The 115,343-nt window shown below is 40.6% G+C and carries 90 protein-coding genes (1 of these 90 running past the window's edge); 40 read left to right on the forward strand and 50 right to left on the reverse strand.

Annotated elements, in window-relative coordinates; all coding sequences use genetic code 11:
• Positions 1-598 precede the first annotated feature (598 nt).
• Complete coding sequence (locus tag B5D46_RS00010) at positions 599-787, forward strand: hypothetical protein (protein ID WP_031491699.1); 189 nt, start codon at positions 599-601, stop codon at positions 785-787.
• Positions 788-905: 118 nt separating this feature from the next.
• Here the strand turns inward: B5D46_RS00010 and B5D46_RS00015 are convergent, their stop codons facing one another.
• The 3 genes from B5D46_RS00015 to B5D46_RS00025 all read right to left on the reverse strand — a co-directional run bounded on the left by B5D46_RS00015 (position 906) and on the right by B5D46_RS00025 (position 5,926).
• On the reverse strand, positions 906-2,054 hold the full coding sequence (locus B5D46_RS00015; protein WP_078927687.1) for a glycerate kinase family protein: 1,149 nt from the start codon (positions 2,052-2,054) through the stop codon (positions 906-908).
• A 138-nt stretch (positions 2,055-2,192) separates the two neighbouring features.
• A complete protein-coding gene (locus B5D46_RS00020; protein WP_078927688.1) occupies positions 2,193-4,118 on the reverse strand; it encodes a sigma 54-interacting transcriptional regulator in 1,926 nt (641 codons plus the stop codon).
• A gap of 203 nt (positions 4,119-4,321) precedes the next feature.
• Complete coding sequence (locus tag B5D46_RS00025; protein WP_078927689.1) at positions 4,322-5,926, reverse strand: methyl-accepting chemotaxis protein; 1,605 nt, start codon at positions 5,924-5,926, stop codon at positions 4,322-4,324.
• 311 nt (positions 5,927-6,237) lie between these two features.
• On the opposite strand from B5D46_RS00025, the gene B5D46_RS00030 reads away from it, so the two are divergent.
• Positions 6,238-7,191: an Rpn family recombination-promoting nuclease/putative transposase gene (locus tag B5D46_RS00030; protein WP_078927690.1), complete on the forward strand. Its 954-nt coding sequence runs from the start codon at positions 6,238-6,240 to the stop codon at positions 7,189-7,191.
• A 60-nt stretch (positions 7,192-7,251) separates the two neighbouring features.
• Here the strand turns inward: B5D46_RS00030 and B5D46_RS00035 are convergent, their stop codons facing one another.
• The 8 genes from B5D46_RS00035 to B5D46_RS00070 form a co-directional block, all read right to left on the reverse strand.
• Entirely contained in the window at positions 7,252-8,859 is a 1,608-nt protein-coding gene (locus B5D46_RS00035) for a mannitol dehydrogenase family protein (protein ID WP_078927691.1), read from the reverse strand.
• A gap of 12 nt (positions 8,860-8,871) precedes the next feature.
• On the reverse strand, positions 8,872-9,918 hold the full coding sequence (locus B5D46_RS00040) for a zinc-dependent alcohol dehydrogenase (RefSeq protein ID WP_200804993.1): 1,047 nt from the start codon (positions 9,916-9,918) through the stop codon (positions 8,872-8,874).
• A 51-nt stretch (positions 9,919-9,969) separates the two neighbouring features.
• Complete coding sequence (locus B5D46_RS00045; protein WP_078927692.1) at positions 9,970-10,539, reverse strand: DUF6553 family protein; 570 nt, start codon at positions 10,537-10,539, stop codon at positions 9,970-9,972.
• An 18-nt stretch (positions 10,540-10,557) separates the two neighbouring features.
• Positions 10,558-12,159: a xylulokinase gene (locus B5D46_RS00050; RefSeq protein WP_031491690.1), complete on the reverse strand. Its 1,602-nt coding sequence runs from the start codon at positions 12,157-12,159 to the stop codon at positions 10,558-10,560.
• Positions 12,160-12,259: 100 nt separating this feature from the next.
• Complete coding sequence (locus B5D46_RS00055) at positions 12,260-13,207, reverse strand: ABC transporter permease (protein WP_031491689.1); 948 nt, start codon at positions 13,205-13,207, stop codon at positions 12,260-12,262.
• Positions 13,208-14,722, reverse strand: coding sequence for a sugar ABC transporter ATP-binding protein (locus B5D46_RS00060; RefSeq protein WP_078927693.1), 1,515 nt, complete (start codon positions 14,720-14,722; stop codon positions 13,208-13,210).
• A 73-nt stretch (positions 14,723-14,795) separates the two neighbouring features.
• Positions 14,796-15,824, reverse strand: a complete 1,029-nt coding sequence (locus tag B5D46_RS00065) for a sugar ABC transporter substrate-binding protein (protein ID WP_078927694.1) — start codon at positions 15,822-15,824, stop codon at positions 14,796-14,798.
• A gap of 46 nt (positions 15,825-15,870) precedes the next feature.
• On the reverse strand, positions 15,871-16,650 hold the full coding sequence (locus tag B5D46_RS00070; RefSeq protein ID WP_031491686.1) for an SDR family oxidoreductase: 780 nt from the start codon (positions 16,648-16,650) through the stop codon (positions 15,871-15,873).
• Positions 16,651-16,948: 298 nt separating this feature from the next.
• Here B5D46_RS00070 and B5D46_RS00075 point away from each other — a divergent pair, with 298 nt between their 5' ends.
• On the forward strand, positions 16,949-18,121 hold the full coding sequence (locus B5D46_RS00075) for an ROK family transcriptional regulator (RefSeq protein ID WP_078927695.1): 1,173 nt from the start codon (positions 16,949-16,951) through the stop codon (positions 18,119-18,121).
• A 31-nt stretch (positions 18,122-18,152) separates the two neighbouring features.
• Complete coding sequence (locus tag B5D46_RS00080) at positions 18,153-19,115, forward strand: aldose 1-epimerase family protein (protein WP_078927696.1); 963 nt, start codon at positions 18,153-18,155, stop codon at positions 19,113-19,115.
• Between the two features lie 107 nt (positions 19,116-19,222).
• On the opposite strand, the gene B5D46_RS00085 is transcribed toward B5D46_RS00080, so the two are convergent.
• Together B5D46_RS00085 and B5D46_RS00090 are read right to left on the reverse strand one after the other, a co-directional pair.
• A complete protein-coding gene (locus B5D46_RS00085) occupies positions 19,223-20,272 on the reverse strand; it encodes a sugar ABC transporter substrate-binding protein (protein WP_078927697.1) in 1,050 nt (349 codons plus the stop codon).
• A 419-nt stretch (positions 20,273-20,691) separates the two neighbouring features.
• Positions 20,692-22,023: a glycoside hydrolase family 1 protein gene (locus B5D46_RS00090; protein WP_078927698.1), complete on the reverse strand. Its 1,332-nt coding sequence runs from the start codon at positions 22,021-22,023 to the stop codon at positions 20,692-20,694.
• A gap of 215 nt (positions 22,024-22,238) precedes the next feature.
• Between B5D46_RS00090 and B5D46_RS00095 the strand changes: the two genes are divergently transcribed.
• The 3 genes from B5D46_RS00095 to B5D46_RS00105 all read left to right on the forward strand — a co-directional run bounded on the left by B5D46_RS00095 (position 22,239) and on the right by B5D46_RS00105 (position 25,820).
• Complete coding sequence (locus tag B5D46_RS00095) at positions 22,239-23,606, forward strand: MFS transporter (RefSeq protein WP_078927699.1); 1,368 nt, start codon at positions 22,239-22,241, stop codon at positions 23,604-23,606.
• Positions 23,607-23,724: 118 nt separating this feature from the next.
• The gene (locus B5D46_RS00100) at positions 23,725-24,231 is read left to right on the forward strand and encodes a deoxycytidylate deaminase (protein WP_078927700.1); all 507 of its coding nucleotides are present in this window, start codon (positions 23,725-23,727) and stop codon (positions 24,229-24,231) included.
• Between the two features lie 542 nt (positions 24,232-24,773).
• Positions 24,774-25,820 (forward strand): OmpA family protein, encoded by a 1,047-nt coding sequence (locus B5D46_RS00105; protein WP_078927701.1) that lies wholly within the window; start codon positions 24,774-24,776, stop codon positions 25,818-25,820.
• Positions 25,821-25,901: 81 nt separating this feature from the next.
• Here B5D46_RS00105 and B5D46_RS00110 read toward each other — a convergent pair whose 3' ends face one another.
• The 8 genes from B5D46_RS00110 to B5D46_RS00145 all read right to left on the reverse strand — a co-directional run bounded on the left by B5D46_RS00110 (position 25,902) and on the right by B5D46_RS00145 (position 35,059).
• A complete protein-coding gene (locus B5D46_RS00110) occupies positions 25,902-26,675 on the reverse strand; it encodes an endonuclease (protein ID WP_078927702.1) in 774 nt (257 codons plus the stop codon).
• A gap of 188 nt (positions 26,676-26,863) precedes the next feature.
• Positions 26,864-28,144 carry a TRAP transporter large permease gene (locus B5D46_RS00115; protein ID WP_031491677.1) on the reverse strand — a complete coding sequence of 427 codons (1,281 nt, stop codon included), beginning with the start codon at positions 28,142-28,144 and terminating at the stop codon, positions 26,864-26,866.
• Positions 28,145-28,162: 18 nt separating this feature from the next.
• Positions 28,163-28,657, reverse strand: coding sequence for a TRAP transporter small permease (locus B5D46_RS00120; protein WP_078927703.1), 495 nt, complete (start codon positions 28,655-28,657; stop codon positions 28,163-28,165).
• A 59-nt stretch (positions 28,658-28,716) separates the two neighbouring features.
• Positions 28,717-29,691, reverse strand: a complete 975-nt coding sequence (locus tag B5D46_RS00125; RefSeq protein ID WP_078927704.1) for a TRAP transporter substrate-binding protein — start codon at positions 29,689-29,691, stop codon at positions 28,717-28,719.
• 320 nt (positions 29,692-30,011) lie between these two features.
• Positions 30,012-31,457, reverse strand: a complete 1,446-nt coding sequence (araA, locus tag B5D46_RS00130) for an L-arabinose isomerase (RefSeq protein ID WP_078927705.1) — start codon at positions 31,455-31,457, stop codon at positions 30,012-30,014.
• 83 nt (positions 31,458-31,540) lie between these two features.
• Entirely contained in the window at positions 31,541-32,521 is a 981-nt protein-coding gene (locus B5D46_RS00135) for an ABC transporter permease (RefSeq protein ID WP_078927706.1), read from the reverse strand.
• 73 nt (positions 32,522-32,594) lie between these two features.
• Positions 32,595-34,094, reverse strand: coding sequence for a sugar ABC transporter ATP-binding protein (locus B5D46_RS00140; RefSeq protein ID WP_078927707.1), 1,500 nt, complete (start codon positions 34,092-34,094; stop codon positions 32,595-32,597).
• Positions 34,095-34,108: 14 nt separating this feature from the next.
• Positions 34,109-35,059, reverse strand: a complete 951-nt coding sequence (locus B5D46_RS00145; protein ID WP_078927708.1) for an ABC transporter permease — start codon at positions 35,057-35,059, stop codon at positions 34,109-34,111.
• Between the two features lie 596 nt (positions 35,060-35,655).
• On the opposite strand from B5D46_RS00145, the gene B5D46_RS00150 reads away from it, so the two are divergent.
• Positions 35,656-36,798, forward strand: coding sequence for a sugar ABC transporter substrate-binding protein (locus B5D46_RS00150; RefSeq protein ID WP_234973796.1), 1,143 nt, complete (start codon positions 35,656-35,658; stop codon positions 36,796-36,798).
• 56 nt (positions 36,799-36,854) lie between these two features.
• Here B5D46_RS00150 and B5D46_RS00155 read toward each other — a convergent pair whose 3' ends face one another.
• Complete coding sequence (locus B5D46_RS00155; RefSeq protein ID WP_078927709.1) at positions 36,855-37,430, reverse strand: TetR/AcrR family transcriptional regulator; 576 nt, start codon at positions 37,428-37,430, stop codon at positions 36,855-36,857.
• Between the two features lie 207 nt (positions 37,431-37,637).
• On the opposite strand from B5D46_RS00155, the gene B5D46_RS00160 reads away from it, so the two are divergent.
• Complete coding sequence (locus B5D46_RS00160; protein ID WP_078927710.1) at positions 37,638-38,720, forward strand: efflux RND transporter periplasmic adaptor subunit; 1,083 nt, start codon at positions 37,638-37,640, stop codon at positions 38,718-38,720.
• On the forward strand, positions 38,720-41,770 hold the full coding sequence (locus B5D46_RS00165) for an efflux RND transporter permease subunit (protein WP_078927711.1): 3,051 nt from the start codon (positions 38,720-38,722) through the stop codon (positions 41,768-41,770). The genes B5D46_RS00160 and B5D46_RS00165 overlap by 1 nt, the downstream gene beginning before the upstream one ends.
• Before the next feature lie 104 nt (positions 41,771-41,874).
• Here the strand turns inward: B5D46_RS00165 and B5D46_RS00170 are convergent, their stop codons facing one another.
• The 4 genes from B5D46_RS00170 to B5D46_RS00185 form a co-directional block, all read right to left on the reverse strand.
• Positions 41,875-43,278 (reverse strand): sodium-dependent transporter, encoded by a 1,404-nt coding sequence (locus tag B5D46_RS00170; protein ID WP_078927712.1) that lies wholly within the window; start codon positions 43,276-43,278, stop codon positions 41,875-41,877.
• Positions 43,279-43,591: 313 nt separating this feature from the next.
• Positions 43,592-44,101: a flavodoxin gene (locus tag B5D46_RS00175; protein ID WP_078927713.1), complete on the reverse strand. Its 510-nt coding sequence runs from the start codon at positions 44,099-44,101 to the stop codon at positions 43,592-43,594.
• A gap of 257 nt (positions 44,102-44,358) precedes the next feature.
• On the reverse strand, positions 44,359-44,898 hold the full coding sequence (hpt, locus tag B5D46_RS00180) for a hypoxanthine phosphoribosyltransferase (protein WP_078927714.1): 540 nt from the start codon (positions 44,896-44,898) through the stop codon (positions 44,359-44,361).
• Positions 44,899-45,250: 352 nt separating this feature from the next.
• A complete protein-coding gene (locus tag B5D46_RS00185; RefSeq protein WP_078927715.1) occupies positions 45,251-45,706 on the reverse strand; it encodes a DUF805 domain-containing protein in 456 nt (151 codons plus the stop codon).
• A 389-nt stretch (positions 45,707-46,095) separates the two neighbouring features.
• Here B5D46_RS00185 and B5D46_RS00190 point away from each other — a divergent pair, with 389 nt between their 5' ends.
• Positions 46,096-47,244, forward strand: a complete 1,149-nt coding sequence (locus tag B5D46_RS00190) for a hypothetical protein (protein ID WP_078927716.1) — start codon at positions 46,096-46,098, stop codon at positions 47,242-47,244.
• Positions 47,245-47,306: 62 nt separating this feature from the next.
• Here B5D46_RS00190 and B5D46_RS00195 read toward each other — a convergent pair whose 3' ends face one another.
• Both B5D46_RS00195 and B5D46_RS00200 read right to left on the reverse strand, forming a co-directional pair.
• Positions 47,307-50,570, reverse strand: coding sequence for an efflux RND transporter permease subunit (locus B5D46_RS00195; RefSeq protein WP_078927717.1), 3,264 nt, complete (start codon positions 50,568-50,570; stop codon positions 47,307-47,309).
• Positions 50,571-50,589: 19 nt separating this feature from the next.
• On the reverse strand, positions 50,590-51,768 hold the full coding sequence (locus tag B5D46_RS00200) for an efflux RND transporter periplasmic adaptor subunit (protein WP_078927718.1): 1,179 nt from the start codon (positions 51,766-51,768) through the stop codon (positions 50,590-50,592).
• Positions 51,769-52,141: 373 nt separating this feature from the next.
• Here B5D46_RS00200 and B5D46_RS12420 point away from each other — a divergent pair, with 373 nt between their 5' ends.
• The gene (locus B5D46_RS12420; protein ID WP_078927719.1) at positions 52,142-52,777 is read left to right on the forward strand and encodes a TetR family transcriptional regulator; all 636 of its coding nucleotides are present in this window, start codon (positions 52,142-52,144) and stop codon (positions 52,775-52,777) included.
• Between the two features lie 70 nt (positions 52,778-52,847).
• Here the strand turns inward: B5D46_RS12420 and yciA are convergent, their stop codons facing one another.
• Positions 52,848-53,333, reverse strand: coding sequence for an acyl-CoA thioester hydrolase YciA (gene yciA, locus B5D46_RS00210; protein ID WP_031490663.1), 486 nt, complete (start codon positions 53,331-53,333; stop codon positions 52,848-52,850).
• Between the two features lie 89 nt (positions 53,334-53,422).
• On the opposite strand from yciA, the gene B5D46_RS00215 reads away from it, so the two are divergent.
• Entirely contained in the window at positions 53,423-54,445 is a 1,023-nt protein-coding gene (locus B5D46_RS00215) for a squalene/phytoene synthase family protein (RefSeq protein ID WP_078927720.1), read from the forward strand.
• Between the two features lie 14 nt (positions 54,446-54,459).
• Positions 54,460-55,077, forward strand: a complete 618-nt coding sequence (locus B5D46_RS00220) for a DsbA family protein (protein WP_078927721.1) — start codon at positions 54,460-54,462, stop codon at positions 55,075-55,077.
• A 49-nt stretch (positions 55,078-55,126) separates the two neighbouring features.
• On the opposite strand, the gene B5D46_RS00225 is transcribed toward B5D46_RS00220, so the two are convergent.
• Entirely contained in the window at positions 55,127-55,891 is a 765-nt protein-coding gene (locus B5D46_RS00225; protein WP_078927722.1) for a hypothetical protein, read from the reverse strand.
• Positions 55,892-56,075: 184 nt separating this feature from the next.
• Between B5D46_RS00225 and B5D46_RS00230 the strand changes: the two genes are divergently transcribed.
• Positions 56,076-56,702: a DUF1349 domain-containing protein gene (locus B5D46_RS00230; protein WP_234973797.1), complete on the forward strand. Its 627-nt coding sequence runs from the start codon at positions 56,076-56,078 to the stop codon at positions 56,700-56,702.
• A gap of 66 nt (positions 56,703-56,768) precedes the next feature.
• On the opposite strand, the gene B5D46_RS00235 is transcribed toward B5D46_RS00230, so the two are convergent.
• Positions 56,769-57,686 (reverse strand): acetyltransferase, encoded by a 918-nt coding sequence (locus B5D46_RS00235; RefSeq protein WP_078927723.1) that lies wholly within the window; start codon positions 57,684-57,686, stop codon positions 56,769-56,771.
• Between the two features lie 246 nt (positions 57,687-57,932).
• Here B5D46_RS00235 and B5D46_RS00240 point away from each other — a divergent pair, with 246 nt between their 5' ends.
• From B5D46_RS00240 to B5D46_RS00255, 4 genes are all read left to right on the forward strand, one after another.
• Entirely contained in the window at positions 57,933-58,862 is a 930-nt protein-coding gene (locus tag B5D46_RS00240; protein WP_031490658.1) for a branched-chain amino acid transaminase, read from the forward strand.
• Positions 58,863-58,961: 99 nt separating this feature from the next.
• Positions 58,962-60,812 carry a dihydroxy-acid dehydratase gene (ilvD, locus tag B5D46_RS00245; protein ID WP_078927724.1) on the forward strand — a complete coding sequence of 617 codons (1,851 nt, stop codon included), beginning with the start codon at positions 58,962-58,964 and terminating at the stop codon, positions 60,810-60,812.
• 3 nt (positions 60,813-60,815) lie between these two features.
• Positions 60,816-62,342: a threonine ammonia-lyase, biosynthetic gene (ilvA, locus tag B5D46_RS00250; protein WP_078927725.1), complete on the forward strand. Its 1,527-nt coding sequence runs from the start codon at positions 60,816-60,818 to the stop codon at positions 62,340-62,342.
• A gap of 8 nt (positions 62,343-62,350) precedes the next feature.
• Positions 62,351-62,785, forward strand: a complete 435-nt coding sequence (locus B5D46_RS00255) for a hypothetical protein (protein WP_031490652.1) — start codon at positions 62,351-62,353, stop codon at positions 62,783-62,785.
• A gap of 3 nt (positions 62,786-62,788) precedes the next feature.
• Here the strand turns inward: B5D46_RS00255 and B5D46_RS00260 are convergent, their stop codons facing one another.
• Genes B5D46_RS00260 through B5D46_RS00270 form a run of 3 tightly spaced genes read right to left on the reverse strand, consistent with a single transcriptional unit; the run spans position 62,789 to position 65,258 of the window.
• Positions 62,789-63,679, reverse strand: a complete 891-nt coding sequence (locus B5D46_RS00260; RefSeq protein WP_234973798.1) for a carboxymuconolactone decarboxylase family protein — start codon at positions 63,677-63,679, stop codon at positions 62,789-62,791.
• A 46-nt stretch (positions 63,680-63,725) separates the two neighbouring features.
• On the reverse strand, positions 63,726-64,694 hold the full coding sequence (locus B5D46_RS00265; RefSeq protein WP_078927726.1) for an alpha/beta hydrolase: 969 nt from the start codon (positions 64,692-64,694) through the stop codon (positions 63,726-63,728).
• Between the two features lie 21 nt (positions 64,695-64,715).
• On the reverse strand, positions 64,716-65,258 hold the full coding sequence (locus B5D46_RS00270; protein ID WP_078927727.1) for a flavodoxin family protein: 543 nt from the start codon (positions 65,256-65,258) through the stop codon (positions 64,716-64,718).
• A 140-nt stretch (positions 65,259-65,398) separates the two neighbouring features.
• Here B5D46_RS00270 and B5D46_RS00275 point away from each other — a divergent pair, with 140 nt between their 5' ends.
• Together B5D46_RS00275 and B5D46_RS00280 are read left to right on the forward strand one after the other, a co-directional pair.
• Positions 65,399-66,301: a LysR family transcriptional regulator gene (locus B5D46_RS00275; RefSeq protein ID WP_078927728.1), complete on the forward strand. Its 903-nt coding sequence runs from the start codon at positions 65,399-65,401 to the stop codon at positions 66,299-66,301.
• A 266-nt stretch (positions 66,302-66,567) separates the two neighbouring features.
• The gene (locus B5D46_RS00280) at positions 66,568-67,569 is read left to right on the forward strand and encodes an OmpA family protein (protein WP_159442977.1); all 1,002 of its coding nucleotides are present in this window, start codon (positions 66,568-66,570) and stop codon (positions 67,567-67,569) included.
• Positions 67,570-67,743: 174 nt separating this feature from the next.
• On the opposite strand, the gene B5D46_RS00285 is transcribed toward B5D46_RS00280, so the two are convergent.
• Positions 67,744-67,989, reverse strand: a complete 246-nt coding sequence (locus B5D46_RS00285) for a hypothetical protein (RefSeq protein ID WP_078927730.1) — start codon at positions 67,987-67,989, stop codon at positions 67,744-67,746.
• A gap of 220 nt (positions 67,990-68,209) precedes the next feature.
• On the opposite strand from B5D46_RS00285, the gene B5D46_RS00290 reads away from it, so the two are divergent.
• Positions 68,210-69,256, forward strand: coding sequence for an OmpA family protein (locus B5D46_RS00290; RefSeq protein ID WP_078927731.1), 1,047 nt, complete (start codon positions 68,210-68,212; stop codon positions 69,254-69,256).
• 137 nt (positions 69,257-69,393) lie between these two features.
• Here B5D46_RS00290 and asnB read toward each other — a convergent pair whose 3' ends face one another.
• Positions 69,394-71,091, reverse strand: a complete 1,698-nt coding sequence (gene asnB / locus B5D46_RS00295) for an asparagine synthase B (protein WP_078927732.1) — start codon at positions 71,089-71,091, stop codon at positions 69,394-69,396.
• 366 nt (positions 71,092-71,457) lie between these two features.
• Here asnB and dapF (B5D46_RS00300) point away from each other — a divergent pair, with 366 nt between their 5' ends.
• From dapF (B5D46_RS00300) to B5D46_RS00320, 5 genes are all read left to right on the forward strand, one after another.
• Entirely contained in the window at positions 71,458-72,342 is an 885-nt protein-coding gene (dapF, locus tag B5D46_RS00300) for a diaminopimelate epimerase (protein ID WP_078927733.1), read from the forward strand.
• Positions 72,336-73,559: an LL-diaminopimelate aminotransferase gene (locus tag B5D46_RS00305; RefSeq protein WP_078927734.1), complete on the forward strand. Its 1,224-nt coding sequence runs from the start codon at positions 72,336-72,338 to the stop codon at positions 73,557-73,559. The genes dapF (B5D46_RS00300) and B5D46_RS00305 overlap by 7 nt, the downstream gene beginning before the upstream one ends.
• Before the next feature lie 392 nt (positions 73,560-73,951).
• Positions 73,952-75,361, forward strand: a complete 1,410-nt coding sequence (glnA, locus tag B5D46_RS00310) for a glutamate--ammonia ligase (protein WP_078927735.1) — start codon at positions 73,952-73,954, stop codon at positions 75,359-75,361.
• Between the two features lie 60 nt (positions 75,362-75,421).
• Positions 75,422-80,008 carry a glutamate synthase-related protein gene (locus B5D46_RS00315; RefSeq protein ID WP_078927736.1) on the forward strand — a complete coding sequence of 1,529 codons (4,587 nt, stop codon included), beginning with the start codon at positions 75,422-75,424 and terminating at the stop codon, positions 80,006-80,008.
• Positions 80,009-81,457, forward strand: a complete 1,449-nt coding sequence (locus B5D46_RS00320; RefSeq protein WP_078927737.1) for a glutamate synthase subunit beta — start codon at positions 80,009-80,011, stop codon at positions 81,455-81,457.
• Between the two features lie 156 nt (positions 81,458-81,613).
• Here the strand turns inward: B5D46_RS00320 and B5D46_RS00325 are convergent, their stop codons facing one another.
• The 5 genes from B5D46_RS00325 to B5D46_RS00345 form a co-directional block, all read right to left on the reverse strand.
• On the reverse strand, positions 81,614-82,855 hold the full coding sequence (locus B5D46_RS00325) for a DUF4026 domain-containing protein (protein WP_078927738.1): 1,242 nt from the start codon (positions 82,853-82,855) through the stop codon (positions 81,614-81,616).
• A 213-nt stretch (positions 82,856-83,068) separates the two neighbouring features.
• The gene (msrB, locus tag B5D46_RS00330; protein ID WP_078927739.1) at positions 83,069-84,034 is read right to left on the reverse strand and encodes a peptide-methionine (R)-S-oxide reductase MsrB; all 966 of its coding nucleotides are present in this window, start codon (positions 84,032-84,034) and stop codon (positions 83,069-83,071) included.
• 63 nt (positions 84,035-84,097) lie between these two features.
• Positions 84,098-84,892: a MetQ/NlpA family ABC transporter substrate-binding protein gene (locus B5D46_RS00335; protein ID WP_078927740.1), complete on the reverse strand. Its 795-nt coding sequence runs from the start codon at positions 84,890-84,892 to the stop codon at positions 84,098-84,100.
• 394 nt (positions 84,893-85,286) lie between these two features.
• Positions 85,287-86,489 carry a heme biosynthesis HemY N-terminal domain-containing protein gene (locus B5D46_RS00340; RefSeq protein ID WP_078927741.1) on the reverse strand — a complete coding sequence of 401 codons (1,203 nt, stop codon included), beginning with the start codon at positions 86,487-86,489 and terminating at the stop codon, positions 85,287-85,289.
• Positions 86,489-88,213: a uroporphyrinogen-III C-methyltransferase gene (locus B5D46_RS00345; RefSeq protein ID WP_078927742.1), complete on the reverse strand. Its 1,725-nt coding sequence runs from the start codon at positions 88,211-88,213 to the stop codon at positions 86,489-86,491. The genes B5D46_RS00340 and B5D46_RS00345 overlap by 1 nt, the downstream gene beginning before the upstream one ends.
• A gap of 202 nt (positions 88,214-88,415) precedes the next feature.
• Here B5D46_RS00345 and B5D46_RS00350 point away from each other — a divergent pair, with 202 nt between their 5' ends.
• The 7 genes from B5D46_RS00350 (at position 88,416) to B5D46_RS00380 (ending at position 97,250) form a co-directional block, all read left to right on the forward strand.
• A complete protein-coding gene (locus tag B5D46_RS00350; RefSeq protein ID WP_078927743.1) occupies positions 88,416-90,887 on the forward strand; it encodes a class I adenylate cyclase in 2,472 nt (823 codons plus the stop codon).
• Between the two features lie 83 nt (positions 90,888-90,970).
• Positions 90,971-91,177: an LPS translocon maturation chaperone LptM gene (gene lptM / locus B5D46_RS00355; RefSeq protein WP_031490627.1), complete on the forward strand. Its 207-nt coding sequence runs from the start codon at positions 90,971-90,973 to the stop codon at positions 91,175-91,177.
• A 66-nt stretch (positions 91,178-91,243) separates the two neighbouring features.
• Positions 91,244-92,491 carry a diaminopimelate decarboxylase gene (lysA, locus tag B5D46_RS00360; RefSeq protein WP_078927744.1) on the forward strand — a complete coding sequence of 416 codons (1,248 nt, stop codon included), beginning with the start codon at positions 91,244-91,246 and terminating at the stop codon, positions 92,489-92,491.
• Positions 92,492-92,500: 9 nt separating this feature from the next.
• Positions 92,501-93,337: a diaminopimelate epimerase gene (gene dapF, locus B5D46_RS00365; RefSeq protein ID WP_078927745.1), complete on the forward strand. Its 837-nt coding sequence runs from the start codon at positions 92,501-92,503 to the stop codon at positions 93,335-93,337.
• A gap of 108 nt (positions 93,338-93,445) precedes the next feature.
• On the forward strand, positions 93,446-94,357 hold the full coding sequence (locus B5D46_RS00370) for a tyrosine recombinase XerC (protein WP_078927746.1): 912 nt from the start codon (positions 93,446-93,448) through the stop codon (positions 94,355-94,357).
• Positions 94,354-95,085: an HAD-IA family hydrolase gene (locus B5D46_RS00375; protein WP_031490621.1), complete on the forward strand. Its 732-nt coding sequence runs from the start codon at positions 94,354-94,356 to the stop codon at positions 95,083-95,085. Before B5D46_RS00370 ends, B5D46_RS00375 begins: the two co-directional genes overlap by 4 nt.
• Positions 95,086-95,087: 2 nt before the next feature.
• Positions 95,088-97,250, forward strand: coding sequence for an ATP-dependent helicase (locus B5D46_RS00380; RefSeq protein ID WP_078927748.1), 2,163 nt, complete (start codon positions 95,088-95,090; stop codon positions 97,248-97,250).
• 20 nt (positions 97,251-97,270) lie between these two features.
• Here the strand turns inward: B5D46_RS00380 and gloA2 are convergent, their stop codons facing one another.
• Positions 97,271-97,651 (reverse strand): SMU1112c/YaeR family gloxylase I-like metalloprotein, encoded by a 381-nt coding sequence (gloA2, locus tag B5D46_RS00385; RefSeq protein ID WP_078927749.1) that lies wholly within the window; start codon positions 97,649-97,651, stop codon positions 97,271-97,273.
• Between the two features lie 124 nt (positions 97,652-97,775).
• On the reverse strand, positions 97,776-98,774 hold the full coding sequence (dctP, locus tag B5D46_RS00390; RefSeq protein WP_078927750.1) for a TRAP transporter substrate-binding protein DctP: 999 nt from the start codon (positions 98,772-98,774) through the stop codon (positions 97,776-97,778).
• Between the two features lie 297 nt (positions 98,775-99,071).
• Here dctP and rho point away from each other — a divergent pair, with 297 nt between their 5' ends.
• The gene (gene rho / locus B5D46_RS00395; protein ID WP_031490616.1) at positions 99,072-100,331 is read left to right on the forward strand and encodes a transcription termination factor Rho; all 1,260 of its coding nucleotides are present in this window, start codon (positions 99,072-99,074) and stop codon (positions 100,329-100,331) included.
• Between the two features lie 90 nt (positions 100,332-100,421).
• Here the strand turns inward: rho and B5D46_RS00400 are convergent, their stop codons facing one another.
• Entirely contained in the window at positions 100,422-101,423 is a 1,002-nt protein-coding gene (locus B5D46_RS00400) for a D-alanine--D-alanine ligase (protein ID WP_078927751.1), read from the reverse strand.
• A 230-nt stretch (positions 101,424-101,653) separates the two neighbouring features.
• Here B5D46_RS00400 and B5D46_RS00405 point away from each other — a divergent pair, with 230 nt between their 5' ends.
• Positions 101,654-102,490 (forward strand): enhanced serine sensitivity protein SseB, encoded by an 837-nt coding sequence (locus B5D46_RS00405; RefSeq protein WP_078927752.1) that lies wholly within the window; start codon positions 101,654-101,656, stop codon positions 102,488-102,490.
• Between the two features lie 194 nt (positions 102,491-102,684).
• On the opposite strand, the gene trxA is transcribed toward B5D46_RS00405, so the two are convergent.
• Together trxA and B5D46_RS00415 are read right to left on the reverse strand one after the other, a co-directional pair.
• The gene (gene trxA, locus B5D46_RS00410; protein WP_031490608.1) at positions 102,685-103,008 is read right to left on the reverse strand and encodes a thioredoxin; all 324 of its coding nucleotides are present in this window, start codon (positions 103,006-103,008) and stop codon (positions 102,685-102,687) included.
• An 82-nt stretch (positions 103,009-103,090) separates the two neighbouring features.
• A complete protein-coding gene (locus B5D46_RS00415) occupies positions 103,091-103,714 on the reverse strand; it encodes a 7-cyano-7-deazaguanine/7-aminomethyl-7-deazaguanine transporter (protein WP_078927753.1) in 624 nt (207 codons plus the stop codon).
• Between the two features lie 232 nt (positions 103,715-103,946).
• Here B5D46_RS00415 and B5D46_RS00420 point away from each other — a divergent pair, with 232 nt between their 5' ends.
• The gene (locus B5D46_RS00420; protein ID WP_078927754.1) at positions 103,947-104,342 is read left to right on the forward strand and encodes a YtxH domain-containing protein; all 396 of its coding nucleotides are present in this window, start codon (positions 103,947-103,949) and stop codon (positions 104,340-104,342) included.
• A 176-nt stretch (positions 104,343-104,518) separates the two neighbouring features.
• Here the strand turns inward: B5D46_RS00420 and B5D46_RS00425 are convergent, their stop codons facing one another.
• Both B5D46_RS00425 and B5D46_RS00430 read right to left on the reverse strand, forming a co-directional pair.
• The gene (locus B5D46_RS00425; protein WP_078927755.1) at positions 104,519-106,966 is read right to left on the reverse strand and encodes a hypothetical protein; all 2,448 of its coding nucleotides are present in this window, start codon (positions 106,964-106,966) and stop codon (positions 104,519-104,521) included.
• A 27-nt stretch (positions 106,967-106,993) separates the two neighbouring features.
• Entirely contained in the window at positions 106,994-107,452 is a 459-nt protein-coding gene (locus B5D46_RS00430; RefSeq protein ID WP_159442978.1) for a type III secretion system chaperone, read from the reverse strand.
• A 380-nt stretch (positions 107,453-107,832) separates the two neighbouring features.
• Between B5D46_RS00430 and polA the strand changes: the two genes are divergently transcribed.
• On the forward strand, positions 107,833-110,631 hold the full coding sequence (gene polA, locus B5D46_RS00435) for a DNA polymerase I (protein ID WP_078927757.1): 2,799 nt from the start codon (positions 107,833-107,835) through the stop codon (positions 110,629-110,631).
• A gap of 106 nt (positions 110,632-110,737) precedes the next feature.
• Here the strand turns inward: polA and B5D46_RS00440 are convergent, their stop codons facing one another.
• The gene (locus B5D46_RS00440; RefSeq protein WP_078927758.1) at positions 110,738-111,484 is read right to left on the reverse strand and encodes a UDP-2,3-diacylglucosamine diphosphatase; all 747 of its coding nucleotides are present in this window, start codon (positions 111,482-111,484) and stop codon (positions 110,738-110,740) included.
• Between the two features lie 22 nt (positions 111,485-111,506).
• Positions 111,507-112,001 carry a peptidylprolyl isomerase gene (locus B5D46_RS00445; RefSeq protein WP_031490601.1) on the reverse strand — a complete coding sequence of 165 codons (495 nt, stop codon included), beginning with the start codon at positions 111,999-112,001 and terminating at the stop codon, positions 111,507-111,509.
• A gap of 358 nt (positions 112,002-112,359) precedes the next feature.
• On the opposite strand from B5D46_RS00445, the gene cysS reads away from it, so the two are divergent.
• Positions 112,360-113,730, forward strand: a complete 1,371-nt coding sequence (gene cysS, locus B5D46_RS00450) for a cysteine--tRNA ligase (RefSeq protein WP_078927759.1) — start codon at positions 112,360-112,362, stop codon at positions 113,728-113,730.
• A gap of 113 nt (positions 113,731-113,843) precedes the next feature.
• A protein-coding gene (locus tag B5D46_RS00455; RefSeq protein WP_078927760.1) for a DUF2813 domain-containing protein crosses the window boundary here: on the forward strand, positions 113,844-115,343 show its 5' portion. The gene runs 390 nt beyond the window's last position; the window shows 1,500 of its 1,890 coding nt (coding positions 1-1,500); its start codon is at positions 113,844-113,846; its stop codon lies beyond the right edge, outside the window.

Raw genomic sequence — 115,343 nt, forward strand, 5'->3', positions numbered from 1 at the left:
CTTTTTCTAAAGCCTGCAACTTTGAGTAAACTACAGAGACCAAGAACAGAAAAAAGAGAAGAAAATGTATCAGTAAAATTGCTAGAAGAGGTATTTTTAGGTATCATATTCATGGTGTGTTTTTTTATGTTAACTTTTTGTTTTAGCAGATAAAATTATAACATATTAAACACACCTTTTCATCGGTATCTATCAGATATATAAGCTTTTTTTTGCTTATAATTACACCTCTTCCCAAAAATAAATCAATACAAGTTTTTAAAGAGCATCAAACCTAGAGTGAATCTAGTTTTGTTTTAAATTTCCATGTGGGAAACTAGAGTTCAGTTATTTATTTCAACGAAAAAAAATATTTTCTACAATCAAGATAGCGAGGAGAAAATGCATGGTAAAAAAACTTACCCTCTGTAGAGACTTAAATAAGTATCGTGAACTATTTGCTGATGCACATGTTAGGTACGCGACGCCGCGTATACAAGGAGGTCAGAGAAATGTGCACAGAGACTTTGTCACCACGATCTTAAACAATCAGGCAATATTGAGCACGGACCGTTACACTTTATAGTTAACGGTTTTTTTGTGCCCATAAGGAGCAAACATGGTCAGAGTCAAACAGTTTTTAGACGACTTTAAAAGCAGTTCTAAAAGAAGAAAGAATTCTCTAGCGCTACAGCAGTTTGAGGAATGGCAAAGACAGAATTCCAATGTCATGATCATCAGACTTGAGGAATATGGGGATAAAGGAAAAAGCTCAGTTATCTTTGTAGTATATGACGATCTGATTTAGCTTTTTTCAAGGTCGGCTAAGGATATAAGAACAGAGATTTGTATCTCTGAAAGGCTCTGTCACACAAAAAAGAAGGTAGCATATGCTGCTACCTTTGAAGAGCAATGAACATTATTTCCTATTTCAGCTTTGTACCTATCAAAACCAGTCTAATCATTCGCTCTGCGGCATCTTCCAGCATAGCCGCTGCATTCTCTATACAACTGTTAAGACTTACAGGAGCACAAGGTGTCCCTCCTACGGCATCTATTCCATGATTATAGAGTTCTGAGGCGTCAGAGCTGATACCGCCAGAAAGACATATAACCGGAATCTTATACTTCTTGGCAATAGCTGCAACTCCAACAGGAGCTTTACCGTTTGCTGTCTGAGAATCGGTAAAGCCTTCTCCTGTGAATACCAGATCGGCATCTTTAACGATATTTTCAAAACCGATAATATTTAAAACGAGTTCGATTCCTGGCTCCATTTTACCGTTGGCAAATAACATCAGTCCTGCACCAAGTCCGCCGGCAGCACCTGCTCCGGGAACATTTCTGATATCAGTTCCAACATCTCTTTTGGCAATAGCTGCGAAGTTTTCAAGTGCCTTATCAAGAATCTCAACATCTTCAGGAGTTGCTCCTTTCTGAGGTCCATATACAGCTGAACATCCGTTTTTTCCGCATAAAGGATTCTTTACATCTGATGCAATAAGAATTTTTGTATAGTTAAGTCTAGGATCGAGATCTCTTAAATCGATACTGTGAAGTTCTGAAAGTGCTTCTCCTCCTTTTGGAAGAATCTTTCCTTCCCGGTCAAAGAACTGTGCTCCTAAGGCCTGTGCCATACCGGCACCGCCGTCATTGGTGGCAGATCCCCCAATACCGATGATAATACAGGATGCTCCGCTATCCAGGGCCGCCTTTATTAGCTGTCCAGTACCGAATGTGGATGCCTTTTTTACGTTTCTTTTATTCTGTGGAGTGATAAGAATGCCTGAGGCTGCAGCCATTTCGATTACAGCGGTTTTACCTTTCTCTGTAGTACAAAGTCCCCATACAGCATCAACCTTTTCTCCTAAAGGCCCTTCGACAGTGGTATGAACATACTGTCCTTTAGTCATTGATACTATAGCTTCAACAGTTCCCTCACCACCGTCTGCAATACAGACTTTCTCGATTTGTGCGTCTTTTACTGCTTTTCTGATACCCTTTTCCATGGCTGACGCTGCCTGGACAGAGCTTAGACTTCCCTTAAATGAATCAGGGGCCAGTACAATTTTCATTTAATACTCCTTAATGTATGCTTTTGGATTAAGCAAAAAGCATGCCATCGGCTAATTGACTGTTTTATAAGGATTTTTATTTTAGTTGTTTTTTCTGTGTGCAACATAAAGTGTTGCATACGTTTTTGCTCGCAACACTTAATCTTTAGATTTTGCCTTAAGTTTTCTATAAATTGTGCTTCTGTCTATTCCAAGTGCACGTGCAGCTCTGCTGATATTTCCCTCTGCCTTTTCTATTGCCTGTTTAATGCGCTCAGCCTCATCAATAGGAGTCTGCTGTATCTGCTGGTTTTCTGTTTTTTCTCCGAAATCTCTGTCATCCCAGTATGTCATAAGCTGTTGAGCTGTAATTTCCTTCTGCTTTGTGACTATTACCATTCTTTCAATGAAATAGCGAAGTTCTCGAACATTTCCCGGCCAGCTATATTTCTCCATAAGATTAAGCGCATCCTTTGAGAAGGTTCTGATACGGTTATGCTTTGAGCAGTAGTGCGAGAGGAAATACTTTGAAAGAACCTGTATATCCCCGTTTCTGTTCCTCAGTGGAGGAACCTTAAAGGTTAACACCTTGAGTCTGTAGTATAGATCCTGTCTGAACTCTCCTTTATTCACCTGTTCTGCAAGAGGTTTATTGGTGGCGACAATGATTCTGACATCAACCGGAATGTATTTGTCATCGCCAAGTCTCATAACCTGACGTTCCTGAATTACGCGGAGAAGTCTGCTCTGTGCATACATCTCCATTTCAGAGATTTCGTCCAGGAATATGGTTCCGTGATGTGCCATTTCAAAAAGACCGGCCTTGCCTTTATGTTTGGCTCCGGTAAATGCTCCTTCAACATAGCCGAACAGCTCACTTTCAAGAAGATTTACAGGAAGAGCTGCACAGTTAATTGCAACAAATGGACCGTTCTTTCTTGCTGAGGCGTTATGTATGCTCTGAGCGAAAAGCTCTTTTCCTGTACCTGATTCACCGGTAATCAGAACAGTGGTATCAACGGCAGCAAATTCACGGGCCAGTCGTTTGGTCTCTTTGATTTCAGGAGAGTCTCCAACCAGATCGTCGAAACGGTATTTTGCATAAAACTTGTTCTTGGTGACCTCATTTCGTACCTTGATTTCTGTTTCCTGAATCGTGGTAACGTCCATTACGGTAATAACTAGACTTAATACATTTGAATTGACAATTACAGGCTCAATACCGAAAGCAAGCCATTTTGAGTTCAGTTCTACAAGAATATCATGATAGCTTTCCTTTCTGCTTTCACAGTTATCCAATGCCGTATAAAGTTCATTGAACTGAGGATTGTCTGAAAGAACCTTCCTGAGATCTAATCCTTTTACCTCATCAAATCTGATGTTAAAGAGGTTTTCAACCTGGGAGTTAACGTACTGAATCTTTCTGTCACGATTAACGTAAATCACGCCTTCACGAACGGAGTTAACCAGCGTTATGAACTCTTCGGTATGTCGTCGTTCGTTGTTTTTGGCAAGGATAACCTTCTGCGCAGATTTAAAGGCTTCTCTTAAGGCACAGTCTCCAGATTCAACGACCTGTGTTACAAATCCCTTTTTCGCTCCATAAGCCATTGAGGTTGCTCCACCCATGAGAATATCAGTGGATTTTTTGGGAAGAGTGTCTATGATTCTGGTGATATCTTCTGGTGCTTCAAGCTCGCAGATTTCAAGATCAATTCCCATTATCCTGCTTAATCTCTGGATATCATTGGACATATTACTGAAGGCTAGATAGGTAATTCTGGGATGTTTAGTACCAGCCCTGATTTTTGCTTCGAAAAAGGCCTGTGCCAGATCCTGTCCTGTCACCATGATTTCAATAACCGGAACAGATAGATTCTCCTGCATGAGCACATGTGCGATACCGTATCTTGAGATGATGGCATCTATGCTTTCAGTCTTATCCAGTACTCTGGCAAGAGTAATTGCCTCATCAATATCGCATCTGTAGAAATCAACCTGATCTTCAAGATTAAGTTCACGACAGATTTCCTTGCTTCTTTTAATCAGCCTGTTATCCGGAAGAATGAATGCTATTTTGGTCATAGAAACTACCATAGTGTTGCATATATATAAATGTGTTGCAGAAATTGTATCAGCTTGTGCTAACAGCATTGATTTATAAGATTAAAAATGAGATATAGTGCAACACATTTTGAGAGGTGAGAAGAATGTAAGGATATAATTACAGGAAAAGAAAAAGGAGAACAGAGTAACTGTTCTCCCTGAAATAGTAATGATGAGTCTTTCTAAACTCGGAATCTTGCTACCATATCTCTTAGTGAGTTCAGATTGTGCACCGAGTCGTTAACCATTTCCTGTGCACTGTTAACCATTGAACGCAGTTCCTGTGATTCTCCTGTAATTCCCTGCATATTGTTTGAAATCTCTGAGGTTGCTGTTGTCTGCTCTTCAGCTGCGGTTGCAATCTGGGTAATCTGACTGTTTACACTTGCAACCTGGTCAATGATGCTGCCCAGCATTCCCTGGATGTTGGTTGTCTGACCTGACAGAGCATCCATGTTCTGCAGAGACTGAACCATAGATTCATTTGCATTGTTTGCATCATTCTGAATCTGGGTTACCATCTTGATGATGTCCTGAGTTGATGTTGCTGTTCTGGATGCCAGAGCTCGAACCTCATCTGCCACAACAGCGAATCCTTTACCGGCTTCACCGGCACGGGCAGCCTCAATAGCAGCATTAAGAGCTAGAAGATTTGTCTGTGATGCAATATCCTCAATGGTCTGAACAATGGTTCCGACTTTCTGTGACTGGTCTACCAGAGCCTTAATCTGCTCGGCATTCTGTCTTGTAGCTTCCACCTGAGACTGAATACTTTCAATGGTACCGTTGATTTCACTTACGCCCTGTTCGGTGGTGTTGTTTGCATGCTCAGATTCTAAAGCTGCACTCTGACAGTTCTTGGCAATATCTCCGGTTGTTGAAACCATCTCATCAGATGCGGCAGCAACAGTAACAGCTTTGCTTTCAGTGGTTTCTGCAGAGTTATTGATTTTTAGGGTGATATTGTTTATTTCATTGAAATCAGTTACAGCTTTGGCTACGGAGTCTTTTATCTTGGAAACAAGATCATTTAATTCCTGACGCATAGCGTCGGTTGCACGAATCAGTGTTCCAAATTCATCCTTGCTGTTGGATTCAATCTTATGGGTAAGATTTCCATCTGCAATTTCTGTTGCAGCCTTAACAGCCTTATCAAGATTGTTTACGGTATAGTTTGTAACTGCATAAGCGATTAACATGGCAACAATACATGCAAAAACAAGTAGTCCAAGTGTAAAGTAGAAAGGAACCATTGATGTGTTTGATTCTATTGCCTGACCTGCCAGCTGCAAGTGTGCTTCACCAAGTTTTGACTGATTGGTTTCTGCAATTTCAAAATTTGGGTAGATTACCTTTCTGTAGACGTTGGTGACTCTCTCCTGATCTTTTTCCATAACTGCAGGAAGAAATTCTGAGTTGAATGCCTCGTTAATAGCGTTTACAGAGCCTTTGATTGCATTGGTAATCTGAGGATCTGTCTTTCCTGTCATTGCCTTCATGGAGTCCACAATGGTCTGAACTGCACCTTTGAGCTCATCTACCTGGCTGTTACTCAATGATGCAACATCCCACTGATAGTTGAAGAAAAGTTTTGATGCCTTTGTAAGAGCCTGCTGTCGATTATAGGTTCTTCCGTGCTTTACATTGATAATCTCGTGAACATAGCCTGCTGCATTGTTGAAGTTATTCATAATGACAAGTGCTGTGAGACCGATTATCAGTGTGAATAATATAACAAGGAAGAAACCGCCCATGACCTTAAGTTTTACTGACAGTTTATTAAACATCTAACACCTCATCAGGTAACTGTTTTGTAACAAAACAAAATTCTTCTCAGTTAAGAGACCTTTCATGTAAATAAGTATAGATTGTAATTTTAGAATTATTATTAATATCGGTTTACTTATTGAAAAGTTTGTTAAATTTTTTCAAATTATAAGAAGAATATTATAAGAATAATCTTTTTTTTTTACCAAAATATTCTTTGTAAAGCAATAAGTTATTATGATTTTTTACAAAAAATAGAGCCTTATAAAAAGACTATGAAAATTGTCATTTATGATTAGTGCCTTATTTAATAATGGGAGGCATTAACTAAATGAATCTTAATTTTGATTTAAAAAACAACACAAGAGTGAATTCAATTCTTGATGAAATCTCATCAATGGGACATATCAGCACAACCAATGATGCGTTTGCAAAAAAGCTGTTTTCACACAAGGAAATACTAATAGATTTTCTTAATTCCATCCTTCAAAGAGAAGGCGATAATCTGATTTCAGATTTGGTCTACACAGATACAGAGCAGCATGCAGAGAACTCGTATGAGAAAATTTCAAGACTCGATATCTGCTGTCAGCTGATTTCAGGAGAGCAGATAGATATTGAGGTTCAGGTATCAAATGATCTTGCCTGGATTGGAAGGAGTCTGTTCTACTGGTCAAAACTTTATGCAGGTTCTCTGGTAAAGGGCGACAGCTATAGTGAACTAAAACCTGTTATCTGTATTAATCTGATGAAATTCAATATTTTTAAGGTGGAGACCCAAAAACAACCGCACACAACTGCTAAAATCTGTAATATAAAGGACGGTGAACCTATTACGAATCTGCTTGAGCTTCACTTTCTGGAACTGCAGAAGTTCAAGAAGAAGTCGCTTTCTGAAATGAGCCGTGCGGAGAAATGGCTTGCCTATTTCTCAGGGAAACTCTCTAAAAGAGAAGAGAGTGCTATGCTGCATGACAATATTTTGGGGAAGGCAATAAATATAAGGAATGAATTTATGAAAGATCCTGATAATTATGCTGCTTATCTGAACCGTGAGATGGAGATTCTTGATTACAAAAGCATGATGAAGCAAGAAAGATCCGAAGGTCGAGAAGAAGGTCGAGAAGAAGGTCGTGCAGAAGGACGTGCAGAAGGCCGTGTAGAAGAAAGATTAGATAACATTAAGAACTTGATGATTAACAAAAAATTTACTGTTGAAGAAGCATTAAGTGCCTTGGGTATTCCTGAAGAAAACTGGGATTCCATAAAGAGTAAGATAAAGTAAAAAAAATAAGGAGCTTTGAAAGCTCCTTAAATGAGGAGGTTACTGAAATTTACATTTTGACTAAGAAAGGTATTTTTTCAGCGTATTGCGAACTGCACCCGGGCCTTCGACCAATTCTTTAACCATAGTCTCAACCTTATTTCCAAGCTCTGTACTGTATAAATCCAATCCAAATATATTCTTGTTAGAAAGAATTGGTTTCAGATGGTCTTTAACTGAATCAGAATCCCCCAGTCGGACATCAGATAGTAAATCTGTAAGTTCCTTCAGCATAGGGTCAGGCGATAATTCAAACTTTTTCCCATTATCATCTACTGCAAGAAGGTATCTCAACCAGCCAGCGATAGCCAGAGGCAGAGCAACCAGCTTATCTGTTCCGTCTGTCTTGATATGTTCTTTAATGGTATGACCGAAACGGATGCCTACCATCTGAGAAATATCGACAGCAATTCGTGCTGAGGTGTCTCCCATATATGCATTAGGGAATCTTACATTCAGAACTTCATCCAAAAATGCTTTTGGAGAAAGAATCTTAGGATCCTCAACTACAGGAAGACCTTCTACATATCCAAGCTGCTTTGCAAGTTTTGAAAGTTCCGGATCCTTCATGCCGTCAGCAAAGAAGGTATAGCCTAAAAGACAGTCATAGGTGCAGAGCGCGGTATGAATAGGGTTCAGACAAACTGTAACCTTCATACGTTCTGATTTGTTGACAGTCTCTCTGTCTGTCATGAAAACACCGGCCTTTTCAAAATGAGGTCTGCCGTTAGGGAATGAATCTTCTATTACCAGATACTGAGGTGCTTCGGCATTTACAAATGGAGCGATATAGGTCTTCTTGGAAGTAACCAGAACATCCATATCCTCAATACCCATATCCTTAAGATCTTTTGAAAGTGCATCTCCAGGACGAGGGGTGATTTTATCAATCATTGACCAAGGGAAAGCTACTTTCTTTTCATCTGAGACATAGGAAAGGAAATCTTTATCTAAAAATCCCTTTTCTATCCATTTCTCGGTCATTTCCAGAACACTTTCACGAAGCTTCTTTCCATTCTGGGAAACGTTGTCCATAGAAACCAGCGCAAGAGGAGTAGCGCCAGCTTTGAATCGTCTGTAAAGCATTGAAGTAACTATCGCCATTGCTCCGACACATCTGTCAGGACCGTTTTCAATATCGTTTTTAACGTATGGAAGATAATTACCGTCAGCTCCCTTCAGTGCATATCCCTTTTCTGTAATAGTAAAGCTTACAAGCTGAAGTTCCCTGTTGGTGAAGATTTCCTCAAGACGTTTCATTGCAGAACCGTCTTTTGTATCTGCCTTTAGAGCTTCACTAAGAGAACCCAGAATACTGAAATCTCTTCTGCCGTCCTGATGAAGTGTTGCAGCCAGAACAAGATTGTCAAAAGGTTTGTAAATCTTGTCTACAACGTCATAATCAAAGGTTTCAACACAGGTTATACCTCTGTCCAGAAGCTTTTCGGATATCAGTTTGTCAGCAATACCGCCGATAAAAATTCTGAAGATATTACCGATTCCGAAATGTACCCAGCGAGGAGAGGCAACGGTTTTACGTGTAATCTCTCGGACGTCATAGGAAGGGAGTTTTACTCCCTTTGACTCCCAGAAATCCTTATTATCAAGTGTCTCGTACGAAAGTTTCATGATGTCTGGTCCTTATTCTTCAGATGGATCAACATCAATTAAAACTTTCATGGTGCTTTCGCGATTATTATCGATGTATTCGTAAGCCTTATTGTAATCAGCAAAAGCGAACTTAGCACTCTGAAGTGGCTTCAGCTTAATCTTACCTTCGTTTACGAATCTGATTGCATCAACGAAATCCTCGTGACGGTACATCATTGAGGTATTCAGATCCAGCTCTGAATCGTTCAGTTTTGCAAGATCAACATTTGCCTTCTTGCCGAATACAGCAACTAAAATGATGGTGCTGCCTTTTCTTGCGTTCTGAATAGCCTGATCCATAGTGATGTCAGTGCCGGCACACTCATAGATAACGTCTGCCTTATCAGGACCGAAAGCTTCAACCAGAGCCTTAGCGTAGTCATCCTTCATGGTGTTGACTACATAATCTGCGCCTAATTCCTTTGCAAGAGCAAGTCTGCCGTCAGAGATATCTGTTGCAAATACTTCCTTGGCACCTAAAGCCTTAAGAGACTGAATCAGCAGAATTCCGATAGGGCCGCAGCCTAGAACAACAGCTTTAGCTCCCTTTAAATCAGGGAATCTCTTTGCAGCATGAACGGTAACAGCCAGAGGCTCCATCATTGCACCCTCAGAATAGGTCATATCCTCTGGAATTGGGGTGATTTTGCTTGAATCAACAGCAAAGAACTCACTTGCGGTACCGGTGGTCTGGAATCCCATAACCTTCAGCTTTTCACATAGGTTATATTTGCCGTGAAGACATGGATAGCATCTGCCACAGAATACCTGAGGCTCAATAATAACTTTCTGACCAATCTTTAAGTCTTTTACATATTCGCCTAAAGCGACAATCTGTCCTGAAACCTCGTGACCCTGAGTTACAGGATATGATGTGTAAGGATGTGAGCCATGATAAACATGAATATCAGAACCGCAGACGCCAATTTTCTTGATCTTTACCAGAACCTGATCAGGTCCAACCTTTGGTACAGGTACATCTCTAAAGGTGATTTTTCCTGGAGCGGTCATTACCTGCTGAATCATAGTCTCTTTCATTTTTATACTCCTTGATATTTTGTTATTCGTTATAGGGGTGATCCCTTTTATTTATTTTTTGAAATCTTGTTCCAGTTCGTTATATCGCTGTTCACATGAAGGTTCATACGCAATCAGTTCCGCATAACATGCTTCACACCATAACGATAGTTCTTTTTCTAAGCCATATACTCGAGCTATTCCTCGTGACATTTTCCATATATCTTCAGTTGTTCTCTGAAATTTCTCGTCATCTGAAGCTTTTTTCAGTCCAAAGAAGCTTGAGGCATACTTTGCGCTTTTGCATGTTGAAAGATATCTGCGTACAGCATTTCTCATTTCAAGATACAGTTCTTCGCGCTGTTCTTCATTTAGTTCTTCTCTTAAGAAAAACTCGTCTATAGTCAGGTTAACTTCGCGCAATGTTGCCTTCTTTAGAAACTTGCGGCGATACAGGCCAGGCAGATAGACACATTTAAAAAGCCACAGATCTGCTATACGGTCAGGCTTACGTCTGAATTCAAAACGCTTTTTATAGAGTTCTCGACGGAAACTTGGTGTGTCCTTGTCAATTTCTTCTAAAAGAGCCTTTCTTTTCTCAGGATCTAGTTCTTCAAAATATTGTCTAATCTGCTGTTCCATTTTTATTTTTTTCCTCATCTACCAGTTCATTGCCTTGATTGCTGACTTTTCAACTTCTAAGCCTGCAACATAATGACGGGTAAATGTTTCAAATCCTTCTACTTCCTCAGGAGTTGCCATAATTACATCTCCTTTCAGATTCTTAAAGATACGGTTGTTGAGGAAGTCCTCAAGTTTTCCTTCTTTTTTACCATCTGCCAGGTAAGCGGCCAGCAGGGCAATTCCCCAAGCTCCGCCTTCGGAAGCTGTTTCCATGACTGCAACCGGTGTATTGATAGCTGCAGACAGAATACGCTGCATAACACCAGGTGTCTTGAATAAGCCGCCGTGACCTAGTATCTGTTCGAGTTTAACACCTTCATCCTTTAGCAGAATATCCATACCCAGCTTCACAGCGCCTAGTGAGGTATAGAGATTTGCTCTCATGAAGTTTGCAAGGTTGAATCTGCTGTCAGGCATTCTTGCAAATAATGGTCGACCTTCATTGATAAAGGTGATGTTTTCACCTGAATAATATCCGTAGGCTAACAGACCACCACAGTCCTTATCTCCTTTCATGGCATGATTGTAAAGCTTGTAGTAAAGCTCGCCGGCATCAGCCTTTATTCCCATAAGATCACAGAATTCCTTGAACATCATTACCCATGCATTCAGGTCTGTTGTGCCGTTGTTGGCATGAGACATTGCGCAAGGGAATCCTGATGGAGTTGCTACCATATCAATCTCACGGTAAACCTTTGAAAGCTGTTTCTCTAAAACCACCATCGCAAAGGAACTGGTACCTGCTGAAAGGTTACCGAAGCGAGGGGCAACACTGTTAGTGGCTGTCATGCCGGTTCCAGCATCCCCCTCAGGCGGACATAAAGGAATTCCTGCTTCAAGATCTCCTGTCTTATCTAATAACTTTGAGCCCTCTGCTGTAAGTTTTCCTGCATCATCTCCTGCAACCAGAATTTTAGGGAAAACTTCTCTTATCTTCAGCTTTGAGCCTTTTGAAGAGAGCAGGGCATCAAATTTGTCCGCCATCTTCTGATCATAATCCCTGATTTCAGAATCAATTGGGAACATACCAGCACCATCACCGATTCCGATGACCTTGCAGCCTGTAAGTTTGTAATGAATCCATGCTGCAAGAGTAAATACTGAGGCCACCTTTTCTACGTGTTCTTCCTTATCTAAAAGTCTCTGGTAGAGATGTGCAACAGACCATCTTAGAGGAATGTTGTATGAGAACAGCTCTGTAAGTTCATCTGCAGCCTCAGTGGTATTGGTATTTCTCCATGTCTGGAATGGGGCTAACTGTTTGTCATCCCTGTCCAGGGCGATATATCCGTGCATCATGGCACTAATACCGATAGCACCGATTTTCTTTAAAGTAACCTGATATTTGTCTGCAACTTCTTTTTTCAGGTTTGCGTAGCAGTCACTAAGTCCATCCAGAGCATCTTCCAGTGAGTATGTCCATATTCCATTTACTAGAGAGTTCTCCCACTCATGAAAACCAACTGCGAGAACATTTCCCTCGTAGTCTGTAAGTACTCCCTTGATTCGGGTAGAACCAAGTTCAATTCCAAGTGCGGTTCTGCCTTCTGTAATAACTGTAGCAACTGACTTATTCATAATTTTTCCTGTTTGTCTTTCTCTGTAGATTATTATTATTTTTGTCTGTTTTGTTTGGGGTATCCGATACAGAGCGCGCTGTATCGGATAGTTCTTTTATTTATCTCTTACGACGCTTCTTGGACATACAGTCGATACCTACGGCAACTGCCAGTACCAGACCTTTTACCACCATCTGGGTGTATTCACTTACGTCCATCAGAATCATGCCGTTGGTCAGAGAGCCGATAATCAGCACACCTGCAATCACACCTGACATGGAACCAACACCACCGTATACTGATACACCGCCCAGTACTACGCAGGTGATAACATCGAACTCCAGTCCCTTACCTACGGTGCTCTGTGCTGAGTTTGCTCTTGATAGCAGCACGATACCTGCAAGTCCTGCGAAGAATCCTGAGAATGCATAGATCAGATACTTAACGCGGTTTACACGAATTCCAGACAGCTCTGCAGCTTCCTCGTTACCACCAATTGCATAGAAGTAACGGCCGAAATAGGTCTTGTTCAGGATAAAGCTACCTAGTGCAAAGCAGACAACCATCAGAATTGCGCAGATTGGAAGAATCTCAAATGCTGACCAGCGACCGAAAATACCGAAAGCTGAATCAAATCCTGCAATTGGACGACCACCTGAAATCAGATAGGCAACACCCTCAAATACAGTCTGAGATGCGAATGTGGCAATCAGAGCTGGGATACCTACTGCAGCAACCATGACCGCATTGATAAGACCGATACCGGTGGCCATGATTAAGGAAATTGCAACAGCAACCCACATATTTACACCGGCAGCTACCATCAGCCAGGCACAAACCACGTTAACCAGAGTGATGATTGAGCCGATTGACAGGTCAATGTCTGCAATCAGAATAACGAAGGTCATACCGATTGCAGCGATTCCATAGTAGGAAACCTGACGAGAGATGTTGATAATGTTTCTTCCTGTAATAAAGGTTCCATCACTGGCAATTGCGAAGATAATGATTTCGGCGATGAAAACCAGCCAGATTGCGTTCTGTTTTAAAAAGTTTGCGTTTAACATTTATAGAGACTCCTTTGCCCCATCTGTAATACCGGATGCATACTGCATAATCTTGTCAGAGTCGAACTCTTCTTTCTGTAGCTCACCTGTCATGCGATTTTCAGCAAGAACAATGATGCGATCCGACATTCCCATTAACTCTTCCATTTCTGATGAAATCATCAGCACACTGCGTCCTGATTCAACCAGCTCATTGATAAGTTTGTAGATTTCATATTTGGCACCTACGTCAATACCACGAGTTGGCTCATCGAAAATAATCAGTTCACAGTCAGCTGCCAGCCATTTTCCTAAAATAACTTTCTGCTGATTACCACCAGAAAGATTCTTCACCAGCTGGTTCAGTGTTGGACACTTAATCTGAATTTCCTCACGGTACTTTTCAGCGATTTCTTTCTCTTTTCTGGAATTGATTACGCTTAACTTTGAAATACGCTCATAAATAGGCATATTGATATTGTTCTTGATGGAAATTCCTAAAAGAGCACCATGACGTTTTCTGTCTTCCGGTACCAGGGCTATTCCAAGATCAATTGCCTCTCTAGGGGATTGAGGATTGATTTCCTTTCCATTGAAAAGAATGGTTCCTGACTCTTTTTGCTTTGCTCCGAAAATAATCTCAGCAAGCTCGGTTCTTCCTGCACCTACCAGACCACCTAAGCCTAAAACCTCACCGGCATGCAGCTGTAGAGAGATATCCTTGTCTCCATTACCGGTTACATTCTTAAGCTCAAGTACCACCTTATCCTTGTTAACGCAGCTCTTGCGTGGAGGGTATTTCTGAGTAAGCTCACGGCCAACCATCAGCTTGATGAGTTCATCTACGGTGGCTTCAGGAGTAATCAGGGTAGTAACATATTCACCGTCACGGATAACCTCAATTCTGTCTGATAATCTGAAGATTTCCTCAAGACGATGAGAAATATAAATGATGGATACGCCTTTCTTTCTTAAAAGCTCAACAACCTTAAACATATTTTCAACTTCGTTTGAGGTTAGAGGAGCACTTGGCTCATCCATAATCAGAACCTGTGCGTTCTGCTGAATTGCTTTGGCAATCTCAATCATCTGCTGATAACCTACGGTAAGGTTTTTTACCAGCTCTTTTGGATTGATTTTTATATGCAGCTGATCAAAGGCCTTCTGGGCTTCTCTTTCCATAGCTGCTCTGTCAATTATCATTCCCTTGCGGATTGGTCTGCCTAGAAATAGGTTTTCTGCTGCAGAGAGTTCTCCAACGTTATTGAACTCCTGATAGATAACTGCAACTCCGTTCTCAGCTGCAAGCTGAGGACTCATTCTGTCGAATTCTTTTCCGTTTACGCGGATCTTTCCTGATGTTGGAATTTCTGCACCGGTACAGCATTTGATCAGTGTGGATTTACCTGCACCGTTCTCGCCGATAAGACCTAAAACCTCACCTTTTCTTAGTCTGAGAGTAACGTCTTTTAAGGCAACTACACCAGGGTATTCCTTTCTTATATGTTCAAGTTCCAGAACATAGTTCTCGCTCATTCCCAATCTCCTTATGCAAGCCTTCCCATCTGTGTGAGAAGGCTTTTTTTTGTTCTGTTTGGCTAATTATTTTTTATTTCATGCCAGAACTAATCTTCTCAACATTTTCCTTGGTAATAGGAGCTACACCACGGATTACGTTGTGCTCAGGAAGCTTGTTCTCAAGAATTAAAGCGAACATGCTTGCACAGCTGGTAGCTGTATCAACGTCTGAACCCTCGAAACCGATGATGCCCTTAGCAGGATAGGTTGGATCTGACAGGTGCTGTAACTGCTGCTTGGTTACGTCAGTTGTAAATACACCCATATCCTCTGGGATCTTGCCGTTGGTTGCGATCTGTAAAGCTTCATCAGCACCGATCATAGGACCTGCACCGATACCAGTTACAACCTTGCAGTCTGGTTCACGCTGTAAAATAGTTTCGATTGCAGTCTGAGCCTCGTTTGGACGAAGTGCAGCCTGGCTTGCAACGATCTCATACTTGCCGTCAGCAACGTTCTTCATACCCTCACGGATACCTTCCTCACGCTCTAACAGGATCTTGGTCTGTGGGAAGCCTAGAACTGCAACCTTTGCCTTCTTGTCGGTTGAGTAGTGCTCGTTGATGAAATTACCTGCAAGCTCACCGATTGCAATACCAAGGTTGGTGTTGTTTAGAATCCAGTTGCCGTCGGTATTGGTCATAGGATCATCCCAGCACATAACCTTGATGCCCTGCTTTCTTGCCTCAGCACATGCATCTTCAACTGCAGCTGCATCTGATGGGTGAACCAGAATGAAATCACAGCCTGATGAAATGAAGTTCTCGATCTGTGCTACCTGCTTTGCTGACTTGTCGTCACACTCAACAATGGTGAATTTTGCACCGTTAGCGCTTAGAACATCCTCTAAAGCAGCCATAACACCTGCCCAGTATGCGTTACGCAGTGACTGAATGGTAATACCGATCTTCTTGCCCTTTAATGCACTCAGATTAGCCTTTGCATAGAACTCAGGACTTGCCTGAATACCCTGAGTTTCGCTGGTTGTTGCAGCGAAAGAAGGTGCTGTAAATGCTAATGTAGCTGCACAGAAAAGTGCTGATAGTAAAGTTTTTTTCATTTGTAAACTCCATGTATGTTTGTATGTAGTACTCTTTCGAGCGAGATTAGAAGCAGGTGAATGCACCGTCAACTATTACGTCAGAACCTGTTGTAAATGAGCTTGCATCAGATGCAAGATATAAGGTTACAGACTGTAATTCCTCTGGTTCGCCTAAGCGATGCATTGGGGCCATCTCATTCCAGGTCTTGATTAGTGGAATCAGAGTAGGTGAAGCCTTTACCAGCTCAGTTCCGATATAGCCTGGGCTGATTGAATTTACGCGGATTCCGTGTTTTGCCCATTCAATTGCTAAGGACTTGGTTAACTGGATTACACCGGCCTTTGATGCGTTATAAGCGCACTGTGGCTGAGGTACGTTAACGATGTGAGCTGACATTGAAGCGGTATTGATGATAGAGCCCTTAATGCCTTTTTTGATCATGTATTTGCCAGCTGCCTGAGCGGTTAGGAATACACCGGTAAGGTTAATATTGATAACCTTGCTCCACTGGTCAAATGTCATTTTGTCTGCTTCTGCATTGATGCAGATGCCTGCATTGCAGAAAGCGATATCTAATCTGCCGAATTCCTGATCGATAACATCTATAAGGTTGTTTACACTCTCAGGATTTGTTACGTCGGTTTTAACTGCAATGCTCTTTACCTTGTACTCCTCGCTGATGAATTTAGCGGTTTTCTGTGCCTCTGCTTCATCTAAATCAGCGATAACAATGTTTGCTCCAGCCTGTGCAAAGCCCTCTGAAACAGCTTTACCAATACCACGAGCGCCACCGGTTACAAATGCAGTTTTACCTGTTAACTTAAACTTATCTACAATATTCATGAAGATAACTCCCTATTTACATATATTTGTTTGTGTGTTTAAAAATTTTTCTGTAATAATTTCTATAAAAGTGAAATTACTTATTTTTGTTATTTTGTTGTTTTTTACTTTAGCAAAGTAATTTTAATAAAGTAACTTTTATTATATGACTTTATATAAGTTATTTGATAGAAGTCATAAATCGTGTAAAATACCTCAAAAAAATGTGATTTATAACGTGTTTTCTGGCTTTCTTCTGTACTTTTGATTTCTTTTATACGGTACAGTGAATTTATGAAAGCTATTAAAGGATGAAGTTGTGAACGATTTTTATATTGACCCAAAAAGACAAAATAAGGAAAGAATTCTCGGTCTGTTTTTTCAGCATGATGCATTGTCAAAACCACAGATCGCAGAGTTGACAGGTTTCAGCCTGCCAACAATCAATGGTCATATGAAAGATCTCGAGAATATGGGTATGATTGGTCCCGGAGAACTTATGGATTCTTCTGGCGGCAGACCTGCAATTTCCTACAGACTTCAACCTAGATCCAAGTTAGCTCTAGGTGCGGAAATCAGAAAAGACTTTATAAAGATTTGCTTATGCGACCTGAAAGGTGAAGTGGTAAAACTCTGGAACATCGGTGTTGAATACAAAAACGAAAAAGCCTATTCAGTTAAACTTAATTCGCTTCTAAAGGAAGCAATCTCAACATGTGGTTATCCACTTGATAATATCCTTGGAATCGGTATCTCCATTCAGGGTGTTGTCAGCAAGGATGGAACAGAGATTATTTTCTCTAAGATTCTTGATACATCAGAGCTGGATATTGATGTTATCAGAAAGGATATCTCGATTCCTGTCCGTCTGTGTCATGATGTAAAGACTGCTGCTCTGGCAGAACTTTGGCATAATAGAAAAGTTTCAAACGGTATATACATTGCTCTTTCAGAGCATCTTGGCGGTGCCCTGATCAAGAGCCGCTGTATAGAACATGGTCGTTCTGGATATGCAGGATCATGGGATCATATAACCTATTCGACAAAAGGAAAGCTCTGCTATTGCGGTAGACGTGGCTGTATAGATACCTACTGCAATTTTGCTACCTTATTTGATGGTGAAAGCATTCCCGATTTCTTTTTTAAACTTCGTGAGGAAAAATCAAAATCTCATGAAGAGCGATGGAGAAAATATCTTTCCACAATTGCGTTTGGTCTGTATCAGACCTGGTTGATTCTGGAGAGAAGGATCATCCTGGGCGGTGATCTTTCAATGTGGCTAATTCCTGATGATGTAGCCTTTATTGAAAATGAGATCATCAACAGAAGTACATTTACCTGCAAGCCTGGTTTTGTAATTAAGTCCAGAGTTGAGCATCATGCAAGTGCCATTGGAGCTGCACTTCCTTATCTGGCTGAAGAAATTCCGGAGTATGTAAGACCAATCGAGTCCTGGTCAACGTACTGTAAACCTGAAACAGTTGAATTTTAAAAACATAAAAAATAGTCAAGGAGTAAATTAAATGAATCCATACATTGGACATGAATCTCAGTTATATGGTGTTGAGGAACACCGTCTTGTAGGTGGAAAGGGCGACGGCATGCGCCTGTTTGAGGTTCATAATGGTAAAGGTATTGACCTTACTGTTTGCGCAGACAGATGTGCAGATATTTCAAGACTGCGCTTTAAAGGTCAGAACATGAGCTATATGACAGCCTGCGGTTATGTTGCACCTGCATACTATGACAGTATTGGCGCAAACTGGCTGAATTCTTTTACTGCAGGCTTTCTGACTACCTGCGGATTCCAGAATGTCGGTATTCCTAACGAGGATGAAGGTGAAGAGCTTCCTCTGCATGGTTCAATTGGCAATACTCCTTGTGAGCATATCTATTACCGAGAGGAAGGTGATGAGTTATGCATATATGCAACTGTTAAGGATGAGACCATTTTTGGCAGAAAACTGGTTTTAGAGCGTAAGATCAGCGTTTCAACCAAGGAAAATGTAATTGTTATTACTGATAAGATTCTAAACTGTGGTGATAAGGATGAGCAGGTAGGTATCCTTTACCACATGAATATGGGCTATCCACTCCTAGATGAGGACAGCATCATCACTATTCCGTCAAATCAGGTTATTGCTCGTAATGCCCACGCTCAGGAAGATATTGAGAACTGGATGAAGGTTCAGAAACCAACTGAGCACTATGAGGAGCGCTGCTATTATCATTATTTCAAGGATGGAAAGGGCTATGCTTCAATCGAGCAGCCAAAGATTGGAACCAAACTTGAGATTACATATGATGCTAAAGAGCTTGATCATTTTGTTCAGTGGAAGATGATGGGCGTACGTGATTATGTAATGGGCCTTGAGTGTGGTAACACCCTTCCAGAGGGAAGAGCTGAAATGCGTAAGCGCGGTCAGCTTAAGTTTGTAAAACCAGGTGAATCCTTAAATTACAAGGTAACCATAAGATTAAGCTAGTCTGATGTTCTTCTCCGTTGTTGCAGCATATCATTTCGACGGAGAATTATAAGGCCAGTGAGGAGAGTTCCCCACTGGCCCTTTTTTCATACTCTTCTAAGTTAAAACTATTTTGAAAGCTCTTCGATCAGGAAGTCAATATTGCGGTTCTTGTAAGTCTCACAGTTATCTTTTGTGATTAGTTTCTGTGGAGTTACGACAACACGTGGTACCTTCTGTCCACTGATTACACGGGCAGCAACCTGCACTGCAATTGCACCTGTTACTTCAGGGAAGGAGTCAACTGTTCCTGTAAGCTCGCCTTTTGCAATAGATTCGTAGGCAAGTGAAATACCATCTGTTCCAAATACTGCAATCTTACCTAAAAGATCATGTTTCTTAAGGGTATCAACAGCTCCAAGTGCCATAATGTCATTGTGGCAGTAAATACCGATAATGTTAGGGTGTTTCTTTAGGATTTCTTCAGTAACCTTCTGAGCGTCCTCAAATACCCAGTTACCGCAAACCTGCTCTACAACCTTGAAGTCATGATTCTTTTTCAGTGTGTTGATAAAACCGCGTGAACGCTGAGTTGTTGCATAGACTAAAGGTAAACCTTCAATTACTGCAACCTCGCCGCCTTTAGGATATTTCTCCAGGAACCATTCAGCTACGTCCATGCCGTTACGATAATGCATGCCGCCAACAAAATAGCGGGTCTGAGGTATAACTGCGTCTGACACATTGATTAGCGGGATCTTTGCCTTTAAAGCCTCTTCGAAAGGAAGCTGCAGGGTAACATCAGTCTGAGGAGATGCTAGAATTGCAGTTACATTCTTTGCAATCAGTGTTTCTGCAATATTGAGCTGGCCTAAAGGATCTTCCTCGTTCTGAGCTGCAAGATAGTCCAGCTTTACGCCCATCTTATCTGCCATGAACTTATATCCTTTTCCGATATTCTGCCAGAATTCAATATCTTTGGTTTTTGCTATTGCTCCTAATACAGTTTTTTGTGGAAATGCAGGAGTCTTTCCTAACTGTACATCAAGCTTCTGCCAGCTGATACGATCTGCTTCTGTATCTGGACTGAGGTTTGTTATTTCTGCGCTTAATGCGGTAAGAGAAGTGAAAGCAAGAGAAGCAAATAATAACTTAATTGCGGTTTTTACGTTTTTCATAGAGCACCATAAATCAAACAAGGCAAAAGTAACCAAGTCTGTTCCTTTTGCAGTAAGGACAATTTTCTATTCAGAAAATCTATAAGGAAATTCACTTTGAATTATAGGTTAATATTTTTACCTGTAAAGCGTATTTTTTATGAATATTCCTTAATCGGGATCTAATCATAAATGATATTTAAAGGATTTAAAAGACTTTATGAAAGTGACTTTTATAAAATGGATATGACTTTTATAAAGTGTAATTTATATGCAAAAAGAAAATAACTTTCAGACAATAGTAAGATCTTAATGGATTATTGAAAATTTATTTCTAATGGTGATTATTAGAGATTATTAGAAAGGTATATATCCTTTCATACATAAACATTTGTATGAAAGGATGGATATGTAAGTAGATTTTTTGAAATATGATTTTGCTACAGATTAGCTCCATTTGAGGCAATCACATCTCTATACCAGTAAGCTGAATCTTTTAGGATTCTCTTCTGGGTGCGGTAGTCAATGTAGATCAGACCGAATCTAGGATCGTAACCTTCCGCCCATTCGTAGTTATCCATGATTGACCAGTAGATATACCCCAAAAGCTTATATCCTTCATCTGCTGCTTTCTTTGCTGCAAGCAGGTGTCTGTGAATATAGTCAATTCTCTGAGGATCATGTACCTTACCGTCCAGCATTACAAAATCATTGTTGCTCATGCCGTTTTCTGTAATCAGTACTGGAAGATTGTATCTTTCATTAAGGAATCTTATTGCCCAGTACATGCAATCTGGATCGATAGGCCAGTCAAGAGAGTTTCTTGGACAGCCAATATACTCATTGGTTTCATATGGTTCATTACCAACCTTGTGTCCTGCGGCTATGTAAATATTGAATCCCAGGAAGTCCAAAGGCTCTTTTATCTCTAAAAGCTCTGCATAGGTAAAAAGTGGCTTACCGAAATACTCTTCAAGACCTACGGGATTCTTTCCCAGAACAACAGGATCAATCCACCATCCTGTTGAGAATGGTCCTTTGATGTCGTTTGAGAATGTCTTCTCATATGCAGTTCTGATCGCTTCCTCTGAATCATTTTCTGGTTTAAAGATAGGTCCTGTTGGAGCAAAACCTACTACAGGAGTTGTCTTTGCGTATTCTCTAATCACCTTTACTGCCTTTGCATGGGCAAAGAGTACATTTCTTGTGCATGGATAGAGTGCATTCTTATCATGAAGGAATGGGGCATGGGTTGCGCCAAAATAACTGATACCGATAAAACAGTTAGGCTCGTTAATGGTCATCCAGTATTTTACCTTGTCAGATAAAGCCTCGACTACAACCTTAACGTACTGTGCAAACCATTCAGGTGATTCGTCATTCTGCCATCCGCCTTTCTTATATAGCTCATAAGGCAGATCCCAGTGATAAAGAGTAATCATTGGTTCGATACCTGCCTTTTGCAGTAAATCAACGAGCTTTCTGTAGAAATTCAGTCCTTTCTGATTAACACTGCCTGTACCTTCAGGCATAATTCTTGGCCAGCTTACAGAAAATCTGTAGTATTTCAGACCGATTTTCTTCATGTTCTCAACATCTTCTTCAAGACGGTGATAATGGTCGCATGCAACATGAGGAGAATCATTGTGTTTGGTATGTCCGTCGTAAAGAACATCCCAGATGCTTAGTCCTTTTCCGTCCTCGTTATAAGCTCCTTCGACCTGAGTAGCTGCAGAAGCTGCTCCCCATATGAAATCAGATTTGAACGCCATATTTTTCCCTTTTTTTAAGAAAATTTTCTGTTGATACTTATAATAGAGCATTTAAAAAGCTTGGGGGGATCAAAAAACGTCAGTGTTCAAAGATCTGAAGATTTGTGTTTATAAATAAGAGTTAATTTCAGAGTCTTTCTAGAACAAGGAAACAGTTAGATCTAGAATATTGCAGATATACAAATAATTAACTTAGAGCAAATTAAATAATAAGTATGCCGTTTGTCCGTTTTCTGATCCTTGCCGTCTGTATTAACTCGTTTTGCGGCTCATTTATGGGATCTTCGATTTTTATCGCAATTCCTGCTCTGTCCAGTGATTTTGGAGTACCACCAGAGTATATAACAGCTGTTATAAACGCATATGTTATTGCTGTAACTGCCTTTCTGGTTCCTACAATTGCCATAGTTCAGAGGATCGGTCATAAAAGGGGATTTGTTCTAGGCTCGCTGGTATCTGCCGTAACCTCGGTAATGATTGCCTTTTCACCCAATTTCTATTCACTGATTGTCTTTCGAACTCTGCAGGGATTATCTAATGCCTTTATATTCAGTACCACCTATGCTCTTTTAATCGATAATATTGATAACAAGTCCAAGGGTAGTGCTATAGGAATGACAACAGCATGTGTTTATGCCGGTATCTCATGCGCACCTTTTTTAGGTGGTTTTCTTACTGACAACATTGGCTGGTGGTCGATGTTTATTATTAGCGCCTTCGGTAACTTCTCAGCTGCGCTATTGTGCAGAAGTATTCCTACTGATAGTCCTGAACCTCACAAGATCCCTTATCTTAAGGGAATACTATCACTTGTAGGATTTGTAACCTTCTTTACAGGTCTTTCCATGTTTATAAACAACAGGGATGGATTCTATCTTCTTGGTGTAGGAATTGTTCTTCTGTGTATTTATGTTTACAGAGAGCTTACAACCAGAAATCCTCTACTAAATATAATCCTGATTATTGAGAACAGAGTTTTGAACGGAAGTCTTCTAAGCTCAATGTTCCATTATCTTGCTACCTTTGCTATAACGATGCTATTATCAATGCATCTTCAGCTTATAAATGGCTACTCCGCATCAATGGCTGGTATTATTCTGGTCATTCAGCCTGTGGTTCAGTGCCTCGTATCTCCTTTTGCAGGAAAGGCTGCCGACAGATATTCTCCACATATGATTTCCTTTATAGGACTTCTGATCTCAGGCTCATCCTTATTTATTCTAAGTTTCATAGAGCCTAAAACTCCTTTTTATCTTATAGCATTAGCTCAGTTCCTATCTGGACTTGGTTTTGGTCTGTTCTCTGCACCTAACTCAACTATCATCATGAGTTCTGTTCCTCGCGAATACTATGCTATGGGTTCTGGAATGCAGGCACTGGTTAGAAACAGTGGCATGGCATTATGTATGGCTATGGTTACCTCGGTTCTGTTCTATGCCATTACCTCAGAAGAGGGCACAACTCTTTATATAAGAGAGCTTTCAATGGCAATGCAGATTATCTTCTCCTTATCTGCTGTACTTACACTGGTATCTGCACTGTTCCTTTTCAGAAGTTTTAAAGCATTAAGAAAAACCGCTTAAATATCAGTTTTATTCGATCTTTTACTGAGAGTGTGCACACGCTTTGAACGGATTGGAATTTCTGTGTTTTCCCATATGTGCTAGTATTCTCTCTTGAGGTATTTATAAGGAGTGCAAAATGCAGGAAGAAAAAGAGTCAAAGGACGAACAGCATCCTGTCAGTCTTAAGTGGATTCGACGTTATTTTAAAATTGCAGAGCAGGTAAGCTCATGGTCAAAGGATCCTTCATCAAAAATCGGTGCAATTATCGTTGGTGATAAAGGCCAGATTATTTCCCAGGGGTATAACGGTTTCCCTCGAGGTGTTGATGATTCCGATGAGAGATACAATCAGAGAGAAATAAAATACAAACTTGTTGTACATGCCGAAATGAACGCTATTCTAAATGCGCTTTATAACGGTTCATCCGTAGATGGTGCAACCCTGTATGTTCACAATCTTCCGGTCTGTCATGAGTGCGCCAAGGCAATCATTCAGGCAGGTATTGCCAGAGTTTATATTGATACCAACATCAATGAGCGCTGGCAGGAGAGCTGGCACTATACCAAGACCATGTTCTCTGAGGCAAAAGTTGAATGCTATTACTTCAACGAGAGTGATGGCTCAATCACAAGACAGTGTTAAAAATCAGTTTTTAACAGATTCTATTTTCTGATCAGATTTTCCATTCTTTATTAGTTACTGACAAAATTGTCAGATTTTGTCAGTAACGCGTCATCTGTATTCTATAATTTTCAGATTGTTGTTTGATATTTTGATAATGTGAAATCCGTCATATAAATCTTTGTAAAAAAATGCAGTGGTTTTATTGCATAAAACCTTAGAAAATGACATTTATATCATTATCGAAAAAGAGCTATTTTTTTGTGCAATAGTATAATTTAATATACAAATCAAAAAGTTAATCTGAAATTTTTTATTAATTTTTTTTTGACAAAAAAAAGCAAAAAATTTTTATTCAAAAAAATATTGTTTCAGTAACTTAAAAAAAAATGTGAATTTATTTTGCAAGAAATAATGTATAAAAGTAGTGAAAAGTCAAATGTAAAATGTGACGGGGATTTAATATTTGTAAAATAAAGTGCTAGGATAATCCGGCTTTTAAAACGCGTTTTATAAAAAAATACTTAAAAAAAAATTTAAAAAAAGACGGGTATGTGTGTACTATGTTAAAAAATTTACTTTGTTCGATTCTTTCTATTGGTGTTCTTGTTCTTTCAACTAACGTAAGCGCAGCTCTACAGGACAGCTGGACTTTTGGTCTTGGCGGTGGCTGGGCTCATGCCTATGATCATAAAATAGGTACAAAATACAAATTCGGTGAATACACCTACACCACTTCAATTCAGAATGATGGCTACGGTATCAAGTCTTATGCTGAAAGAAATTTTAAAGACTGGTTCGGTATTGGTTTAGGTTATAACTACATTAAGGATCAGAAGATTGTTTTCACCTGCGAAAACTGCAGATTCCGTATGGAGGACCATTACAATATCGTTGAGCTTTATTCTCGCTTTGCAAAGCCAATCGATGATAAGGGCTCAGATGTTTTCTTCAAGATTGGTCCTACCTATAACTGGCATTCATTCAATCATGAGACCCACAGTGTATGGGGTGGCGTAGCCGGTGTTGGTGTCCAGTATGCATTTACACCAAAGTTCAGCATCCGTGGTGGTTATGATTATTTCTACAGAGCTGCTGATCGTACCTTCCATCCTGATGATGACAGAAATACCCGTATTGATCAGGGCCTTCTGTACTTATCATTCCAGTACACTATTCAGGATGAGAAGCACAATGTTCCTGTAGCAAAGAGAGCTGAAAAGAAATCTGAGAAGATGATTCATACTTTAGATGCTGGTATTCTGTTCCCATTCGACAGCTCAGTTCTGTCTGACGAGGGTAAGGAAGCAGTTTCAACCATCATCAAGTCATCAGAGCAGTTTGAGGAGCCTGAGTTCGAGGTTTACGGCTACACCGACCGTATGGGCTCAGATGCATATAATGAAAAACTATCCCAGAATCGTGCTGAATCAGTTTCTGCTGAGTTTGCAAATCAGGGAATCACCACCAAGGTTGCACAGGGAAAGGGTAAAGCAAATCCTGTAACTGGTGACAAGTGTGCAAATATCAAGTCACGTAAGCCTTTAATTGACTGTCTTGCTGCAGACAGAAGAGTTGAAGTTGTTGTAACAGGCAAAACATCTAAATAATCAACACTGATTGAAGTTCATCATCCGCATCATTTCTTGTTGCGGATGTTTTTTTGACTTAACTCCGGTTAAGTCTTTTTTTTACTCTGAGACTTTTCCTGTAACCGAGTGAGGATGGCGGATCCTTAGTTCACACTGCTCTGTTACAAAAGGATTGTCGTTCCCCTGAATCTTTTTGATCATGTAATTACGCTTGCATTCATCATCAGTAGGCTTATAGGTATGATTCCATGATCTGTAAAGCCTCATGTGCTCTGAATCTAAAGGCAGGTTATAACGTTTATTCATGTAAAGATATGCTCTTGCGATAATACCTTTAGAGCGCTCTGTAGGCTGAGCCTGATAACTGCTTCTGTTAAAAAACATCCTGCAGCTGCCGTATCCATCAGGATTGTCTGGATTTCTGATTTTTTCAACAAACGAATAACTGCTGCGATCCTTGTTAACTTCACCAATTGCAGGGTAAAGGTTATGCAGATCTGATTCAATAAGCTTGAATCTCTCATCCGTTTCTTCGCAGTTGTTACGCCCCTGACCTTTCTCTACCTTAGTCCAGCAGTTCATCTTATGGGCAAATTCCCATACTGGAACGATATGCTCGGCTTCAATTCTGTTGCCTCGCTCATAGTCATTTGCTATCTGATATCCGCAGCTTTCAAGATCTGGCTTATAACCACCGCTTTTGGGAAAGGTAATTCTGCATCCACAGTAAAGAGTTTCAGGTTTATTGAGTTTGCTGAAGATTCTGACCATCTGCTTTTTCGCTTCTCTAAAATCAGCAGGTCGCTCCTCGGCATAAGCCTGTATGGAGGAGATTAGAACACAGGACATTAAAGCTGTAATAAGTTTTTTCATTGAACCATCCAAATCATCAGAAGCAAAATGATTTTGCTATCGGTGCAGTATAGATGTATTTTCTTAGAAAAACTCTAGTATTTGTAACATGTTGGAATTTATATTTCTGAACAAGGTAGAATCTGCGATGGGGAAGGGAATATAAAAAAAATCCTGCACATCTGTGCAGGATATGAGGAGAATTTCCCTTAATGCATCATTTCTGGGACGAAGGTGATGATTGATGGGAAATATGTCAGAACGAGTAAATCGACAATGAACATTGCCAGGTAAGGCAGGATCTTTGCGGTTACCTTGTCCACTGAAATACCTGTAATTGATGACACAACGAACAGATCCAGTCCAACAGGTGGAGTTACGCAGCCGATAGCCAGGTTAACAACCATCAGTACACCGAAGAACATTGGATCGATTCCCATGCCTACAGCTACAGGCAGCAGAATTGGGGTAAGAATAACCACTGCAGCAGATGCGTTAACAAGAGTACCGATAATCAGTAACAGAACGTTAATCATCATCAGGAATACGAACTTGTTGTCAGTTACGCTTGCAAAGAACTCTGCCAGCATGTGAGGCACATGAGCATTGGTTAGAATCCATCCGAACAGGTTTGCGGCACCTACAACGAACATAATCATTGTAGTGTTATAAGCTGCATTTAATAGAGTCTTAGGAAGATCCTTCCACTTTAACTCCTTGTAAATGAACAGTCCTACAAATGCACCGTATACAGCAGCAACAGCTGCAGCCTCTGTTGGAGTGAACAGACCAAGATAGATACCACCCAGGATGATAACAGGCATCATCAGTGCCCAGAAACATTCCTTGAATGATTTAGCTACCTTGATAATTGAAAATGAACCTTCTCCGCTGTATCCGTTTTTCTTGGAAATAAACCAGGAAACGATACACATGGTGATACCCATTAAGATACCAGGAGCAAAACCTGCCATGAACAGATCTGCAACGGATACGTTTGCAATGGAGCCGTAAACAACCATGGTGATTGATGGTGGAATAATAATGCCTACCGTTCCACCAGCCGCTACCACAGCTGCCGCGAAGGCTCGAGGATAGCCACGACGTTCCATTTCATCGATCATTGATGCACCGATAGCTGCGGTTGTTGCTGCAGAAGAACCTGACAGAGCAGCGAAGAACATACCTGCAACTGAAACCACAAGTGCCAGACCACCTGATAGAGAGCCTACCAGAGACATAGAGAAATCAACGATACGTTTGGTAACACCGCCATCAGACATGAAAGCACCTGCCAGCATGAAGAAAGGCACTGCCATGAATGAGAAGGAGTCTACAGATGTGAACATACGCTGTACGATAACCAGAAGCGGAGGCATATGTTCGCCGAAGAATAATCCTGCTGCAGATGCCAGTCCCAGACCAACACCGATTGAGGCGCCGGTTACCAGAATGACTGCAAAGGATACTAAAACGATTAAAAGAACCATATCTACCTAAGCTCCTTATTATTCACTGCCCTTTGGCTTAATCTCTGAGGCAGGAGTCTGCAGAGTCTTGATTAAATTGATGATTACATAAATAAGCATCACTGCACAGCCAAATGGAATTACAACATATACATATGACATAGGGAGCTGCATTGCTGGTGAGGTCTGGAAGCTGGTTCTTGCAACCATGATGCAACCGTAGTACACCATGATCCCTAGGAAAATAATTGAGAATATGTCGGCGACAATATTTAAGAACTTAAGTGTTGCTCCCTTAACGCGACTGGTTAAGGTTTCAATGCACATATGTCCGCCGTAGCTTGCTACAAGAGGCATTGAAAGGAAAACAACCCAAACGAATAGATAACGGGCAAGTTCCTCGCCCCATGCAGGAGTCCAGCTGAATACATATCTGGTAATAACCTGAATAAAAACCAGAACCAGCATCAGTCCGTTTGCGAATGTAACCAGAAGCTTTAGGAATTTCTCTAATGCCTGAAATAAAGCTAGCATAAAATCATCCTTGAATTCTGTTTGAAAAAATCCTCGCCCGAAGGCGAGGAATTAGGTTTTTATTTTACGTTTACGATTGCGTCGATTGTTTCGTTACCGTATTTCTTAGAGTAAAGTTCCCAGACGCTCTTGGTTGCATCGATGAATGCCTGCTTATCAACATCGTCGTTGATCTCTGCACCACCTTCAACAATGGTCTTTGCAAACTTGTCCTCTAAATCACGGCATAACTGACGCTGCCAGTCCTTGGTCTCTAAAGCAGCCTTGGTAATGATTTCCTTCTGGCTGTCATTTAAGCCATCCCATGCGAACTTACTGATTAGAACTACTTCAGGAGCATAGGTGTGAGCTGTTAGAGAAACGTACTTCTGAACTTCGTAGAAGTGCTTGGTAGCAATCTGGCTTAATGGGTTTTCCTGACCGTCGATAACACCCTTCTGAAGTGCTGTATAAAGCTCACTCATTGCCATTGGGGTTGGGCTTGCCTTTAAAGCCTTCATAAGTTCGATATATACAGGCTGCTCCATAACACGAACCTTCAGACCTTCCATGTCTTTAGGAGTTCTGATTGGGCGCTTGTTGTTGGTCATGTGACGAATACCGTTTTCCCACATTGCAAGGGTAATCATGCCTTTTGGCTCAACATATTTCTTGCACAGATCCATACCTATGGTATCAAGTGCCTTATATGCATGATCGGTGTCTCTGAATAGGAATGGAAGATCGAATACTGAAACTTCTGGAGCAAAGTTTCCTAATACTGCGGTACCAGTCAGGGTCATTTCAACAGTGCCAAGGGTTAAGCCCTCAACAAGGTCACGCTGGTTTCCTAGCTGTGATGATGGGAATACCTGAACTTCAATATCTCCCTTTGAATAGTCCTTAACAAGTTCTGCAAAATGGTCTGCACCCATACCGTATGGGTTGGTTGGTTCTGCAATATGGCCAAGTTTAAGAGTAACTGAAGCGGCATTGGCAGCATTTAGGGTAAACATACATGCAGCAATGCAGGTTGCAACTAAACGAAACTTCATATGAGCTCCTATATATCTGTTTAAACGTAATAAAAACCTTATAAAGAAAGTTTCAGATATGTTTAAAAAACGTCCTAAGGCCCGTCTAATAAAACATACATCCGTTGTCAAAATTAAAATTTAGGCGGTGAATAGTCAAGAAACATCAGTATTTACGTATAACAACTGATACGTTCTTCACAATTGCTTTATTTAAAAAAGATTTATTTTGAAGTTGGTCACTTTAAGGTCGTAAGGTTTTTGGAGAAAAAAAAAGCCTGCAGCCGTGAGCCATGGACTGCAGGCAAAAATCATAAAGACTTGAAACTAATTAACTGAAATTACTTGTAATACTCAGTAGCCATCTTCTCAAGATCTGCTTCTGTAGTATCCTCTCCGATGCAGATTAACTCAGTGCCGGTTAATTTAGCGAACAGAGCAATATCCTCACGGGTCAGAGCTGTAGATACAACGCTGTGGTGAGCACCACCTGCATAGCACCAGCCAGCAGTACCAATACGGAAGTTTGGCTTGTGACGGTACATGATTCTTGCTACAGGTAGTTTTGGCATTGGCTTAGGCTGCTTTACAAGCTCGATATCAGCACAGATGATTCTGAAGTGAGTGCCCATATCAACAAGGGTAACCTGAATACCATCACCCTCAACACCGTCAAAGATCAGACGAGCAGGATCAGCCTTGCCGCCGATACCTAGAGGAAGAACATCAATCTCTGGCTTGGTAGCTGCGAAGGTTACTGGAACCTCAAGCATGTGAGAAGCAAGCTCAAGCTCTTTACCCTCGGTCAGATCGTAGGTGTAATCCTCGATGAAGCCGGTTGCACCCTTGCGGCCTTCTGCCATGTTCATAAGAACTGCTGATAGTGCAGAGATCTTGTAGTCACCCTCTGGACCAAAGCCGATGCCCTTGCCCATCAGATTCTGAGCTGCAATACCAGGCAGCTGTTTTAGACCGTGCAGATCCTGGAAGGTGTCGGCAAATGCGCCTAGCTTTCTTGCAGACAGGAACTTCTCCAGACCAACCTCATAGCGAGCCTGTTCACGAACAGCTTCGATATTGCTGGTCTTCATGGTGTACTTTGAGGTGTACTCGTTCATCTTGGTATCAATTTCGGCTTCTGAAACAGCATTGATTTCCTGAACTAAATCACCTAGAGCGAAGTAGTTGCACTCCCAGCCGTAACGGATCTGAGACTCAACACGATCACCGTCGGTAACAGCAACTTCACGCATGTTGTTACCAAATGAAGCAACCTTAAGATGTCTTGAGAAGTTGATTGCACGTGCAACGTCAACGAATCTTGAAATTCTGTCGATAACGTCCTGATGCTCGTAGTAGCCTGCAACAACCTGGTGAGGGATACGCAGACGTGCGAGAATGAAGCCGTACTCACGGTCACCGTGAGCTGCCTGGTTCAGATTCATGAAATCCATGTCGATTTCGTCGTATGGAAGCTTCTCATTTGCCTGAGTGTGAAGGTGAATCAGAGGCTTGCGAAGCTCCTGTAAACCCTTAATCCACATCTTAGCAGGTGAGAAGGTGTGCATCCAGGTCATAACACCGATACAGTCATCATCAGTGCTTACCTTTCTCATGTCTGCAATACAGGTCTCTGAATTAACAACTGTTGGAAGTAGTTCAACCTTAACGCCCTGAAGCTTCTTGTTGAAGAACTCTGTCATTCTAGCTGCATCTGCTGCAACCTGTTTTAAGCATTCATCACCGTATAGGTCCTGTGAACCAACAACGAAATATAACTTAGCCATAATTGATGTTTATCCTTAAATGAATTTGATTAAAAATTTTTATTGTTTCAAAAAACACCCCGCAAATATTTGCGGGGGAACTGCTACTTGATAACGTGAATTGCTTTTCTGTCAGCAAAGATTGCTACGAAGATTAAGAATACGATACCTTCGATTAACTGCATCATTGGGATGCTGAAGCCAATCATGTTCAGGCCTGAGTTCAGAACTACGAACAGTAGTGAACCAACAATGAAGTTACCGAATCTTGCCATAGCACCACCAGAAATTGGCATACCACCTAAAACCAGAGCGATAAGGATCTGAGTCTCTAACTGGTTACCACCTGATGAAGTTACTGAACCATTCTTGATTGAAAGAATGAATGCAGCGAAACCGGTGATTGCACCTGATAGAACGTATACCAGGAACTTGATTCTGTCGGTACGGATACCTGAGAATTTTGCTGCCTTTTCACCTGCACCGATAGCCTTCAGATAGGTACCGAACTTGGTGAAGCAGAAGAATACGAAACCTACTGCAACAACTGCTGCTGTACAGCCAACCTTAAGAGCGGTGCTGTCTAGCTCAATCAGTTCGAATGAACCTGCAACTGGAGCTTCTGTAGTCAGATATTTGATTAAGCCTCTGAACAGGAACATGGTACAGATTGTTACAATGAAGGATTTGATTTTACGGTTAACGTAGAAGTATCCGTTGATTGCACCTATTGCTGCACCGGTCAGAATACCGCCGATGATTGCAAGTGGAACACTGTACTGAGACAGTGAGCAGACCACAATTGCGGACAGACCCAGAATAGAACCCTGAGAGAAGTCCAGACCGCCCATGGTCATGATGAAGAACACGCCCATTGAAGCAATCATGATTACGTATACCTGAGACATAGCCAGTGGTAGCTTATGCATCATCTTTCCGTCGGTCAGGAAGTTGAACAGGAAGAATACTAAAACAAGTCCAACGATTGGCAGTAATGAGCGAATCATTCTCATTCTGCGAAGTTTTTTCTGTTCCAGATCTTTCTTGTTGTTATTCTGATCTTTGTTTCCTAGTGTGTCTGACATGGTCTGGCTCCTTAAACCAATATCTAAGTTCGTATTGTTTGTTGCAATGTCTGTCATTTCTTATATTTCTCCGTTAAACCATCATTGAGATCAGGCTGTTTTCATTCAGTTCACGAGAACGTGGAAGCTCACCCTTTAATGCACCGTCCTTCATAATAATGATGCGGTCGCACATTCCAATAAGCTCCATCAGCTCCTCAGAAATCATGATGATTGACTTACCCTGTTTTCTCATGCGGTCCATCAGCTGGTAAATATCCTGCTTTACCTTGATATCGATACCACGGGTAGGTGAATCGAGTACCACGATGTCTGAACCTTTACCAATCCAGCGAGCCAGAACAACCTTCTGCTTGTTACCGCCGGACAGCTCAGATACAAACTGATCGGTATTTACCATCTTTACAGACATTTCCTTTGCATAATCGATTGCAAACTTTTTAATCTTGCCCCAGTTAAGAATACCGGCATTATTTGATAATTCATCCAGTGAAGGCATTGCAATGTTGTCACGGATACTCTGATTTAAAACAACAGACTCGTTATCTCTATCCTTAGATGTATATGCGATAGAGTGAGAAATTGCTGTTGGAATATCGTTAATCTGAGTGCCGTCAGCAAGTACTACAGAACCTTCTCTGTCAAAGCTTGCACCGAAAATTGCCTTTCCGATTTCATGCATGCCAGACTCTGACAGACCACCGAATCCAAGAATCTCACCTTTATGAAGATCAAAACTTACGTTTGAAATCAGACCTGGAACGGTTACATTCTTAACTGATAACACAACCTCATCGCTTACCTTCTCACCGTAGTCAGAACGGTAGTAGTCACCGGTAACCTCACGGCCTACCATCAGTTTCTTCAGATCATCCTCGGTTACATCCTTACTCTTTACTGTATCGATGTATTCACCGTCACGAAGAATGGTGATGGTATCTGACTTAGCCAGAATTTCTGGTAAATCGTGAGAAATGAAGATAACTGTATTTCCCTGTTCACGGATGCGGTTCATGTGCTTGTAAAGCTCTTCACGACCTTCCTGAGACAGAGCAGTAGTGGTCTCATCGATAACTACAATCTTTGGATTGAAGTAGGTAGCCTTTACGATTTCAATCAGCTTTCTCTCTTCGAAGTTGTAGTTGTCTACAAGATCGTCAGCCTTGATGAAATCAAATCCGTATTCCTTTAACAGGCGGTTAGCCTCAGCATTCATTGCAGGAGTGTTTCTGAAACCGTAGGTGATGAATCTTTCCTCATGACCTAAAAAGATGTTCTCAGCAACGGTTAGACCTGATAGTGTTCCTAATTCCTGAACGATGATTGAAACGCCTCTGTTGTTTGCATCTACCTGATTCTTTGGATGGATATCCTCACCGTCCAGAGTAAAGGTACCGCTTTCCATTGGGTAGATACCGGTTAACATGTTGGTCATGGTTGACTTACCAGAACCGTTTTCACCGATAAGTGCGTGAACTTCGCCCTTGTTGATATCAAAAGATACGTTGTTAAGTGCTCTGTTGATACCGAAATGTTTGGTAATGTTTCTTACTTGTAATCTAACTTCGCTCATTTTTCTTATCCTTATTACTTAACGATTTCGCCCTTAGATACCTTGGTGGTCAGTGTGATGATTACCAGCAGAGCTAGACCTGTGATAACGTCCTGAATTGCTGTAGGAGCACCAAGAGAAATGAAGCCGAAGAAGATGATGTTAACAATGAACTCACCCAGGATAATTGCCTGAAGAGGAATTCCGTATTTCATGAATGCCAAACCGAAGAAGCATCCCATTGTTGGTACGAAGTTACGTGCCATTGATGACATGCCGGTTGCAGCAACCATTGATGAACCGTAGCTGATGGTTAGAACAGCCATAGCACCGAAGAATGCACCTGAAAGGATGAATGCATAAACCTTGAACTTATCAACGTTGATACCCATGTTCTTTGCTACGAACTCGTCAGAACCGATTGCGTAGGTATAGGTACCGAACTTGGTGTAGTTTAGAACACCGTATGCAATGATAAAGGTAACAACAGCAAGAATAATGTTACCTGGCATAGAACCGAATGCACGTAGTGATGAAGGTAGAGTCTGAACTACGCCGCCAGCCATATAGTTAGCAATTGACTCGTAAATCAGAGCAAGACCTGCAGTAACAATCATTGATGGAATACGGAGCTTAACATATAGAACACCGTTTACCAGGCCAACTAAAGCACCTGTTGCGATTGCGCCGGCAATCAGACCTGTGTAACCCATCTGGAAGTGAGTAGCCAGCTGACAACCGACAACTGCTGACAGGATGATGTTGGCACCGATAGAAAAGTCGAACAGACCCATGTCCATCACGAAATAGAATCCAATTGCGCCAACTGTTGCAATTAAACTTGCCTGAAAGTAGTTAAGTAGATTGTCTGGTGATCCGAAATTATCTGGAGTTAAAACTTTGAATATAGCCCAGGATAGAAATACCAGCGCTACTAAAACTATGTAACCTTTAGTTGCACCGGAGAGATTTTTTATTCCAGTCATGATGTTGATTCCTTTTTTGCATGTGAGGTAAAACCTGACATGGGTTTGTTTTTAGTTGAGGCAGAAGCCTTTTGTTGTATCCATGCACATTTGTGCATTTCTGTTAGTTTCAGTGTAAACGAAATTCGATTTAAAATCTCGTAAACGGTTACGATAATATATGAATATGCACAAAATTTAATTAAATTTGGTTGTTTTTTTGAATCAAATCACATAAACAATTAAAAATCATATATCTTACAAAGCATTAGAAATGCTTGTTCTATCTGCGTCCGTATAGCATTTGTGAATTGGTTTCATTGTAAATACGCAATTTTATGAAAAAACTAAAACTATTTACATTTTGTTCTGTCAAGAATTATTTATTTGTCACAGGATATACAAAAGTAAACTTTAAGAAATTTTGTAACTAATTGAAAGATAAGGTATTTATGTTTTTATCTGAATTATGTGCAAAAATACTTTTCTAAATTTGTGATCTCCGCACACGTTTACGACAAAAAACTTAGTATTATTTACACATGTATTGAGCGGGGTAACTCGCCATTACCTGCAACCAATATTACGTTGCCAATCAAACATTGAAGGATAAGTATATGAAATTTACTATGAAAAAATTTGCAAAAGCAATTGCTTGCGCAGCTGTTGCTACTACAATTGCATCTTTCAGCACCACTGCAAGTGCAATTGAGAATAAGGACATCAAAATCGGTGTTTCAATCTGGTCATCAACTGATGTTCTAGGTTCATGCTGTAAGAAAGTTCTTGATGCTGCTGCTTCTGCACTAGGTGTTCAGGTTCAGTACATCGACCAGGCTCACGTATCAGAGAAGGTTACTGCTTCTGTAGAACAGTTAGCAGCTGCTGGCTGTCAGGGTATCATTATCTGTAACTCTTCAGATACTGAAATGACATCTGCAATCAAGACCGCAAATGACAATGAAGTTTATCTAACTCAGTTCTTCCGTATTATTTCTAAGGATGCAAGCCCAGCTATCTACAAGATGGCAGAGAAATCACCATACTACATCGGTGCAGTTCACGAGAACGAGCCTGATAACGGTGAGAAGTTAGTAGGTATACTATTAGATAAGGGCTGCCGTAACATTGGTCTGATTGGCTGGGAGCAGGGTGATGCAACCTGGTTAGGCCGTTGGGCAGGTTATAAGGCTGGCGTTGAGAAGTGGAACAAGGATCATCCAAACGATAAGGCTGTTCTATCAGATCCACAGTATGCAGGTACAACTTCAGAAGGTGGTTCAAAGGCTGCTGAAGCTTTAATGGCTGCAAATCCTAAGCTAGACGCTCTAATCCCAGCTGGTGGTGGCGGTGACCCATTACAGGGTGCTATTGCTGCTGTTGAGCGTGCAGGCAAGACCGGTAAGATCCAGATCGTTTCAACCGACTTCCTACCTGATTTAGGTGAGAGATTAAAGAACGGCTCAATGGCTGGTCAGTCAGGCGGTCACTACTGCGATCCTCTATTTGCCTTCATGATGACCTACAACGCAATCAAGGGCAACTACAAGGACTTCGAGGGTAAGTTTGAAGATGTTAACTTCCCATACCTATACGTATCATCACCAGATGACTACGCTGAGTACGAGAAGTACTTCGTTGAGAAGTTACCATACACTGCTGAAGAGTTCGTTGAAATGTCTAAGCTAGACATGGAAGGCTTAAAGGCAACTGCTGCTAAACTATCTATCCAGGACGCAGCAGCTCGTTCAGCTAAGTAATATCCAAAACTCATTTTAAATAACGTAATGCTCCGGCCCTCAAAAGCCGGAGTTTTTTAATTGTAAATCTTGAAAAGAACGTTGTTTAGAAGTTCTATGAGTTCTTTTTTCTCAAAGTCAAACTCTCCACTCATCCATTTATTGATAACTCCGATAAAACCGCAGATTGCAAAGGTTCCCTCGATAATATCCTGTTTGAGCTCCTTTTCATCTGAATGAGAGTAATCGCAGCTTATATATTTTTTCAGAAAGATATCAACGGCACGTGCTGTAAACTCACCGTTTGAATTTCTTATTAAAAGTAGAATCTGTTTCTTGTTTTTTTCAAAGTAATCAATCATATAGACAATAAGACAGCTTACATTCTCGATTTTTTTCTGCTGTGCATTCTGGTCATATATTTTTGCCATGTGGGCAATGGCTTCATCCTCAATAGCCATTACCAGATCTTCAATACTTCTGTAGTGCTGGTAGAAGGTGCCTCTACCTAAAAGCGCATGTCTTGAGATTTCTGCAACTGTGATTTCATTGGATTTTTTATGCTCAATCAGATGAAAAAAGCTTTCTCTGATTGCCAGTTCGGTCTTTTTGAACCTCAGATCTTCCTTCATAGTCATTTGTCCATATGTCATAGTGCACTGCTTTATTAAATTTTAATGAACAGTTGTACATTAAGTGTTTATTATCTTACAGATCAGCCTTACCTATCATTGAAGATTTACCTATAGTTTATATACTTTTAATGAACAGGTGTTTAATATCATACTACTGTAATTTATCTACCTGATTTTAAGACTAATTTTGTTTTATAAACTGGCAAATTTACTAAGGGATTTCTGATGAATTTAACACGTAAGCATTACCTCATTGGAATTGCAGTTACCGTGCTTTTTGCGGTTTTTGCGATTTTCAATCTGGGAATCAGCAGAGAGCAGACTCAAACTGAAGCTTTGCCTATAAGAGTAAAGGCTATGACAATGTCTTCTGATATGATGTCATCATCTCTGATTTATGCTGGTGAAATTCACAGTAAATTTGAAACTCCGCTTTCTTTTCAGGTGGGAGGAAAGATTCAGGAGCGTCTTGTTGAAGTTGGAGATCGCGTAAGTAAAGGTCAGGTTCTTTTAACTCTTGATAAGAAGGATCTTGAACAGAGTATCCGCAATGCAGATGCCAAGGTAAAGAATGCGAGATCAGCGCTGGATCTTGCCAGAAAGAATCTTGATAGATATAAAAAACTTCTAAGTGCAGGTGCTGTAAGTCGTTTATCATATGATCAGTGTCAGCACGAGTATAAATCTGCTCTATCAGCTTTAGAACAGGCAAATGCCAACTATGAGGAATGCCGAAATCAGCTTAATTACGCTGAATTAAAGGCAGACAGAGACGGTATTATTATTCAGACCTATGCAGATCCGGGACAGGTTGTAAATACAGGTACAACTGTACTTACCCTTGCAGTCAGTTCAAATCTTCAGGCTCAGTTCAATGTTCCTGAGCAGACAGTCTCAACACTTAAGATAGGTTCACCAGTAAAAATCAGTTCAAATTACAGTTCTGATGAGATTGATGGCTCAATCTTCGAAATCTCTCCTATTGCAGATGACAGAACACATACCTTCAAGGTAAAGGCATCATTTGAGGATAACGGTGCCTTAAAACTTGGTATGACCGTCAGAGTGTTATTGGATGCAGATGCCGGCAGTATTTCAAACTTTATCCCTCGCTCTGCAGTTACCGCAATCAATGGTGAAAGCGGTGTCTATACCATTGAAAACAATAAAGCCATATTCAAAAAGGTCTCTCTGGGTAGTCTTAAGGAAGATAAGGTTGAAATTAAATCTGGTCTGAATCAGGGAGATGTTATTATCACAGCCGGAGCCAACAGACTTCACGACGGTCAGATTGTGGAGATTATGTAATGCGCTTTAATCTTGCACAATGGAGTCTTTCTCATAAGGCTCTGATCTATTTTTTTTCTGCTCTTCTTATGGTTTCAGGTGTATTTTCCTACCTTTCTTTAGGCAGAATGGAAGATCCAGACTATACCATCAGGCAGATGGTTATCTATACACAGTGGCAGGGAGCAACCGCAAAACAGGTTGAGGAACAGGTTACAGATGTTCTTGAAAAAAGGCTTCAGGATCTTGAAAAGCTTGATCATATAGAAAGCTATTCTATGCCTGGTCAGAGCATTATCTATGTTAATCTTAAGGATTCTGTAAACAAGCAGGATATTCGTCGACTCTGGACTGACGCACGCAATCTGGTTATCTCTGAAACTCCAAATCTGCCTTCAGGTGCGGCAACTCCTCAGGTAAATGATCACTTTGATGATGTTTACGGAATGATTTACGCCTTAACCGCAGATGACGGTTATACCATGCGCGATATGAAAAATGAGGCGGAGAAAATAAAGGCTGCTGTTCTAAATCTCAAACAGACCAAAAAGGTAATGCTGATAGGAGACAGAACCCAGTGTATATATGCAGATGCAGATCCTTATGTAATGATGAAATCAGATGTCAGCGTATCTGATATCAAAAAACTGATTCAGAGTGAAAATACCGTAACAGATTCAGGCATCATCTCTGGTCAGAAGGATATGATTCCTTTAAGGCTGAATAACAACTTTAAATCAGAAAAAGAACTTTCCCTGCTTCCTATAAATAAAAACGGAAGGGTCATAAGATTATCCGATATTCTCAATATCAGAAACACTTACGTTGAGACAGGTGAAAAATCATTTTTCTATAACGGAGAACCTGCCATCGGTATAGCCGTATCAATGGTATCCGGTGAGAATATCATTGATTTTGGAGATGAGCTTAATAAGGTCGTAAAAGAGTGTAGTGCCTCTTTACCTGCCGGAATGGAACTGCACAAGGTTGCAGATCAGGCAAAGAACGTTGATAGCGCAATTTTCAGCTTTGTTCGCTGTCTTGTTGAGGCTTTGATCATTATTTTCGGTGTAAGTATCTTCAGTCTGGGAACTCACGCCGGACTTGTTGTTGCCATGTGCATTCCTCTGGTGCTTGCCATTACCTTTTCCATCATGTATTACATGGGGATTGATCTGCAGAGTGTTTCTTTAGGCGGTCTTATCATTGGTCTGGGGCTTCTCGTTGATGATGCGATGATTGTAATTGAAATGATTATCGTAAAACTGCAGGAAGGTCTGGGAAAGGTAGAAGCTGCTGTGGTTGCCTTCAGCGAAACTGCAATTCCAATGCTTACAGGAACCCTTATTACCTGTGCAGGCTTTATTCCTGTGGCACTTGCTGAAGGTTCAGCATCTGAATTCTGCTGCACTCTTTTCTACGTCATAAGTATTGCACTGATTGTCTCCTGGTTTGTTGCAGGTCTGGCTACTCCTCTTTTTGCTTATCATCTGATTTCTGATGTATCTAAAAGGAAGGAAAGTCGTCTATCCGGTTTCATTAAGCGTTTCAGGGCAGAGTATAGAAAACTTCTGATCTTTTGTATTGAAAATAGAATTTCTGTTCTGATTTCAGTGTCTGTCCTTTTTGTACTATGCGCATTTGGCTTTACTCAGCTTCGTACTGAGTTCTTCCCTGCATCCTCTCATCCTGAACTGGTTTTAAGAATGGAGCTTCCTGCAGGTGCTTCCTATCAGAACAGTGAGGAAGTTGCGGCACGTTTTGCAAAGGAAATCAGCAACAGCGAGAATCTTGAGTATTACTCCTATACAGTAGGAGAGGGAAATCCAAGATTTGTGCTTACTTTCTCTCCTGCCAATGCAAAACCAAATATGGCTGAATTCATTATGGTTGCAAAGGGAATAGAGGAGAGAGCAAGTCTTGAAAAGGAAGTAAAGGCTCTAATCCGCGACCGTTTCCCAGAGGTTATCGGTCACACTCTGCTTATTGTTACAGGCTCTCCTACAGAGTATGCCGTTACATTCAGAGTTCAGGGGCCAGATCTTAACAAGGTCAGAACAATAACGTCAGATCTCGAGAAAATAATGTATTCATATGACAGCCTTCTTAACATCAGAAAGAAGGGTGGAGAGGAGATGATAAGCCTGGATACTAAGACTCAGAATCTGAAATTAAAGCAGCTCGGACTTACATCAGGCTCTCTTGCCCAGCAGATAAAGCTTCTAACCTCAGGAGAGATAATCAGTTCAATTCAGGACAGGGATGTAACCATACCAATTATCTTTAGATTAAAGGCTGTGAATGCAGATATCTATCAGACTATATCTGATATGCCGATCGAGCTTCCAGACGGAAAGAAACTGAGTCTTTCTTCTGTTGCAAATCTTGAAGCGGGAGTAGAAGAGGCTAATATCCTTAGAAGAGATAGACTTCCTGCCGTAAAAATCTGCGCGGAGGTAAGAGATGGTCTTAGCGGTGATGATGTAACTGCTCAGATCTACAGTGATATCAAGGAATTCAGAAAGAGTCTGCCTAGGGGATACAGCATCGAGCTTGATGGAGGTCTTGAGGATAGCCAGAAGAATACAGCCTCATTCCTTGCTCCTGCGCCTGTTATGGCAATTTCAATTCTCGTAATTCTGATGCTGGAGCTGCAGAGTATCAAGAAAGTAATGATCACTCTGCTTACAGCTCCTCTGGGAATCATAGGAGTGACAATTGGCCTTGGTATAACAGGAAGACCTGTTGGGTTCGTTGTTATATTAGGTCTGTTGGCTCTGTTTGGAATTATTATCAGAAATTCTGTAATTCTGATGGATCAGATTGAGAAGCATATTAAAGAAGGAATGAGTATCTATGATTCTCTTATCAGTGCATCAATCAGCAGATTAAGACCTATTATGCTTACCGCTATGGCAGCAATTCTGGCGATGATTCCTCTGGCTACAAATGCTCTGTGGGGGCCAATGGCAACTGCTATGGCGTTTGGTCTGCTGTTTGCCACAGTCCTGACACTGCTGGTTCTTCCTGCGATGTACGCTCAAGTATATCTCAAGGAGAATAACAGATGAGATTGCAGGTTCTGATGTAATTTAAGATTGCTTTTTCAAGCGGGAAGGCATATAGAAGAATGAGAAACTCCGCAGGGGATATAACCTCTGCGGAGTTTTTTGTACTAGCCGAACTTAATTCCGAACAGCTGAGTTATCATGATGAAGATAATCAGTAGAGGAATAATATACTTCAGCAGAATCAGGAATGGACCAACAAGAGTGAACTTGAAGGCACCGTTTGAGGTAAGTTCCTGAATTAGCTGTGATCTCTGCATTCTGTAGCCAACGAACAGTGATGCACCTAAACCGGTTAATGGAAGGATGATCTGTGCTGTGAAGAAGTCTAGGAAGTCGAAGAAGTTCATTCCGAAGAATATCTTAACATCCCATGGACCGTATGACAGAGATGCAGCAACACCGATGATGAAAGTACCGATGGTTACTACTAAAGCAGCTGTACGTCTTGAAAGATTTGCTCTCTCTGCGATGAATGCGGTACCAACCTCATGTAGGAAAATACATGAAGTAATAGCAGCTACCAGCAGAATCAGGTAGAAAGCTGAAGGAATAATCCAGTTGAAGAATGGCATGGTGTGCAGTGCACTGTGGAATACGTTTGGTAATGAAATAAATACCAGACCTGCACCTGCTGATGGCTCAACACCTGCAACTGAGAATACTGCAGGGAAGATAATCAGACCTGCCATTAGAGCAACCAGTGTATCAAGACCTGCTACAGATAATGCTGTACGGGTCAGGTTAACCTCTGATCTGAAGTATGATGCATAAGTAACAATACCCATACCTAAAGAGAATGAGTAGAAGCACTGACCTAAAGCTGCAAGCCAAACATCTGGATTCTTGATAGCTTCAAAATCTGGCTTGAACAGGAATGCGTATGCATCTGATGCACCAGGCATTGTTGCAGCAAAGATAACCAGCATTACCATGATTACGAATAGAGCTGGAACTAAAAGCTTTGAAGATCTCTCAATACCCTTCTGTACACCACAGACAATAATGCCGTGGATAATAGCAAGTACGATAAACAGTGCAACAATTGGCTTCCAAGGATTGGAGATAAAGCCAACAAAGTGGTCTGTAAACACATCTTTGCCTGCTTCAGCTGTTGCCTGAATTGCAGCTAAATCATTAAAGGTTCCTGTTACAGAATCCCATGCATAATACAGAACCCAACCAACAACCACGTTGTAGTAGCACAGAATAATAGTTGCAACAGCAACAGAACCGAAACCAACGAATTTCCAGAATGAGTTTGGTGCAAGAACGCTGTAAGCGTTACCTACGTTAGCTCTGGAATGACGACCTATTGAAAATTCTGCAATTAAAAGTGGAATTCCGAAAGAAATAATAATCAGGAAATACACTAGTAAAAAGGCTGAACCTCCGTTTTCACCACACTGAGTAGGAAAACGCCAGATGTTACCTAAACCGATAGCAGAACCGGCAGCGGCTAGCAATCCACCTAATTTAGATGAAAAGCCTACACGTTTTGTAGAAGTCATAGTCTTACCTAATAATTGAATAAATACTACTTACTTATCTAGTCTGATAAATCAAAGCGTTAAATTATACTGTTTTATCAGAGAAAAAATAAAGTGCTATTTCATTTAGCAAATAACGAATATTTTTGAAATATTGAGAGTTATTTTAGTTTCTTAGAGTGGTAAAAAAAACGATTATATGGATTTGCTTAATTTTGGTGCAGAAAATTACATGTATGTTTTGTTATGAGTGCAGGGTGGTTTCTCGTCTGGTGCATCATACTTGGGACAGATGTAAAAAAGGCTAACATATAATCGTTAGCCTTTCTGAAAACTATAAACCTAGAAGAGGTTTTATCTGACTGCACCATTCTTTGATTCGCTCGTCAGTCAGTTCTGGCTGATTATCCTCATCAATTGCCAGTCCAACAAATCTGTCGTGATCTAATAAAGGAAGAGGGCTTGTGAAGTCATAGCCAACAGTAGGCCAGAATCCGATAAAGTTTGCTCCTCTGTACTGGAAGGTCTCATAGAGCATACCCATACCGTCAAGGAAAGTATCAGGATATCCTACCTGATCACCTGTACCGAACAGTGCGACTGTCTTGCCTGTAAAGTCCATCTTCTGTAACTTAGGCATGAAGTCATTCCAGTCTTCCTGAAGCTCACCGATACTCCATGTAGAAGTACCGATAATCAGTTTCTGGTATTGTTCCATCTTGTCGCCATCTTTGCTGATATTGTAGATATCAACCTTATCAGCGCCAAGCTCATTTACAATTTTCTGGGCAACCTCACCGGTTACGCCAGTATAAGTTCCATAAAAGAGTGCTACTTCTTTCATATATAAACCGCTTAAAAATATAACCAACATGTGAATTATATTTTTTAGAGATTAAATAAAAAAGAGTTTTTGCTAACCTTTATCACTTTCGATTAAAAATGTTTAAATTCTTTGAAATGTGATTTCTGAGAGGTGAGAATCCGCTGTTTAAAGATTTGGCTTTTTATTAAAAAAACAGATAATTTCTTATATAAAAGTAAAAAAATGGCCCTTTTTCATGATTTTTTTCGAAAAAGAGCCATTTTTTTGAAAAGTAATTATTCTTCTTTGATTACAGCTTCGTATACAGCTGGAAGATTGCGGTATCTGCCATCAAAGTCCATACCGTAACCTAAGATAAAGCCCTTATCCAGCTCAAATCCATAGTAATCAATGGTAACATCTACTTCACGGCGTTCTTTTTTATTGATTAGAGCACATAACTTAACAGACTTTGCTCCACGCTCGATGAATACTTCCTTAACCTTCTTCATGGTCAGACCTGAATCAATCAGATCCTCAATGATAAGAACATTCTTACCTGCCATGTTGAATTTAACGTCTTCAATAATCTTTACAACGCCTGAAGTCTCAGTTGCACTGCCGTATGAAGATACACGCATGAAATCAAGTGAAACTCTGGTGGAATCAATATTCTTCAGCAGGTCTGAGAAGAAGATAACGGCTCCGCTTAGAACACCAACGCAAATGAAGTCCTGACCTTCGTAGTCGCGTGTAATCTGCTCACCTAGCTCTTTAACTCTCTTCTGAATCTGCTCTGCAGTAAATACTGGCTTTAATTCCTGAATTGTAATCATAATGAAAACTCCAGACAGGCTGTTCCTGTAGGTTATATTCTGGCAGAGAGGATCGCTCTCGTACCTGTAAAAATCTCTGTCTTATCACAATAGTATGGTTTACTATCGGAAAATTTGAAGGGCTAATTATAGCACCATTGGGCTGATAAATCGAAAAATGTGATGAAAATTACAATATTTTAACCTAACACACAGGATTATATGGTTTTAATTACGATAGGTTAGTCATGAATTGAATTAGAAATGGGCTATGAAACTTTACTTTACTAACCTAATTAAAAAAATCCTCAGCACTGGCTGAGGATTAGTTCAACATCTCAAATTACACATTAAATATGTAAGGAGTGAGTAATTAAGCCTGAACTGTAGCGTTCTGCTCGGTAAATACGTAAGGACCTTCACCGTATTTGTTAGCTCCCTGAGTACCAGGGAAGATGAAGTAGATTGAAAGGGCAATACCGCCAATTGCACCAATAATCATAAGGAACATGCCGAAGTACATCATTCCGCTGCTTGATGCAGCGATACCGATTCCCATAATTACAGCTCCAACTAGAATGAACAGAGTTGGGCCAAGCAGTAACCAGCCGCTTCTGCCAAGATCATGACAGCGTCTGATTGCTACTGTAAATGTAGGAACCATAAGTGCTACAGAAAGCAGAATTCCTAAGTAAGGAATAAAGTTGAAGATAAAGTTTGCTATGTAGCAGAACAGCGCAAACCACCAGTACTCTGAGCGACTGGCTCTACCCTGAATAGAAAAGCATTTCTGCAATAAGCAGGTTTTGATGGATTCAACGAAAGTCATATATTTCCCCAAACTTTCAATGTGATTGTTAAATACCTCATAAGTAATTGCCTGCAACTGAAAATGTCTGTTTGAAAATAATTTTAATTATTATGTATTGATGAATTAAAATTTTTTACATTTTAGGTTGCGCCATGACTTTACTCTCTGAAAATTAGCGCAAAATTAGATATAGTAAATTCAGTATATATGCACTTTTATAGATGTGATTAATATAAAAATAATTCTTAACAAGAATAATTCTCAATAAGTAAAAATTATTATACAAATACAGGGATCATGTATGTGAACAGTAATTTTTTTTCCAGAGCGTGAGAATTTAATCATGGTAAATCGACAGCCATTTCTTTATTATTTCCTCACGTTCTTTTTAATTTAGAGATAGTTATATGAGCAGTTTTATTGTAGATGAAAGCAAGTTCATGATTTCAGATGAAGAAAGTAATGCTTTTTTTACATCTGAGTATAAGCTTGCATCTGGCATTGTTATCGGTGAACTTGAAGATGAGTCTGATTCATGGCAGCTTTATATAAGTGCTGACGGCAGACATTACATTCTGGCTGTCCTTCCTGAGCTTCATGATAAATGGGTTGCATCAAGACTTCTTAAAGACAGAGATTTTGAGTGTATTGAAGTAGATTCAAGAAAGATTTACCTTCTGTTTTCATCATCAGTTCACAGAGTTACAAGACTAACCAATATCAGAATCAATAAGTCTCTGCGTTATGCTTATGCTCTTTTCTCTGCTTTTATTCATACAAGACAGCTTGATCTTGATTCAAATCTTAGAGACGGTCTGTATTTTGAATCCCGTTCCGTTATTCTTCCAACATACTCTCTTGTAGGAAAGGTCTCAGACAGATGTCTTTTTGAAAATGCTCTAAGAGGTAAGAATGATCCTGAGAAGCTGACTGCACCTGATGGTCTTAATGATTCAGTCTCATACTTCTATTTCAGAAAATGTCTGACTGAACACGGTTTTACTCTTAACGAGAATGAACCTCTTTTTGAAACAGGAGAGATTGTTGATGATTTCCTGCTTGGAGAAGAGAGTAATTCAATGATTACAGCTCCACTTATTATCAGAGATCACTATCAGCTTTTTGATACAACATCAGACAGCTACATTCTGATGATTGACAGTCTGTGGGGAGAAGCTCTGATATCTTCAAATATTGTTAATCAGATTCAGATGAATTCCTTCCCTATAAATTCAAAGAGATATTTCGTCTTATCCTTCAAAAAGGATCAGATCATTGAGTGTATGAATGACAGACACGGTGGTCTTAACAAGGAGAATGCTTTCGAACTTACAGAGGCAATCAGAAGAACCAGAACTCTTCTTCCTGAGTGCGATCTTACCAGTGCACTTTATATCCAGAAGCTTGGATATCTGCTGCCAGAGAAGTTTACCAATGCTGATAATACAAATGACAGGGAACTTCTGGTTGACTGTCTGTCACATGGCCCATTTGCAATGGCTCCTCTGATGGATGATATCAATCACGATCTGGTGACAATTCTGGTTCACCAGTAACAATCTCTTCAAGCAAAAAAAAACGGCCACAAAATGTGGCCGTGATTGTAAGTAATCATTAACTATTCTTCTTCTTTTGCCTCATTTATCTGAGAAACAAGTTTCTCCTGATGAATCTTAGCTTTTTCCTGTTTTACATCTGCAGGAACATACTTGGTGAAGTATCTCATGATCAGAACGAAGAATACAGGAACATAGAAGATTGCAAGAACTGTAGCTGTCAGCATACCACCGATAACGCAGATACCGATTTCGTTACGTCCTGCGGCACCAGCACCAGATGATACTGCAAGAGGAAGCACACCCAGAATAAATGCCATAGAAGTCATAATAATTGGGCGGAAACGAAGTCTTGCTGCATGCACAACTGCCTCGGTCAGTCTTTCACCTCGGTCATACAGATCTTTTGCGAATTCCACAATCAGAATTGCGTTCTTAGATGCAAGACCCACTGTGGTCAGAAGTCCAACCTGGAAGTATACGTCGTTGGTTAGCGAAGTAATAAATGGAACGTACTGTGTCAGGACAGCTGCACCAATTGCACCGATAATACCTAAAGGTACAACCAGCATAACAGCAAAAGGAATTGACCAGCTTTCGTACAGTGCTGCCAGAGATAGGAAAACAACCAGCAGTGATACTAAGTAAAGCATAGGTCCCTGAGCACCAGCCAGTCTTTCCTGATAGGATACGCCTGACCATGAAATGCCATAGCCTGGAGGCAGAACTTCCTTAGCGATTCGTTCCATCTCATCCATAGCCTGACCAGAGGATACTCCCGGAACAGCAGAACCCTGAATTTCCATTGCAGACAGACCGTTGAATCTTTCCAGACGTGGTGAACCGTATGTCCACTCCATGGTTACGAAAGCACTGAATGGAACCATGCTGCCATTGTTGCTCTTTACGTACCACTTCTTCAGATCGTTCTCTGTCATACGATCTTTTGCCATACCCTGGATATAGACTTTTTTAACACGGTTTCTATCCATGAAGTTATCGGTATAAGAGGAACCCCATGCTGTTGAGAAGGTCTGATTAATGTCTGCAGGTGAAAGACCTAAAGACATAGCCTTTTCATAATCAATTTTAATTTTCAGCTGAGGTGTGTCATCCATACCGTTGGCACGAACCTGAGTTAGCATCTTTGACTGAGATGCTGCATATAAAAGCTGATTTCTTGCCTCTGTCAGCTTCTCATGTCCCTGAGATGCACCATCAACAAGGAAGAAGTCGAAACCGTCTGCAGTACCTAATTCTGGAATTGCAGGAATATTGAACGCAAAGGCCAGACCATCACGAATTCCTCCTAACAGAGGCATCTGAGCGCGGTTTGAAATCATATCAGGATGCTGTGATCTTGAGGTTCTCTCAGACCAGTCCTTGAGCTTAATGAATCCCATACCGGTATTCTGTCCCTGACCTGCAAAAGAGAAGCCTGCTACGGTAAGAATACTCTCTACGTTTTCTGTTTCGGCATTCAGGAAGTAATCTGCTACCTGTTTCAGTACACCTTCGGTTTTCTCCTTGGTAGAACCTGCTGGCAGACTTACCATCGTCAGAAGCACACCCTGGTCTTCACTTGGAAGGAATGCTGTAGGAATTCTGGTGAAACCGAATACCAGTGCAACACAGATAATAGTGTAGTAAACCAGATATCTTCCGATTCTTTGAACGATTACAATCACCATGTCCTGATATTTCTTTGAAACATAGGCAAAGAACTTATTCCACAGGGCAATGATTCTGCGTACTGGCTCATATAGCTTGTCAAATCTGTAGACAATATATGTAAACAGGTTACGTTTCTTTGGCTTGTATCCTGGAGGTAAAAGGATAGTTGCACAAAGAGCTGGTGTCAGAACAATTGCGATGAATACTGACAGCACCATGGCTGATACGATGGTGATTGAGAACTGACGATAGATAATACCGGTAGAACCACCGAAAAATGCCATAGGTACAAATACTGCGGACAGAACCAGCGCAATACCAATCAGAGCACCTGTAATTTCATCCATGGATTTTACGGTTGCCTGTTTAGGTGTCAGGTTAGGTTCTTCGTGAAGAATACGTTCAACGTTCTCCACCACAACAATTGCGTCATCAACCAGAAGACCGATTGCCAGTACCAGACCGAACATGGTCAGGGTATTAATGGAGAATCCGAATGCCTGCATGATGGCAAAGGTACCTAGCAGAACAACAGGAACTGTAATGGAAGGAATCAGGGTTGCACGGAAGTTCTGCATGAACAGATACATAACTATAACAACCAGCAGAATAGCCTCGAATAATGTGTGGTATACCTCATTGATAGACACTTCGATGAATTCTGTTGTATCGTAAGGGTATGTCAGTTCAACCCAGTCAGGGAAGTACTGAGCCTTCTCATTTACGACTTCCTTTACTCTCTTAGCTGTTTCAAGCGCATTTGCTCCTGAAGCCAGCATGATAGCAAGACCGGAAGATGCTTTTCCGTTGAACTTACTGCTTGTGTTGTAAGATTCTGAACCCAGCTCAATCTTTGCTACATCCTTCAGTTTTACCTTGGTACCGTCAGGATTTACCTTAAGAAGAATGTTTTCAAACTGCTCTACGTTCTCCAGTCTCTTCTGACCTGAGATTGTATAGGTATAAAGCTGACCGGGAACAGCAGGAGTTCCACCTAGAGAACCGTATGTAACCTGAGCATTCTGAGCCTGAAGAGCAGCAGAAACTTCACCTGCTGAGATAGCGTAGTTGTTCAGTTTCTCTGGATCAAGCCATATACGCATTGCATACTGAGCACCGAAAACCTGCAGAGAACCTACACCGTCAACACGAGATAGAGGTTCTTTAAGATTTGTCTCCATGTAGTCAGAGATATCGGTTGATGTATGCTCTGTATCAGTAGCAGCTAAAGATACAATAAGCAGGAAAGCATCGGTTGACTTGGATACGTCAACACCGTTCTGCTGAACAGTTGTTGGCAGCTGTGACTGAGTCTGCTGCATCTTGTTCTGAACCTGAACCTGTGCAATATCGGCATTGGTACCTGGTTCAAATGTAATTTCGATGCTAGAGTTACCAAACGAATCGGATGATGAACTCATATACATGTAACCATCAAGACCGGTCATGTTCTGTTCGATAATCTGTGTAACAGATCTTTCAACAGTCTGAGCATCAGCGCCAGGATATGTTGATCTGATGGATACTGAAGGTGGTGCAATTGTAGGATACTGTGATACAGGCAGTGTATTAACTGCAAAAATACCTGCAAGCATAATACAGATTGCAATCACCCATGCGAAAATAGGTCGATTAATAAAAAAACGAGCCATCTGTTATTATTCCTCGTTACTATTTATTCTGCTGCTGTTGTTGAGGCTGCTGTCCGTTCTGAGGAGCCTGACCTGGAATAATAGGTGTTACAGGTACACCTGGACGGATCTTCTGGGTGTTGCTGGTGATGACCTTGTCACCTTCCTTTAATCCTTCCAGAACTACATATGCATTCTCGGTCTGAGCACCTAGCTTAACGTTGATTCTCTGAACCTGGCTCTGCTCATTTACTGCATATATATAGGTGATACCGTTGGCCTCACGCTGAACACCGTTTGCTGCAACGGTAAGCGCATTTGGCATTACACCCTGATTGATTTCGCCACGAAGGAAGATTCCTGGTAGCAGAATATGCTCTGGATTTGGAACTAAAGCTCTCAGATTAACCATGCCTGTTGACTCATCAACACTCATTTCTGCAAATTCAATGGTACCTGGATGAGCATATTTGGTTCCGTCTGACAGATAGATGTCAACAGTTGCTTTACCGTCATTTAACAGCTTGCCTTCTGTCAGATTCTTACGTAATAAGATGTTTTCCTCTGCAGTCTGACCCAGGTCAACATAAATAGGGTCCAGCTGCTGAATGGTTGTCATAGCAGTAACCTGACCTGATGAAACAAGAGCTCCCTCGGTTATATCTGAACGGCTGATTGTTCCTGTAATAGGGGCGTATACCTTTGTATATGCAAGATTGATATTAGCTGTAGCAAGGCTTGCCTCAGCTGATTTAACATTTGCGTTTGCAGTCAGGTAAGCTGCCTGCGCATCATCATAATCCTGCTTACTTACAGCCTTCTTTTCTAACAGACTTCTGTATCTTTCTGCCTTCAGTCTGCTTGAGTGAAGAGTTGCCTTTGCACTTGCGAGGGCTGCTTCAGCTGATTTTACATTTGCCTCATATACAGATGGATCAATCTGATACAGCTGATCTCCCTGTTTAACAATAGAACCTTCAACGAATAAGCGTTTTTGAAGAATTCCTGTAACCTGAGGTCTAACCTCAGCCTTACGGGTTGCGGATGCTCTTCCGGTTAGACGTGAAATAACTGCGACATCTGCCTTCTTTACCAGAGTAACGTCAACTGGTAGGGCTCCATGCTGCTGGTCTTCTGACTTACCACATCCTGCTAATGAAAGGATTGCCACTGCAATCGCACAAGGTAATATGAATTTGTTTGCTCTGAACAATAACATACACAAGGGTCCTATGGATAATGAGGTGTTATTCTTATTAATAGAGTGAAAGTTTGCATAAAATTGCAAGCTGTAATTATGCTACTTAAATCTCATTTTGTTACTAAACACAAATAAGACAATTGTATGTCTATTGTAGAAAAACTCGTAATTTTTTCAAACTGTTATGTTTTTTGGTGAAAAAAAAGCGCATTTATTATGTTGTCGCATTTTTATCGATATTTTTTTATTTTGAGAGCTAACTTATGCATTGTAAAAGCAATTCTTGATAAGAATTTCCTATAAACATTGACAAATGAGGTAGATTTCATAAAATTTCAGATAGATTTACATACAGAATTTTGAATTTTGTTCATATATATAAGGTGGTTTTATGCCTCGCAGAACTCAGGAAGATTCTCTAGCAACCAGAAAAAAAATCTTAGAGAGTGCTCAAAGACTTTTTACCCGTAGAGGCTATGAAAGAACCAGTCTATCCGATATAGCAAAATATGCAGGTGTTACCAGAGGTGCAATCTACTGGCATTTTGAAAATAAGGAAGAACTCTTGGTAAATCTGATGGACTTCATTGATACAGAGAAGTTCTCCATCCAGCTTCTACATGATGCTGCAGATCCTGCTGAGCCGGATCCTCTATCAAAGCTTAAGACCTGTATAAAATCAATGGTAGACGAGGAAAGCAACAAGTTTATCAGTTCATCTCTGATGTCAATGATTATCTCTATTATGAACGGTTCTGCTGGAAATGATATTGTACGAGCCAAGGTTCTTGAATTTATCAAGGCAAGACATGAGCTTATGAACAAGATTTTAAGAAACTGTATTGCTAAAGGTCAGCTTCCTGCAAATCTTGCTATTGCAACTGCGGCAGAACATCTTGCTATGTTCTGTGTCGGCTTCTTCCATCAGTCAAGACTGGGATATACAGAGAATATTAAGAAACACTTTGAATATTTCATCGACAGAGAATTTGAAGAAATAAAGCTTCTTACAGTTGCTTCACTATAAATGATTTCTTATAAAAAAATACCTGACATACTAAACTATAGTCTGTCAGGTATTTTTTTACTATCCTAAACTATTTTAGAGTGCCGTCACTGTTCAGACCTACTCTTGCAGCATCAATTCCCTTTTCAGCAACAATTTTAGCTGTTGGTGGCAGTGGTTTGGGTTTTCCGTCCTTATCAACACTTACATAAATGAAGTTAGCCTCTGTAACCAGATATCTCTCTGCATGCTCATCAGTAGGGGATACAATGAATTTTTTAACCCAGATTTCCATGTGAACCTTTAGCGAGGTATTGCCAACATGTGTGCATTTTCCATAACAGCAGACAATATCTCCAACAGCTACCGGTTTTAAAAATGACATGCCCTCAACGGCTACAGTTACAACTCTTCCGTTGGCAACTTCTCTGGCAAGAAGGGCGCCTGCTATATCCATCTGTGACATAATCCATCCGCCGAAAATATCTCCAGCAGGATTAGTATCGCCTGGCATTGCAAGTGTTCTTAATAATAGGTTTCCTACAGGAGGATGTTCTCTTTGTAAGCAGTTATCCATGATATACTTCTACCTAAATCTTTTTTTATATTAATAGTATTGCTGACTGTATCATTATAGAAAATTTTGCGCGACGGGATATTTTCAAAGTGTTAACTGAAATTGATTTTTCTTCTCAGCAGGAACACCTGAGAAATGTTTCAAGAACATTTGCTCTTACGATTCCTATGCTCCCAGAGGCATTAATTGATTATATATCAAATGCTTATCTTTTATGTAGAATTGCTGACACCGTAGAGGATGATCCTAAGGCACAGGTAGAAAAGAAAATCTCATGGTTAAAGTCTTTTTCTCTATTCTGTAAAGAAGGCTTTAATGATGAGATGGAGCTTTTAAAACTTCATAAACAGGCTGTTGATCTGGTTCATGATGGAGCTGTGGATAAGGAATTTGCCTTAATCGAGGATATGCCTGCAGTAATTAAAAGAACTCTAGGCTTTCCTATCAAGGTTAGAAACATCCTTTCAAAGGGAGTTTCAATCCTGTCGCTTGGTATGTCCAGATCTCTTGAAGGTACAGAGATTAGAAATATAAATGATGTAGATCATTACTGTTATTATGTTGCCGGTGTCGTAGGTGAACTTCTTGCTGCTCTATTTTCCGAGCATAATCATGATATAGATAAGAAGGCTCTGATGGATCTCTCTGTAAGTTTTGGAGAAGGTCTTCAGCTTACAAATATTCTCAAGGACAGACTTGTAGATAAGGATAGAGATGCCTGTTTCCTACCTATAGCCAGGGATGGCTCTAATTCAGCCGAGGTTATAAAGGAATATCTTGCCATCTGTCAGGGACACCTTGATGATGCACTGAGTTTTATTCTCAGGATCCCTACAAAAGAAAGTGGAATAAGATTATTCTGTCTGCTCAACATTGCTATGGCAACTGCAACCTTGAAACTTCTCAATGATGCAGATCCTGAAACAGACAGGATTGTTAAAATTTCAAGAAAGACCGTCAAAATACTTTATATTTTAAGTAAAATGGTCGTGAAGAATAATTTTCTTACAAGGATGTTCTTTTATTATATAAGTCGTGGGGTTAAAAGAACAAAGCGAGATCCTCATGAACTGCGTAACAGAGTATCCTGCTGGGAAAGATTGCCTTTTTAATTAAGGATTGATTGATGTTTAAGAATGCGTTTAAAGTTGTTCTGACTTTATTAGTCTGTGTCTTATTTGCAAACAGTGTTAATGCAAAGGAATACAAACTTGGTACTGATTATAAGATTGTAACTGAGAATATAACCACTACTCCTCAGATCAGGGAGTTTTTCTCATTCTTCTGTTCTCACTGTTTTGCTCTTGATCCAAGTTTTAACGAGATTAAAAAGGCTTTTGAGGGTAAGGCCGAGTATATATACAATCCAGTCGGAATCATTGGCGGAGATGTTGGTGTAGAAACTCAGAGAGCCTATGCTGTTGCCTTGAATATCGGCATTGGCGAGGAATTTAGAGAAGAGCTTTTTGAAAGAATTCATGTAAAAGAGCAGTATCCTGAAGATCCTTCATATTTTGCAGATCTGTTTGAAAGCCTTGGTGTTTCAAAAGACCGCTATGAGCAGGAATCAAAGTCATTTATTACTGCAGCCAAGATTTCAGAGTTTGACAGATATACCAAGGAATATGGCATTGAGGCTGTTCCTGAGATTGTTGTTAACGGAAAGTATCTGGCAATGACAGATAATATTGATACAGCAGAACAGTACATTGATCTGATTAAATACCTGCTGACTCTAAAGTAGAAAAACAAAAAGGCTAAACATCTTCGTTTAGCCTTACTCCATTTTTTCCTTATCTTATTTCTTTAATAAAATCCTGATAATTCAATCTGTTTTTTACCTTTACCAGTGTTCCCTTAGGTACCACAAACTCACTTAGTCCAATGTTGTTTTTAGAGTAATGGTTCCAGTCATAACTGTATCCAAGCTGAGTGAATGGGAATCCTGGACTTGACTTATATGCTCTGTCTTTCTGTTCTTCGAACCATTTTCTGTATTCTGAATCTGTATTTGCCGGAAACTCAAGTGAGGCTACTCTGTCACAGGTTTCTCGGTCTTTGGATGGCCTGAAAACTGACTCTGCATCCGCATAGAATTCAACCATTACAGAATTTGTTGAATCACCGGGCATTCCCAGCAGCTGCAGCATTCTGATTTTTTTTGCTTTATCGTTAAGTCCAGCAAACTCATCCTTAAATTTTTTCCATTCGGAAGGAACACTGACCCAGCAGTCAACCCTAACCGTAAATGCATCATTGGACATCCAGTACTTGAGAACCTCTTCTTTTATGAGCGTAGTTACAAGCACCATTTTCTTATTGTTAACGGTAATCCATTCCTGTTGTGAATTATCTTCGGGGGATTTGATTTCCGTAAGTCCGTTGTATATTCTGCTTTGTGCCGGAATGACAGCATCTATAACTGCATTCTGGTAATCACAGGAAAGCAGGTATGAATTTTCATAATAATCGCGACTTCCTGCAGAAATATCTGAAGATGTATGTGTGCAGGCTGATAAAACTAGGATCAGGGAACAAAACAGAGTGATTATTTTCATATTTTGGCTCAAATTAGACAAAAGACAGCCAGAGTCAGATAAAGTTTATGCTTAAATAATAAAAGAAAAAAAATACCTATATTGATAGATATGTCATAGAAACGAGTACGTCATCATTTTGGAGCCTTTTCGCAGTTTGTTTTCGTTCTACATTTTTATTTGAGTTTCCTGGAAGGAGTTTCTTATGCGTGATATGTCACTATCTTTTGACAAAATAATTTCTGGCTTCAAATGGAACAGATCTCCAAAAGACTATGTTCTAAAAGATAATCAGATCCTGATTACAACAGCTCCTCATACAGATCTCTGGCAACGAACCTACTATCATTTTCAGAACGATAATGCGCCTGTTTTTCAGATGGATTCAGATGAACTGTTTTTCTCCTTTATCGTTAAAACTGAGTTCATGGATAGTCACCACAGATTTGATCAGTGCGGTGTGGTTCTATATCTTGACGGAGAAAACTGGGCAAAGGCTTCTGTTGAATTTGAAAACTCTGAATTTTCTCACCTTGGAAGTGTTGTAACTAATCATGGTTATTCTGATTGGGCAACAACAGAAATATCTTCTGACGTGAAAAGCATGTGGTACCGCCTAAGCAGAAGAGAGGATGATTTCTGTATAGAATGTTCAGATGACGGACTTAAATGGAAACAGATGCGGATTTTTCATTTGTTTGAAGCAAATAAGAAAATCAGATTCGGAATATATGCCTGTTCTCCTGAGGAGTCTTCATTCACTGCTGTATTCAGTGAAATGCGTCTTTGTGAGTGTGCCTGGAAAGCTCATGATGGTCAAAAGCCAGATTAAAAAAAGAGATACCTTGTGTGTAAGGTATCTCCATTTCAAATATCTTAAAAAAACAATAAATCTGGCTTATTGTTTACTGCTCTGTTCCTTATAATCAGCTTCCATCTGATCTATAACAAGATCTTTCTTCTCCCACAGCTCACGCAGATACATGGTGAAGTCGTGCTTGAAGGTCTTATCCTCAAGGTAGTTACCGCGCAGACGATCGTTCTTTTCAAGAATTTCAATGTTTACATAAACATTCTTGATTCTGCCGAACATCATATCCATGAATGCTCCTTTGGAGTTCTCTGGATAGTAGAATGTGGTGTTGAAGATATACTCAACCTCATCGTAAATCTCTGATAAGGCAACTCCCAAAGATGCAGCCTTTGGTGGCATAAGATGTCTGTAGGTGGATTTTGCCTTTTTGGCTTTTTCCGGGGTGTAACGTGTTCCCTCACAGAAGTTGATAAGTGAGGATGGGAATTTAACCAGCTCACGGCAGACCTTCTTGGTGGTCTCAACATCCTTGGTTCTTAGGGCTGGATTCTTTAAAAGCTTCTCTTTTGGATATCTTTTGAGAAAAGGCATACCAAGGGTATAGCAGGCAAGTCCTACAAAAGGAATATAGATAAGATTCTGCTTCATGAAGAATTTAGTGATTGGAATTCTTCCTCCATATACGGCACCGATAAAAAGAATATCAAGCCAGCTTATATGGTTTGACAGAACAATGCAGGATTTACGTGTAGATGGGATCTCGTCTCCTGTTATATGCCATCTGATGTCATTTGTAAGAGACATGAGCATTCTGTTATCAACAACCCATATTTTATATAGATAGTAGTTACAGCTATCTACAAATTTCTTGATGAAATCAAATGGCAGAAGAATCTTTACTATTCCCAGTAGCAGAATAGGTGTGGCGATCAGGATTACATTAAATGCAATCAGTAAGCTGTTAATAATAAACAGCAGTGGGCCAGGTAAAAAAGACAACATATTTTTATATAACCTTTGGTATTGGATAATTGAGCTCACATTCTACCACTTTTTGAGCATAATTTTATTTTTGCAAAAAAAGGAACATAATATTAACTATGTTTCATTTTTTGAGATATAATCGATCTAACAATCGAATTCATAAAATTGCTTCAGACCATGATTTATTTGGCAAAAATGGTTTGAACAAGATGATAGACTTTTCAGAACTTATGTTCAGTTGAAATTAACAAAAGGGGATTAAAAATGAACTCAGATGCAACTAAGTTTATATGGTTCAACGGAAAAATGGTTCCATGGGCAGATGCTAAGGTACACGTTACTGCTCACGCTCTTCACTATGGTTCAGCTGTGTTTGAGGGAATTCGTGCTTACAAGACTGCAAAGGGCCCTCAGATTTTCCGTCTGAAGGAGCACATTGACAGATTATTCAACTCAGCAAAGATCTACAGATTCCCTGTTGCTCAGACTAAAGAAGAAATCATGGATGCCTGCAAGAAGGTAATCACTGAGAACGATCTTGAATTTGGTTACATCCGTCCTCTGATCTTCATGGGTGAAGTTGGTCTTGGAGTTAAGTTCAAGAAAGGTGTAAACGCTGACGCTATGGTTTGTGCTCTTCCTTGGGGTGCTTACTTAGGTGAGGAAGGTCTTAAGAAAGGTATTAAGGCATGTGTTTCTTCATGGCGTCGTCTCGCTCCTGATACAATTCCTACAGAGGCTAAGGCTGCCGGTAACTATCTGTCATCAATTCTGATCGCCAATGAGTGCACCAACAACGGTTATACCGAGGCAATCGCTCTAGATTCAAACGGTTATGTATCAGAAGGTTCAGGTGAGAACGTATTCTTTGTTAAGGATAACGTAATCTACACCGCTCCAACCACAGCTGGTCTGCTACCAGGTATTACCCGTGATGCTGTTATCAAGGTAGCTCAGGATTTAGGCTATGAGGTTCGTACTCAGCCTCTTCCTCGCGAGTTTGTTTACCTGGCTGACGAAATGTTCTTTACCGGTACCGCTGCAGAGATTACCCCAATTGCTTCTGTTGACGGCATCGATGTTGGTCAAGGTTACAGAGGTCCTGTTACCGAGAAGCTTCAGAACGCATTCTTCGCAATCGTAAGAGGCGAGACTGAGGATAAGTATGGCTGGCTAACCCCTTGCAAAGCCTAATAAAAACAATAAAGACTGCTCCTTTAATGGAGCAGTTCTGTCTGATAACAATAAATCACATGCATCAGTAAAAATGCGCAGATAAAAAGGAAACCGCATATGTCAAACAACTATCGTTCTAAGGTAACCTACGAAGGGAAAATAATGGCCGGTGCCCGTGCATTGTGGAAAGCAACCGGTGTAAAGGATAGTGATTTTGGAAAGCCAATTATTGCGGTTGCAAACTCTTTTACACAGTTTGTTCCAGGTCATGTTCATCTACACGAAATCGGTCAGCTGGTTGTTAAGGAAATTGAAAAGGCAGGTGGTATTGCCAAAGAATTCAATACCATTGCGGTTGATGACGGTATTGCAATGGGCCACACCGGCATGCTTTATTCTCTTCCAAGCCGCGATATTATTGCTGACTCAGTTGAATACATGGTAAATGCTCATAAGGCTGATGCTCTGGTATGTATTTCAAACTGCGATAAAGTAACTCCTGGCATGCTGATGGCTTCAATGAGACTGAATATTCCTGTAATCTTTGTTTCAGGCGGTCCTATGGAAGCTGGTCGTATGGATGGCTGTGATCACAAGGTTGATCTGATTGATGCCATGATCGTTTCAGCAGAACCAAATGTTACTGATGAAGAGGTTCGTGCGGTTGAATCTGCTGCATGTCCAACCTGCGGTTCATGCTCAGGTATGTTTACCGCAAACTCAATGAATTCACTGACCGAGGCTTTAGGCTTATCACTGCCTGGCAACGGTTCACTTGTTGCAACTCACGAATACAGAAAGCAGCTGTTTGTTAAGGCTGCTCAGAGAATTGTGGAAATGGCCAAGGCTCATTACGAGCATGGTGACAATTCTGTACTTCCACGATCAATTGCAACCAAGAACACTTTTGAAAATGCTATGAGCCTTGATATTGCAATGGGCGGTTCAACCAATACCGTTCTGCATCTTCTGGCTGTAGCTCAGGAAGCCGGTGTTGATTTCACCATGGCAGACATTGACAGATTATCAAGAAAGGTTCCTCATATCTGTAAGATGTCTCCTTCAACTCCTCTGTGGCACATGGAAGACCTTCACAATGCCGGTGGTATCATGAATATCATGGCACAGCTTAAGAAAAAGGGACTTCTTCACGAGGACTCAAGAACTGTTCTGGGAATGTCTATCGGTGAGCAGATCGACAAGTATGATCTTGAAAAATCACCTTCAGAGGAAGTTAAGCAGTTCTACAAGGCATGTGCCGGTGGAAAGTACAACATCAAGGCTTTCTCTCAGAATAACACCACAGATAAGCTTGATACTGACAGAGTTAACGGCTGTATCCATGACGTTGACCACGCCTACTCTAAGGATGGTGGTCTTGCTGTTCTATACGGTAATCTTGCAGAGAACGGCTGTATTGTTAAAACAGCCGGTGTTGATTCATCAATCCTGAAGTTTGTTGGTCCTGCAAGAATATTCGAAAGCCAGGAAGATGGAGTAGAGGGTATTTTAGGCGGTAAGGTTAAGGAAGGCGATGTTGTAATCATTCGTTATGAGGGACCTCGTGGCGGTCCAGGTATGCAGGAGATGCTATACCCAACCTCATATATAAAGTCAGTTGGTTTAGGAAAGAAATGTGCTCTTGTAACCGACGGAAGATTCTCTGGTGGTTCATCAGGTCTTTCAATCGGACATGTTTCTCCTGAGGCTGCAAATGGTGGAAATATCGGACTATTAGAAGAAAACGATTTAATCGAAATCGATATTCCAAACAGAACCATTCGTATGGCTGTTTCAGACGAGGAACTTGCAGCAAGACGTGCAAAGATGGAAGCAAAGGGGAAGAATGCATGGCAGCCTGTTAACCGTGACCGAGAGATTACTTTTGCTCTTAAGGCTTACGGTAAACTTGCATCAAGTGCAGATAAAGGCGGCGTGCGTGACCGCAGTAAACTAGAAGGTCTATAGTATATGGCAGAAAAACAGTTAGATGCTCAGGGCTATCTTAAGAAAACTCTTTTAGCCCGTATTTATGATTTAGTTAAGGTTACACCTCTGCAGAGTCTTGATTCACTGTCATCAAGACTTGGTGTAAATGTACTATTAAAAAGAGAAGATTATCAGAAGATCCATTCTTTCAAGCTTCGCGGTGCATATCATAAGATCAAGAATCTTGATGAGGCTGCCTTAAAGTCCGGTATTATTACCGCATCTGCCGGTAACCATGCACAGGGCGTTGCTCTTTCAGCAAAGAAACTTGGAATCAAGGCTGTAATTGTAATGCCTACAACTACACCTGATCTTAAGATTGATGCTGTAAGAAACTATGGTGCAGAAGTGGTTCTTTATGGTGACAGCTTCAATGAGTCATATGATTATGCTCAGCAGCTGTCAAAAAAGAAGAATCTGACCATGATTCCTCCTTACGATGATCCTGATGTTATCGCAGGTCAGGGCACAATCGCTCATGAAATCATCGGACAGTGTGACAGCATTGATACCATTTATGTACAGATCGGCGGTGGCGGTCTTGCTGCCGGTATTGCAGCTTATATCAAGGCAATTCTTCCTCACATCAAGGTTATCGGTGTTGAGGCTGAAGGTTCTGCATGTATGAAGGCTGCTCTAAAGGCTGGTTCTCCTGTTGATATCGGTTATGTTTCCCACTTTGCTGACGGTGTTGCTGTAAGCAAGGCTGGTACAGAGACATTCAGAGTACTGAGCAAGTATCTTGATGACATCATTACCTGTTCAAATGATGAGATCTGTGCTGCCATGAAGGATATCTTTGATGATACCCGTGCTATTGCAGAGCCAAGTGGAGCCTTATCTCTTGCTGGTCTTAAGAAATACGTTCGCGAGAACAACATCAAGTCTGGCAATCATATTGCAATTCTGTCTGGTGCCAATGTTAAGTTCCATTCATTACGTATGGTTGCAGAGCGCTGTGACGTTGGTGAGATGTCTGAGGGCATTCTGTCTGTTGAAATTCCAGAGAAGATCGGAGCCTTCCTTGACCTGGTCAAGTCTTTAGGCGACCGTGTGGTAACAGAATTTAGTTACAGATATAATACTGAAGACAGAGCACGTGTATTTGCATCAGTTGAACTTACTGAGGGTAAGAAAGAGCTTAACGATATCTGTAAGTCTCTAAAGAAGAATGGATATCTGGTTACTGACCTTACCGACGATGGTCTTGCAAAGGATCATATCCGTTATATGGTTGGCGGACATCCTTCATCAAAGCTTAATGAAAGACTGTTCTTATTTGAGTTCCCTGCAACTTCAAATGCGCTGTTAAGATTCCTTGAAACTCTGGGAGATTCATATAATATTACTCTGTTCCACTTCCGTATTACCGGTCTGGAGTTCTGCTCAGTACTGTGCGGACTGGATGTTACTGATAAGGAAGAGGGCGTAAATGAGTTTATCAAGGCTATTAACTACCCTGTAGAAGAGGTAACCTCAAATACAGCTTATCAGCAGCTTGTAAGGTAATTATTTATATGAAGAAGCTTATTTCACTATTTCTGATGATGTTTTCTCTGTGTTCATATGCTGCAGTTGAAGACTTCGAGGAGATTGTAGTCGGAAATAAGGCTTCTTATATAAACGAGCAGGGAGGTAAGATGGCCTCTCTGCAGATTCTTGACCCAATCATCAATCTCTCTACTACCAAGCAGTATGCTCAGTATATGATGGATACCTACCGGGGATGGGATCTGAAGGCTGTTGTTGACTTAAGAGGCTTTGCCTTTAAGTATGTTGACAATGCTCCATGCTCAGGTCTGATTTCCTACTTTGACGGAAGATCATATCTTTTCTTCCAGGCCTGTGGAAACTTTGAGAAGGATGAACTTACTGCTCTTTACAGGAAGGCAAATCAGGCCTTGAAGGTAAGCGAAATTCTTAAGCTTCAATCAAGACCTAATCTGTACTGATCCTTACTTGTTTAAGGTTGCCAGTTCCTTTTCATATTCTTCATCTGAAACTGCATCCAGCCATTCGTTAGATGTGTTTTCTCCTGATACTTCTACAGCAAGGTGAGAGAAATATCCGTCAGGAGCTGCTCCGTGCCAGTGTTTTACGTTAGCAGGAATATTGATAACATCTCCAGGCAGTATTTTTACGATAGGCTTTCCTTCCTCTTTATATAAACCTACACCGGCAACGCCGATTAGAATCTGACCGCCACCTTTGGTTGCATGGTGAATATGCCAGTTATTTCTACAGGATGGTTCAAAGGTAACATTGAAGATTCCGACCTGTTCTGTGGATAAAGGTGCAAGATAACTCTTTTTGGTAAAGTATTTGGCGTAGGCTTCATTGTATTTGCCCACAGGGAAGAACATTCCCTGCTGATACTCAGCAAGTTCTGGAGGTAACTCTGAGTCTGTTTTTTCCTTTTCCTCTGTCCAGACCTCTTTTGCAAGATTGAAAGCTGCCCAGGCTTTTGGCCATCCGGCATAGAATGAGATATGAGTAATGGCTGCTGCAATCTCCTTTCTTGTTACTCCATTCTTTTTGGCATTCTCAAGATGATATTTTAAGGAGCTGTCGGTAATACCGGAAGAAACGAGCGCGACCACGGTAATGAGACTTCTGGTTTTTAGTGTTAAATCCTGATTGTTCCAGTTCTCTCCAAATAAAACATCGTCATTATAGTGTGCAAATTCAGGGGCAAACTGTCCTAATACTGTTCTTCCTGCGGTCTGTGTTACTTTTTTATTCATATTCTGATTATCTCCTTGAGGAATTGCATAAACGTTCATGATTCCACCAAAAAGCAGTCCGACAAATAAAGTCTTTTTCATGAATGATTTTAAATTTCTCATCTTTTATCTCTTCAGTTTAAATTGACGTTAAGACTCTTCCTGATGATTATTTTGAAAAAATATTGTCAGCAAATTCTGAAAAATCACTGAATGACTCTTTAGTTTGTGGTAATTCAGGAAGAACTAAAGGGAAATCGTGCGGCATTCCTTTATAAACCTTAAGTTCAGAATAAACATTAGCTTTATCTAGAGCTTCCTTTAGCATTACACTGTCTGAATATAGAAGTTCATAGCTTCCTGTCTGAATCAGCATAGGAGGTAGTCCCTTAAGATCTGCATATAATGGAGACAGTCGAGGGTCCTCTGGTTTTATGCCGTTGGCATAGCTGATTTTTCCTATTTCAGCATTCAGAGGAGTATTGTCTCCCAGGACCTTATCTTTTGTACTGTTATCTTTATGAGATGGAAGTGTATTCATGGCAGTCCATGGTGATAGCAATACAAGACCACGTGGTTGAGGAATTCCCATCTCTTTTAGTTTTAGGCTGAGTACAAGTGCAAGGTTGCCACCTGCAGAATCACCGGCAATGATGATGTTTTCTGGGGTAACTCCGTCAGCAAGTATTTTTTTGTAAACACTTACAGCATCTTCTAAAGCACTTGGATATAGATCCTTAGGGGCATGACGGTAATCAAAGGTATAGACTGTGTCTGCTTTCAAAGCATTAGCCTGAAGTAATGCAAATTTACGGTAATTGTCGTTTAAGCCAAGAATATAGCCGCCACCATGACACTGCAGTAATACCCTATTGTTGTTGTAAATGTTCTGAGTGTACTTTTCAGTTGGTACCTTATCAACGGTAAAAGATTCTCTTACCCAGCCGTTAACTGGTCTGAATTGAGGTTTTACACCTTTTTTTACAGGATGAAAGTACTGATCCATTGTTGTCTGGATGTAGTTTTGAGTTAGTTCTGATTCTCCATCGCTATATATGTTCATATCTGCAGCGTTAAGCTGTAGAGATAATGCCATCAGAACGGATAGCGTTAGAGTTTTTAACTTTAATTTTCTCATTATGCTTTTCTCCTGCGAGCTTTAGAGCTTTTCACCAAAAGCAAATGCTTTCTGTAGAATTTCTTCGTGAGTATTTATTTCCTTAGGATTGGTAAGCCCGCCTCCTGAAAATACCCCCATAAATTTTGAATTTGGGAAACACTCAACAAATCCTTCGACTCCACTTTTTGCTCTCTGGAAAACTGTTTCTGAGTTCTCTGCTGAAGTTGTAATCAGGTAAACCTCTCTGAAATGATAGTCTCTGATATACAAAGGATTGCAGCGGTCTAAAAAGGTTTTGAGTGCACCTGACATCTCGTAGTAATAAATAGGTGTTGAAAACACCAGAGTGTCGGCATTATTCACTTTCTCTATAAGCTGCGCCATGTCATCTTTAAGAATGCATTTACCTTTTTTCTGGCATTTTAAACAGCCTATACAGAAGTCGATTTTTTTATCCTTAAGCGACAGTAATTCCACATTGTTTCCTGCAGATAACGCTCCTCGCTCAACTTCCTTAGAAATAAGCTCTGAATTGCTTCCCGCTCTTAAACTTGAAGATACAATCAGTATATTTTTTGCCATAAATACCTCTGTTTTTCATTTTCTTTAGAAGTATATGAACTGATTTTTAATTATTCCATTACTTATTTTCTATAATTAGAATTAAAAAAAATGAATAACTGCCAGATATAATCTGTGTGTTCTGTGATAAGGAAGAGAGAATGGAAAACAGAGTATTACGTTATTTTGTAGAGATGGCCAGAGTAGGTAATATGTCAAAGGCAGCATCGAATCTTCACGTGACTCAGCCAACCATGTCCCGTCAGCTTAAAGAGCTTGAGGATGAGCTTAATGTAAAGTTATTTCATCGCACAAACTACAGCATCAAGTTAACAGAAGCCGGAATTCTTTTTTTAAACAGAGCCAGAGATATACTCTCCCTGGTTGAAAAGACTAAAGCAGAATTTGCCTCTTCAGATAAAAGCCTGGATGGTAACCTGTATATAGGCTGTCCCGAGTCAGACTCAATAAGATATATAGCTAAGACAGTAATGCTATTAAAAGAGAAAGGAGTAAACATCCGTACCCATCTTCACAGTGCCAATGCAAATGATGCTCTTGAAAGGCTTAACAAAGGTCTTGATGATCTTACTTTTACTGTTCACGATATTCGTGACAGCCGTTATAACATTATTGATCTTCCTTTATATGATCAGTGGGGCATTCTTCTGAAAGAAAGCCATCCTCTGGCTAAAAAGAAAGCAGTAAGTCTTGCTGATATAGAAAAAGAGCCTCTTATTGTATCTAAACAGGGGTACGAACAGCTCTTCCCTCAATGGTTTTCTGAAGAGAGTTATTCAAAGCTCAATATTACAGCTACGTATAACCTTGTCTACAACGGGACTCTTTTTGTCAAAGAAGGTCTTGGAATCTGCCTTATTTTCAGCAAACTAGTCTCAACTGAGAATAATGAAGGATTAACTTTCAGACCGTTAACCGGTGTTCCAAGGGCATCTCTGAAACTTATATGGAGAAAAAATAATCCGCTAAGTCCTCAGGCGAACGTTTTTCTGGATGCTTTTAAACGAGAATTTGTGTTAGATACAGTGGAACAGGAAGGATGATAAATTTGTCTAAAATCTAATAAATTCCTTTACTTTCAATGAGGTATTTGTCGTTGAATTATATGACAGAGGTATATAAGTATCTAAGTCACTAAATTTCAAATAAAAATCTGCCATATATCTATTAATTCTTCGCTTTTATTCTAAAGTGATGAAAAGCTTCACATTCCTGATATAAATCCAACCCCCCTTATTATCCACCTTGCATAATGCAGACGTATAATATAATGACCAATTTCATGTTCATTTTTATGAAGGACTATATTATGAAACTAAATGTATTGGCTGTCGCTGTTATTACTGCTTTTGCTGTAGGTACTGCAAATGCTGCTGTTCCTGAATCATGGACAGTTGGTGGTGCAGCTGGCTGGGCTCACGGTTTTGATCATAGCTTCCCATCTGTAGATGACGGCGAAAAGCTCAAATTTAAGGATGATGGCTATGGAATTAAGCTATACGGTGAATATAATTTCACAAACTGGTTTGGTTTAGGTCTTGGATATAACTTCATTGGTGGTCAGAAGTTAAAAGCTACAGATGTAAATACTGGCGAAACTGACACTCAGAAGATGCATGCAAATATTGGTGAAATGTATGGCCGTTTTGCATATCCATTTGACAATAACGGATCAGATGTTTTCTTCAAGGTTGGTCCTTCCTTCAACTGGTTCAGTTCAGGAGAGACAAAATTTAAGCTAGGTGCAGTTGCCGGTATTGGTGCACAGTGGGCAATCACCCGTAACTTAGCATTACGTGGCGGTTTTGACTATTTCTACAGAGCTGCTAAAGAAGATGTACGTATCGACGAAGGCTTACTATATGTCGGCTTCCAGTACACCTTCGGTGGTCCTGCAGCTCCTGCTCCTGTACAGAAAGTTAAAGCATCTCAGACTCATACTCTAGATGCAGGTGTTCTGTTCCCATTTGACAGTGCCAAGTTATCAGCTGATGGTCAGAGTGCAGTAGCAAATGTTGTTCAGTCTGCAAACAGCATGGAGAATCCTGAGTTTGAGGTATACGGCTATACTGATCGTATCGGTACAGATGCTTATAACCTGAAGCTTTCTGACAAGCGTGCAGATGCAGTTAGTGCCGAGCTTCAGAACAATGGTGTAACACCAAAGGTATCTGATGGTAAGGGTAAAGCAAACCCTGTAACAGGTAACAAGTGCGATGGTGTAAAGGGACGTAAGGCTTTAATTGACTGCCTGGCACCTGATCGTCGTGTAGAGATTGTTGTTACCGGTGAAACCACTGCAACAAAGTAAATTTTAAGCAGATTTAGTTAATCTTCTGAAAAGCTCTGAGTAAAATCAGGGCTTTTTGGTTTTGAATAATGAGGTTAAAGAATAAGAAAATGCGTATTTTTCAGTATAGATATTTCTATTTTATGCCATGGCCAAGAACTTAATTTCTTAAGTTCTTGGGCATGATTTTATGCTCTAAAAATGGAGATCATCAGCAGGATCGTTTTCCTTAAGAATCTCAACCTTTTCTATATATGAGTCTTCTTCTGTCCATCCTGGATTTTTTGCTATCTCTTTTAAAGCAATTTTCTTTGTTTCTTCCGAAGGAGTGTCTCCTTCTATGTCTGTGCAGGTAGATTCTTCAACGATATCTCGTGTATATGGACACCATTTAACATGACGAAATGTATAGCGTAATCTTGTTTTCAAATTTCTTTGCATTGTTTTGTGGTCATTAAATTTTGATTAGTTGCATCTTTTTTACGCTTAATGTTCAAAAACGAACAAAATAAACATAAAACAGCATAAATAACGTTAATTTTGCACGTATTACTTCACATTTTCGCAAATTGCTCCTTAGGATTTACCTTTTGATTTATTTATGAATTGTATAATAGGGTTGACTAAACTACTTAGTTAAAAAAACAAAAGGAATTATATTATGAAACTAAATCTTTTAGCAGCTGCAGTTCTTACTGCTTTTGCATTCGGTTCAGCTAATGCTGCACTACCAGACTCTTGGACTGTTGGTGCCGCAGCTGGTTATTCATATGGCTATGATCATTCTTTTGATAATGCAACAATTAATGGCATTAGATCAAAAGACGTAATCAGCTATGACCAGGAAGGTTATGGTGTTAAGCTATACGGTGAATATAACTTCAATAACTGGTTTGGTCTAGGTTTAGGCTATAACTATATTGGCGGTCAGGCCCTTCACTATGAAGGTGCTGATGAGAATGATCATGAAATTAAGGGCGGCTCAAGCCTTCACTTCAATATTGCAGAGTTATACGGCAGATTTGCTTATACCTATGATACCAAGGGTTCAGACGTATTCTTCAAGATTGGTCCTACCTATACAAGAGGTTCATGGGACGGTGATTCAGACGGCCGTCTAGGTGGCGTTGCTGGTGTTGGTGTTCAGTATGCATTTACTCCAAACTTTGCAGTTCGTGCAGGTTATGACTACTTTGTAAACACAGCTAAGCTAGAGTTAGACTCTAACGAAAGACTTGATGAGAGCCTACTATACTTAGGCTTCCAGTATACCTTCGGTGGCGCACAGCCAGCAGCTCCTGTAGCAAAGAAGAAGGTTAAGACCACTCAGACCCACACCTTAGATGCAGGTGTTCTATTCCCATTCGACAGCTCAAAGCTATCAGCTGATGGTCAGGGTGCTGTTGCTAATGTTGTTCAGTCAGCTAACCAGCTGGAAGAAGCTGAGTTCGAAGTATACGGCTACACTGATCGTATCGGTTCAGACGCATACAACAACAAGCTATCTCAGAAGCGTGCTGATGCTGTTACCTCCGAGTTACAGAACAACGGTGTAACCGCTAAGGTTTCTGAGGGTAAGGGTAAGGCAAATCCTGTAACCGGCAACAAGTGTGATGGCGTAAAGGGCCGCAAGGCTTTAATCGACTGCTTAGCACCAGATCGTCGTGTTGAGGTTGTTGTATCAGGCTTAACTTCAGAAGTTAAGTAATAACGCTTTCTCTGAATAAACATAGAATCCAGTGTTCTAGTAATAGGATGCTGGATTTTTTGTCTGTTTAAATAAAAAAAACAGGACAGCAAAATACTGTCCTGCAAACGATGAGTTAGTTTCTTTTTTTCTAAAAACTACATCTTATGACCCATTTCATAGGCATTATCATGAACGTCGGTCACGGTTCTGCCTGATGGATCGTTCATCTGAGCAAACTTAGCATCCCATGCAATTGCAGTTTCTGTTGAGCATGCAACTGATTTGCCGTATGGTACAGTCTTAACTGCTGATGGAAGCTTGAACAGATCTTCGAAAATCTCTCTGTACAGATAAGCTTCTTTGGTAACAGGGGTATTTACAGGGAAGCGGGTTTCACGCTCTGCAAATTTTCTGTCAGATACACTCTTCTCAGCATAATCTCTTAATGCATCGATCCATGAGTAGCCAACACCGTCAGAGAACTGTTCCTTCTGTCTCCATAGAACCTCTTCTGGTAACATTCCGTTGAATGCTTCACGAAGTGCCTTCTTCTCAATGGTGCTGCCCTGACACATCTTTGCACTTGGCTTGAATCTCATGGCGATATCCAGGAATTTCTTATCCAGGAATGGAACACGACCTTCAACACCCCAGGCCATAAGTGACTTGTTAGCACGCAGACAGTCGTATAGGTGCAGCTGATCAAGCTTTCTAATTAGCTCCTCATGCATTTCCTTGTCATTAGGAGCCTTGTGGAAGTACAGATAGCCACCGAAGATTTCATCTGAACCTTCACCTGATAAAACCATCTTGATACCCATTGCCTTGATATAACGTGCCATCAGATACATAGGAGTTGAAGCTCTGATAGTGGTTACGTCATAGGTCTCAATGTGGTAGATTACATCACGAAGCGCATCCAGACCTTCCTGAATGGTGTAGTGGATTTCGTGATGAACAGTACCTAAATAATCTGCTACAACACGTGCTTTCTTTAAATCAGGAGCTCCTTCCAGACCGATAGCGAAAGAATGAAGACGTGGGAACCATGCATCGGTCTTGCCGTCATCTTCAACACGCTTCTGAGAATAGTATTTAGCGATAGCTGAGATTACTGAAGAATCCAGACCGCCTGATAGAAGTACACCGTATGGAACATCACACATCAGCTGGCGACGAACTGCATCCATCAGACCGTCCTTTAATACTGATACATCATCAGTACCGTCCTTTACGTTCTCGTACTCAGTCCAGTCTCTGAAATAGTACTGCTTGAACTCGTAATCACCACCCTTGGTGTAGATGTAGTGTCGTGGAGGGAATTCCTTTACAGAATCACATACCTTAACCAGAGCCTTCATCTCTGATGCAATATAGAATCTGCCTTCACGGTCAGTGCCCACATACATTGGGTTGATACCCATGTGATCTCTTGCTGCGAAGATAGTGTTATCTTCTTCATCATAGATAACGAAGGCAAAGTCACCTACAAGGCGATCAATGAAGTTTTTACCGGTACGCTTGAATTCTTCATATAAAGGAAGAATAACCTCGCAGTCAGAACCAGTCTTGAACTTGTAGTCTACGGTAAGTTCAGTCTTTAACTGCTTGTGGTTGTAGATTTCGCCGTTTACAGCAAGTATGTGCTTACGGTTCTCATTATATAAAGGCTGTGCACCATTCTGTGGATCAACAATTGATAGACGCTCGTGAACAATGATAGCGTGTTCACCCTGATAAATACCTTCCCAGTCTGGTCCTCTATGAAGCTGAAGTCTTGAATTTTCAAGAGCTGTCTGCCGAAGTGCCTCTGAGTTTTCCTTAATATCAAATATTCCAAATATAGAACACATAACAGCCTCTCTAATTTTGAGTGAATTTCTCTTTATTTTAGATGTGATTTTTTATTTCTTAATTATCTAGCACTCAAAAAGTGCAATTTCTTAAACATTCTGAATAATATACTATCTACATTATTAACTAAAAAATCTCTAATAAACAGTATGTTATCTAAAATTATAAAAAAGAGAAAAATTATAAAAATCTAATAAAATATTTAAAATCATTGTGTTAGCTGAAAATCATAGTATTTTCATCACAAATCTTATAATGTCCTATTTTAGTGCTAAATGCACTTTAAATAAACATTAGATCTAAAATAATTAAAACAATGCTTAAATGTGGTGCAATATAAAAAAGTATTAAATTCAGGAGCATTTATGAGATTCACTAAAATGCAGGGCTGCGGCAATGATTACGTATATATGGATACGTTCAGTGAAGAGGTTAAAGACCGCAGTGCCATGGCACAGTTACTATCAAACAGGAATTTTGGAATAGGTTCAGATGGACTTATTTTTATTAACCCGTCAGATAAAGCTGACTTTGAGATGGAAATGTACAACCTTGACGGTTCACGTGCTCAGATGTGCGGTAACGGCATTCGCTGTGTTGGTAAATACGTATATGAGCATGGTCTTACTGACAAGACTGATTTTACAGTGGATACCCTGGCAGGACTAAAACATCTGCATCTTAATGTAAATGATGGCGAGGTTGATCTGGTCAGTGTCGACATGGGAGGCGCAACAATTATTCCTGAGCAGATCCCTGTAGCTCCAGAGTATTTTGAAGACTATGGAGATGGAGTGGGGGCAGAGATCGAGGTTTTAGGTCAGAAGTACAAGGTAACTCCCGTAAGTATGGGAAATCCTCATAGTGTTGCATTCATTGAACAGGATGTAGAAACCTTTGATCTGATGAAGATTGGTCCTGAATTTGAGCATCACAGAGCTTTTCCTGAAAAGGTAAATGCAGAATTTGTAAATATTATCGATAGAACTCATATCAAGGTTCGTGTCTGGGAGCGCGGTTCAGGCGAAACCTGTGCCTGCGGTACCGGGGCATGTGCCTGCGTGGTTGCAGGTGTGCTTAATGGATTACTTGAGAAGGAAGTCTTTGTAGAGATGAAAGGCGGTGTACTGAAGGTTACCTGGGATGAGATTGAAAACAGGGTAACCCTGACAGGTCCTGCTGTGACAGTCTTTGAAGGTGAAACCAGACAGGTTCAGATGCCATATAAATTTTCGGAGAAATTATGCTAAAAGTTAATCAGAATTACTTAAAACTTCAGGGATCTTACCTGTTTTCAAATATTGCAAAGAAGGTTAAAAGCTATAAGGAAGAGCATAGTGATCAGGAGGTTATTTCTCTTGGAATCGGAGATGTAACAAGACCTCTTACACCAACAATTGTCAAAGCTCTGCATGATGCAGTGGATGATATGGCTGATATTGAGAGATTCCATGGTTACGGTCCCGATTTAGGCTATTCCTTTCTACGTGAAAAGATTGCTGAATTTGATTTTAAAAGACGCGGCTGTGATATCAGTGCAGATGAAATTTTTGTGTCAGACGGTGCTAAGAGTGATTCTGGAAATATTCAGGAAATCTTTTCTGATAAATGCACTATCGCGGTAAGCGATCCTGTATATCCTGTGTATGTTGATTCGAATGTTATGGCAGGCAGAACCGGTACATATGATGCCGAAAGTACCAGATGGTCGGATGTTGTCTATATGCCCTGCACCAAGGACAACGACTTTGTACCTGACCTTCCATCAAAGACTCCGGATATTATCTATATATGCTCACCAAATAATCCTACAGGTAAGGCTTTAACCAAAGCTCAGCTTCAGTCTTTTGTTGATTATGCTCTAAAAAACAAAGCGGTAATTCTCTTTGATGCAGCCTATGAAGCCTACATCAGCGAAGATGATGTTCCTCATTCAATCTATGAGTGTGAAGGAGCCAAAGAGTGTGCAATCGAAATGAGATCATTCAGTAAGAATGCCGGTTTTACAGGTGTACGTCTTGGTTACACCGTAGTTCCTAAGAATCTTGTAGATACTGAAGGCAAGTCACTGTATTCTCTATGGGCCCGTCGTCATGGAACAAAGTTTAATGGCGCTTCATATATCCAGCAGAGAGCAGGCGAGGCAGTCTATACAGAAGCTGGTCAGAAGGAAATCGCAGGGCTGGTATCCTACTACATGGAAAATGCTAGAACCATTCGTGACGGTCTGACTTCAGCCGGATTTACCGTATATGGCGGTGTAAATGCCCCCTACATCTGGGTAAAAACTCCTGAGACTATGACAAGCTGGCAGTTCTTTGATTATCTTTTAAAAAATGCTCAGGTGGTTGGAACTCCTGGCAGTGGCTTTGGTCCAAGCGGAGAAGGTTATTTCAGACTAACCTCTTTTGGTTCTCATGAGAATACCTGTGAAGCCGTTAAGAGAATTGTTGCCTTAAATAAGTAGCAATTCACCAAATAGGTTAAAAATGAAACATGCAGCTTATAACTGCATGTTTTGTGCTTTATTGAGGTGCAATTTCGTATTATTTATTGTTCAAATAATCCTGTTTTTTTACCCTTCCTTAATTGTCCGTTTTAAGGCAGATATAAAGCATTTATATAAAAATATCACCTGAATAGCCATCAGATTATGTGGCTTTTAATCTCTCAACTCTACACTTAACATTATGAATTATAAGTATATTGCAAAATAATGCACTAAAAGAAAACATTTGTGTAAAAGACATATTTAAAATGGTGCAAATAATACTTTTCTTTTGACTATGTCAGATTTAAATTTCAAAATCACACTAACTTAACGTGTGTTTATTATTTGATTTTTTAACGGAGTCAAAAATGGATTTTAAAGCAGTACAGTCACTAATTGACGAGCATGGAGTTGAATTTGCGGATTTAAGATTTACTGATACCAAGGGTAAAGAGCAGCATATTACTTTACCTATCGACTGTATCAGTGAGAAGTTCTTCGTTCAGGGCAAGATGTTCGATGGTTCTTCAATCGCAGGATGGAGAGGTATCGACAAGTCAGACATGATCCTGATGCCTGATATTGAGACTGTTCAGCTTGATCCATTCTATGCAGATCCAACCATCATTATCCGCTGTGATATTTTAGATACCGAGACCTTGACCGGCTACAGCCGTGACCCACGTTCAGTTGCAAAGAGAGCTGAAGAGTACCTGAAGTCTACCGGTATCGGTGATGCTTCCTACTTTGGTCCAGAGCCAGAGTTCTTCCTGTTCGATGATGTCCGCTTCAAGTCAGATATCTCAGGTTCATTCGTGGCTATCGATGATATCGAGGCAGCCTGGAACAGTGCAACTGAATACGAAGGTGGTAACAAGGGCTATCGTCCTGCAGTTAAGGGCGGCTACTTCCCTGTTCCTCCTGTAGATTCTTCACAGGATATCCGTTCTGCAATGTGTAAGATCATGAAGCAGATGGGTCTTGTTCTGGAAGCTCATCACCATGAGGTTGCAACCGCAGGTCAGAACGAGATTGCAACTCAGTTCAACTCATTAACCAAGAAGGCAGACGAGGTTCAGATCTACAAGTATGTGGTTCAGAACGTTGCATACAAGTATGGCAAGACCGCTACCTTCATGCCAAAGCCAATCTACGGTGACAACGGTTCAGGTATGCACTGCCACCAGTCAATCTTCAAGAACGGTGAGAACGTATTTGCCGGCAACATGTACGGCGGTCTGTCTCAGAACGCATTATGGTACATCGGTGGTATCATCAAGCATGCCAAGGCATTAAACGCATTTACCAATCCATCAACAAACTCATACAAGAGACTTGTTCCTGGCTTTGAGGCTCCTTTAATGTTAGCTTACTCAGCTGCAAACCGTTCAGCTTCAATCCGTATCCCATATTCAATCAATCCAAAGGCAGCTCACATTGAGGTTCGCTTCCCAGACTGCACCGCAAATCCATACCTTGCATTCTCCGCAATGTTAATGGCTGGTCTTGATGGTATCAAGAATAAGATCAACCCAGGTGAGGCTATTGATAAGAACCTGTATGACCTGCCACCAGAGGAGGCAGCAAACATTCCTCAGGTATGTACTTCATTAGAAGAGGCCCTGAATTCACTGGCTGCTGATCATGACTTCCTGACTGAAGGCGGTGTATTTACTCCAGATCTGATTGAGGCATACATTGAGCTTAAGAGAGCTGAGGATACCAGAGTACGTTCAACTCCACATCCAGCTGAGTTCGAACTTTACTACAGTCTATAAGCTGTAAACAAAATTACTAAAACATATAACTATTGATGTACTACCCAAAAAAGGTGACAAATGGAAGCAAATCCAGGATTATACAGAAGTGAGTATGAACATGATGCCTGCGGTGTTGGTTTTATCGCCAACATTAAAGGTCAGAAATCTCATAGCATTGTAAGTCAGGGACTTGAGATTCTGAAAAATCTAACCCACAGAGGAGCTGTTGGAGCAGACCCTCTGCAGGGTGATGGTGCAGGTATTCTGATTCAGCTTCCAGACAAACTGTATCGCGATGACATGGCAAGCAGAGGCATTATTCTGCCTCCTTGCGGAGAGTATGGCGTGGGCATGGTGTTCCTTCCTCAGGAAGAGGCTTCAAGACACGCCTGTGAAGAGGAAATTGAAAGAGCCATTCTGGCTGAGGGCCAGATTATACTGGGATGGAGAGATGTTCCTGTAAACAAGGAAATCCCTATGTCTCCGGTTGTAAGACAGAAAGAACCTGTTATAAGACAGATCTTTGTAGGTCATTCTCCTGATATTCTTGTAACTGACGCCCTAGAGCGAAAGCTTTATATCATCAGAAAGAGCTCCTCTATTGCAATCGCTAATCTGAACTTAAAGCACTGCAAGGAATTCTACATTTCATCATTCTCTGCAAGAACCATCGTCTACAAGGGACAGCTGCTGGCAAATCAGGTCGGAGTATATTACAAGGACCTCTCTGACAGCCGCTGTGTAAGTGCTGTGGCAATGATTCACCAGCGCTTCTCAACCAATACCTTCCCACAGTGGGCTTTAGCTCATCCATTCAGAATGATTGCACATAACGGTGAAATCAATACCCTGCGTGGCAACTTCAACTGGATCAGAGCTCGTGAGAAGAACATTTCGTCACCTGTTTTCGGTAGGGATCTGGAAAAACTCTGGCCTCTAATCTTCCAGGGACAGTCAGATTCAGCATCATTTGACAATGTATTTGAACTTCTCACCATGTCAGGATATTCACTTGCACAGGCCGCAATGATGATGATCCCTTCTGCATGGGAGAAGGACCGTCTGATGGACCGCAATCTTAAGGCTTTCTATGAATACTATGCTGCAATGATGGAGCCATGGGATGGTCCTGCTGCAGTTGTTTTCACAGATGGAAGACAGATTGGTGCAACACTGGATCGTAACGGTTTAAGACCTGCAAGATACATTGTTACCAAGGATGACATGGTAATTCTTGCATCCGAGGAAGGTACCTTAAACATTGACGAGTCACGTATCGCAAATCATTTAAGATTAGAGCCTGGTCGTATGCTTCTTATAGATATGGAGCAGGGAAGAATCATTGGTGACAGTGAAGTTAAGAACCTGATTGCAACTGCAAGACCATATCAGGAGTGGACCGACAAGGTTAGAATCCGACTTGACGATATTAAGGAAAAGCCTCTGACCGAGTCTTTAAAGCTTAATACAAAAGATCTGATGCGTGTATTCGGTTATACCCGAGAGGATGTGGAAAGACTACTGAAGACCAAGGCATTATCAGGTCAGGAGCCTGTGGTTTCCATGGGTAATGATGCTCCTCTGGCAATTCTTTCCTCAAAGCCAAGCTGTTTTTATGATTATTTCAGACAGCTGTTCGCTCAGGTTACAAACCCAGCTATTGATCCTATCCGTGAGGAGATGGTTACATCTCTGGTTTCATTTATCGGTCCACGTCCAGACCTTCTGAACATCATGGATAACAATCCTCCTGTAAGACTGGAGGTTGACCAGCCAATTCTGAGCAGTCAGGATATTGAGAAGATCAGAAATATCGGCAAGTTCACCGGCAACAAGTTCAGAAGCGTAGAGCTTGATATCACATACCCTGTATCATGGGGCAAGAACGGTATTGAGGCAAGACTGGCTTCAATCAGAGCCGCTGCAGTTGATGCTGTTAAGACCGGAAACAATATTCTGATCCTGTCCGACAGAAACGTAAGCCGTCAGCGTCTTGCAATTCCCGCTCTGCTGGCAACTTCTGCTGTTCATCAGTGTCTGGTTGAAAAGGGACTTAGAACCAGTACCGGTCTGGTTGTTGAAACCGGTTCAGCCAGAACAGTTCATCATTTCGCTCTGCTTGGCGGTTACGGTGCCGAGGCTGTCCACCCATATGTTGCACTTAACGTTGTTGCTTCACTTGGTAAGGATGCAAAGCAGTCAGAGCAGTTCGTTGACAACTACATTCACGCAATTGACAAGGGCCTATACAAGACCATGTCAAAGATGGGTATTTCAACCTATATGTCATACATAGGTGCCCAGATCTTCGAGGCTGTCGGTCTATCCTCAGAGTTTGTTGATAAGTACTTTAAGAATACTCCAAGCCCAATTGAGGGTGTCAACCTGTTTGATATTGCAGATGAAGCTGTAAAAATCCACAGAAAGGCCTTTGAGAAGGATGCTATCCATGACGATTCTCTTGATCAGGGCGGTGAGCTTAACTGGAGATATGACGGTCAGGAACATATGTGGACTCCTGATGCTGTGGTACATCTTCAGAGATCTGTTCGTTCTGGTGATTACGAGGAATACAGGAAGTATGCTCAGATCATCAATGATCAGAGCAAACGCCTGATGACTCTTCGCGGTCTGTTCTCCTTTAAGAAGACCAAGCCAATTGATATCAGCGAAGTAGAAAGTGAAGAGAGCATTATCCATCACTTTGCCTGTTCTGCCATGTCAATCGGTGCTATCTCAACTGAAGCTCATACCACCATGGCAATTGCCATGAACCGCTTAGGTGCTATGTCCAACAGTGGTGAGGGCGGTGAGGACCCAAGACGTGATACTGTAATTGATTCAGATACTTCAACCAAGGCAATCCTTGGAGATGATATCGTAGTTGATATTCCTCTGCACAAGGGAGATTCCCTTCGTTCCAAGACCAGACAGGTTGCATCAGGTCGATTCGGTGTAACCACAGATTATCTGTCTGGGGCTGAACTGATTCAGATTAAACTTGCTCAGGGTGCAAAACCAGGAGAGGGCGGTCAGCTGCCTGGCCACAAGGTTTCTCCTTATATCGGCAAATTGCGTCACTCACTGCCAGGCATCGGTCTGATTTCACCTCCTCCTCATCATGATATCTACTCAATTGAGGATCTGGCTCAGCTGATTTTCGATCTGAAACTTGCTAATACCAGGGCAGATATTTCAGTTAAGCTGGTATCAGAGGTTGGTATCGGTACAGTTGCTGCAGGTGTTGCTAAGTGTAAGGCTGATCATATTGTAATCTCAGGCCATGACGGCGGTACCGGTGCAGCTCCTGCTTCATCAGTTAAATATGCTGGCTCTGCATGGGAAATCGGTCTTGCTGACGTACAGCAGACTCTGGTTATGAATAAACTGCGCTCAAGAGTAAAACTTCAGGTTGACGGTCAGATTAAGACCGGACGTGATGTAATCATCGGTGCTCTTTTAGGTGCAGATGAGTTCGGTTTCGGTACAGCTCCATTAGTATGTATGGGCTGTACCATCATGAGAAAGTGCCAGAAGAACACCTGTCCTACTGGTATTGCAACTCAGGATCCTGAGCTTAGAAAACAGTTTATCGGCAGACCTGAGCATCTTGAGAACTACTTCCACTTTGTAGCACGCGAGGTTCGCGAATTACTTGCTCAGCTTGGTTTCAGAAAACTTGATGATCTGATTGGTCACGCAGAACTTCTAGAGAAGAATGAAAAGGCTGAGTTTGAAAAGGCTCGTAATCTTTCATTTGAGAGAATCTTCTATGTCGACCCTCATGCTCAGGACAAGTTCCATCATGTTGTTGCTCAGCAGCACGATATCGATTCAGCTTTGGATAAGAAGTTTGAGACAAAGGTTCAGACAGCTCTGTCAAAGGATGAGTCAGTTACCATTGAAAGCTCAATTGGAAACACTAACCGTTCATTCGGTACCTACACCTCAGGTTTAGTAAGTGCCTCTAAGAAGGAGCTTCCTGATGACTTTATCTCCTACAAGCTGAAGGGTATTGCAGGCCAGTCATTCGGTGCCTTCCTGAAGAAGGGCGTATCCTTAAGCCTTTGCGGTACAGCAAATGACTACGTGGGTAAAGGTCTGTCTGGCGGTACCATCAGTGTTTACAAGAGCAGCTCTTTTGAAGGAGATCCTCAGGAGAATATTATCGCCGGTAACACCTGTCTTTACGGCGCAACTTCAGGTAAGGCCTTCTTCAGCGGTGTTTTAGGTGAAAGATTTGCGGTTCGTAACTCCGGTGTTGATGCAGTCTGTGAAGGTTGCGGTGACCACGGCTGTGAATACATGACCGGCGGTACCGTAATGGTTCTGGGCAGGACCGGACGTAACTTCGGTGCTGGTATGACCGGTGGTATTGCCTATGTTTACGATCCTGAAAATGTATTCAGATCAAAACTTGCAAATGGCGATTTTGATGTTGAAAACGTTGTAAGTGCCGATAAGGCCGATCCATTGATTCCTCTGCATAAGAACCTGCCTGATGAGGTGATTATTAAGGATTTACTGAAAAATCATCTGAATCACACATCAAGCAGGATTGCCAAGAAGATTCTTGAGAATTTCTCATTAGAACTTGGCAATTTCGTGAAGGTCTTCCCTCACGAATATCTGAATGCCTTAAAGTCATTAAAGGAGGTAAAGTAAATGGGTTTTGTAAGAGGCTTTATCGAGTTTGCCCGTGTTGATATGCCACACGTTCCTGTAGAGGAGCGTGTTAAGAGCTTCTGTGAAATCTACGGAACTCTACCTGATGACAAGGCCAAAATTCAGGCAGGACGCTGCATGGACTGCGGTATCCCATTCTGTATGCACGAGTGTCCTCTGCATAACGATATGCCTGACTTTAACGATTTTGTCTGTGAGGGCGAATACAGGAAGGCTTATACCGTTCTGTCATCAACCAACAATTTCCCTGAGATAACCGGAAGAATCTGTCCTGCTCTGTGTGAAGAGGGCTGTACTCTGGGTATTCACAGAGATCCTGTAGGTATTAAGTCTGTAGAACGCAAGATTGCAGAGTATGCCTTTGAGCATGGCTATGTAAGAGCTCAGAATATCAGTGATCGCAGCGGAAAAAAGGTTGCCGTTGTGGGATCTGGTCCTGCTGCATTAGCTGCAGCTCAGCAGTTAAACCGCTACGGTCATGATGTGACCGTCTTTGAGAAGATGAACAAGATTGGCGGTCTTCTGCGTTACGGTATTCCTGATTTCAAGCTCCCAAAGGATGTTCTTGACAGACGTATTGCTCTTTTAGAACAGGAAGGCATTGTCTTTAGAACAAGCTCAATGGTTGGTTCAATTAAAGAGCTTGAGAATGGTGTCCACAATGATTCAGTAACAGAAATCAGAGGCGAACAGCTATTATCTGAATATGATGCAGTTGTTCTTGCTCCTGGTTCAGAGACTCCTCGTGATCTTAAGCTCCCTGGTCGTGAATTAAAGGGAATTCACTTCGCTCTTGATTTTCTGATTGCTCAGAACCGTGAGAACAACGGTGACTGTGTAAATCCTATCGATGTTAACGGTAAGAATGTTGTTGTTATCGGTGGTGGTGAAACCGCATCTGACTGTATCGGTGTGTCAATCAGAAAGGGAGCCAAGACAGTAACTCAGCTTGATTATCATGAGGAACTGCCTGAGAGTGTTGATATCAGTATGGCATGGCCAGACTGGAGACGCATCAAGAGAACCTCAAGCTCTCATGAGGAAGGCTGTACCCGTCTTTTCTCAACCAATACCCTAGAGTTTAACGGTAAGGGCAAGGTTAAGTCAGTAAAGGTTAACAAGGTTAAATGGACCGCTCCTCGCAAGTTCGAGGGTATTGATGGTACAGAATCATCAATCGATGCTGATGTGGTCCTGATTGCCATGGGCTATGCTCATCCATCAGCTTCCTTAGTTAAAGAGTTTAGCCTTGAGACAGATCAGAGAGGCAACATTCTTGCAAAGACAGAAGGTGAGGATGCCTATAGAACCAGCAATCCAAAGGTATTTGCTGCAGGTGACGGCAGAAAAGGTCAGTCTCTGGTGGTTTATGCCATTGCAGAAGGCAGAAGATGTGCTGAGTCAGTAAACCGTTTTCTTAAGAAATAACCTCTCAGTAATATGATCTGCCCATGGCAGATCAAACAAAAGCTCGAAATCTAAATCAGTCTGACTGAATATAAGGTTTCGAGCTTTTTTTTTCAACATTGAGGAATCTATAAAGTTGAATTGATACGTTTTATCAAAGATTCAGCGCACGCATCCCTATGCCAGACGATAAACATCATCCGGTGTATAGCAGTTTCCCTGTGAGAAGATTTCCCAGTCGGTAATATCCTCAAAAGGATAGGTTCCGATGTCGCCTTCCTTTATGCCCTTGACGAAATAGGCATCCTGAGTCAGTTCGGCTACGATTGAATCCTTTTTGATTTCCTTAAGCTCAAACCAGATATGCTCTTTCTCTGAGTCTTCATCAACGAATTCCTCGTCCTTCTGCAGGGCGATTTTTACGATGATTACGTTATCCTTGTTTTCTGCTGCCTTAATTAGATATGGCAGTCTTTCGATGGCAAGATCACTCATACGCCTGGTTTCTTCGTTTGAAATCATGAAGATAGGATTCTGCTCAAGGTATGAATCGAACTCCTGGACTGGAGTGTATTCTTTTGCTTTTGCATCATCAGGTCCCATATACATCATCAGTACATAGGTATCTTCGCTGTGATAGTTATCCTCATCCTCTGCTCTGTCTTCCTCAGTTCCCACGGTTGCCTGAGGGTAGAAACTTAAAGCCTCTTTCCAGTCGACAGCTGTACATACCAGGTATCTGTCATCTGCCTGTCCGATGAATACAGGCTCACCCGGTTCGATAATCTCATTATCATCAAGCATTCGATAGGCAAAGGTTTCGATAATTCGATAATGCTCTTCATACATGTTCTTGCTTGAACAGAGAATTTCAAGATCATAAAGACCGCAGCGTCTTAAACCGTGGGTATGCAGCCAGATCTCATCATCTCCGTTGGAGACTGCCTGAACAGTAAACAGATATCGTGGGGCAGGAAGTGTTTTTGATTCTGCTGCAAATGATACCCATTTTCCTGACAGAAGTTTCTCTGCTGGACAGTCCATAACAGCAAGAATCTCATTAGGAAACATAGCGTTAATGATACGCAGCTGGTCGTGAAAACATTTTTTGCTGTTTCCTTTGAAGTCCATGTTTACTCCAAGTCCCATTCTGGCTTCATCAATCTGTCTGATTTCTTCCTCTGAGAACACATGAGCCGGTCTTACCATATCAGGAATATCAATTTCGGTAGGATCCAGGTCTACCTCGTATTCATTATCATCAAGTTTAAGCTTAAGAATTAGTCCTCTTTCCTCATCGGTATTGATATCCATAATCTGGATATCTTCATTCTGCATCAGATTCTCAAGTGGCTTTTTAGGATCGTGCATATCCTCTTCATTCTTGGGAATGACGATCATGTAGGATGATTCTTTCACTTTGTTTTTCCTTATGAACTTTTGGAGTGTTCAGATTCTTGTTATAAAGATATGAGTTGATAAAAGAATAATTCAATACCTGTTTTCTTAGATTAGGCATATAGGACTGCTGTTTGTCCATTGAAAGTGAAGGATTTTTCTGAAAAAGATAGAAAAAAAAATCTGCCATATGTTATGGCAGATTTAAACATAGAGAGTAGAAGTATGAATTTGTTATTCGACTAAGGCTTTGAACTCAGAGTAGCCTTCCTCATCCATTCTCTCATATGGAATAAACTTTAAGGCAGCGCTGTTAATGCAGAATCTGATGCCGCCCTTATCCTTAGGACCATCAGTGAAAAAATGACCAAGGTGTGCATTACTGGTTTTGCTTCTGACTTCAATTCTCTGTCTGTTTTCGCTTTCGTCATTATGCAATGAAACCACAGACTGATTGATTGGGGCACTGAATGCTGGCCAGCCGCAGCCTGATTCATATTTATCTGTAGATTTGAAAAGAGGAGCACCTGTGATTACATCAACGTAGATTCCTCTTTCAAAATGCTTGTCATACTTACCGGTAAATGCTTTTTCTGTAGCGCTGTTCTGGGTAACCTGATATGCCTCATCTGAAAGTTTTTCCTTAATAGCCTCTCGTTTATCAACAGCATACTTTGACTTATCCAGAAAACGGCTGTTGTTTGGCTTTAAGTCAGCTAATGAGAGAAAATCAACGTGGCAGTATCCTTCAGGATTCTTCTTGAGGTAATCCTGATGATAATCCTCAGCTTCAAAGAAGTTTTTCAGAGGAAGAATCTCAAGAGCGAATTTCTCTTCGTACTTGCGCTGTTCATAGTCAACTACGGCTCTGATGGTTTTTAGATCACTCTCGTCTGTGTAAAAGATTCCTGTTCTGTACTGGCTACCAAAATCCTCTCCCTGATGGTTAACTGCAACAGGATCGATTATCTTGAAGAACTGAGTTAAAAGGATCTCAAGAGATACCTTGTCTGTATCGTATACAACTTCAACTGTCTCAGCAGCACCTGTGTTACCTGTCTTTACTTCCTTATAGCTTGGATTTTCTACATCTGAGTTCGCATAACCGCTCTTTGAGGAGGTAACACCGTCAATTCTTGAATAGTATTCTGAAACACCCCAGAAACATCCTCCTGCCAGATAAATTGTCTTTGTACTCATTTTTTTCTTACCTTCTATTTGATTATATTGGGACAGAGGCGAACCTCTGTCCGTGGCTGTTATTTAGAATGCAGGAACAACTGCACCGTCATACTGTTTTTCAATAAACTTCTTCACATCAGCAGAAGTCAACTCATTGATTACCTTCTTTAAATCTTCATTCTGAGCTGATTCCTTGTTAGCAATCAGAAGATTTACGTATGGAGAATCCTTCTTCTCGATGACCAGTGCATCTCTTGATGGATTCAGATTTGCACCAAGTGCATAGTTGGTATTGATAACAGCAGCATCAACATCCTCTAAAGCACGTGGCAGCTGAGGTGATTCGATTTCCTTAAACTGCAGGTTCTTAGGATTTTTCACGATAGAGAAGGTTGTTGCATCAATTGCCTTAGGATCTTCAAGAGTAATGAGTCCTGCACTCTGAAGAAGAAGCAGTGCTCTGCCGGTATTGGTTGGCTCGTTTGGAATTGCAACAACAGAACCATCCTTAAGTTCGTTCAATGATTTGATCTTTGATGAATAAAGACCCAGCGGTTCAATATGAATGCCGGCAACTTCTACAAGATTCTTTAGATTATGGTCTTTTGAAAACTGCTCATAATATGGTCTTGATGCGAAATAGTTGGCATCAAGCTGATTGTCTTCGGTGGTTAGGAATGGCTGGATGTAGTCGTTAAAGATTACAACTTCAAGATCAACGCCCTGTTCCTTGAGCTTTGGCTTGATATATTCTAAAACTTCCGCATGTGGAATTGGTGATGCTCCGATCTTCAATGTCTTTGCATCAGCAGAAAGTGATAAGAATGATGTTGCAGCAAATACCAGTGAAGCTGCTAATACATTAATTTTGCGCATAAAAATCTTCCTATGATAAAAAAATCTTAGTTAAATTAGTTGGTTAAATTTTTTAGTTTTGAAAAAGGTGATTACATGCTCATAGGTGAGCAGCACATGTGACAGGAGCAACACATAGATAAGGTAGAGAATTGATTTGAATGATATTCAGATTTATTGTTTTCTGAAATTAAAACTGAATAGTCAGTTTTATAATACCGTTTAATGTTTTTCATAACAATCTCCTGTCGTTTATTGTTTATGAGGAAATATTATCATTAAGTATTTTTCCTTGCTAATTCTATTTTTTTATATGTAAATATAGGAAAAAGCTATAACGTGGCAGGCATAAATCTGGTTAGTAAAATAAAAATGGCGATCATCTGATCGCCATAATAGTCTTGTAATATATTCTTTATTTGATGATGGTAAGCGCTTTGTCTTCAAAATACATGGCATTTGCCTTTCTGAAGTACTCTGCAGCTTCATCAACTTTCTTGAGGTTGGTCAGAATGGTTCCGATTCTGATGTAGACATCTGGACTTGGCTCAATAGCAAGTGCTTTCTTGTAATCATCAAGAGCATCAGGATCAAGTCCTGCCCTGAACTCAAGATTACCCATTGCCTTTAATAAAGGCAGATCAACCTGAGAGGAAAGTACATTCTTGGATGCATATTTCTTCAGAAGAATGAGAACCTCAGGTACAGCCACATTCCAGTTGGATATGGATTCTATAAATACCGGATCCTTTTCTTCCTTTAGAAGATCCAGTGTAAGATTCTGAACCTTCTGCATATTACCGAACTTCAGGAACTTATAGATAATTGCTCCCATAATCTTGGAGTTTCTCTTGTCTTCACGGCTCAGAACACTGTAGATCTGCTCAAGGGCGCCTTCAGAATCAGCTTCTTTAACATCCTTTTCAAGTTTAGCAATGTAATATCCACGAGCCTGTTCCTTGGTAAGGGCTCCGTACTTTAACATCTCTTTTGTGTTTTCGCAGATCTTCTTATAGTCCTTGTTTGCAAGATAGCAGTCCAGGAAAAGTTTATAAACGTACTTGTTCTTTACTGCACCCTTGAGTCCATCAAGGTATTCTAATGCTACCTTGGCATTGCCGATATCAAGGTTCAGCTTTGCTCTTAGAATATCTGCTGCAAGCTTTGCCTGTCTGCCACGGCTCTGAGCTTCATCCAGTGCTTTACGGGTGAAATCGTAAAGTTCCAGAGAGAATGCTGCCTGAGCTGCAACCAGAAGGGATTTCTCACTCATTTTCTTAAGTGTACTTGCGTGCTTTAAAAGACCAAGACTCTGCTCGAACTGTCCCTGAGAGAAGTCTATAAAAGCCTCATCCTGAACGGAGAGCTTCTTGTTGAATGCTCTGGTCTTAAAACTCTGTCTGATTCGTGATGGAATATTGGTAATCTTTTTGAGTAAAAGATAAACCACGAACAGTATCAGAATAGAAAGGATGTAAAGAATAACTGCTGTATTTACAGATGTCTCAATGATCCTTTCTCCAAAGACTATATGTACAAACCCCTGTGTATCTGCAAGTAGTGGTCCTACAAAGATCGCAACACATGTGAACAGGAGTAGAATTAGAAGCTTAATCATCAGTTACCTTCCTTCTTTACCTGTGGAGCTGCTGATTCAGATTCTTTCTTATCTGTAGCTGCTGAAGTCTTGCTTACTGGCTTGTCTGCTTTTTTCTGATTCTTGTAAAGATTGAATCTGGTCTGAGCATGAGCGTTAAACAGTGGGACGCTTGACAGCTGATCTGGTTTTGCTGATGCAATGTCGTTATTTGAGATTTCATCAATAATCTCAAGGTTTGCAGTTACATCTGCATTATTGATGTCATAGTAGGCTGAGATGTGTTTCTTGATTTCATCAAGATTGTGAGCAAAGCTCTCCTGATCCTTGTTGAACAGGGCAATCTTTGCAAGAAGAATCTCTGTTTTGATGTTCTGCAGCAGAATAGCAGACTGTTCTGGAGACAGATACTGGTTTACAACACCGTCATTGCGTCTTCTGACTTCAATGAATCTTGAGGAGAACTCCTTAAGAGATGTCAGAAGATTTTCCTTCCAGTCACTGATGCTGTCAGTTGTGCCTTTAGCCTTCTGATAGGCTGCCTTTTTCTGTGCCTCTGTAAGGAATTCATTGAGCGGCATATTGTCAACATTGTTGTAGACACTGTCGAGCTTGTAGAGAATACCCTTTGAATCAACATGTTCCACTTTCTTAAGAGAAAGAATATCCTTGCTGATTGCCTCTCTGATCTGGTTTACTGCAGGCTCGTCAATCTTGACTAAAAGCATGTCAGCCTGAGACAGATTCAGAAGAACGCCTTCAATGTTGTCACTGAAGCTTAGAATATTCTGTGCATTAGAAACCAGGAAGTAGCTCTTGGCAACAAGCCAGTCGTTAGGATTTCTGTCCATATAGTCATTCAGACGGATATTAACTGCCTCGGTCTGCTTGTTTGCCTTGTCGATGGTTTTCTGCAGTGTCTCCTGCTGGCTCTTGAGGATGTTGTTCTGATTCTTCAGCTCATCATTTGCCTTCAGAAGATTGGTTACTCTTTCATCCTTGGCTTTAATCTGATTATATAAATCGTTAATCTTTCCCTCGGTCACCGTTACGTTGGAGCTGGTCTGCTGTACCTGATGCTGAATCTCCATGATATCGCTGTACTTCTGCTTATCAAGATAGTAAGCACCGTATCCTGCAGCACCAATTACCAGAATTAAGGCAAATGTAAGCAGATTTACTCTGGATTTTAAGGATGATACCTGAGGAAGCAGACGGTCATACTCGGTTGCGGGTACGATCTGCTGTGTTTTTTCGTCATTCATGTGTAATGGCTCTTCTTTTTTCTGTAGTTCTGTCAGCTGTGTATTGGCAACAGATTTATTTTCATGAGGCTTACTATTAAGCTCCTCTGATGGGCTTTTATTGCTACGTTCAGCCTTATCATTAGGAATTTCAGCACTCTTTGAGGTTTCTTTCTTAATGTCTTTTGTATAATTCTGTGTGTACTGCTGAGGATTTCTGTTCTGAAATTTATTGTCTGAAGTATTTTTGCTCTGAGAATTGTACTTATGCGGATCAAAGCTGTTTCTGAGCTCTGAATGGCTGCCAGTTGTCTTTCTGGCTGTAATCTTATCTGGTTCTGAGTCTAACAGAATCTTTGCCTGATTGAGGGTAGCATCAACTTCCCTGTTTAATTTTGCCTGCATCAGTTTGTCATTTTTTTCTGGTACAGCTCTATCTGGTCTCGCTTCAATCTTTGTTGAAGGTGTATTTGTTATGTTTGCTCTGTGATTGTTAGACATATTATTTATCTCTATTAAAAGCAAAAAATTTGTATTTTTTATAATACCATGTATAGATCCTATTTATATGAATAAGCAAGATTTTGTGCTTTGACAAGTAGCGATTGATCACTTTTTTGAGTGAATTCATAATATATTTTGGTAAAATTAGATTACACGTAGATTTGTTTTAACAGGATTTTAAAGAGGCAAGGCTTTATATATGGATAAAGCTCAGTTTGAAAGAAGATTTTCAAAAGTGAGTTCCTTTAATAGAGGCCGTTTTGCTATTGCCCGACAGATCATGACTAAAAATGTCAATGAAGTTCTGGATCTTGTTCCTATCCTTATTAACTACAACCACCCCGCAATTCCCGGCTACAGAGAAAACGGCGTTCCTTATGGAATCGACATGTTTACTCCTAATGATTTTCAGCGCAGTTACCTCAGACAGAGAGGCATCGACCCGGATGCACCTTCATCTTCGTTCTGGCCTGTATATGCTCTTTATGCCATGGGAAGTACCTCATCAATAGCTCAGGGCCAGAAATCTGACCTTGATATCTGGGTTTGTGTAAGCAAGGATCTTCCTCATTTTGAGATGAATCTTCTGGCCGAAAAGTGCAAGTTCATCTCCTCATTCTGTAAGGCTCTAGGTGCTGATGTTAACCTCTTTGTAACTGCAGAGAACCGTTTTATCAGCGGCGAACACGGTACCATGGATACAGAGGACTGCGGTTCTGCCCAGTCTCTTTTCCTTCTGGATGAGTTCTACAGATCATCCTTCAGAATCTGCGGTCGCTATATTGTCTGGTACATGATTTCTCTTGAGGATGAGCTTCGCGATTATGCCGGTGAGGCCGAGAAATTCTACGAACTTGATTTTCTGATTAAGGATCAGTGGTTTGATTTTGGATCGGTAGCTAAATGCTCTCCTGTGGAGTATTTCGGTTCTGGAATGTGGCTTGTATATAAAGGTATCGATCATCCTTTCAAGGCGGTTTTAAAGATCCTGCTGATGGAAGCCTATGCCTCTGAATATACTAATACCATGCTCTTATCAATGGAGCTTAAATCCTCCATTATCAGCAGCCGAAGTTTCGGCTTAGGGCATGATTCCTATTACATCCTTTATAAAAAGGTTTCAAAGTATCTATCAAAGATCAATGATATAGAACGTCTGAATCTGGTAAGAAGATGCTTCTACCTGAAGCTTCTTGAGGCTGTTGATGGGCAGCAGAAGAGTACTTTTTTAACCAGGAGAAAGACACTTCTTCGAAGAGTGGCAGCTCTCTGGAACTGGTCTCGCAACTATATAGATGATATTTCCTCGAAAAAGAACTGGAATGTAAGCTCTTTAAGACTTATTCAGACTCAGCTTCAGGAATCTCTGCTGAAAAGTTATAAGGCTCTGCTGCGATTCTCTGTAACACACGGAATCGAATATGCAATTACATCCGATGATGCAGGTGTTCTTTCAAGAAAAATCTATGCTTCCATCGACAAGTATCCAGGCAAAATCATGCAGATTTACAAGGAAGCGAGCTCCTTTATGGAAGAGGAGACTCTGACTTTAGTTCTTCCTTCGCCTAATACTGTCTGCCGTCATGGCTGGCATGTGTACCCATGTGACCGTAACAGTCTTGATCTGCTTTCCACAAAAGTTGTATACATTGCCCCAAGAGCTGTTGAGATGGTGGCATGGCTAACTGTAAATAACGTGCTTTCAAACCGTACCAAGGTTTACGTATGCGGTAGCAACTCAACAGTTGATTTCAAGAAAATCAAGAGACTTTCTGACGATATCAAGAGATTCTTTTTCTCTAAGACAATTCATGTAAGAGAGGATGATTTAAGGCAGGCCCGCAACATTGTTAAGTCAATGATTGTGATTAACTTTGAAAATGACTTTACCAGAAAGTTTATGATTTCAAATTCAGACCTTGAACTTGGTGATACTCTGTCATGCGGACGACAGAAAATGTGTCTGGTGGGCTCTATTGATGTTATCTCGTTAAATTCATGGGGCGAGATTACCTCTCATTCATATTCTGACGGTGAGCTTGGCGTGGTTGAGCTTTTAGCTTCAATTCTTCGTGGAAGTTCAATTACAGACTCTCATCGAGACATGATTGATTTTGATAACAGAGTTAAGGTCTGCAGCTATTCTTCAGAGCATGGTGATTTAATCAGATACGATCTTGAATCAACCATCAAGGGAATTTTAGGCTGCTTTAGCGATTACGAGTCAACCTATGTGTTCAATGTGTCTCACAACACTTACGAGGCTCGCGTAAGTGACAATAAGAATGATGTTTCCATTATCAGAAGAAGTATGTTCCGTGCATCTGATGATGACGTTACTATTCTGTCACGTTTTGGCATGAGACCTGAGTATGCGCTCCAGGTTCCTGCATCCGTTGAGCATCATGCAACTTTAGGCATTATGCAGTATTTCTTTGCCAGAGAGGACGAAGGCTGGAAGATCTATATTGTAAACGAGCGAAATGAAGTAAAGATCTTCTATGGTTTCAATGGATCACGTGCATCTCTGGTAAATTCAATCAACAGATATTACACCGCTCTGTCGGATGCAAATTCAACCAAATCAACTCTGAATTTCAATCTTCCACAGTATTTTGTACTTGGAAATGATCAAAAATCGATCCATCCGTTCACAATTTCCAATAAATAGTGCCAAATTGGATCATTTTGGATATACTTTCATTGAAAGTATGAAAGATTTTTCATAACTAAGAAATAAATAGGTTAATCAAATTGAATAAAATTTTTGTATTACTGTCACTAACCGTTGCTACATTATTCTTATATGGCTGTGGTATAAAAGGCCCTCTCTATATAGAAAAAGATCCAGTAACCAATACTCAGGCCCAAAAGGCAGATCAGCAACAGCCTGGAACTCAAGGCGAGAATGGTAATAGTAGTGAGTCTGAAGCTGCTGATAGTCAGCCTGTACTCTATTAAAATTCTAAATGGTTGTTAACCTGTCTGTATCCTCCGATACGCTTGATAGACTAATGGATTTGGAAAATGGATTTTTTTGGCTTTAAAGATTCAGATTTATATGCGGAATCTGTGAAAATTTCTGATATTGCATCTCAGTACGGTACTCCTTTATATGTATACTCAAAAGCTACCTTAACTAAACATGTACAGGCTTTTGAAGCTGCTCTGAAAAGTCGGAAACATCTTGTCTGCTTTGCTGTAAAAGCCTGTTCAAATCTAGCAGTCCTGAATCTGATGGCAAAGCTGGGCGCAGGATTTGATATTGTGTCCGAAGGTGAGCTTCGCCGTGTTATCGCTGCAGGCGGTGATCCTTCAAAGGTCGTATTCTCAGGAGTTGGTAAGAGTGAGTCTGAAATCGAATTCGCTCTTTCTCAGAAGATCAACTGTCTGAATATTGAATCACCTGAAGAGATTGATACTGTAATCAAGGTAGCCAAGAGACTGAATGTTGTGGCTCCTGTTGCTCTTAGAGTAAATCCAGGCGTTGATGCCAAGACTCATCCTTCAATCTCAACCGGACTTAAGAACAACAAGTTTGGTGTCAGCGAGGAGCTGGCATTTGATTTATACAAGAGAATGGCATCAGAGCCTTGTCTTAAGGTTTCAGGCATTGACTGCCATATCGGTTCACAGATGACTTCTGTTGAGCCTATAATTGAGGCTTCAGAAAAACTTATAACCTTATATAATAAGCTATTATCTGCAGGTATTAAGGTTGATCACATTGATGTCGGCGGTGGTCTTGGTGTTATCTATGATAACGAGACTCCTCCAAGCCCAGAGGAATATGTTGCTCCTATTCTGAAGAAACTTGAGGGACTTGATGTTGCTCTGTATGTTGAGCCTGGACGCGCCATGGTAGCCAATGCAGCAGTGCTTCTGGCAAAGGTTCTCTATCAGAAAGACAACGGCGATAAGCATTTTGTGATAACAGATACTGCAATGAATGATATGATACGTCCTGCATTATATGGCGCAAAAATGACCATTATTAATGCTTATAAGCATGCTGATGTTCCTGCTGTGAAGTCAGATGTTGTAGGACCTATCTGTGAAAGCGATGATTTCCTTGGTAAAGATCGTTCACTTAGTGTAAAAAATGGCGATATCTTGGTTGTAAGAGGTGCCGGAGCCTACGGTTCCTCAATGGCATCGACCTATAACACACGCCGTCTGTGTGCGGAAGTTATGGTTGATGGCGATAAGACTGCTCTTATCAAGAAGAGACAGTCCTTCGAAGATATCTGGAAGGATGAAATTATTCCAGAATAAAGGATTAACATGATTTTTAAATTTTCCAAAATGCAGTGCTGCGGCAACGACTTCATGTTCGTTGACGGCATAACTCAGAAGGCTTTTTTCTCTCCTGAACTTATCAGGAAGCTCGCTGACAGACATTTTGGAATTGGTTTTGATCAGTTGATTCTTGTTGAACCTCCATTTGATCCTGAGGTTGATTTTCACTTCAGGATCTTCAATTCTGACGGTACCGAAGTTCAGATAGGTGCAAATGCAGCTGCCTGCTTCATTAACTTCGTTATCGAACATAAACTTACTGCCAAAAACGATCTTCAGGTAAGCTCTGCCTCAAGACTGCTGCAGGTTAAGCTCAACGATAATGGTTCTGTGTGTGTAAATGCGGGAGCTCCTTCCTTTGCTCCTGAGGATATTCCATATGCCTCACTGCATACTTCACAGTCCTATCCTTTTACCTTTGCTGACGGACAGGAACTGTCACACAGTGTTGTCTCCATGGGCAACCCTCATGCTGTATTCTTTGTTGATGATCTGAACTCAATTCCTCTTGAGAAGTACGGAAAAGAGGTTGAATCATCCGAGAAGTTCCCTGAAAAGGTTAATGTTACCTTTGCAAAGATTGAGAATGAGCACGAGATTTCTCTTAAGATCTTTGAACGTGGATGCGGTGTAACTCTGGCCAACGGAACCTGTGCCTGTGCTGCCTGTGTCAGCGGTATTACCTCAGGAAAGCTTGTCTCTCCTGTGAAGGTTAAGATGCCTGGAGGAGAGGCCAAGGTTGAATGGAACGGCGGCAGGGAATCAGTTCTGCTGACTGTTTCCTCAATCTCTCGTGTCTTTGACGGCACTTTTGTTGTGTAACTTGACCTAATTCCTAGTATTTTTTCGATTTTTGTTTAAAAATAACAGAAAAAAGCTCATTTTTATTCAATTTTTAGGTATTTTTATAAAAAAAGCTGATTTTTGCTTATGCTGAAAGATCTGATTGACAGGTATCTGGACAAGCTGCGTTTTGAGAAACGTTCAAGTCCTCATACTATTTCCTCCTACCAGAGGGTTCTTCTAAAGGCTCTGGATGTTTTAGAGAGGGAATTCTCTGAGATAAGAGAATGGAAGAATGTCAAACTTGATCAGATGCGTGTTATCCAGAGAGAGTTTAATTTTGACGGGGATTTAAACAAGCTTAATAATAACTCTGTCGCGCATGATCTCTACGCTTTAAGCTCCTTTTTCAGATATCTCGTCTCCATAGATGAAATACCGGATAATCCGTTTTCTCTGGTTAAAGCTCCAAAAATAAAAAGACATCTTCCAAAGATTCTTTCCATGTCAGAGATTGATGCAATTCTGTCAGTTAATCCTGATACCATCTACGAAACCCGTGATCTGGCTATTGTTGAACTTCTGTTCTCATCAGGACTCCGTGTTTCTGAACTTGTGGGGCTGGATCTTGATGATTATGACGAGTTTGTCCGCGAGGTTATGGTTCTTGGTAAGGGAAACAAGCAGAGAGTTGTGCCTGTAAATGACAGTGCAATTGAGCGAATCAACGGTTATCTTGAAATCAGAGATAGCTTTAATCCTCAGGAAAATGCTCTTTTTTTAAACCGTTTCGGACGCAGACTGACCACTCGTGCGGTGCAGCAGAATCTTTTAAAGCTCTGTGATAAGGCCTGCGTTACCACTCATTTAAATCCTCATAAGTTAAGGCATTCCTTTGCCACTGTCCTACTGCAGGGCGGGGCAGATCTTCGTTCGGTTCAGGAGATGCTTGGTCACTCGTCTCTTGCCGCAACACAGATTTATACTCATCTGGATTTTGAACATTTAAAAGACGTATATAATAAGGCTCATCCATTAGCCTCCAGGAAGAAAAATTGAAATTCTTTAAACAGATTGATCTAAGTAAGATTAAAGTCCTTTCCTTTGATTTAGATAATACGATTTATGACTGTGAAACAGTTTTAAGAAAGGCTGAGGCCTGGTTTACCCAGTATCTGTGTGATACATACGGATTAGGTGGAGCCTGCCTTAAATATGATTTCTGGGCTCAGATTAAATCTGAGGTCCTGCATGATAATCCAGAGCTCGCTGATGATGTGACTCTTCTTAGAGAGGTAAGTCTGGTAGAGGCATTCAGACGTCTTAAGATCCCTTTAGAGAACGGCCTTGCTGATGCTAAGAAGCTGGTTGATCTTTTTGTTGAACACCGTTCATCCGGATTTGTTCATCAGGATATATATGATATGCTATCTGCCCTTAAGCAGAAATATCCAATGGTTGCGATTTCAAACGGTAACCTTAAGCCATCCAAGATTATGGTGGACGGATATTTCGAGCGCGATTTCCGTCCCGCTGTAGGAGGTTTGCGCAGAAAGCCATTTGCAGATATGTTTATTGAATGCGCAAAATTTAAAAATGTTAAAATAGACGAAATCCTGCATATTGGAGATGATCCTTTCACCGATGTATACGGTGCCGTTCAGGCTGGATGCAAATGTGCATGGGTATACAAGGGCTATACCGGAATTTCTCCTGATGAAAAGAATCTGAAGGTTCTGCCTGATATTCTTTTAGATAATGTACTTGAACTGAAAACTTTACTGTAAAAATGCAAGACAATTCACTTTACGATATGGAAAACAGTCTATTAGAGGATGCTCTTGATGCCGATCCTCAGGCTGACAGAATTCTTGAAGGCTTAAATGAGTCTCAGCACGAAGCTGTCTCATCAGAACTTCGCAACATGCTGATTATTGCCGGTGCAGGTACCGGTAAGACTCGTGTTCTGGTTTCAAGAATCGCCTGGCTGATCAAGCACTTCCATATTGCGCCACGCAATATTATGGCGGTTACCTTTACCAATAAGGCAGCAACCGAGATGCGTGAAAGACTTGCTCTTATGGTTGGTAATTCTGTTCAGATGTCCTTATGGGCTAATACCTTCCATTCCATCTGTTTAAGACTTTTAAGAGCATATGCCTCTTATGCAGGGCTAATTCCCGGCTTTACCATTTTAGATACTGATAGTCAGGTATCCCTGGTTAAGCGTCTGATGAAGGACATGAACATCGACACCAAGGAATTTAAGCCATCTGATATTGCTTCAAATATCTCAAAACAGAAGGAAAACGGAATTCGTGCGCTTGCCTTCAGCAAAATGATCAGCGCCAAATCACCTGATTATGTAAAAGTTACAAGTCAGGTTTACAACGTATATGAAAGAGTTTGCAATCAGGAAAATTCAGTTGATTTCAGTGAGCTGCTTTTAAGAACTGTTGAGCTTCTTGAGAATAATCAGGAAATCAGAGAGCTTCAGCATCGAAGATTCAAAGAGATTCTGGTTGATGAGTTTCAGGATACCAATGCAATTCAGTACCGTTTTCTAAGACTGATAGCCGGTCCTGATTCTCATGTGCTGGTGGTAGGTGACGATGATCAGTCAATCTACGGCTGGCGTGGTGCTGATGTAAGCAACATGAGAAAGTTTTTAAAGGACTTCAGCAATGTTAAGGAAGTTCTTCTGGCTTTAAACTATCGTTCAACTCAGAAGATTCTTGATGTTGCAAATACCATCATTGGCTTTAACAGTGACCGTCTGATGGAGAAGGTTTTAAAGGGTAACTTCGGTGAAGGCGAAAAGGTCAGAATTTTAAACTGTGCCAATAACAAAACCGAATCAAGTGCTGTCTCAGAGCGTATCGCTTCACTGCATGAATCAGGTGTCGCATACAGAGATATTGCTATTCTGTACCGTAACAACTATCTTTCACTGGATTTTGAGCAGACTCTTTTAAGAAAACATATTCCGTTTGTTATCTACGGCGGTCAGAAGTTCTTCGAGCGTGCCGAAATCCTTGATGCCATTGCCTATATGCGCATTCTGGTAAATGAGGATGATGACACAGCCTTGCTTAGAATCATCAATACTCCTTCAAGAAAGATTGGTCCAAAGGTCGTAGATGGACTTCGAACCATTGCCAACGAGAGAAACTGCTCTCTGATTAAGGCAATGCGTCTGCTTGAGGCTCATGTTCATTCTGATAATGTTGATAAGACTTTAGCTTCTCTGTACAAAAAGGTTGCTGTTTTCTGCGATCTTTTAAAGGTTCTCAAAGAGAAAAAGGAATCTCTTTCTCTTTCAGCTTTTGCTGATGAAATGCTGAGAATAACCGGACTTTATCAGTTCTATCAGGAGAAGGATTTTAAGGAAGGCAAGGATAACGAGGAGCATTCTCGTTACGCTAACCTTGGTATGCTGATTTCAAATATCAAGGAATTTGAGTCCAACAGCACTGCACCAGCAGTCTCAGATGAATCTGCTCCTGAGAGTACAGCGGATTCTGATGAGAAGAAAGAGGAAGATCCTCTTTTAACCTATCTTTCCAATATTACACTGGTCTCAACCGGTGAGCTTAATGAGGATGGAGAAACTGCAAGCGGTACTGATGCAGTTAACCTTATGACCATGCACTCATCCAAGGGCCTTGAGTTTAAGTATGTATTCCTGGTTGGTTTTGAGAAGGATATTCTGCCATCAAGAATGTGTGCATTCTCTGACAAATCACTTGCCGAGGAGAGACGTCTTGCCTATGTAGGCGTTACCCGTGCCAAGACTGCCTTATATATAAGCTATTCTCAGAATAGAAGTCTGTTTGGTAAGGTTGAGGCTACCGGTGCAAGTTCATTTTTAAGAGAGCTTGTTCGTGAGTACAAAGGCAAGCACGATGTGCCTTTAACCATCGAATCAATTAGCTCTGCCTCATATTATTAAGATTGCTGGAATCTTTTCTGCTACTCGTGTATTTCGAGTGGCAGATTGTCAGGATCACGGAAAAAAGTCATTTTCTTGTGGGTAAAGGTATCTTCTCTTACTGGCTCAGTTTCAATTCCAAGTCGGTTTAACTCCTTTACTGTCTCTTCCACACTCTCAACCCTGAATGCCAGATGACGAAGGCCTGCGTTCTCAGGTCCGCTGCATCTTTTAGGCGCATCTTCCTTAATGAAGAGTTCAATTTCTATATCACCGCAGGCAAGATCAATCTTCCAGTCGTTTCTGTCTTCACGATGATTTTCTCTTATAACCTTAAAGCCAAGCAGATCAACATAGAAATGTCTGGATTTTCGGTAGTCTGTACCGATAATGGCTATGTGATGGACTGCGTTGAAATTCATTGAATAATCCTGTGTTGTTCTTTCAGAGTAAAAGGCAAACAAAAAAGGTAACTTCAAGCGAGGTTACCTCTTTAGAATATCTTATTTTTAAAAGAAGGTCATAGACTCTATCCGATAGAATTTGTCACTTTGCGTATTTCTTATCAAAGGCTCTTGCCTTTTCATACAGAGATTTTATCTGAGGATTATTCTTAAGTACGTCCTCGTAGATTGGTTTTACCTTTTCCTGGAATTCATGGACATCAACATCAATGAAGGTTACTCCCATTTCCTTTGCCTTCTTTTTGGCGTCCTCTATACTTTTCTTCCATCTTCCGAACTCGACCTTCTGAGCCTCGATGGCGGCTTTTTTGAACATATCAAAGTCTTCTTCTGGAATAGAGTATAGGAACAGAGATGAGCCTACCAGCATATCAGGACACATCTGATGACGGTCGTAGGTATAGTATTTACAGAATTCTCCGTGTTTCTGATCTACAAGGGCCAGCTCATTGTTTTCTGCACCATCCACAATGTTGTTCTTTAAGGCCTTATAAACCTCACCGAAGCTGATAGTTATATCGTTAGCCCCGAAGTAGTACATAAGGTCCTTGTTGGTTTTGCCACTCTGAATTCTGAATCTCTTTCCTTCCAGATCCTTAACACTCTTAATCGGAGTCTTTGCATAGAAACTTCTGGTTCCTGCTGTAAAGGCTGCCAGAGGAGTAAATCCGTCCTTATCATTCTCTTCAGCCAGTTCTTCGATTATTGCAGGATCGGTTATGAACTTCTCATAGATTTCTTCAGATGAGAAAAGATAAGGTAATGAAAATACAGCATATTTCTTGTTGTGAGGCTCCAGATTAGCTGTAGAGATCGCCATGAACTGGATTGTTCCTGATTTAATCAGATCAATTACATCTTCATTTGAGCCGGATGCATTATTGGCGTAAATCTGAACCTCGTATCTGTCTCCTGCTTTTTTCTCAACATAGTCCTTAAATGCCAGAAATCCCTGATGGTCAGGATGACTTTCCTCATGGGTATGGGCAATAGCTACAACAGTCTTAGCCTGTACTGTACCTGCAGTACATAATATTAGTGCAGAAAGAATAACAAGAGATATATATCTTATAATCTTCATAAACATCACCAGAATAGTTTAATAAGGTAAACATACTAAAGTATAGGTCACGAATAATTGTTACATTGTGAAACGTATTTATAATTTGAATGATGTTCGATGAAGCAAACGGCATTTTTATCAAAAAAAATTGCAAACTTTGAAAAAAACTGTGTTATGATACGACCTATCGTTGAGTCCAACGAAATCACCTAGACCTATTTGTAACGGTCTAACATGGAAAAATCCTTTTAACTTAATAATTAAGAGATCCTTTCTGCATTCCCCATGCAGACCAATGATTGTAATTTTACTTATATGAATCTAACCGAATTAAAAAACACTCCTGTTGCTCAGCTCGTTCAGATGTGTGAGCAGAATGGAATCGAGAACGTTGCCCGCCTAAGTAAGAAAGAAATTATTTTCCAGCTTCTAAAAGCCTCATCAAAAAACGGTGAAGACATTTTCGGCGAAGGTGTAATTGAAATTCTTCCAGACGGATTTGGTTTCTTAAGAAGTGCTGATTCTTCATACCTAGCAGGTCCTGACGATATCTATGTATCTCCAAGTCAGGTCAGAAGATTCAACCTTAGAACAGGCGACTCAATTGCCGGTAAGATTAGACCTCCAAAAGATGGCGAAAAGTACTTCGCTTTATTGAAGGTAGATTCTGTAAACAATGACGATCCAGAAAATTCACGTCATAAGATTTTATTCGAGAACCTGACTCCTTTATTTGCTCAGGACAGAATGCAGCTTGAGCTTGGTAATGGTTCAAAGGAAGATTTAACTGCAAGAGTTATTGATCTTGTTGCTCCAGTTGGTAAAGGTCAGCGTGGTCTGATTGTTGCTCCTCCAAAAGCTGGTAAGACCATGCTTCTGCAGAATATTGCCCACTCTATTTCAACCAAGTTCCCTGAGTGTACTCTGATTGTGCTTCTGATCGACGAGCGTCCAGAAGAAGTTACCGAAATGCAGCGTAATGTTAAGGGTGAAGTTGTGGCTTCAACCTTCGATGAGCCTGCAGCACGTCACGTTCAGGTTGCTGAAATGGTTATCGAGAAGGCAAAGAGACTTGTTGAGCATAAGAATGACGTTGTTATTCTTATGGATTCTATCACCCGTCTTGCACGTGCCTACAACACTGTTATCCCTTCATCAGGCAAGGTTTTAACCGGTGGTGTTGACGCTAATGCTCTACAGAAGCCAAAGCGTCTGTTCGGTGCTGCACGTAACGTTGAGGAAGGCGGTTCTCTGACCATCATTGCAACAGCTCTGATTGACACCGGCTCAAAGATGGATGAAGTTATTTACGAGGAATTCAAGGGTACTGGTAATATGGAACTTCATCTGTCACGTAAGATTGCAGAGAAGCGTGTATATCCAGCAATCGATGTTACCCGTTCAGGTACAAGACGTGAAGAGCTTATTACTACTCCTGATGAGCTGCAGAAGATGTGGATCCTGAGAAAGTTCCTACATCCTATGGGCGAAATCGAGGCTATGGAGTTCTTAATTGATAAGCTGTCCATGACCAAGACCAACAATGATTTCTTTGATGTAATGAAGAGAGGCTAATCTCTTACCTTCATCAAAGACAATAAATCCCGTTCTACTAAATAGTATGAACGGGATTTTTAGTTTTAATCCTATCTGAATTGCAGAGTATTACTTACTCTGTTCTGCAATTGCCTTTCTTACAGCCTTAGCCAGGAAGTCAGACATTACATCGCCGTTGTGCTCAAGCATCTTAGGGAACATTGAAATAGGTGTTGCACCAGGGAAGGTGTTGATTTCATTGATCAGGATGCCGTCTTCTTTTGACAGGAAGAAGTCGATTCTTGACAGATCACGTAGCTTCAGACCAACGAAGGCACGACGTGCAAGATCCTGAATGGTTCTGATGTCTTCCTCGGACAGATTCTCAGGAGTTACGGTAGTAATGGTGCCTGAATCCTTTGAGTATTTCTCATCAAAGGTGTAGAACTTGTTGTCTGGAATGATGATTTCACCTGGACGTGACAGTTTCAGCTCGCCGTTGATTTCATAAGCGGCAACCTCAAGCTCGCGGTGAATGATGTTCTTCTCAAGAATAACCTCTGAGCTGAACTGGAATGCCTCGGCAATGCAGTCCCAGACATCATCACGCTTGGTTACATGGTAGCAGCCTACTGATGAACCCTGACTTGCAGCCTTTACGTAGATATCCTGATACTTGTCAAAGAAGGCTAGAGCCTCTTCCTTATACTTGTCATTCTTTAAAGGAATAATTGCATAAGGTGAATTTGGAATACCTAAAGCATCAAGATACAGCTTGGTGGTGATCTTGTTGAAGCAGTAACGGCTGGCCTCTGCCTTGCATCCAATATAAGGAATGTTGTGGATTTCAAGGAATGACTGAATATCACCGGTTTCACCTGGAATTCCATGAATACATGGAACAACGCAGTCTACTTTGATTTCTTTTCCATCTACAGAGAAAATGTTATCGCCAAGAAAAATACCGTTCTTATTATCGTCAACGATAAACTTGTGATTGTGAATTACTGCTTTGGTAACTGAAAATTCTGGAGTCTTTTTTAACTGTTCTTCAATGAATTTTGCGCTTAGAAGGGAAATGTCGTGCTCGGAGCCGTCTCCGCCACATAGTAAAAGAATGTTGGTACTCATTTTTATCCTAAATAATCTTAAATATGATTGAAAACATGATAGACACTCTAGGTTTTCCTTTCAAGATGTATTTTCGGATAATCTCGATTTATACGACCGCCTTTCAATAATTGATCATTTTTTCGAGCAATCTTTTATTTTGCCCTAATTAAGTCATAATCTATTCGTTGTAGTGTAACCTCATAAAAAAGTGAAAACTCAAAACGTATAATAAAGAATAAGGCCATGTTATGAAAGTCGATGTCAACAAACCGGTAGAAAATCCTGAATTATTAAAATTCCTCAATGAATTAGATAAAACCTCTGATGAGAACAAAAGAAATGACCTATTGGACAATATCGCCAGGGAATTTACTTTAAAATCAAATCTGCTTTCCATTGTTAAGGTTGATGATGATGCTATTGCTCAGAAGCAGGATGGACAGAAGTATTTCAAGCAGGACTCCACAATCTCCTTTGTTCAGTTCAAATCTGAAGATGATAAGGTATATTTCCCTGCATTTACTGACTGGAATGAACTTAGAAAGGGTGATTCCTACAAGAATGAGTATGTTAAGACTCTGATAATGTCCTTTGATGATTATTTTGCTCTGGTTAAAGATTCAGGCGCAGGTGTTGTCATCAACCCTTACAGCCATAATCTTGCATTTACAAATGGTAATCTTCAGTTCATGAAACAGCGTAAGGATATGCTGGAAAACGGTCATACCGAGGTAACTGCAAAGAAGGATACTCATGTTCTGATTGGCGATCCTAAGGAATACCCTGATCAGATGGTAAAGGCAATTACCGATTACTCAAAGACTGTTAAGGACATAAACGCCATCTGGCTTAAGCTTATGGTCCGTGATGAAGAGAAAAGCTATCTTCTGGTTGTAGATTTCAAAGGTGAAAAACAGAAGATTTTCTCAGGTATAGCGGATGCAGCAAGAGATTATCTGCCAAGCAACATGTACATTGACATGGTTCCTTATGACGGAGAGTTTGGACAGAGTGCCGCTAAAACAGGAAAGCCTTTTTACCAGAGAAAGCGCAGACTGTTCGGTCTTTTTCATATTAATAGCTAATTGTTTTCTTTTCACGAAAACGAGGGTAATTTCCTGATCTGTTGCAAAATTTCTGCGCAGAAATAACAGTCTGATAACAGAAAAGAAGTTGTGAAAATGGACAGTAGAAAAGGAGAAAGGGCTAAATAGAAAAGCTTCCTGTGAATATATCACTTAGGAAGCTTTCAAATCCTGTTCTCTTTAAACTGGAAGTATTAGATATTGTTCTCGATGAATGCCTTAAGCTCATTCTTTGGAAGAGCACCAATCTGGCGGTTAACGATATTTCCGTCCTTGAACAGCAGCATGTTAGGAATGCTCATTACTCCAAATTTGGCTGCGTATTCCTGATTCTGGTCAATATCAACCTTAACGAACTTAACGTTTTCCATCTCTTCTGCCAGCTCTTCAATGATAGGACCAACCATTTTGCATGGTCCACACCACTGAGCCCAGAAGTCAACAAAAACAGGCTTATCTGAATTTAATACTTCCTGTTCAAACTGGCTGTCTTCAATATGTAAAACTTTATCGCTCATAACAAATCTCCAAAAATACTATCTTTTTCTATATTATCATGAGAAATTTTCAGTAAATACAAATTGAAATTAAAAATCAGTTCTAGGCAGCAGTAATTTTTCTGATGATGTACTTAAGCATAACTCCATACACCGGTACGAAAATAATCATATTCGCTGCAAGCTTGACCATATAGTCGAAGGTTGCGATTTCCACCCAGTGTTCTGCCATGAATGCATCGTTGGTACCGCAGAAGGCAACAGCGAAGAATACATAGGTATCAATAAGATTACCAAAAATGGAGGAGGAGACAGGTGCAGGCCACCACAGCTTAAGCTCTCTTAATCTCTGGAATACCAGAATGTCGCACAGCTGACCCAGAATATAGGCTGACAGTGAGGCAATGGTAATTCTGAAGACAAAGTATGAGAACTGAGACAGATTTGTCAGTCCCTGGAAATCACCGTGTTCAAACAGAGTTCCAATCAGATAGGAAACAATCAGACCTGGAATAGTAGCCAGAAAAACAATCTTTCTTGCTCTAATTTTTCCAAAGATTCTGACAGTCAGATCTGTAGTAAGGAAGACGAAAGGATAGGTGAAGGTACCTACGGTTGTTACGATTCCAAATAGTTCTAAAGGAATCTGCACAGCGTAGTTACTGACAACAAGGATAATAATATGTGTAAACCAAAGCTTATAAAAAGGGAAAGAAAATTTGTCCATTTTGTATTTTCATTTCAGGATTAATTAAAAGAAAGAACCTAGCAGAACGCTAAGGTCCGCCGTAAAGTGAGCCTATTCTATTCCTTTTTATGATGTATTTCACATTATTTTTGCGTTATCCTGCAAAGATGTTGAAATTCCGAGGAATATAATCAGCCTGTGTATTCTAACTTCGACCTAATTTTCAAGGTCTATACTAAAAATTGTAGTTTGTTTTCTTGTAAGGATGAGTATGAAAGCTTTAAAAATATTAGTTCTTGCAGCTGCAGTATGCAGTTTTTCCTCTTTGGCCGCAGATAATGCTTCAACAAATGAGTCTTTAGGTGACAAGATGTCAGCAATCGGCTCAAATATTCAGAAGAAAGGTGCAAAGGTAGGAGAGAAAATCTCTGACGGTGCGGTTTATACCAAGGATAAGGTAGTTGATGGCTATGACTACACTAAAGACAAGGTTGTAGACGGGTATGACTGGACCAAGGATAAGGTTAAAAAAGGCGCAGACTATACCAAGGACAAGGCTGTAGACGGCTATGAGTGGTCCAAGGATAAGGTTCAGAAAGGCGCTGACTACACCAAGAAAAAATTCAATAACGGTGTCGATTACGTGAAGGATAAGACCTCAGATTAACAGTTTTCTTTTTCCACTCAATCTTCAATTAAATACTTCCGATATTCGGAAGTATTTCGTCAGAATCTAAGATTTCTCTTCAGTTTCCCCAAAAAATCTCTGAATTTCTAGCGATTTTTCAAAAAATCGCTCACTCCTGTCTTTTGTAAAAGTGAGCGATTGTTGTAGTGAATCATCTATGGTTGAATGATATTCTGATTAGGTAACTTCATATTTCCTTCCATTTCTACCTTCATGTTGGAATGAATCCTCATTTCACGCTGGATCTCTTTGCCAGCATTTAATATCTTATTATTCTGACCGTTATAAGCTCCAGTCTGATCCATGGCTTCTTGTACTCTGGTATCATCAAAATCATTTAGATTAAGCTTGCCAAGTCTGTCAAATTCACTTGGACTGATATAGTAGGAAAGTTTTTGTTTAATATATGATTGAGGATCTGATTCTATTACCTGTTCATTGACAATCAGCTGCTGAATATGATGTGTAGTCTCAATCGTAAGTCTAATCGCTCCGTCTTCATCTTTTATCAGAGTATATTCAGCATTTGCATCTCCTTGACCGTGAGGTGCTACAATATTAAAGGCTGGCTCAGCACCATTCTTGTCAAGCGCAACAGGAATACCTATAGTTAATGACTTTGCTGTTTCCTGTGACATCATTGCCAGAACCAGATTGACCTTCTGCCTTGTTTCCTTATCTAATCCACTGTATTTTGCAGAATTGTTGGATGTCACCAGCTGAGCAATCTCATCTCTGGCTGTTTCAAAGTCAGTGCTGAGTTTCTTGCCCCCAGGGAGGGTAACTGACATGCCGCGAATTAGGTCTTTATAGCATGATGTATCTTCGATATTGCCATTGCCCAGTCGCTTTGCATCGGTAAGAATGGCCAGATTCATAGTTGTCCCGACTTCTCTTATTACTGCATTATTGAATGATGTATCAGGGACAAAGCTTTTGTTTTCTGTATTGTCATAGGTTTCTGATTTCAGCTTATCCTTAATAAGCTGCTTCATTGATTCTGGAAACTCTCCTTTAAAGTTATCATTAATATAAGAGTCTGTCTGTTCTGAAATATATTCATCTGTCCAATCAAGCAGGCTGTCATATACAGGCCCAAGCTTATCCTCCTGAATTAAGATAGGCCCTTCATAATTCATGGTATGAATATCATTGGTGTTGGACAAAAACTCCAGGTTTTCAATAAGAATATTGTTTGTATTTGCCATATCAAAAGCAAGGGTAGTTACAGTTCCCTGTTTATTTCTTCCCAATTGATTGGTGTATCCGTCATCATCATATAATTCATTGTACATATTCTGAATTTTTGCAAAATTCAGACTCTCAAATACTGTTTTTAGGTTAACACGTTCTTCTGGAGTCATTCTTAAAAGCACAATACTCTGAAATAGAATTTTTGAAGCCTTTAAAGAGTTTCTATCTTCCTGAACTGCCTGGATTTCCTCTGCAGTTCCGGAGGACTTCATGGCTTTTGACAAGCTTTTGTATAAAGAGAATAATGCCTTATGCATCTCTTCTGGGGAGGATGTGGCTTTTAAGTTTTTTAACGGTCCAAGATCTAAATCCTTGGCCTTATTATAAAATTTGGTGATAAAGCCAGGAGGAAATGCCTTTCCTTCTGTATAGCCAAGAATTCTGATACCAGTTTTTCTAAATCCATGCAGATTCTGTCCAATGGCATTATATTCATCAGCATTTGAAAAAATAGCATCGATTCTTTTTTTAACTGAATCTAAAGAACGCAGTTTATTTGCTCCATTGAGGAGGATACTTTTGCAGGATTTCATTATGATATCAGCAGCACCTTTATTCTCCTTTGTCTTGGAAATAACATAATCGATAATCTCATTTGTTCTCTTGTCATTTAAATCGATATCATCTCCTATCTTCGAGAGAATATATTCTCTCTTTGCTTCGTCTATCCCTTTGAACTGATCTACACTGACATTCAGTAGATTTCCTTCATCATCAAAAAGTTTACCTTTTATGTAATCGAGATAATAATTGTTGAGCTTATTTTCAGGAAGCTTAGACTCCTTGATTTCCCTGATGGTATCAACAAACTGTTTAATAAACTTCTCAATTTTCTGGGTATAGGTCTCTTTGTCGAAAACTTCTTTACCTGCTTCATTCTTTTTAGGTAAATCTTCTTCTTTTATCTGTGAAATCGATTTTTGCAGCAAATCCTGCATGCTATAGGCTGATCTTTTTTCCAGCAGCCCTTCCTTTAGCAGAGAATCAACTGCATTTTCTATTATGTTTCCTTCAATCTTTTTTGCCTGAGCTTTGTCAATACTATCTGAGTTTGCAGTTTTAAATTTTTCAATAATCCTGTTCAGATCTGAACCTTTAAGATTTTTTGTGGTATCCAGCTTTGCAAAATCCTCATTAAGAGAATCTCCTTTTGCATAAGTAACGGTATCAAGCAGGTTGCTTTTAATTACGCTTACAAGATTTCTAACCTGCTGTCTGGCTTCACCAATATTCGCCCAGCATTTGAATTTCTGCCAGAGTCCGGCTTTCTTGATTTCACCGTCAGATGATAAATAATATGATTGATTGTTTTGTAAATTATCAATTGATATATTCACATTCGTGTTCATGTTAGATACCTCAGACTAATATCATCGTTAAACAGGAAGGACATCCATTAAACTAGAAGCTACAGAGCTCTTTGCAGAATCCCGTGTCCCCAGATCTTCATCACCCTTAGAGATAGAATAAACATCCTTAAGCACATCCCTTATGAAAACAGCCTTATCGGAGAATTCTGAAAGAATTTTCATTAGTTTTTTACCATCCAGCTGTTCAATAGGAATAATTCTTGAAAGGATTAAAGCGCCTTCAGAGATACCAATGAAGTTTCCGCCAGTTCCTTCACCATTGAATGATAGAGAAAGAGCCTTATACAAAACTTCTTTTGAAAAAACTGGTATTTTTTCAGGATCTGAAAGAGGACAGAACATTACTATATCGTCTGCTGCCTGACGGTACTGCAAAACGATAAGCAAATCTTCAAACTCAAAGGCACATGAGTTATCACTCTCGATTTTGACTTCAAGATTTGTTTCTTCCGAAAAATCTTTCATGATATTCTCGAATAGCGACATATTACTTCCTTAATTTATTTGAACTTTTTTTTCTCTGTAGTTACTAAAGTATAGAACATAGTCTGAGGAAATTTTTTTTAAGGAATCTAATAAATACATATCTGTGAAGCATATCTTGTTTGTGATTCTTCCTGTTAAAAAAGTATTTCATCAGAATTTAAGAAAAATCTTCAATTTCTTAAAAAAAACACTGTTTTTTTGTTCTTTTTAAGAAAAAACGCAAAAAAAATGCAATGTTGAGTATTGTCAGTTTTTATAAATTTTTTTAAAAGTTATAATGTTAAGAAGTTAAAACAGAAATATAAAAATGGAGACGAATTCATACACTTTTTAGTGATACTCCAATTCGTACTAATTCTATGACAGATAATCTTCCTTTAGTCCTTGTTGACGGTTCATCATTTCTATATAGAGCCTTTTATGCCGCTCCTAAATCATTCACCAATTCAAAAGGAATTCCAACCGGCGTCTGCATGATTTTATCCAGAATGCTTGGTTCTCTTTCATCCAAGTTTGCCGGAGCCAAGTTTATTGTGGTTTTCGATGCCAAGGGCAAGTCCTTTAGAAATGAAATGTACCCTGAGTACAAGGCCAATCGTCCTCCTATGCCTGATGAGCTTAGAGTTCAGATTGAATATGTACATAAAATCGTAAGAGCAATGGGCTTTCCTCTTGTATCTATTGAAGGCGTGGAGGCTGATGACGTACTTGGTACCTATGCAACAGATGCTTCAAAGGAAGGTGTAAAGACTGTTATCTGTACCGGCGATAAGGATCTGGCTCAGCTTGTGGATGACAATGTCATTCTTTATGACTCAATGAAGGATGTCTACACTGATGCTAAAGGTGTTGTCGAGAAATTTGGTGTTAAACCTGAGCATATCATTGATTTTCTTGCTCTGAAGGGAGACAGCTCAGATAATATTCCAGGTATGGCTGGTGTAGGTGATAAGACAGCGGTTACTCTTATCAATGAGCTTGGCGGCATTAAGGATATCTACAATAATCTTGATAAGATTGCATCTTTATCCTTCCGCGGTTCAAAGACTTTTGCAGAGAAATACAGAGAGGCTTTTGAGACAGTTGAGCTTTCATACCGACTTGCTACCATCAGAACTGATTTGGAGCTTCCACTTAAGATTTCAGAGGTAACACCTCCTGTCCTGAACAAAAACGATCTTATTGAAATCTATACCGAGCTTGAATTTACCAAGCTTCTGGCTGATCTGAAAAAGGATGCTCCTGCTGATAGCCCAAAGACTCAGGCTCAGAGCTTTGATTTTGCCAAGGCAGCATCAAAAACTGAAGATGCTCCTGCCTTCAGCTCTGCTCCTACCGATTACAAGAGTAATGGCGGTAAATATATTCTTGTAACTGACGAGAATGTGCTTGATGAACTGTGTCATAAGATTCTGTCCTCAAGAATTGTTGCTCTGGATACCGAGACTACCTCTCTGATGCCACAGGAAGCATCTTTAGTTGGTATGTCTTTATCTGTTGCTGCAAATGAAGGCTACTATATTCCTCTGAATCATACCTATCTTGGTGTTCCACAGTGTCTTTCTCTTGATATGGTAAGAGAGAAGCTGCTGCCTGTTTTGAATTCAACTGATGTGAAGATCATCGGTCATAACATTAAATTTGATCTTCTGGTACTTCACTATCAGAACTTTGAAATTGAAAAAGTTTATGCCGACACCATGATAATGGCTCATCTTCTTGATTCAGCATCTGCCATGAATATGGACGATCTGGCTTTAAGATATTTAAACTACAGAACCATTACCTACAAAGAGATTACTGGGGATAAGAAGAAAATCCCTATCAGTGAGGTTCCTGTAGAGATTGTCTGCAACTATGCAGCAGAAGATGCTGATGTGACCTTCCGTCTGTATCAGACCTTATCAGAAAAGCTTTTTGCATCAGAAAATAATCGCAAGCTCTTCTTTGAGCAGGAAATGCCTTTCTTAAAAGTTCTGTATCACATGGAGCTCGAGGGGGTATATGTTTCTCAGAAGGAGCTTGAGGCTCAGAACCGTAATCTGAAAACCGAGCTTGTGGAGATTCAGAAACAGATATACGTTTCAGCTGGACAGGAGTTTAATATCGCATCTCCAAAACAGCTTGGAAAAGTTCTGTTTGAAGATCTTAAGATTCCATATCCAAAGAAGGTTAAGGATGGTAAGTATTCAACTGCAGAGGATATCTTAGAGCAGATTGCCTTTAACTATGATATTGCCAATCTGGTTTTAAGATATAGAGGTCTTGCCAAACTTATCTCAACATATACAGAAAAACTTCAGACTCTGATTTCCCCTAAGACCAGCAGAATCTATACCTCATTCAATCAGACCGGAACAGTAACTGGAAGACTGTCTTCTTCAGATCCTAATCTGCAGAATATTCCTGCAAGAACTGAAGAGGGCAAGATGATCAGAAAAGCCTTTATCGCTCCTGAGGGGTATAAGATTATTGCAGCCGATTACTCTCAGATTGAATTAAGGCTGATTGCTCATATCAGTGAAGATCCTAACCTTAGAAAAGCCTTCCTTGCTGGACAGGATATTCACAGAGCAACTGCTGCAGAGGTTTTAGGAAAGAGTATTGATGAGGTCACATCTCAGGAAAGATCACATGCCAAGGCAACAAACTTTGGTCTGATGTACGGTATGGGTGCTTTTGGTCTTACCAGACAGACGCATATGAGCATGGCTGAGGCAAAGGTTTATATCCAGAGATACTTCGAGCGTTATCCTAGTGTTCAGAAGTATATGGAAGAGACTAAAGCCTATGCCCATGAACATGGTTATGTTACTTCAATCAATGGCAGACACATAAGCGTAGCCAATATCAACAGTTCAAATACCATGCTGTCCAAGGCTGCAGAGCGCGCTGCCATTAACGCGCCAATGCAGGGAAGTGCTGCAGATGTTATCAAGACAGCGATGATTAGACTTGATGAGTGGATTGCATCTCTTCCAAAGAACACCATTAGAATGACTGTTCAGGTTCACGATGAACTTATCTTTGAGGTAAAGGATACGTTTGTGGATGAAGCCTGTGCAAAGATCAGCGAGATTATGGAGAATGCCTATAAGCTTTCAGTTCCTCTGACTGTAGGTGTTGGAGTTTCATCAAGCTGGGCTGATGCTCATTAAACAAGGCTGTATTTCTATAGAAGGATCTCTGAAAAGAGGTCCTTTTTTTGAATGTGATTTTAAAGAAGTGTCTAATCAGCTGGTCTGTGTTAACTGGTTGATGTGGCTAGAAATTCTTTTCCATTGCTCTCTGTACCAGCTTAAAATCGGTTCTATCGATTTTTATGTAGCTGTAGTGAGAGTCCCACATTCCAAGTCCTAATCGGCTTAAGCCATCACCAAATGCATTCTGTTCTCCACCGAATACATGGAAGTGACCATGGATAAGCAGTGTACATCCGGTTTTCTGAAGGAAGGTTGAACCTGCCTTTTTGACAATTGGATTCTGTAGAACCTTCTCTGAATAATCTGCGCGTCTGTTTTCCTGTTCCTGACTTTTGTTGCGGATCTTCTGTGCAATGGAGATACGAACACTCAGAGGCAGCAGCATAAAACAGAATCTGATGAATCTGTTTTTAGCAAAAGCGCGGAATGTCTGATAGGAGCGATCGTGAAGACAGAGCTGATCTCCGTGAAGCAGCAGTGCTTTGCCTTTTGAGGTGTTGAGGATATAGAAATCCTTGATAAGCTTCATGCCGAAATATTCAGCAGCAGCTTCATCAAGCAGAAAATCTCGATTTCCTGCCTGAAACATAGTAATTACACCTCTCTGTTTTGCTTTAGTGATGATGTCACGTATTTTCTGATGAAAGGATGAATTACTATCAACACCTACAAAGAAATCAAACATGTCTCCTGCAATAATTACCCTGTCATTGAGGATAGTATTTCTTTCATAGAAATTTGAAAGAGCATTTGTAAGGATCGGTTTGGATTCAGACAAATGAAGATCTGCAATAATGAAAGTAGCCATGTCTGATTCTTCTTATCCGAGATTAAGCCTCAACAGTTGCGTCTAAAATCTCGATGGTCTCTACAGGAACGTCCTGATAGTAAGAAACTGTAGTGGTCTTAGAAGCTTCAATCTTATCAACAACTTCCATACCTGATACAACCTTACCGAATACACAGTAACCCCAGCCGTTTAAATCCTTTGAGCGGAAGTTCAACATGTCGTTGTTAACAGTGTTGATGAAGAACTGTGCGGTTGCTGAGTGAGGATCCATGGTTCTTGCCATAGCAATGGTACCGCGATCGTTCTTTAGACCGTTGTCAGCCTCATTCTTGATTGGTGCATTGGTCTGTTTCTGATTCATGTCCTTCTCAAGACCGCCACCCTGGATCATAAATCCCTTGATAACTCTGTGGAAAATGGTTCCCTTGTAGAAACCTGATTTTACATAGTCCTCAAAGTTCTTAGCGGTATTAGGAGCCTTGTCATAATCAAGCTCAATAACGATATCACCAAGGGTAGTTTTTAAAGTAATCATTTAAGTTCTCTCTTTAAAATGATGAAAAAGTTAATTTGTTTCATTTTACAATTAATGCATCGTTTTTTTTCAGTTTTAATGACTTTTAAAAGAAAATATCGAAATATTCAGAAGATTTATGTAAAAGAAAGTAATAAATGTGTTTAATCTCTTAAACGTAAATCTGCTTTGGAACGGATAGAAAAAAAATGTGCAGATATGGATAGGGACTTGTCCTAACGATGATTTGAGTCAAAAAAAATGATATAATCCACGGCATTTGTAAATATTATTCAATTTTCCGGACAGAATTTAAGGTCCGATCAATACGTCTGAAAATACCTAAAGAACGGTTTCATACGGAACGCAGAGAAAAAAAATGTTAAAAATATACAACACACTAACTAGAAGCAAGCAGGAATTTAAACCTATCAACGAAGGCAAGATAGGCATGTATGTATGTGGTGTTACCGTATACGATCTGTGTCATATCGGTCATGCTCGTACCTTTGTTAATTTCGATGTGATTGTACGTTATCTGCGTTATTCCGGATACGATGTTACCTACATAAGAAACATCACCGATATTGATGACAAGATTATCAGAAGAGCCAATGAGCGCGGTATTCCTGCAAAAGATCTTGCAGAGCAGTTCATTGTAGAAATGCACAAGGATTTCGATGCTCTTAACATCAAGCGTCCTGATATTGAGCCACGTGCTACCGACAATATCAAGGAAATCATTGCTCTGGTTCAGAAACTGATTGATAACGGCAACGCCTATGTTTCAGACAACGGTGACGTTGTGTTCAATATCGACTCATTCAAGGAATATGGCCGTCTGTCTGGTCAGAAGATTGATGAGCTTCAGGCTGGAAGCCGTATTGAAGTTGCCAAGACCAAGCATAATCCTCTGGATTTCGTGCTCTGGAAGATGTCTAAGCCAGGTGAGCCTGCATGGGAGTCTCCATGGGGCGAGGGTAGACCAGGCTGGCACATTGAGTGTTCTGCTATGAACGGCAAGCACCTGGGCGCAGAATTTGATATTCATGGCGGTGGTTCAGATCTGATCTTCCCTCACCATGAAAATGAGATTGCTCAGAGCTGCTGTGCACATCACTCAAAGTATGTTCATTACTGGATGCACTCTGGTATGGTGATGATTAATGAAGAGAAGATGTCAAAGTCTCTGAACAACTTCTTTACCATCCGTGACGTATTAGAGTCATACGATGCAGAAACTGTACGTTACTTCCTGCTTTCAGGTCAGTACAGAAGTCCTCTGAACTATTCACAGGAGAATCTTGATAAGGCAAGAGCTGCACTTAACAGACTGTACACCACTCTGCGTGATACAACTCCTCTTGAGCCAGAGACTGCTGAAGATGAGTACACTGCAAAGTTCAAGGAGTACATGGACGATGATTTCAATACTCCTGGTGCTATCTCTGTTCTGTTTGACCTTGCAAAACAGATTAACAAGGAGTCAGGTGAAAAAGCTCAGTATCTTGCTGGTCGTTTGAAGCAGCTTGCTTCAGTACTGGGTATTCTTGAGCAGGATCCTACTGTGTTCCTGACCTCAGGTGCAGGCGATGATGATACTGCTGAGATTGAGGCTTTAATCAAGGAGCGTAACGAGGCTCGCAAGGCTAAGGACTGGGCTCGTGCCGATGCCGCTCGTGATAAGCTAAAAGAGATGCATATTGAGCTTGAGGATGGTCCACAGGGAACAACCTGGCACCGTGTTTAAGCGCTAAATTTCTAAAAAAAAGCTGTGATTTTTATCATGGCTTTTTTTTTATCCCATTGCTTTGAATATAAGACTACTTTAACTTTAGTATTAGGTATGTACTAAGGAATTGCATGTATCTAGAAAAAGCTAAAGTGGTTAATTTCCGAGGTATCCGTAAATTATCAATCCACTTTGAAGATACCAGCACAGTTCTTATCGGTGAAAATCACTGGGGTAAGACATCTCTCCTTCGCGCCCTATGGATGGTTCTTGGTCAGGGCGAAAAACTATGTCAGTTTGAACAGAAAGATCTGTATGTACCAGTCGAACTCAAATCCTACGATACTTTTCCTAAAGATAATCTTGTTGAGCGTGTAACCAGACGAAAGGCTATTTCCTTTGAAGCAGAAGCTGTAGAACAGTACAAGAAGGATAAGCTTGAAAAGGCTGAACAGTATTTAAGCGATCAGCTTCGTGAGACCTCCAGTGCCTCAGAATTCTTTACTGATATAAATGAATTTATCTCTTCCTATAAGCACAAGGAAGAGGAAGATGTCTTCAAGAAAACCGATAACCATATACATATCGATCTGTATTTCCGTGAAAGTGCCATTAACGGTTACGCAGAAAAAGATCCTGTCCTCAAGCCATTCTGGTACTTTGATGAAAGTGGGGCCTACTACATTCACTGGCAGATCGTAGCCTTCTATAACGAGGAGAAGGATGAGTTCGTAACAATTCACAATCTTGTTAACAAGAATAATGAGTGTTTCAAGAAGACTGATAATTATGAGGAAGCCTTCTATACCATTATCAGACTCAATCCTGTATTCAGACTGCGTGACAGTCGTATGGATACAAAGCGTCTATCAAAGAGTAAGAAGGGGGAGAAGATTTCCCATATGGCATCCCTGATTTTCAATGACAATGAGCTGTCATCTGAAAATGTAGCCTCTCTTTTAAAGATGTTTACAGCATATCTTGATAAGTATCTGGGTAACTATAATCAAGGCGATGATTCAGAAGCCATAAGACGTAATCCAAGAAACATTGATGAGATAGTAAAAAGTCCAATATCCCTGGAATCTCTGTCATCAATCAGAAACATGCTGACAGCTCCGGGCCTTACAAGATCTAAGGTCGTATTGACATACATCGCATCAGCTCTGTTTCTGTCACAGGGTGATCGTGAGATTGACAAGAATGCGACTCCAATCATGATTATTGAGGATATAGAGTCTCGTTTCCATCCATCATTGCTGTTGTCCTTCTGGTCACTGCTTTCATCAACAGCTACTCAGAAGATTGTAACTACCAACAGCGGAGATCTGTTATCCACAGTTCCTCTGCAGTCACTAAGACGACTGCACAGAAAGTTCTACGATACAACCTGCTTCCAGGTTGATCCTGAATCATCCTCTCTGAATAATGACGATTTAAGAAGAATTGCCTTCCATATTAGAATGAATCGACCAATGGCATTCTTCGCCAGAACCTGGATTCTTGTTGAAGGTGAGACTGAGGTCTGGATTCTCACCCAGATTGCTTCTATTCTGGGAATTTCCCTTGCCTGTGAGGGTATAAGAATTATTGAGTTTGCCCAGTGCGGACTAAAGCCTCTGATGAAGGTT

The sequence above is a fragment of the Succinivibrio dextrinosolvens DSM 3072 genome (assembly GCF_900167015.1).
Classification (GTDB): domain Bacteria; phylum Pseudomonadota; class Gammaproteobacteria; order Enterobacterales; family Succinivibrionaceae; genus Succinivibrio; species Succinivibrio dextrinosolvens.

Bases quoted from the DNA above. Each gene is read 5' to 3' on its own strand.
- B5D46_RS00010 (WP_031491699.1), top strand. From the start codon at position 599: ATGGTCAGAGTCAAACAGTTTTTAGACGACTTTAAAAGCAGTTCTAAA.
- B5D46_RS00015 (WP_078927687.1), bottom strand. From the start codon at position 2,054: ATGAAAATTGTACTGGCCCCTGATTCATTTAAGGGAAGTCTAAGCTCT.
- B5D46_RS00020 (WP_078927688.1), bottom strand. From the start codon at position 4,118: ATGACCAAAATAGCATTCATTCTTCCGGATAACAGGCTGATTAAAAGA.
- B5D46_RS00025 (WP_078927689.1), bottom strand. From the start codon at position 5,926: ATGTTTAATAAACTGTCAGTAAAACTTAAGGTCATGGGCGGTTTCTTC.
- B5D46_RS00030 (WP_078927690.1), top strand. From the start codon at position 6,238: ATGAATCTTAATTTTGATTTAAAAAACAACACAAGAGTGAATTCAATT.
- B5D46_RS00035 (WP_078927691.1), bottom strand. From the start codon at position 8,859: ATGAAACTTTCGTACGAGACACTTGATAATAAGGATTTCTGGGAGTCA.
- B5D46_RS00040 (WP_200804993.1), bottom strand. From the start codon at position 9,918: ATGAAAGAGACTATGATTCAGCAGGTAATGACCGCTCCAGGAAAAATC.
- B5D46_RS00045 (WP_078927692.1), bottom strand. From the start codon at position 10,539: ATGGAACAGCAGATTAGACAATATTTTGAAGAACTAGATCCTGAGAAA.
- B5D46_RS00050 (WP_031491690.1), bottom strand. From the start codon at position 12,159: ATGAATAAGTCAGTTGCTACAGTTATTACAGAAGGCAGAACCGCACTT.
- B5D46_RS00055 (WP_031491689.1), bottom strand. From the start codon at position 13,207: ATGTTAAACGCAAACTTTTTAAAACAGAACGCAATCTGGCTGGTTTTC.
- B5D46_RS00060 (WP_078927693.1), bottom strand. From the start codon at position 14,722: ATGAGCGAGAACTATGTTCTGGAACTTGAACATATAAGAAAGGAATAC.
- B5D46_RS00065 (WP_078927694.1), bottom strand. From the start codon at position 15,824: ATGAAAAAAACTTTACTATCAGCACTTTTCTGTGCAGCTACATTAGCA.
- B5D46_RS00070 (WP_031491686.1), bottom strand. From the start codon at position 16,650: ATGAATATTGTAGATAAGTTTAAGTTAACAGGTAAAACTGCATTTGTA.
- B5D46_RS00080 (WP_078927696.1), top strand. From the start codon at position 18,153: ATGAATCCATACATTGGACATGAATCTCAGTTATATGGTGTTGAGGAA.
- B5D46_RS00085 (WP_078927697.1), bottom strand. From the start codon at position 20,272: ATGAAAAACGTAAAAACCGCAATTAAGTTATTATTTGCTTCTCTTGCT.
- B5D46_RS00090 (WP_078927698.1), bottom strand. From the start codon at position 22,023: ATGGCGTTCAAATCTGATTTCATATGGGGAGCAGCTTCTGCAGCTACT.
- B5D46_RS00095 (WP_078927699.1), top strand. From the start codon at position 22,239: ATGCCGTTTGTCCGTTTTCTGATCCTTGCCGTCTGTATTAACTCGTTT.
- B5D46_RS00100 (WP_078927700.1), top strand. From the start codon at position 23,725: ATGCAGGAAGAAAAAGAGTCAAAGGACGAACAGCATCCTGTCAGTCTT.
- B5D46_RS00105 (WP_078927701.1), top strand. From the start codon at position 24,774: ATGTTAAAAAATTTACTTTGTTCGATTCTTTCTATTGGTGTTCTTGTT.
- B5D46_RS00110 (WP_078927702.1), bottom strand. From the start codon at position 26,675: ATGAAAAAACTTATTACAGCTTTAATGTCCTGTGTTCTAATCTCCTCC.
- B5D46_RS00115 (WP_031491677.1), bottom strand. From the start codon at position 28,144: ATGGTTCTTTTAATCGTTTTAGTATCCTTTGCAGTCATTCTGGTAACC.
- B5D46_RS00120 (WP_078927703.1), bottom strand. From the start codon at position 28,657: ATGCTAGCTTTATTTCAGGCATTAGAGAAATTCCTAAAGCTTCTGGTT.
- B5D46_RS00125 (WP_078927704.1), bottom strand. From the start codon at position 29,691: ATGAAGTTTCGTTTAGTTGCAACCTGCATTGCTGCATGTATGTTTACC.
- araA (WP_078927705.1), bottom strand. From the start codon at position 31,457: ATGGCTAAGTTATATTTCGTTGTTGGTTCACAGGACCTATACGGTGAT.
- B5D46_RS00135 (WP_078927706.1), bottom strand. From the start codon at position 32,521: ATGTCAGACACACTAGGAAACAAAGATCAGAATAACAACAAGAAAGAT.
- B5D46_RS00140 (WP_078927707.1), bottom strand. From the start codon at position 34,094: ATGAGCGAAGTTAGATTACAAGTAAGAAACATTACCAAACATTTCGGT.
- B5D46_RS00145 (WP_078927708.1), bottom strand. From the start codon at position 35,059: ATGACTGGAATAAAAAATCTCTCCGGTGCAACTAAAGGTTACATAGTT.
- B5D46_RS00150 (WP_234973796.1), top strand. From the start codon at position 35,656: ATGAAATTTACTATGAAAAAATTTGCAAAAGCAATTGCTTGCGCAGCT.
- B5D46_RS00155 (WP_078927709.1), bottom strand. From the start codon at position 37,430: ATGACATATGGACAAATGACTATGAAGGAAGATCTGAGGTTCAAAAAG.
- B5D46_RS00160 (WP_078927710.1), top strand. From the start codon at position 37,638: ATGAATTTAACACGTAAGCATTACCTCATTGGAATTGCAGTTACCGTG.
- B5D46_RS00165 (WP_078927711.1), top strand. From the start codon at position 38,720: ATGCGCTTTAATCTTGCACAATGGAGTCTTTCTCATAAGGCTCTGATC.
- B5D46_RS00170 (WP_078927712.1), bottom strand. From the start codon at position 43,278: ATGACTTCTACAAAACGTGTAGGCTTTTCATCTAAATTAGGTGGATTG.
- B5D46_RS00175 (WP_078927713.1), bottom strand. From the start codon at position 44,101: ATGAAAGAAGTAGCACTCTTTTATGGAACTTATACTGGCGTAACCGGT.
- hpt (WP_078927714.1), bottom strand. From the start codon at position 44,898: ATGATTACAATTCAGGAATTAAAGCCAGTATTTACTGCAGAGCAGATT.
- B5D46_RS00185 (WP_078927715.1), bottom strand. From the start codon at position 45,706: ATGACTTTCGTTGAATCCATCAAAACCTGCTTATTGCAGAAATGCTTT.
- B5D46_RS00190 (WP_078927716.1), top strand. From the start codon at position 46,096: ATGAGCAGTTTTATTGTAGATGAAAGCAAGTTCATGATTTCAGATGAA.
- B5D46_RS00195 (WP_078927717.1), bottom strand. From the start codon at position 50,570: ATGGCTCGTTTTTTTATTAATCGACCTATTTTCGCATGGGTGATTGCA.
- B5D46_RS00200 (WP_078927718.1), bottom strand. From the start codon at position 51,768: ATGTTATTGTTCAGAGCAAACAAATTCATATTACCTTGTGCGATTGCA.
- B5D46_RS12420 (WP_078927719.1), top strand. From the start codon at position 52,142: ATGCCTCGCAGAACTCAGGAAGATTCTCTAGCAACCAGAAAAAAAATC.
- yciA (WP_031490663.1), bottom strand. From the start codon at position 53,333: ATGGATAACTGCTTACAAAGAGAACATCCTCCTGTAGGAAACCTATTA.
- B5D46_RS00220 (WP_078927721.1), top strand. From the start codon at position 54,460: ATGTTTAAGAATGCGTTTAAAGTTGTTCTGACTTTATTAGTCTGTGTC.
- B5D46_RS00225 (WP_078927722.1), bottom strand. From the start codon at position 55,891: ATGAAAATAATCACTCTGTTTTGTTCCCTGATCCTAGTTTTATCAGCC.
- B5D46_RS00230 (WP_234973797.1), top strand. From the start codon at position 56,076: ATGCGTGATATGTCACTATCTTTTGACAAAATAATTTCTGGCTTCAAA.
- B5D46_RS00235 (WP_078927723.1), bottom strand. From the start codon at position 57,686: ATGTTGTCTTTTTTACCTGGCCCACTGCTGTTTATTATTAACAGCTTA.
- B5D46_RS00240 (WP_031490658.1), top strand. From the start codon at position 57,933: ATGAACTCAGATGCAACTAAGTTTATATGGTTCAACGGAAAAATGGTT.
- ilvD (WP_078927724.1), top strand. From the start codon at position 58,962: ATGTCAAACAACTATCGTTCTAAGGTAACCTACGAAGGGAAAATAATG.
- ilvA (WP_078927725.1), top strand. From the start codon at position 60,816: ATGGCAGAAAAACAGTTAGATGCTCAGGGCTATCTTAAGAAAACTCTT.
- B5D46_RS00255 (WP_031490652.1), top strand. From the start codon at position 62,351: ATGAAGAAGCTTATTTCACTATTTCTGATGATGTTTTCTCTGTGTTCA.
- B5D46_RS00260 (WP_234973798.1), bottom strand. From the start codon at position 63,679: ATGAGAAATTTAAAATCATTCATGAAAAAGACTTTATTTGTCGGACTG.
- B5D46_RS00265 (WP_078927726.1), bottom strand. From the start codon at position 64,694: ATGAGAAAATTAAAGTTAAAAACTCTAACGCTATCCGTTCTGATGGCA.
- B5D46_RS00270 (WP_078927727.1), bottom strand. From the start codon at position 65,258: ATGGCAAAAAATATACTGATTGTATCTTCAAGTTTAAGAGCGGGAAGC.
- B5D46_RS00275 (WP_078927728.1), top strand. From the start codon at position 65,399: ATGGAAAACAGAGTATTACGTTATTTTGTAGAGATGGCCAGAGTAGGT.
- B5D46_RS00280 (WP_159442977.1), top strand. From the start codon at position 66,568: ATGAAACTAAATGTATTGGCTGTCGCTGTTATTACTGCTTTTGCTGTA.
- B5D46_RS00285 (WP_078927730.1), bottom strand. From the start codon at position 67,989: ATGCAAAGAAATTTGAAAACAAGATTACGCTATACATTTCGTCATGTT.
- B5D46_RS00290 (WP_078927731.1), top strand. From the start codon at position 68,210: ATGAAACTAAATCTTTTAGCAGCTGCAGTTCTTACTGCTTTTGCATTC.
- asnB (WP_078927732.1), bottom strand. From the start codon at position 71,091: ATGTGTTCTATATTTGGAATATTTGATATTAAGGAAAACTCAGAGGCA.
- dapF (WP_078927733.1), top strand. From the start codon at position 71,458: ATGAGATTCACTAAAATGCAGGGCTGCGGCAATGATTACGTATATATG.
- B5D46_RS00305 (WP_078927734.1), top strand. From the start codon at position 72,336: ATGCTAAAAGTTAATCAGAATTACTTAAAACTTCAGGGATCTTACCTG.
- glnA (WP_078927735.1), top strand. From the start codon at position 73,952: ATGGATTTTAAAGCAGTACAGTCACTAATTGACGAGCATGGAGTTGAA.
- B5D46_RS00315 (WP_078927736.1), top strand. From the start codon at position 75,422: ATGGAAGCAAATCCAGGATTATACAGAAGTGAGTATGAACATGATGCC.
- B5D46_RS00320 (WP_078927737.1), top strand. From the start codon at position 80,009: ATGGGTTTTGTAAGAGGCTTTATCGAGTTTGCCCGTGTTGATATGCCA.
- msrB (WP_078927739.1), bottom strand. From the start codon at position 84,034: ATGAGTACAAAGACAATTTATCTGGCAGGAGGATGTTTCTGGGGTGTT.
- B5D46_RS00335 (WP_078927740.1), bottom strand. From the start codon at position 84,892: ATGCGCAAAATTAATGTATTAGCAGCTTCACTGGTATTTGCTGCAACA.
- B5D46_RS00340 (WP_078927741.1), bottom strand. From the start codon at position 86,489: ATGATTAAGCTTCTAATTCTACTCCTGTTCACATGTGTTGCGATCTTT.
- B5D46_RS00345 (WP_078927742.1), bottom strand. From the start codon at position 88,213: ATGTCTAACAATCACAGAGCAAACATAACAAATACACCTTCAACAAAG.
- B5D46_RS00350 (WP_078927743.1), top strand. From the start codon at position 88,416: ATGGATAAAGCTCAGTTTGAAAGAAGATTTTCAAAAGTGAGTTCCTTT.
- lysA (WP_078927744.1), top strand. From the start codon at position 91,244: ATGGATTTTTTTGGCTTTAAAGATTCAGATTTATATGCGGAATCTGTG.
- dapF (WP_078927745.1), top strand. From the start codon at position 92,501: ATGATTTTTAAATTTTCCAAAATGCAGTGCTGCGGCAACGACTTCATG.
- B5D46_RS00370 (WP_078927746.1), top strand. From the start codon at position 93,446: ATGCTGAAAGATCTGATTGACAGGTATCTGGACAAGCTGCGTTTTGAG.
- B5D46_RS00380 (WP_078927748.1), top strand. From the start codon at position 95,088: ATGCAAGACAATTCACTTTACGATATGGAAAACAGTCTATTAGAGGAT.
- gloA2 (WP_078927749.1), bottom strand. From the start codon at position 97,651: ATGAATTTCAACGCAGTCCATCACATAGCCATTATCGGTACAGACTAC.
- dctP (WP_078927750.1), bottom strand. From the start codon at position 98,774: ATGAAGATTATAAGATATATATCTCTTGTTATTCTTTCTGCACTAATA.
- rho (WP_031490616.1), top strand. From the start codon at position 99,072: ATGAATCTAACCGAATTAAAAAACACTCCTGTTGCTCAGCTCGTTCAG.
- B5D46_RS00400 (WP_078927751.1), bottom strand. From the start codon at position 101,423: ATGAGTACCAACATTCTTTTACTATGTGGCGGAGACGGCTCCGAGCAC.
- B5D46_RS00405 (WP_078927752.1), top strand. From the start codon at position 101,654: ATGAAAGTCGATGTCAACAAACCGGTAGAAAATCCTGAATTATTAAAA.
- trxA (WP_031490608.1), bottom strand. From the start codon at position 103,008: ATGAGCGATAAAGTTTTACATATTGAAGACAGCCAGTTTGAACAGGAA.
- B5D46_RS00415 (WP_078927753.1), bottom strand. From the start codon at position 103,714: ATGGACAAATTTTCTTTCCCTTTTTATAAGCTTTGGTTTACACATATT.
- B5D46_RS00420 (WP_078927754.1), top strand. From the start codon at position 103,947: ATGAAAGCTTTAAAAATATTAGTTCTTGCAGCTGCAGTATGCAGTTTT.
- B5D46_RS00425 (WP_078927755.1), bottom strand. From the start codon at position 106,966: ATGAACACGAATGTGAATATATCAATTGATAATTTACAAAACAATCAA.
- B5D46_RS00430 (WP_159442978.1), bottom strand. From the start codon at position 107,452: ATGAAAGATTTTTCGGAAGAAACAAATCTTGAAGTCAAAATCGAGAGT.
- polA (WP_078927757.1), top strand. From the start codon at position 107,833: ATGACAGATAATCTTCCTTTAGTCCTTGTTGACGGTTCATCATTTCTA.
- B5D46_RS00440 (WP_078927758.1), bottom strand. From the start codon at position 111,484: ATGGCTACTTTCATTATTGCAGATCTTCATTTGTCTGAATCCAAACCG.
- B5D46_RS00445 (WP_031490601.1), bottom strand. From the start codon at position 112,001: ATGATTACTTTAAAAACTACCCTTGGTGATATCGTTATTGAGCTTGAT.
- cysS (WP_078927759.1), top strand. From the start codon at position 112,360: ATGTTAAAAATATACAACACACTAACTAGAAGCAAGCAGGAATTTAAA.